The 111,401-nt window shown below is 60.6% G+C and carries 113 protein-coding genes (2 of these 113 cut by a window edge); 66 read left to right on the top strand and 47 right to left on the bottom strand.

Annotated elements, in window-relative coordinates; translation table 11 throughout:
- The 3 genes in view from ACLH0H_RS03495 to ACLH0H_RS03485 are tightly spaced (at most 10 nt apart) and all read right to left on the bottom strand, a layout consistent with a single transcriptional unit that may run on beyond the window.
- Positions 1–597, bottom strand: partial view of an ATP-binding protein gene (locus ACLH0H_RS03495; protein WP_411380987.1) — the start only. 783 nt of this gene lie to the left of the window's left edge; the window shows 597 of its 1,380 coding nt (coding positions 1–597); its start codon is at positions 595–597; its stop codon lies beyond the left edge, outside the window.
- The gene (locus ACLH0H_RS03490; RefSeq protein WP_411380986.1) at positions 594–2,408 is read right to left on the bottom strand and encodes a DAHL domain-containing protein; all 1,815 of its coding nucleotides are present in this window, start codon (positions 2,406–2,408) and stop codon (positions 594–596) included. The genes ACLH0H_RS03495 and ACLH0H_RS03490 overlap by 4 nt, the downstream gene beginning before the upstream one ends.
- A gap of 10 nt (positions 2,409–2,418) precedes the next feature.
- The gene (locus ACLH0H_RS03485) at positions 2,419–3,387 is read right to left on the bottom strand and encodes a cytochrome-c peroxidase (RefSeq protein WP_411380985.1); all 969 of its coding nucleotides are present in this window, start codon (positions 3,385–3,387) and stop codon (positions 2,419–2,421) included.
- A 332-nt stretch (positions 3,388–3,719) separates the two neighbouring features.
- Between ACLH0H_RS03485 and ACLH0H_RS03480 the strand changes: the two genes are divergently transcribed.
- From ACLH0H_RS03480 to ACLH0H_RS03470, 3 genes are read left to right on the top strand one after another with little or no spacing between them, the layout of a single operon-like run.
- Positions 3,720–5,042 (top strand): HD domain-containing phosphohydrolase, encoded by a 1,323-nt coding sequence (locus ACLH0H_RS03480; protein WP_411380984.1) that lies wholly within the window; start codon positions 3,720–3,722, stop codon positions 5,040–5,042.
- Positions 5,039–5,452 carry an NUDIX hydrolase gene (locus ACLH0H_RS03475; RefSeq protein ID WP_411380983.1) on the top strand — a complete coding sequence of 138 codons (414 nt, stop codon included), beginning with the start codon at positions 5,039–5,041 and terminating at the stop codon, positions 5,450–5,452. The genes ACLH0H_RS03480 and ACLH0H_RS03475 overlap by 4 nt, the downstream gene beginning before the upstream one ends.
- Entirely contained in the window at positions 5,449–5,955 is a 507-nt protein-coding gene (locus ACLH0H_RS03470) for an N-acetyltransferase family protein (protein WP_411380982.1), read from the top strand. The genes ACLH0H_RS03475 and ACLH0H_RS03470 overlap by 4 nt, the downstream gene beginning before the upstream one ends.
- Before the next feature lie 267 nt (positions 5,956–6,222).
- Here ACLH0H_RS03470 and metR read toward each other — a convergent pair whose 3' ends face one another.
- Positions 6,223–7,140, bottom strand: coding sequence for a transcriptional regulator MetR (gene metR, locus ACLH0H_RS03465; RefSeq protein WP_076951379.1), 918 nt, complete (start codon positions 7,138–7,140; stop codon positions 6,223–6,225).
- Between the two features lie 183 nt (positions 7,141–7,323).
- Between metR and ACLH0H_RS03460 the strand changes: the two genes are divergently transcribed.
- The 5 genes from ACLH0H_RS03460 to ACLH0H_RS03440 all read left to right on the top strand — a co-directional run bounded on the left by ACLH0H_RS03460 (position 7,324) and on the right by ACLH0H_RS03440 (position 10,925).
- A complete protein-coding gene (locus tag ACLH0H_RS03460; RefSeq protein ID WP_411380981.1) occupies positions 7,324–8,343 on the top strand; it encodes an alpha/beta fold hydrolase in 1,020 nt (339 codons plus the stop codon).
- Positions 8,344–8,397: 54 nt separating this feature from the next.
- The gene (locus ACLH0H_RS03455; protein ID WP_411380980.1) at positions 8,398–9,051 is read left to right on the top strand and encodes a DsbA family oxidoreductase; all 654 of its coding nucleotides are present in this window, start codon (positions 8,398–8,400) and stop codon (positions 9,049–9,051) included.
- A 187-nt stretch (positions 9,052–9,238) separates the two neighbouring features.
- Positions 9,239–10,159 (top strand): arginase, encoded by a 921-nt coding sequence (locus ACLH0H_RS03450; RefSeq protein ID WP_411380979.1) that lies wholly within the window; start codon positions 9,239–9,241, stop codon positions 10,157–10,159.
- The gene (locus ACLH0H_RS03445) at positions 10,156–10,536 is read left to right on the top strand and encodes a transporter (RefSeq protein WP_411380978.1); all 381 of its coding nucleotides are present in this window, start codon (positions 10,156–10,158) and stop codon (positions 10,534–10,536) included. Before ACLH0H_RS03450 ends, ACLH0H_RS03445 begins: the two co-directional genes overlap by 4 nt.
- Positions 10,533–10,925 carry an EamA family transporter gene (locus ACLH0H_RS03440; protein WP_411380977.1) on the top strand — a complete coding sequence of 131 codons (393 nt, stop codon included), beginning with the start codon at positions 10,533–10,535 and terminating at the stop codon, positions 10,923–10,925. Before ACLH0H_RS03445 ends, ACLH0H_RS03440 begins: the two co-directional genes overlap by 4 nt.
- Positions 10,926–11,072: 147 nt before the next feature.
- Here ACLH0H_RS03440 and ACLH0H_RS03435 read toward each other — a convergent pair whose 3' ends face one another.
- The gene (locus ACLH0H_RS03435) at positions 11,073–11,828 is read right to left on the bottom strand and encodes a MipA/OmpV family protein (RefSeq protein ID WP_411380976.1); all 756 of its coding nucleotides are present in this window, start codon (positions 11,826–11,828) and stop codon (positions 11,073–11,075) included.
- A gap of 216 nt (positions 11,829–12,044) precedes the next feature.
- Between ACLH0H_RS03435 and ACLH0H_RS03430 the strand changes: the two genes are divergently transcribed.
- From ACLH0H_RS03430 to ACLH0H_RS03405, 6 genes are all read left to right on the top strand, one after another.
- Positions 12,045–12,740: an MtnX-like HAD-IB family phosphatase gene (locus ACLH0H_RS03430; protein ID WP_411380975.1), complete on the top strand. Its 696-nt coding sequence runs from the start codon at positions 12,045–12,047 to the stop codon at positions 12,738–12,740.
- Positions 12,733–14,127, top strand: a complete 1,395-nt coding sequence (locus tag ACLH0H_RS03425) for an aspartate aminotransferase family protein (protein WP_411380974.1) — start codon at positions 12,733–12,735, stop codon at positions 14,125–14,127. Before ACLH0H_RS03430 ends, ACLH0H_RS03425 begins: the two co-directional genes overlap by 8 nt.
- Positions 14,124–15,005, top strand: a complete 882-nt coding sequence (locus ACLH0H_RS03420) for an alpha/beta hydrolase (protein WP_411380973.1) — start codon at positions 14,124–14,126, stop codon at positions 15,003–15,005. The genes ACLH0H_RS03425 and ACLH0H_RS03420 overlap by 4 nt, the downstream gene beginning before the upstream one ends.
- A gap of 76 nt (positions 15,006–15,081) precedes the next feature.
- Positions 15,082–16,206, top strand: coding sequence for a GNAT family N-acetyltransferase (locus ACLH0H_RS03415; RefSeq protein WP_411380972.1), 1,125 nt, complete (start codon positions 15,082–15,084; stop codon positions 16,204–16,206).
- Entirely contained in the window at positions 16,206–17,975 is a 1,770-nt protein-coding gene (locus ACLH0H_RS03410; RefSeq protein ID WP_411380971.1) for an ATP-binding protein, read from the top strand. Before ACLH0H_RS03415 ends, ACLH0H_RS03410 begins: the two co-directional genes overlap by 1 nt.
- Complete coding sequence (locus ACLH0H_RS03405) at positions 17,965–19,362, top strand: sigma-54-dependent transcriptional regulator (RefSeq protein ID WP_411380970.1); 1,398 nt, start codon at positions 17,965–17,967, stop codon at positions 19,360–19,362. Before ACLH0H_RS03410 ends, ACLH0H_RS03405 begins: the two co-directional genes overlap by 11 nt.
- A gap of 132 nt (positions 19,363–19,494) precedes the next feature.
- Here the strand turns inward: ACLH0H_RS03405 and ACLH0H_RS03400 are convergent, their stop codons facing one another.
- From ACLH0H_RS03400 to ACLH0H_RS03350, 11 genes are all read right to left on the bottom strand, one after another.
- Positions 19,495–19,833 (bottom strand): GlpM family protein, encoded by a 339-nt coding sequence (locus tag ACLH0H_RS03400; protein ID WP_124526125.1) that lies wholly within the window; start codon positions 19,831–19,833, stop codon positions 19,495–19,497.
- On the bottom strand, positions 19,833–21,182 hold the full coding sequence (locus ACLH0H_RS03395) for a sigma-54-dependent transcriptional regulator (protein WP_411380969.1): 1,350 nt from the start codon (positions 21,180–21,182) through the stop codon (positions 19,833–19,835). Before ACLH0H_RS03395 ends, ACLH0H_RS03400 begins: the two co-directional genes overlap by 1 nt.
- Positions 21,179–23,080 carry an ATP-binding protein gene (locus tag ACLH0H_RS03390; RefSeq protein ID WP_411380968.1) on the bottom strand — a complete coding sequence of 634 codons (1,902 nt, stop codon included), beginning with the start codon at positions 23,078–23,080 and terminating at the stop codon, positions 21,179–21,181. The genes ACLH0H_RS03395 and ACLH0H_RS03390 overlap by 4 nt, the downstream gene beginning before the upstream one ends.
- Before the next feature lie 172 nt (positions 23,081–23,252).
- Positions 23,253–23,987 (bottom strand): amino acid ABC transporter ATP-binding protein, encoded by a 735-nt coding sequence (locus tag ACLH0H_RS03385; protein ID WP_411380967.1) that lies wholly within the window; start codon positions 23,985–23,987, stop codon positions 23,253–23,255.
- Entirely contained in the window at positions 23,984–24,655 is a 672-nt protein-coding gene (locus ACLH0H_RS03380) for an amino acid ABC transporter permease (protein ID WP_057021812.1), read from the bottom strand. The genes ACLH0H_RS03385 and ACLH0H_RS03380 overlap by 4 nt, the downstream gene beginning before the upstream one ends.
- Entirely contained in the window at positions 24,655–25,401 is a 747-nt protein-coding gene (locus ACLH0H_RS03375) for an amino acid ABC transporter permease (RefSeq protein WP_003231445.1), read from the bottom strand. Before ACLH0H_RS03375 ends, ACLH0H_RS03380 begins: the two co-directional genes overlap by 1 nt.
- A 193-nt stretch (positions 25,402–25,594) precedes the next feature.
- Positions 25,595–26,521, bottom strand: a complete 927-nt coding sequence (locus tag ACLH0H_RS03370; RefSeq protein WP_411380966.1) for a glutamate/aspartate ABC transporter substrate-binding protein — start codon at positions 26,519–26,521, stop codon at positions 25,595–25,597.
- Positions 26,522–26,889: 368 nt separating this feature from the next.
- Positions 26,890–28,428, bottom strand: coding sequence for a glycerol-3-phosphate dehydrogenase (gene glpD / locus ACLH0H_RS03365; RefSeq protein WP_411382491.1), 1,539 nt, complete (start codon positions 28,426–28,428; stop codon positions 26,890–26,892).
- A gap of 249 nt (positions 28,429–28,677) precedes the next feature.
- Positions 28,678–29,433, bottom strand: coding sequence for a DeoR/GlpR family transcriptional regulator (locus tag ACLH0H_RS03360; RefSeq protein ID WP_049709759.1), 756 nt, complete (start codon positions 29,431–29,433; stop codon positions 28,678–28,680).
- A gap of 96 nt (positions 29,434–29,529) precedes the next feature.
- Positions 29,530–31,035, bottom strand: coding sequence for a glycerol kinase GlpK (gene glpK / locus ACLH0H_RS03355; protein WP_076951401.1), 1,506 nt, complete (start codon positions 31,033–31,035; stop codon positions 29,530–29,532).
- A gap of 77 nt (positions 31,036–31,112) precedes the next feature.
- On the bottom strand, positions 31,113–31,970 hold the full coding sequence (locus tag ACLH0H_RS03350; protein WP_076951402.1) for an MIP/aquaporin family protein: 858 nt from the start codon (positions 31,968–31,970) through the stop codon (positions 31,113–31,115).
- A gap of 327 nt (positions 31,971–32,297) precedes the next feature.
- Between ACLH0H_RS03350 and ybaK the strand changes: the two genes are divergently transcribed.
- Complete coding sequence (gene ybaK / locus ACLH0H_RS03345; RefSeq protein ID WP_411380965.1) at positions 32,298–32,768, top strand: Cys-tRNA(Pro) deacylase; 471 nt, start codon at positions 32,298–32,300, stop codon at positions 32,766–32,768.
- A 158-nt stretch (positions 32,769–32,926) separates the two neighbouring features.
- Here ybaK and ACLH0H_RS03340 read toward each other — a convergent pair whose 3' ends face one another.
- Positions 32,927–34,036, bottom strand: a complete 1,110-nt coding sequence (locus ACLH0H_RS03340; RefSeq protein WP_411380964.1) for an ABC transporter ATP-binding protein — start codon at positions 34,034–34,036, stop codon at positions 32,927–32,929.
- On the bottom strand, positions 34,033–34,953 hold the full coding sequence (argF, locus tag ACLH0H_RS03335; RefSeq protein WP_411380963.1) for an ornithine carbamoyltransferase: 921 nt from the start codon (positions 34,951–34,953) through the stop codon (positions 34,033–34,035). Before argF ends, ACLH0H_RS03340 begins: the two co-directional genes overlap by 4 nt.
- Positions 34,954–35,384: 431 nt before the next feature.
- On the opposite strand from argF, the gene ACLH0H_RS03330 reads away from it, so the two are divergent.
- Both ACLH0H_RS03330 and grxD read left to right on the top strand, forming a co-directional pair.
- A complete protein-coding gene (locus ACLH0H_RS03330; protein WP_411380962.1) occupies positions 35,385–37,493 on the top strand; it encodes a molybdopterin oxidoreductase family protein in 2,109 nt (702 codons plus the stop codon).
- A gap of 77 nt (positions 37,494–37,570) precedes the next feature.
- Positions 37,571–37,909: a Grx4 family monothiol glutaredoxin gene (gene grxD / locus ACLH0H_RS03325; RefSeq protein WP_076951407.1), complete on the top strand. Its 339-nt coding sequence runs from the start codon at positions 37,571–37,573 to the stop codon at positions 37,907–37,909.
- A 69-nt stretch (positions 37,910–37,978) separates the two neighbouring features.
- Here grxD and bfr read toward each other — a convergent pair whose 3' ends face one another.
- Complete coding sequence (bfr, locus tag ACLH0H_RS03320) at positions 37,979–38,449, bottom strand: bacterioferritin (protein ID WP_076951408.1); 471 nt, start codon at positions 38,447–38,449, stop codon at positions 37,979–37,981.
- Between the two features lie 200 nt (positions 38,450–38,649).
- Positions 38,650–38,868, bottom strand: a complete 219-nt coding sequence (locus ACLH0H_RS03315; RefSeq protein ID WP_017526354.1) for a bacterioferritin-associated ferredoxin — start codon at positions 38,866–38,868, stop codon at positions 38,650–38,652.
- A 242-nt stretch (positions 38,869–39,110) separates the two neighbouring features.
- Between ACLH0H_RS03315 and ACLH0H_RS03310 the strand changes: the two genes are divergently transcribed.
- Positions 39,111–39,713 (top strand): peroxiredoxin, encoded by a 603-nt coding sequence (locus ACLH0H_RS03310; protein ID WP_057724790.1) that lies wholly within the window; start codon positions 39,111–39,113, stop codon positions 39,711–39,713.
- 58 nt (positions 39,714–39,771) lie between these two features.
- Here the strand turns inward: ACLH0H_RS03310 and rnt are convergent, their stop codons facing one another.
- Both rnt and pyrC read right to left on the bottom strand, forming a co-directional pair.
- A complete protein-coding gene (gene rnt, locus ACLH0H_RS03305; RefSeq protein ID WP_411380961.1) occupies positions 39,772–40,443 on the bottom strand; it encodes a ribonuclease T in 672 nt (223 codons plus the stop codon).
- Positions 40,440–41,486, bottom strand: a complete 1,047-nt coding sequence (gene pyrC, locus ACLH0H_RS03300; RefSeq protein ID WP_411380960.1) for a dihydroorotase — start codon at positions 41,484–41,486, stop codon at positions 40,440–40,442. The genes rnt and pyrC overlap by 4 nt, the downstream gene beginning before the upstream one ends.
- A gap of 156 nt (positions 41,487–41,642) precedes the next feature.
- Between pyrC and ACLH0H_RS03295 the strand changes: the two genes are divergently transcribed.
- The 3 genes from ACLH0H_RS03295 to ACLH0H_RS03285 all read left to right on the top strand — a co-directional run bounded on the left by ACLH0H_RS03295 (position 41,643) and on the right by ACLH0H_RS03285 (position 45,151).
- Positions 41,643–42,551: a flagellar protein MotY gene (locus ACLH0H_RS03295; protein ID WP_411380959.1), complete on the top strand. Its 909-nt coding sequence runs from the start codon at positions 41,643–41,645 to the stop codon at positions 42,549–42,551.
- 129 nt (positions 42,552–42,680) lie between these two features.
- On the top strand, positions 42,681–43,898 hold the full coding sequence (locus ACLH0H_RS03290; RefSeq protein ID WP_012722490.1) for an argininosuccinate synthase: 1,218 nt from the start codon (positions 42,681–42,683) through the stop codon (positions 43,896–43,898).
- A gap of 620 nt (positions 43,899–44,518) precedes the next feature.
- Positions 44,519–45,151: a response regulator transcription factor gene (locus ACLH0H_RS03285; RefSeq protein ID WP_010212736.1), complete on the top strand. Its 633-nt coding sequence runs from the start codon at positions 44,519–44,521 to the stop codon at positions 45,149–45,151.
- Between the two features lie 72 nt (positions 45,152–45,223).
- Here ACLH0H_RS03285 and ACLH0H_RS03280 read toward each other — a convergent pair whose 3' ends face one another.
- The 4 genes from ACLH0H_RS03280 to metG all read right to left on the bottom strand — a co-directional run bounded on the left by ACLH0H_RS03280 (position 45,224) and on the right by metG (position 49,470).
- Positions 45,224–45,406, bottom strand: coding sequence for a PA3496 family putative envelope integrity protein (locus ACLH0H_RS03280; protein WP_049709748.1), 183 nt, complete (start codon positions 45,404–45,406; stop codon positions 45,224–45,226).
- A gap of 107 nt (positions 45,407–45,513) precedes the next feature.
- Positions 45,514–46,152, bottom strand: a complete 639-nt coding sequence (gene nth, locus ACLH0H_RS03275) for an endonuclease III (RefSeq protein WP_411380958.1) — start codon at positions 46,150–46,152, stop codon at positions 45,514–45,516.
- A gap of 55 nt (positions 46,153–46,207) precedes the next feature.
- The gene (gene rsxB / locus ACLH0H_RS03270) at positions 46,208–47,176 is read right to left on the bottom strand and encodes an electron transport complex subunit RsxB (protein WP_411380957.1); all 969 of its coding nucleotides are present in this window, start codon (positions 47,174–47,176) and stop codon (positions 46,208–46,210) included.
- A 242-nt stretch (positions 47,177–47,418) separates the two neighbouring features.
- Positions 47,419–49,470 (bottom strand): methionine--tRNA ligase, encoded by a 2,052-nt coding sequence (metG, locus tag ACLH0H_RS03265; protein WP_411380956.1) that lies wholly within the window; start codon positions 49,468–49,470, stop codon positions 47,419–47,421.
- Positions 49,471–49,641: 171 nt separating this feature from the next.
- Between metG and apbC the strand changes: the two genes are divergently transcribed.
- A complete protein-coding gene (gene apbC, locus ACLH0H_RS03260) occupies positions 49,642–50,736 on the top strand; it encodes an iron-sulfur cluster carrier protein ApbC (protein ID WP_411380955.1) in 1,095 nt (364 codons plus the stop codon).
- Between the two features lie 495 nt (positions 50,737–51,231).
- On the opposite strand, the gene fdxA is transcribed toward apbC, so the two are convergent.
- From fdxA to ACLH0H_RS03245, 3 genes are all read right to left on the bottom strand, one after another.
- Positions 51,232–51,555, bottom strand: a complete 324-nt coding sequence (gene fdxA, locus ACLH0H_RS03255; RefSeq protein ID WP_411380954.1) for a ferredoxin FdxA — start codon at positions 51,553–51,555, stop codon at positions 51,232–51,234.
- Between the two features lie 142 nt (positions 51,556–51,697).
- On the bottom strand, positions 51,698–54,289 hold the full coding sequence (mutS, locus tag ACLH0H_RS03250) for a DNA mismatch repair protein MutS (RefSeq protein ID WP_411380953.1): 2,592 nt from the start codon (positions 54,287–54,289) through the stop codon (positions 51,698–51,700).
- Between the two features lie 181 nt (positions 54,290–54,470).
- Positions 54,471–54,752: a DUF3077 domain-containing protein gene (locus tag ACLH0H_RS03245; RefSeq protein ID WP_411380952.1), complete on the bottom strand. Its 282-nt coding sequence runs from the start codon at positions 54,750–54,752 to the stop codon at positions 54,471–54,473.
- A 570-nt stretch (positions 54,753–55,322) separates the two neighbouring features.
- Here ACLH0H_RS03245 and ACLH0H_RS03240 point away from each other — a divergent pair.
- From ACLH0H_RS03240 to recX, 23 genes are all read left to right on the top strand, one after another.
- On the top strand, positions 55,323–56,057 hold the full coding sequence (locus tag ACLH0H_RS03240; protein ID WP_411382490.1) for a helix-turn-helix transcriptional regulator: 735 nt from the start codon (positions 55,323–55,325) through the stop codon (positions 56,055–56,057).
- 588 nt (positions 56,058–56,645) lie between these two features.
- Complete coding sequence (locus tag ACLH0H_RS03235) at positions 56,646–56,984, top strand: phage holin family protein (protein WP_411380951.1); 339 nt, start codon at positions 56,646–56,648, stop codon at positions 56,982–56,984.
- 19 nt (positions 56,985–57,003) lie between these two features.
- Complete coding sequence (locus tag ACLH0H_RS03230; protein WP_411380950.1) at positions 57,004–57,519, top strand: hypothetical protein; 516 nt, start codon at positions 57,004–57,006, stop codon at positions 57,517–57,519.
- Positions 57,520–57,522: 3 nt separating this feature from the next.
- Positions 57,523–58,131: a phage baseplate assembly protein V gene (locus ACLH0H_RS03225; protein ID WP_411380949.1), complete on the top strand. Its 609-nt coding sequence runs from the start codon at positions 57,523–57,525 to the stop codon at positions 58,129–58,131.
- Positions 58,132–58,143: 12 nt separating this feature from the next.
- Complete coding sequence (locus ACLH0H_RS03220) at positions 58,144–58,476, top strand: phage baseplate protein (protein WP_300630224.1); 333 nt, start codon at positions 58,144–58,146, stop codon at positions 58,474–58,476.
- Positions 58,473–59,468: a baseplate J/gp47 family protein gene (locus tag ACLH0H_RS03215; RefSeq protein WP_411380948.1), complete on the top strand. Its 996-nt coding sequence runs from the start codon at positions 58,473–58,475 to the stop codon at positions 59,466–59,468. The genes ACLH0H_RS03220 and ACLH0H_RS03215 overlap by 4 nt, the downstream gene beginning before the upstream one ends.
- Complete coding sequence (locus tag ACLH0H_RS03210) at positions 59,465–60,103, top strand: phage tail protein I (protein WP_411380947.1); 639 nt, start codon at positions 59,465–59,467, stop codon at positions 60,101–60,103. The genes ACLH0H_RS03215 and ACLH0H_RS03210 overlap by 4 nt, the downstream gene beginning before the upstream one ends.
- Positions 60,100–60,636 carry a hypothetical protein gene (locus ACLH0H_RS03205; protein WP_411380946.1) on the top strand — a complete coding sequence of 179 codons (537 nt, stop codon included), beginning with the start codon at positions 60,100–60,102 and terminating at the stop codon, positions 60,634–60,636. The genes ACLH0H_RS03210 and ACLH0H_RS03205 overlap by 4 nt, the downstream gene beginning before the upstream one ends.
- Before the next feature lie 39 nt (positions 60,637–60,675).
- Complete coding sequence (locus ACLH0H_RS03200) at positions 60,676–61,428, top strand: hypothetical protein (protein ID WP_411380945.1); 753 nt, start codon at positions 60,676–60,678, stop codon at positions 61,426–61,428.
- An 11-nt stretch (positions 61,429–61,439) separates the two neighbouring features.
- Positions 61,440–61,676 (top strand): tail fiber assembly protein, encoded by a 237-nt coding sequence (locus tag ACLH0H_RS03195; RefSeq protein ID WP_411380944.1) that lies wholly within the window; start codon positions 61,440–61,442, stop codon positions 61,674–61,676.
- Positions 61,677–61,764: 88 nt separating this feature from the next.
- On the top strand, positions 61,765–61,938 hold the full coding sequence (locus ACLH0H_RS03190; RefSeq protein WP_164484513.1) for a hypothetical protein: 174 nt from the start codon (positions 61,765–61,767) through the stop codon (positions 61,936–61,938).
- A gap of 2 nt (positions 61,939–61,940) precedes the next feature.
- Complete coding sequence (locus ACLH0H_RS03185; RefSeq protein ID WP_411380943.1) at positions 61,941–63,107, top strand: phage tail protein; 1,167 nt, start codon at positions 61,941–61,943, stop codon at positions 63,105–63,107.
- Positions 63,107–63,613, top strand: coding sequence for a phage major tail tube protein (locus ACLH0H_RS03180; protein ID WP_411380942.1), 507 nt, complete (start codon positions 63,107–63,109; stop codon positions 63,611–63,613). The genes ACLH0H_RS03185 and ACLH0H_RS03180 overlap by 1 nt, the downstream gene beginning before the upstream one ends.
- 51 nt (positions 63,614–63,664) lie before the next feature.
- The gene (locus tag ACLH0H_RS03175; RefSeq protein WP_411380941.1) at positions 63,665–64,246 is read left to right on the top strand and encodes a phage tail assembly protein; all 582 of its coding nucleotides are present in this window, start codon (positions 63,665–63,667) and stop codon (positions 64,244–64,246) included.
- A 128-nt stretch (positions 64,247–64,374) separates the two neighbouring features.
- Entirely contained in the window at positions 64,375–66,597 is a 2,223-nt protein-coding gene (locus ACLH0H_RS03170; RefSeq protein ID WP_411380940.1) for a phage tail tape measure protein, read from the top strand.
- The gene (locus tag ACLH0H_RS03165; protein ID WP_411380939.1) at positions 66,597–66,980 is read left to right on the top strand and encodes a phage tail protein; all 384 of its coding nucleotides are present in this window, start codon (positions 66,597–66,599) and stop codon (positions 66,978–66,980) included. The genes ACLH0H_RS03170 and ACLH0H_RS03165 overlap by 1 nt, the downstream gene beginning before the upstream one ends.
- The gene (locus tag ACLH0H_RS03160) at positions 66,973–67,185 is read left to right on the top strand and encodes a tail protein X (RefSeq protein WP_411380938.1); all 213 of its coding nucleotides are present in this window, start codon (positions 66,973–66,975) and stop codon (positions 67,183–67,185) included. The genes ACLH0H_RS03165 and ACLH0H_RS03160 overlap by 8 nt, the downstream gene beginning before the upstream one ends.
- Before the next feature lie 9 nt (positions 67,186–67,194).
- Positions 67,195–68,196, top strand: a complete 1,002-nt coding sequence (locus tag ACLH0H_RS03155; RefSeq protein WP_411380937.1) for a phage late control D family protein — start codon at positions 67,195–67,197, stop codon at positions 68,194–68,196.
- A gap of 22 nt (positions 68,197–68,218) precedes the next feature.
- Positions 68,219–68,776, top strand: coding sequence for a glycoside hydrolase family 19 protein (locus tag ACLH0H_RS03150; RefSeq protein ID WP_411380936.1), 558 nt, complete (start codon positions 68,219–68,221; stop codon positions 68,774–68,776).
- Positions 68,764–69,261 carry a lysis system i-spanin subunit Rz gene (locus tag ACLH0H_RS03145; protein WP_411380935.1) on the top strand — a complete coding sequence of 166 codons (498 nt, stop codon included), beginning with the start codon at positions 68,764–68,766 and terminating at the stop codon, positions 69,259–69,261. The genes ACLH0H_RS03150 and ACLH0H_RS03145 overlap by 13 nt, the downstream gene beginning before the upstream one ends.
- 81 nt (positions 69,262–69,342) lie before the next feature.
- Positions 69,343–69,843 (top strand): CinA family protein, encoded by a 501-nt coding sequence (locus tag ACLH0H_RS03140; RefSeq protein ID WP_169376684.1) that lies wholly within the window; start codon positions 69,343–69,345, stop codon positions 69,841–69,843.
- A gap of 85 nt (positions 69,844–69,928) precedes the next feature.
- Positions 69,929–70,987: a recombinase RecA gene (recA, locus tag ACLH0H_RS03135; RefSeq protein ID WP_048720087.1), complete on the top strand. Its 1,059-nt coding sequence runs from the start codon at positions 69,929–69,931 to the stop codon at positions 70,985–70,987.
- A gap of 8 nt (positions 70,988–70,995) precedes the next feature.
- On the top strand, positions 70,996–71,463 hold the full coding sequence (recX, locus tag ACLH0H_RS03130) for a recombination regulator RecX (protein WP_411380934.1): 468 nt from the start codon (positions 70,996–70,998) through the stop codon (positions 71,461–71,463).
- A 142-nt stretch (positions 71,464–71,605) separates the two neighbouring features.
- Here recX and ACLH0H_RS03125 read toward each other — a convergent pair whose 3' ends face one another.
- Positions 71,606–72,718: a TIGR00730 family Rossman fold protein gene (locus ACLH0H_RS03125; RefSeq protein WP_411380933.1), complete on the bottom strand. Its 1,113-nt coding sequence runs from the start codon at positions 72,716–72,718 to the stop codon at positions 71,606–71,608.
- Positions 72,719–73,006: 288 nt separating this feature from the next.
- The gene (locus ACLH0H_RS03120; protein WP_169376687.1) at positions 73,007–73,441 is read right to left on the bottom strand and encodes a PA3611 family quorum-sensing-regulated virulence factor; all 435 of its coding nucleotides are present in this window, start codon (positions 73,439–73,441) and stop codon (positions 73,007–73,009) included.
- Between the two features lie 179 nt (positions 73,442–73,620).
- On the opposite strand from ACLH0H_RS03120, the gene ACLH0H_RS03115 reads away from it, so the two are divergent.
- The 3 genes from ACLH0H_RS03115 to ACLH0H_RS03105 all read left to right on the top strand — a co-directional run bounded on the left by ACLH0H_RS03115 (position 73,621) and on the right by ACLH0H_RS03105 (position 75,566).
- Complete coding sequence (locus tag ACLH0H_RS03115; protein WP_411380932.1) at positions 73,621–74,358, top strand: tRNA-uridine aminocarboxypropyltransferase; 738 nt, start codon at positions 73,621–73,623, stop codon at positions 74,356–74,358.
- A gap of 119 nt (positions 74,359–74,477) precedes the next feature.
- Complete coding sequence (gene erdR / locus ACLH0H_RS03110) at positions 74,478–75,128, top strand: response regulator transcription factor ErdR (RefSeq protein WP_010212680.1); 651 nt, start codon at positions 74,478–74,480, stop codon at positions 75,126–75,128.
- A gap of 75 nt (positions 75,129–75,203) precedes the next feature.
- Positions 75,204–75,566 carry a diacylglycerol kinase gene (locus ACLH0H_RS03105; protein ID WP_076951429.1) on the top strand — a complete coding sequence of 121 codons (363 nt, stop codon included), beginning with the start codon at positions 75,204–75,206 and terminating at the stop codon, positions 75,564–75,566.
- A gap of 3 nt (positions 75,567–75,569) precedes the next feature.
- Here the strand turns inward: ACLH0H_RS03105 and ACLH0H_RS03100 are convergent, their stop codons facing one another.
- Positions 75,570–76,496, bottom strand: a complete 927-nt coding sequence (locus ACLH0H_RS03100; protein ID WP_411380931.1) for a LysR family transcriptional regulator — start codon at positions 76,494–76,496, stop codon at positions 75,570–75,572.
- Positions 76,497–76,619: 123 nt separating this feature from the next.
- On the opposite strand from ACLH0H_RS03100, the gene fpr reads away from it, so the two are divergent.
- Complete coding sequence (gene fpr / locus ACLH0H_RS03095; RefSeq protein WP_003172178.1) at positions 76,620–77,399, top strand: ferredoxin-NADP reductase; 780 nt, start codon at positions 76,620–76,622, stop codon at positions 77,397–77,399.
- A gap of 182 nt (positions 77,400–77,581) precedes the next feature.
- On the opposite strand, the gene tsaA is transcribed toward fpr, so the two are convergent.
- The 7 genes from tsaA to ACLH0H_RS03060 all read right to left on the bottom strand — a co-directional run bounded on the left by tsaA (position 77,582) and on the right by ACLH0H_RS03060 (position 82,413).
- Positions 77,582–78,277 (bottom strand): tRNA (N6-threonylcarbamoyladenosine(37)-N6)-methyltransferase TrmO, encoded by a 696-nt coding sequence (gene tsaA, locus ACLH0H_RS03090; RefSeq protein WP_411380930.1) that lies wholly within the window; start codon positions 78,275–78,277, stop codon positions 77,582–77,584.
- Positions 78,278–78,280: 3 nt separating this feature from the next.
- Entirely contained in the window at positions 78,281–78,742 is a 462-nt protein-coding gene (locus tag ACLH0H_RS03085) for a DUF1456 family protein (RefSeq protein WP_017529765.1), read from the bottom strand.
- 68 nt (positions 78,743–78,810) lie between these two features.
- A complete protein-coding gene (locus ACLH0H_RS03080) occupies positions 78,811–79,521 on the bottom strand; it encodes an rRNA pseudouridine synthase (protein ID WP_307386684.1) in 711 nt (236 codons plus the stop codon).
- A 186-nt stretch (positions 79,522–79,707) separates the two neighbouring features.
- Positions 79,708–80,175, bottom strand: a complete 468-nt coding sequence (locus tag ACLH0H_RS03075) for a GNAT family N-acetyltransferase (RefSeq protein ID WP_411380929.1) — start codon at positions 80,173–80,175, stop codon at positions 79,708–79,710.
- A 97-nt stretch (positions 80,176–80,272) separates the two neighbouring features.
- The gene (gene rimO / locus ACLH0H_RS03070; protein ID WP_411380928.1) at positions 80,273–81,613 is read right to left on the bottom strand and encodes a 30S ribosomal protein S12 methylthiotransferase RimO; all 1,341 of its coding nucleotides are present in this window, start codon (positions 81,611–81,613) and stop codon (positions 80,273–80,275) included.
- Between the two features lie 180 nt (positions 81,614–81,793).
- Positions 81,794–82,129, bottom strand: coding sequence for an addiction module antidote protein (locus tag ACLH0H_RS03065; RefSeq protein ID WP_411380927.1), 336 nt, complete (start codon positions 82,127–82,129; stop codon positions 81,794–81,796).
- A complete protein-coding gene (locus ACLH0H_RS03060) occupies positions 82,126–82,413 on the bottom strand; it encodes a type II toxin-antitoxin system RelE/ParE family toxin (RefSeq protein WP_411380926.1) in 288 nt (95 codons plus the stop codon). The genes ACLH0H_RS03065 and ACLH0H_RS03060 overlap by 4 nt, the downstream gene beginning before the upstream one ends.
- Positions 82,414–82,813: 400 nt before the next feature.
- Between ACLH0H_RS03060 and ACLH0H_RS03055 the strand changes: the two genes are divergently transcribed.
- From ACLH0H_RS03055 to ACLH0H_RS03045, 3 genes are all read left to right on the top strand, one after another.
- Positions 82,814–84,715, top strand: a complete 1,902-nt coding sequence (locus ACLH0H_RS03055; protein ID WP_411380925.1) for a potassium transporter Kup — start codon at positions 82,814–82,816, stop codon at positions 84,713–84,715.
- Positions 84,716–84,928: 213 nt separating this feature from the next.
- Positions 84,929–86,035, top strand: a complete 1,107-nt coding sequence (locus ACLH0H_RS03050) for an NADH:flavin oxidoreductase/NADH oxidase (protein ID WP_411380924.1) — start codon at positions 84,929–84,931, stop codon at positions 86,033–86,035.
- A gap of 274 nt (positions 86,036–86,309) precedes the next feature.
- Complete coding sequence (locus ACLH0H_RS03045; RefSeq protein ID WP_411380923.1) at positions 86,310–86,495, top strand: hypothetical protein; 186 nt, start codon at positions 86,310–86,312, stop codon at positions 86,493–86,495.
- Between the two features lie 61 nt (positions 86,496–86,556).
- On the opposite strand, the gene ACLH0H_RS03040 is transcribed toward ACLH0H_RS03045, so the two are convergent.
- From ACLH0H_RS03040 to ACLH0H_RS03005, 8 genes are all read right to left on the bottom strand, one after another.
- Positions 86,557–88,182 (bottom strand): glucan biosynthesis protein D, encoded by a 1,626-nt coding sequence (locus ACLH0H_RS03040; protein WP_411380922.1) that lies wholly within the window; start codon positions 88,180–88,182, stop codon positions 86,557–86,559.
- Positions 88,183–88,551: 369 nt separating this feature from the next.
- Positions 88,552–89,976 carry a gamma-aminobutyraldehyde dehydrogenase gene (locus ACLH0H_RS03035; RefSeq protein ID WP_411380921.1) on the bottom strand — a complete coding sequence of 475 codons (1,425 nt, stop codon included), beginning with the start codon at positions 89,974–89,976 and terminating at the stop codon, positions 88,552–88,554.
- Between the two features lie 177 nt (positions 89,977–90,153).
- Complete coding sequence (locus ACLH0H_RS03030; protein WP_076951444.1) at positions 90,154–90,963, bottom strand: ABC transporter permease; 810 nt, start codon at positions 90,961–90,963, stop codon at positions 90,154–90,156.
- Positions 90,953–91,882 carry an ABC transporter permease gene (locus ACLH0H_RS03025; protein ID WP_411380920.1) on the bottom strand — a complete coding sequence of 310 codons (930 nt, stop codon included), beginning with the start codon at positions 91,880–91,882 and terminating at the stop codon, positions 90,953–90,955. Before ACLH0H_RS03025 ends, ACLH0H_RS03030 begins: the two co-directional genes overlap by 11 nt.
- 1 nt (position 91,883) lies before the next feature.
- On the bottom strand, positions 91,884–92,918 hold the full coding sequence (locus ACLH0H_RS03020) for an ABC transporter ATP-binding protein (protein ID WP_411380919.1): 1,035 nt from the start codon (positions 92,916–92,918) through the stop codon (positions 91,884–91,886).
- 164 nt (positions 92,919–93,082) lie between these two features.
- Positions 93,083–94,234 carry a putative ABC transporter substrate-binding protein YdcS gene (gene ydcS / locus ACLH0H_RS03015; protein WP_411380918.1) on the bottom strand — a complete coding sequence of 384 codons (1,152 nt, stop codon included), beginning with the start codon at positions 94,232–94,234 and terminating at the stop codon, positions 93,083–93,085.
- 71 nt (positions 94,235–94,305) lie between these two features.
- A complete protein-coding gene (locus ACLH0H_RS03010) occupies positions 94,306–95,763 on the bottom strand; it encodes a gamma-aminobutyraldehyde dehydrogenase (RefSeq protein ID WP_411380917.1) in 1,458 nt (485 codons plus the stop codon).
- Between the two features lie 134 nt (positions 95,764–95,897).
- Positions 95,898–96,809, bottom strand: a complete 912-nt coding sequence (locus tag ACLH0H_RS03005; RefSeq protein WP_411380916.1) for a LysR family transcriptional regulator — start codon at positions 96,807–96,809, stop codon at positions 95,898–95,900.
- Between the two features lie 168 nt (positions 96,810–96,977).
- On the opposite strand from ACLH0H_RS03005, the gene ACLH0H_RS03000 reads away from it, so the two are divergent.
- From ACLH0H_RS03000 to ACLH0H_RS02935, 14 genes are all read left to right on the top strand, one after another.
- Positions 96,978–97,682: a tellurite resistance TerB family protein gene (locus ACLH0H_RS03000; protein ID WP_411380915.1), complete on the top strand. Its 705-nt coding sequence runs from the start codon at positions 96,978–96,980 to the stop codon at positions 97,680–97,682.
- A 218-nt stretch (positions 97,683–97,900) separates the two neighbouring features.
- Positions 97,901–99,523, top strand: coding sequence for a methyl-accepting chemotaxis protein (locus ACLH0H_RS02995; RefSeq protein ID WP_411380914.1), 1,623 nt, complete (start codon positions 97,901–97,903; stop codon positions 99,521–99,523).
- On the top strand, positions 99,523–100,035 hold the full coding sequence (locus ACLH0H_RS02990) for a chemotaxis protein CheW (RefSeq protein ID WP_411380913.1): 513 nt from the start codon (positions 99,523–99,525) through the stop codon (positions 100,033–100,035). Before ACLH0H_RS02995 ends, ACLH0H_RS02990 begins: the two co-directional genes overlap by 1 nt.
- Complete coding sequence (locus ACLH0H_RS02985) at positions 100,032–101,309, top strand: CheR family methyltransferase (RefSeq protein WP_411380912.1); 1,278 nt, start codon at positions 100,032–100,034, stop codon at positions 101,307–101,309. Before ACLH0H_RS02990 ends, ACLH0H_RS02985 begins: the two co-directional genes overlap by 4 nt.
- A complete protein-coding gene (locus ACLH0H_RS02980) occupies positions 101,306–102,007 on the top strand; it encodes a chemotaxis protein CheW (protein ID WP_411380911.1) in 702 nt (233 codons plus the stop codon). Before ACLH0H_RS02985 ends, ACLH0H_RS02980 begins: the two co-directional genes overlap by 4 nt.
- Positions 102,004–104,295, top strand: a complete 2,292-nt coding sequence (locus tag ACLH0H_RS02975; protein WP_411380910.1) for a hybrid sensor histidine kinase/response regulator — start codon at positions 102,004–102,006, stop codon at positions 104,293–104,295. Before ACLH0H_RS02980 ends, ACLH0H_RS02975 begins: the two co-directional genes overlap by 4 nt.
- Complete coding sequence (locus ACLH0H_RS02970) at positions 104,292–105,302, top strand: chemotaxis response regulator protein-glutamate methylesterase (protein WP_411380909.1); 1,011 nt, start codon at positions 104,292–104,294, stop codon at positions 105,300–105,302. Before ACLH0H_RS02975 ends, ACLH0H_RS02970 begins: the two co-directional genes overlap by 4 nt.
- A gap of 51 nt (positions 105,303–105,353) precedes the next feature.
- Entirely contained in the window at positions 105,354–106,355 is a 1,002-nt protein-coding gene (locus ACLH0H_RS02965; RefSeq protein WP_411380908.1) for a diguanylate cyclase, read from the top strand.
- Between the two features lie 33 nt (positions 106,356–106,388).
- The gene (locus ACLH0H_RS02960) at positions 106,389–106,772 is read left to right on the top strand and encodes a hypothetical protein (RefSeq protein ID WP_411382494.1); all 384 of its coding nucleotides are present in this window, start codon (positions 106,389–106,391) and stop codon (positions 106,770–106,772) included.
- A protein-coding gene (prfB, locus tag ACLH0H_RS02955; RefSeq protein WP_130926011.1) for a peptide chain release factor 2 occupies positions 106,698–107,793 on the top strand; the annotation gives its coding sequence in 2 pieces (ribosomal slippage) (positions 106,698–106,769 and positions 106,771–107,793; 1,095 coding nt in all). The genes ACLH0H_RS02960 and prfB overlap by 75 nt, the downstream gene beginning before the upstream one ends.
- A gap of 62 nt (positions 107,794–107,855) precedes the next feature.
- Positions 107,856–109,358, top strand: a complete 1,503-nt coding sequence (gene lysS, locus ACLH0H_RS02950; RefSeq protein WP_411380907.1) for a lysine--tRNA ligase — start codon at positions 107,856–107,858, stop codon at positions 109,356–109,358.
- Between the two features lie 176 nt (positions 109,359–109,534).
- Positions 109,535–110,251 (top strand): TetR/AcrR family transcriptional regulator, encoded by a 717-nt coding sequence (locus tag ACLH0H_RS02945; protein ID WP_076955101.1) that lies wholly within the window; start codon positions 109,535–109,537, stop codon positions 110,249–110,251.
- Between the two features lie 128 nt (positions 110,252–110,379).
- The gene (locus tag ACLH0H_RS02940; RefSeq protein ID WP_411380906.1) at positions 110,380–110,928 is read left to right on the top strand and encodes a hypothetical protein; all 549 of its coding nucleotides are present in this window, start codon (positions 110,380–110,382) and stop codon (positions 110,926–110,928) included.
- A 20-nt stretch (positions 110,929–110,948) separates the two neighbouring features.
- A protein-coding gene (locus ACLH0H_RS02935; RefSeq protein ID WP_169375571.1) for a flavohemoglobin expression-modulating QEGLA motif protein crosses the window boundary here: on the top strand, positions 110,949–111,401 show its start. 825 nt of this gene lie beyond the right edge of the window; the window shows 453 of its 1,278 coding nt (coding positions 1–453); the start codon lies at positions 110,949–110,951; its stop codon lies beyond the right edge, outside the window.

Raw genomic sequence — 111,401 nt, 5'->3', positions numbered from 1 at the left:
CGACTGCACCAGTTGGCTTTCCAGGTGCTTGCGCTCGTCGATTTCCAGTTGCAGCGCTTGCGTGCGTTGTTCCACCAAATGCTCAAGGTGGGCGGTTTGCAGCGAAGCGCGGCGGGCCATGTCCCATTTATTGGCCAGGGTGTTGGCCATCTGCTGGACTTCAATGTTGTCGAAGGGTTTTTTCAGGATCAGCAGGCGATCATGCCCGTGCAGACGTTCCAGCAGGTCTTCCCAGGCATAGTCCGAGTACGCGGTGCACACCACCACTTGCAGGTCGCGGTCGACTTTCCACAGCTCTTCGATGGTCCGGGCGCCGTCCCAGCCCTGGGGCATGCGCATGTCGACAAAGGCCAGCGCGTAGGGACATTTTTGCGTCATGGCGGTGGTCAGCAGGCCAAGGCCTTCTTCGCCGCCATAGGCCGAGTGCAACTCGAAAACCTGTGCCTGGGCTTTGGCCGTGTCGCCGAACAGCGCCGATTCCATGTCATCCAGGAGCTGGTTCGCTTCAGCGGTCGGCATCAGGATCTTGCGAAAATCATCATGGATCGAGGGCGTGTCGTCGATCAGCAGGATGCGCCGGTTGGGAGGTTGGTTCATGTCGGGCTTCCGGCAAGGGTAAGAGGGATCGTCAAGGTAAACACCGCGCCTTGGCCCGGCCCGTCGCTATGGGCGCTGAGTTGGCCATGCATTTCCACGGCGGCCAGGGCGCAGCTGTGCAGGCCGAAGCCATGGCCTTCCTTGCGGGTGGTGAAGCCGTGCGTGAAGATGCGGGTCATGTTTTCTATGGGTATGCCTTCACCCTCGTCTTTCACGCTGATCTGCAAGGTGCCGTCCTCCAGCGGCTGAACCTTGAGGGTCATTTGCCGTGGCCGATCGGAAAGGCTGGACATGGCCTGTTTGGCGTTGCTGATCAGGTTGACCATGATCAACAACAAGCGGTGTTTGTCCGCAAGGATCTCTGGCACCTCGGCGTAATGCTTGACCACCGTGACATTGTGTCGGCTCAGCGACCCTTCGTTCATGCGCAAGGCGTCGTCCATCAGCGCGCCGATATGCAGCGCTTCTTTTAGCGTGGCCGCGCCGGCATAGGATTGTTGGGTGGAGACGATGTCTTTGATGTGGTCGATGCTTTTGCTCAATTGCGCCAGTTCCTCGGCCATCCCTTGCTGCTCGACGGCGATCGCCTCCACCAACTGGTTCAAGTAACCGGGCAACAGCTTGCCCTTTTCATCCTCGGTGAAAAAACTGCCAAGGTCACCCTGGTGTTCGTTGATCAAGTGCATGGCTTTGCCCAGGCCCAACGCCTTGCTGCTGCGCAGCTTGCGCGTGACCAGGTCGGCGGAGATATTCACGCTGTTGAGCACGTTGCCCACGTTGTGCAGCACGTTGGTGGCGATCTCTGCCATGCCGGCCTGGCGAGCGCTGTCCAGCAGTTCGCTTTGCGCATCCTTGAGCTGTTGCGTGCGTCGTTCCACGCGCTGTTCCAGGGTTTCATTGGCCGCATGCAAGGCGCGGTTGACCCGGTTGATTTCGGCGAAACTGCGCAGCAGGCGTACCGCCAGGTAAAGCAACAGCGCCACCAGCAAGGTCGAGAAGACCAACAGGTAACGGTGGTATTGGTGGTCGATAAGGTCAGCCGCCTGCTGGTCCTGGTCGAGATGCGTGGTCAGTTCGTCCAGGCGCTCGGCCACCGGGACCGCAGCTATGCGTTCCAGCAAGCCGTTAACCACCGGCTGTTCGCGCAGAATCAACGCAATGTGATTGCTCAGAATCTCCACGGGCGCCTGGAAGTCGGCGGGCAAACGCTCCTTGTTGATCGCCAGTTTGCCCAGGCCCACCAGGATATCGGCGGCGCGCTCGTCGCTGGTGACCTGGGCGAACTCCAGGCTGCTGAGCAGCAGGTCGTAGGTGTCGGTGGCCACGCCCTGCAGTTGCAGGCGGTCTTGCTCATTGAAGCGATTGAACTGCGCCTGGATGTCATCTTCGGCGGTCGGTAAAAAAGCCAGCGAATTGCGCAGCACCGCATTGTGGGATTTGAACCGGTCGACCAGCCGGGCTTTTTCCTGGATGGCCGCCTGGTAGGCGTCCCGGCTGGCTTGCCAGCGTGTCAGGTCTTCGGGGTTGTGAGAGGTATCACGGCTGTCCAGGTCGGTCCATAGCCGGATCATTTGCGCAAGCGGTGCGACCAGCGGGTCGTAGTTGTGGGTAAGCGCGATCCGGGCCTTGAGCACTTCGCTGTCCCACTGCGCATTGAGCTGTTGGAGCTGGCGGATCAAATCCCGCGAATGGGTATAGGTGGCCGTCTGGTCGCGGGACGACTTGATGTACAGGTACACCAGCGTCGAGGCCAGCAACAGGGTGACCAGGCCCAGCAATACCTGGGTAACGCGGCGGCGAGACAGGGTCATGTCGGTGTGCTCATAGCGGCTTGCCTGCCCATTCGCCGGTCAGGGTCCTGAGAAACAGGACGATCAGGTCCTTGTCTTCCTGGGACGGATTGCGCCCCAACTGGTACCTGAACATGACGTCGACCGCTTCCTCCAGGGTCTTGGCCGAAGCGTCATGGAAATACGGTGCGGTGACCGCGACGTTGCGCAGGCTCGGCACCTTGAACACATGGCGGTCCTCCTCATCCTGGGTCAGCAGGTAACGCCCCAGGTCCGATTCGACCGGGTTGCCGCGCGCCTTGAAGTAATCGCCCATGACGCCGAATTTCTGGAACATGTTGCCGCCGATGTTGACGCCCTGGTGGCACGCGATGCAACCGTAGTCCTTGAAACGTTGGTAGCCGTATTTTTCCTGGATCGTGAGGATCTCGGTATCGCCCAGCAGGTACTGGTCGAACCGCGAATGGGGAGTCAACAGCGTGCGTTCATAGGTGGCCAGGGCGTTTTGCACATTGGCGGCGGTGACGCCATCGGGGTAGGCCTGTTTGAACCCGGCCTGGTAGGCGGGCAGGGCGGAGAGGTTGTGCACCACGGTTTTCCAGTCGCTGCCCATTTCCACGGGGCTGATGACGACGTGTGCCACCTGTGCCTCCAGCGTGTCGACGCGGCCATTCCAGAACTGCTTGAAGTTAAGGCTGGCGTTGAAGACTGATGGCGTGTTGGTGTCTACCGGCTTGCCGTCGAAGCCGATGGAGAACGGCTTGTTGTCGGCGCCCCCGGATTCCAGGCGATGGCAACTGGCGCAGGACAGCGTGTTATTCACCGACAGCCGCGGCTCGTTGAACAGCTGGCGGCCCAGCTCGACCTTGGCCGGGTCCAGCGCCGGCACCGCGGGCAAGGGTTTGAGCGCTTCATCCAACGGCGCGGCCATCAGCGGCATGCCGAAGCACAGCCACAGGCTCAGTATCAGGCCGGGACGGTAGGGTGAGACGTCGCTCAAGCGAGCACTCCTTGCAAGCGTGGGGGGTATTGATCGGGTGCCAGTCAATGCCGTTGTAGGAGCGAGCTTGCTCGCGAAGAACTCACAGGCGCCGCGTGTAACCGGGGGAACCCACGTTATCGTTGACGTTTTTCGCGAGCAAGCTCGCTCCTACAGGTTGCCTTGGCCTTCCTTGGTTGCACCGCTGACCTGCTGTGACAGCATAGTCGAACTGCCTTGATATCGACGGCCAGTTGGCGTCAAATCAACCGCGCGCGTCAAGCGAGGAAGACGTCATGGCGCACAGGACCGGTTCGGCTCAATTTTTCAGTTAATTCGAAGGCGCAGTAAGCATGGATGAACAACTCGCTACGCTCCCCAACACACCTCCCACCGTTTTGCTGGTCGACGATGAAGAGTCGATCCTCAACAGCCTGCGCCGCCTGCTGCGCGGCCAGCCCTTTGAGGTCGTGCTGGCCGGCAGTGGCGCCCAGGCCCTGGAAATAATGGCGTCGCGGCCCGTCGACCTGGTCATGAGCGACGCGCGCATGCCGGGCATGGACGGCGCGCAGTTGCTGGCCGAAGTCCATCGGTTGTATCCCTCCACCAGCCGTATCCTGCTCACCGGCTACGCGGACGTGCCGACGATCATCAAGGCGATCAACGAAGGGCAGATCCACCGTTATATCGCCAAGCCCTGGAACGACGATGAGCTGAAGCTGATCCTGCAGCAGGCCCTGGAACATCAGCGGCTTGAGCGCCTGACCCAAGTGCAGAACGAACAGCTCAAGGTGCTGAACGCGACCCTGGAAAAACGCGTGGTGTCGCGCACCTCCGAGTTGCAGCAGACCGCCGACATGCTCGACCTGGCCTACGAAGAACTCAAGCGCAGCTACGCGACGGGCACCGAGGTGTTTTCGTTGCTGGCCAACTTGCGCTTGCCCAGGGACAAGCAGACCAACCGCCCGTTGATCGAGCTGGTGCGCCTCTACTGCAAGGCCCAGGGCATGGATGAAGCCAGCACGCGCGACCTGACCATGGCGGCCGCGCTCTACAACATCGGCAAGCTGAGCTGGAACGACAGCATGCTGATCGCCCCGTCCGACAAGCTGCACAGCACCGACCGCGAGCAATATCGCAGTTACCCGACCCAGAGCGAGTCGCTGCTGATGACCCTGGAGCCGATGAAGGACGCGGCACGCATCATCCGTCACCACCAGGAACGGTGGGACGGCAGCGGGTTCCCCGACCACCTCAAGGGCGACGCGATCCCGTTCGGTTCGCGCCTGCTGAAACTGGCGATCGACTTCATCGAACTGCAAAAGGGCCTGATCCTCGAGCGGCAGATGAACAGTGACGAAGCGCTGCTGTACATCCGCAAATATGCCGGGCGCCTGTATGACCCGGAGCTGATCGAGGACTTCGTCCTGGCCTGTGCCGCGTTCCTGAGTGACGTGACGCTGGGCGACCCGGCGGTCAAGGCGCTGACTACCCGTGAGCTGGAAGCCGGCATGGTCCTGGCGCGCAACCTCAACGCCGACAACGGCATGCTGCTGCTCAACGCCGGCAAGGTGCTGAACCTGCCGCTGGTGGACAAGCTGATTGCCTTCGAGGCGATGGAGGGCGCGAAGTACAGCGTATTTATCAAACTACCCGAAGAGACCGCTGACCTGTGACGAACATTTCGCTTATCCGCATCGCCGCCGCCGTTTTGATCGGCAGTGACGGCCAGACCCTGCAGGTGCGCAAGCGCGGCACCCAGGCCTTCATGCAGCCCGGCGGCAAGATCGACGCCGGCGAACAGCCCGCCGAGGCGCTGGCCCGTGAGCTGCACGAAGAGCTGAACCTGCGCATTGCGCCGAGCGACGCACGCTACCTTGGCCAGTTTTCGGCGCCGGCGGCCAACGAGCCGGGGTTCACCGTACAAGCCGAGTTATTCCTGGTGCGGATCGAGGGACCGGTCACACCAGCAGCCGAGATTGAAGAGGTGCGCTGGATCGATCCCACTGGCGATGGCGGCTTGCTGCTGGCGCCCCTGACCCGTGATCTGATCCTGCCGTTTTATCGCCAGTCGCTGACAGCGTGATCATTCGCACCTTGGTGGCCAGCGATGCCGAGGCGTACCGTGCCTTGATGCTGCAAGCGTATGACGCCTATCCCCAGGCATTCACGTCCAGCGTGGCCGAACGTGCCGCCATGCCGTTGAGCTGGTGGGAAAAACGCCTGGGCGGCGCGCTGGACCGGTTGCTCGGCGCTTTTGTCGAGAACGAACTGGCCGGCATTGTCGGCCTGGCGTTCGAACCGCGTGAAAAGGCGCGGCACAAAGTCACCCTGTTCGGCATGTACGTGAACGCAGCCCACCAGCAACAGGGCCTGGGCCGCCAGTTGGTCGAGGCGGCGCTGGAGGAAGCGCGCCGGCAGCCCGAACTCAAGCTGATCCAATTGACCGTCACCGCCGGCAATGACGCCGCCTTCGCCCTGTACCAGCGCTGCGGCTTCATCCAGTACGGCCTGGAGCCGCTGGCCGTGCGGGTGGGCGTCGACTACTTCGACAAGATCCATATGTGGCGCGAGTTGCAGGCCGACTGAGATTCAAATTTGGGAACCCTATCCAATGTGGGAGCGGGCTTGCTCGCGAAAGCGGCCTGTAGTGAGCGGGCTTGTCGAATCGTCGCACCGCCCGCGCTGGGCTGCGAAGCGGCCCCAATAAAAACACCGCCGACCTCCAGGTAGAACCGAGTCGCCTGGTTTGGGGCGGCTTCGCCACCCAGCGCGGGGCGAGCCCGCTCACTACACACTGCTTTCGCGAGCAAGCCCGCTCCCACATTTGATCTATGTTGTTTTCGAAAATCGCCTCTAGCGCACCGCACTCACCCCATCCAACGTCGAAAACGACGTGTCCTTGGCCGTCAGCAAAAAGTCGCGCATATACGGCGCATCCAGCATGTCCGCACGAATCCCGGCATACAGTGTGGCAAACAAGCCTTTCTCGCCCAGGCGCTTGGCCTTCACGTAACCGCGCGAGCTGTATTCATGCAGCGCCCAATGGGGCATGCCGCATACGCCGCGGCCGCTGGCCACCAATTGCATCATCATCACCGTCAATTCCGAGGTGCGCACCTGGGCCGGCTCCACGTCGGCCGGTTCCAGGAAGCGGGTGAAGATGTCCAGGCGGTCGCGCTCCACCGGGTAGGTGATCAGGGTTTCGCTCAGCAGGTCTTCGGGCACGATGTACGCCTTGTTCGCCAGCGCGTGCTGGTTGGCCACGGCCAGCATGGCTTCGTAGGTGAACAGCGGCACATAGGTGATGCCCGGCAATTCCAGCGGGTCGGAGGTCACCACCAGGTCCAGGTCGCCGCGAGCCAGTGCCGGCAGCGGTGCGAAGGCGAAGCCGGACGCCAGGTCCAGCTCGACTTCGGGCCATGCATCACGGAACTGGTCGATGGTCGGCATCAGCCATTGGAAACAACTGTGGCATTCGATGGCCATGTGCAAGCGCCCGGCCGTGCCGCCGGCCAGCCGCGCAATATCGCGCTCGGCACCGCGCAGCAGCGGCAGGGTGGCGTCGGCCAGTTGCAGCAGGCGCAGGCCGGCGCTGGTGAAGCGCAGCGGCTTGGTCTTGCGCACAAACAATTGCATGCCCAAGCGCTCTTCCAGCTCCTTGAACTGATGGGACAGCGCCGACTGCGTCAGGTGCAGGCGCTCGGCGGCTTCCACCAAGCTGTCAGCTTCGCGCAGGGCGTGCAGGGTCTTGAGGTGACGGATCTCGAGCACGGGGCTCTCCATGAAGACAATTTGTGACAATAGGGAATTGCGTGAGTTTGTCTCATGTTGCAAGGCGTGTCGACCTCGACCGTTGGGCACTCTTCATCAAACTGTCATGCAAGTGTGGCAGCGCGCTTGAACAAACTTCATCAGACTCGCGCTCTACTGGGGTTCTGCGTTTCGGTGTTTTTCATGCGCGTGTTGTGTTTACTGGCCGCCTTATTGTTCGGCCTGCCGTCTTTTGCGGCTTCTCGATGTGACGTCAATGTCCCGACCCAAACGGTCGACCTGGCTCAGGTGAGCATCGCTTACCAAAGCGTTGGCCGTGCGTCCGACCCAGCCTTGCTGCTGGTGATGGGCCTGGGCGGGCAGCTGATCCATTGGCCCGACGAAGTCGTCGTCGCCCTGTGCCAGCAAGGCTTCCGGGTGATTCGCTATGACAACCGCGACGTCGGCCTGTCGACCTGGCGCCAGGCTCCGGCCAATGCCAACCTGACCTTTGAAGTGCTGCGCTACAAGCTCGGCCTGCCCGTGGCGGCGCCGTATACCTTGACCGACATGAGTGATGACGCCCTCGGCTTGATGGATGCCTTGCAGATCGAGCAATTCCACGTGCTGGGCGTGAGCATGGGCGGCATGATCGCCCAGCACTTGGCCGCCATGGCGCCACAACGGGTGGAAAGCCTGACCTTGATCATGACCAGCTCCGGCGCCGAAGGCCTGCCGGCGCCGAATGCGGCGCTGGTGCAATTGTTGTCGCGCCGCAGCGCGCCCAATCGTGAAGTGGCGCTGGAACAGCAGGCCGATTTGCTCGCGGCGCTGGGCAGCCCGAATGTGAAGGACGATCGCCAGGCGCTGTTGCACCAGGCGGCGCTGTCCTACGACCGCGCCTTCAACCCTGAAGGCGTGAAGCGCCAGATCATGGCGATCCTCGCCGAACCGAGCCGCGTGCCGTTGCTCAACCAATTGCGCGTGCCGACGCTCGTGGTGCACGGCACCGCCGACCCGTTGTTGCCGGTGATGCATGGCGTTCACCTGGCCGCGCATATCCAGGGCAGCCAACTGAAACTGATTCCCGGCATGGCCCATCGTTTCCAGGAGGCGTTCAAGGCGCCGCTGCTGACGGCAGTGTTGCCGTACCTGCAAGCCCATCGCGAAGACGCGGCGCACTGGGCGCAGATTGATCCGGTGGCGCCTGCGAAGCTGCTGTGACATTGGTGTATCGTGCAACCTTTGCGGCACATTCAAGCAGCGAGGTTGCCTACCGTGAGTACTCCCCTGAAAATCGATTTCGTCAGCGACGTGTCTTGCCCCTGGTGCATCATCGGCCTGCGCGGCCTGACTGAGGCCCTCGACCAGCTTGGCCCGGAGGTACAGGCTGAAATCCGTTTCCAGCCGTTCGAACTGAACCCGAACATGCCCGCCGAGGGGCAGAACATCGTCGAGCACATCACCGAAAAATATGGCTCCAGCGCTGAAGAATCCCAAGCCAACCGCGCGCGCATCCGCGACATGGGCGCCGAGCTGGGCTTTGCTTTTCGCACCGATGGCCAGAGCCGTATCTACAACACCTTCGATGCGCACCGCCTGTTGCATTGGGCCGGGCTGGAGGGTTTGCAGTACAACCTCAAGGAAGCGCTGTTCAAGGCGTATTTCAGCGATGGGCAGGACCCGTCCGACCACGCGACCCTGGCGATCATTGCCGAGAGTGTCGGCCTGGATATCAAACGGACGGCCGAGATTCTCGCGTCCGACGAGTACGCCGCCGAAGTGCGCGAACAAGAGCAACTGTGGATTTCCCGTGGGGTGACCTCGGTGCCGACCATCGTCTTCAATGACCAGTACGCCGTCAGCGGCGGGCAACCGGCCGAGGCTTTTGTGGGGGCGATTCGCCAGATCATCAGCGAGTCCAAAAACTAGAGCCGAACGCGGTTAAAAATGTGGGAGCGGGCTTGCTCGCGAATGCGTTGTGTCAGGCGAAACATCTGTATCTGATGTACCGCATTCGCGAGCAAGCCCGCTCCCACATGGGTTATTCATTGCTCTCAAGAAATAGGCTGGCCCGCCCCTTGCATTGACCCCCTGAAGCCTTAGGGGGAACACTGCCTTGAACATTCTTGACCTCGACCACAGCCTCACCAGCCAGGCGCCGATCGCGCGGCGTTTGGCCAGCGGCCGTGCCACGCGCATCGACCTGCTGGACCTGGGTCCGAAACTGCGCCTGTGGTCCACCGAAAAAACCTGGAAACGCTTCACTCAACGCCTGGCCCAAAGGCCACGGCCCACGGATGCGCGGCCGGAAATCCTGTTTGTCGGCTCCGGTGACTATCACCACCTCACGCCGGCGTTTCTCGCCGACTTGAAAGAACCCATCAGCCTGATCCACTTCGACAACCACCCCGACTGGGTACGTTTTGCGCCCAAGCGTCACTGTGGCTCGTGGGTTAACCGTGCATTGAAAATGCCGGCGATCAAACGCATCGTCACCCTTGGCCCGTGCAGCGATGACCTGCATAACCCGCAATTGCGCGGCGGCAATCTCGGCGCTCTCAAGCGCGGGCAGTTGCAACTGTTTCCCTGGCAGCATCCGCCTTCGAAAGTCTGGGGGCGAGTAGGGGACGGCGCCGGCCATCAACAACAGGAAGACCACCTGCACTGGCGCAACCTGGCCGAGCTGGACTGGGCTGCGTTCCTTGAGCAAATGATCGACAGCCTGCCCACCCAGGCGATCTGGATCACCCTTGACAAAGACGTGCTCGCCAGCGAGGACGCGGCCACCAACTGGGACCAGGGCGGCATGCGTCTGGCGCACTTGCTGCAGGCCCTGCGGGCCTTGGCCGCGAGCAAACGCATCATCGGCATCGACGTGTGCGGCGAGTTCGCTACGCCGACGTTCAGCAACGCCTTCAAGCGTTGGGAAGCCAAGTCCGACCAGCCGCCAGCCGAGCGCTGGAGCCCGGAGGATCTGCAGCGCAACGCCGTGACCAATGAAGCCCTGATCGACTTGTTTGAGGAGCTGTTCCCGTGACGTTGACCGTGGTGTGGCTGGTGGCGTTTTCCATCGTGCTCGATGTGATCGGCCAGTTGTGTTTCAAGCTCGGCCTGGACCGTTTGCCCGAGTTGGAAGGCGGTTTTCGCCTGAATGCTTTCTGGGGCCAAGTGTTCAATGCGCCGCTGTTGTGGGCCGGAATCGGCGCGTATGTGATCGAGTTTTTCGTCTGGCTTGAAGCCTTGTCCCGCGCGCCGTTGAGTCTGCTGTTTCCGGCGGCCGCGCTGGCGTATTGCGGGGTGGTGCTGGCGGGCAAGGTGGTGCTGGGCGAAACCGTCAGCCGCCGCCGTTGGCTGGGCACTCTGGTGATTACCGTGGGGGTGATGCTGGTGGCGATTGCCGGGAGTCAGGCATGAATGCGCATACGTGGCTGCATGAGCGTTTCGGCACGCTGGTGCTGTGGGCCTTGTTGATCTGTACCGAAAGCGCCGGGCAATTGTTCACCAAAGTGGCCGGGGACCAACTGGGGCAGATGGATTTCAACTGGCAGTGGCTGGGCGAAGTGGCCCGCAACCCAGGGATCCTGGCGGCGATTGCCTGCTACATCGGCGCTTTTTTCGTGTGGATGCTGATCCTGCGGCGCAGCAGCTTGTCCCTGGCGTTTCCGCTGAGTTCACTGGTGTTCGTGGCGGTGTTGCTCGGTTCGTGGCTGGGGCTGGGCGAACATATCAGCCCGTTGCACTGGGTGGGGGTGGGGGTGATTATCGGTGGGATCGCGCTTTTGGCCGAGGGCGAAGAACACTGAAATGTCGCTATGAAATGGGGTCCAAATGTGGGAGCGGCGGTGCGACGATTCGACTTGCTCGCGAAAGCGGTGTTTCAGTCGATACATACTTCACTGACCCACCGCATTCGCGAGCAAGCCCGCTCCCACAGTTTTAATCAGTGTGTATCAGTTGAAGGTGTAACTGATGGCCGTCTGCACCTGACCCTGGTTCACATCACCGGTCTGCCTGACGATGCTGCTGTCCGCCGCCGAGCCCACCAGGTGCACCCAACTTGCGCTGGTCAACAGCGACCAGTTGGGCGCCAGCGGGAACTGGAAGCTCTGGCTCAGGGTGACGTTCTGAAAACCGCCGCTGGCGTTGTAGGGCTTGAACCCGGTGGCTGCGGCTTCGCTGTCATCCACCCCGAAATACGTCTGGGTCTGGCGCGCATCGGCGAAATGCGCCACCAGGCCGCTGCTGCCGATAACCCCGCCGCCCAGCGGGTAACCCAGCTCACCCCCGACCTTGCCCAGCGCGCCACTTTGCGAATGCCCGCCGCCCACGGCCTGGCCCAGTTGCGCGTAGACCCGCCAGAAGTCAGCCGGCGCGTATTGCACAAAGCCGCCTATCTCAGCCATGTCCGACACATTGCGCAGCCCCTGCAGCGACCCGTTGGAGGTGCGCCCCTGCAAGTAATTGATGTAAGGGCCGGCGCTGAAACCGCGAGTGTGCAAGGCGCTCCAGGTCAAGCCGTCGTCGGTGCCCAGGCTGACATCGCCCCAGTCCAGGTCGAGATACGGCACGGGCCGGGTTTCGTAGCGGCTGCCGGTCGGGTCATGGGGCTGGTAGCTGACGCCTGCGCCGACGTCACCGGTGATGCCTGTGGCGTGCGCGCTGAGGCTGAGTAAACCGGCGAATGCAGCGCATGTGATCCTGGACATGGTCACGGCTCCTGAAAATGAATACACGCGCATGAACGCGCAGACCGGCATGCCCACGCAAGCACTCATCTTGTTTGTAGCAAGCTACAAAAATTGTAGCTCCCACCCCACACATGCGGCCGCACGCCCAGCCCCGCTGGGCGTTGGCCAATTGGCACAGTCCCTGCTCTACCCCTGGTGCAAGCGCAGACAGCGCACTCCATCAAGGTAACCACAATGATTGACTGGCATATCGTGTGCGACTTCGACGGGACCATTACCCCCACCGATGTCATCGACAACGTCCTCCAGCGTTTCGCCGGGCCCGAATGGGAAACCATCGAACAGCAATGGCTGGATGGGCATATCGGTTCACGCGAATGCCTGAGCCGCCAACTGGCGCTGATCAAGGCCACCCCCGCCGAACTGCTGGCGTATTTCGACAGCGTCGAGATCGACCCGGACTTCCCGGACTTCGTCGATCACGTGATGGGCCTGGGCGCGTCCATCGAAGTGGTCAGCGATGGCATCGAGCAAGGCATCGCGCGGATCCTGTCACGCCACTACGTGACCTTGCTGCCGATCCTCGCCAACCGCCTGCGCCAGGTCGACCAGAACAGTTGGCGCATCGATTTCCCCTACGCCAGCGACGCCTGCCGCGCCGCCTCTGGCAACTGCAAGTGCAAATTCACCCCGCATGACAAGCGGGTGCTGGTGATCGGCGACGGCAAGTCCGACATGTGCGTGGCGTCCACCGCCGATTTCGTGTTCGCCAAGGGCAGCCTCGCCGACTACTGCGTCGCCCACCAGATTCCCCATGCGCGTTTTGACAGCTTTGCCCAAGTGCCGGCGTTGCTTGCGCAACTGCCCCAAGGCATCGCTGCCAACGCCGCCTCCTTTGTTGAAAATCAGGAACTCTTCCACCATGTCTGATATCCGAATCGCTAGCGCCGAAGACCAGGTCCTCCTGGATAAAGAAGCCAAATACTGCTCCTACGGCGACACCGTCCATTACATCGAGCCGCCGCGCATTTTCAGCCGGTGCGAAGGCTCCTATGTGTGGGACACCGAAGACCAGGCCTACCTCGACCTGCAAATGTGGTACTCGGCCGTCAACTTCGGCTACGCCAACCCGCGCCTGAACAACGCGCTGAAACAGCAGATCGATACCCTGCCGCAGATCGCCAGCCAGTACCTGCACAAGGGCAAGATCGAGCTGTCGGAAATGATCGCAGTCGACGCCAAGAACAAATTCGGCCTCGACGGTCGCGTGCACTTCAACGTCGGCGGTTCGCAGTCCATCGAAGACTCCCTGAAAGTGGTGCGTAACGCCACCAACGGCAAGAGCCTGATGTTCGCCTTCGAGGGCGGCTACCACGGTCGTACGCTCGGCGCCTCGTCGATCACTTCCAGCTATCGCTACCGTCGCCGCTACGGCCATTTTGGCGAGCGCGCGCAGTTCATCCCGTTCCCGTACCACTTCCGTGGCCCCAAAGGCATGACCAAGGAAGAGTACGGCAGCCATTGCGTGCAGCAATTCGCGCGCCTGTTCGAAACCGAATACAACGGTGTGTGGGACCCGAAGGTCGGCCAGAGCGAGTATGCCGCGTTCTACGTCGAGCCGATCCAGGGCACCGGCGGCTACGTGATCCCGCCGATGAACTTCTACCGCGAGCTCAAGCACGTCCTCGACCAGCACGGTATTTTGATGGTCAGCGACGAAATCCAGATGGGCTTCTACCGCACCGGCAAATTGTGGTCGATCGAGCACTTCGACGTGCAGCCGGACGTGATCGTGTTCGGCAAGGCGCTGACCAACGGTCTCAACCCATTGGGCGGCATCTGGGCGCGCGAAGAGCTGATCAACCCAAAGATTTTCCCGCCAGGCTCGACCCACTCCACCTTCGCCTCCAACCCGTTGGGCACGGCGGTGGGCCTGGAAATGTTCAAGATGACCAACGAAGTCGACTACGGCGCGATGGTCATGGCCAAGGGCAAGTTCTTCCTCGAGGGCCTGCAAGACCTGCAGAAACGTTTCCCGATCATCGGCGACGTCGACGGCCTGGGCCTGGCCCTGCGCTGCGAAATCTGCGGGCCGGATGGCTTCACGCCGGACAAGGCGACCCTGGATTACATGGTCGAGGAAGGCATGAAGGGCGATATGGTGGTGGATGGACGCAAACTCGGCCTGATCCTCGACGTGGGCGGTTACTACAAGAACGTGATCACCCTGGCGCCGTCCCTGGAAATCAGCTACCCGGAAATCGAGCTGGGCTTGAAGCTGCTTGAGCAACTGCTGGTGCGGGCGACCCAGCGGTGAAACCGGCAGGGATCGACCTCGGTGAAGGTGACGCCGGCTTCGTTCTCGGTGACGGTCCGGTCGGGATTCTGTTGATCCATGGCCTGACCGGCACCCCGACGGAAATGCGCCAAGTCGCCCGGGGCCTGGCCAAGGCGGGCAATTGCACGGTGTACGTGCCCACCCTGGCCGGGCACTGCGGGGATAACAGCGACCTGCAGGCCACCGGCTGGCGCGACTGGTACGAAGGCGTGCGCAAGACCTTCGTGGGCGTCAAGCAGCACCACGCGCAAGTGTTTGTCGGCGGCTTGTCCATGGGCGCGGTGATGTCGATGTACCTGGCGTCGGAGCATCCGGGCCAGGTCGCCGGCTTGCTGATGTATTCCACCACGCTCAAGTACGACGGCTGGAGCATCAGCAAAATGGCGTTCATCACGCCCCTGTTGATCCGTATTCCGTTTGGCGTGCGCCTGTTCCGCTTCACCGAAAAGCCGCCCTACGGCATCAAGAACGAACGCCTGCGCGCCATTGTTGAACGGCAGATGAAACAAGGTGAAAGCAGCGAAGCAGGCTTGTTGACGATGGAGGGCGTGACTGTGCGGGAGTTGCACTGGATGAATGCCGAGGTCAAGAAACGCATGCCTTCGATCAACGTACCGGCGCTGGTGCTGCACGCCATCGAGGACGATATCACCAGCCGCTGGAACGCCGACTACGTGGAACGCCACCTCGGCGGGCCGGTGACCAAGATCCTGCTGGATAACTGCTATCACATGATCACGGTCGACCTGCAATACCGTCGGGTGATCGAGCTAAGCGCCCAATTCATCGAACAACATGCAACGCAGGTCGATGTGGGAGCTGGCTTGCCTGCGATAGCGTCGCTGCGGTCTGCCTGATAGACCGAGGTGTCTGCATCGCAGGCAAGCCAGCTCCCACATTTGACTGCGTTCGCCAAAGGCTAAGGAAAACTCTTTGATCACTACCCAAGCCTTCCCGACCATCCGGGCCATCCAGCGCAGCGCCTGGAACGACTGTTTCCCGGGTGCCCTGGAAGACTGGGACTATTACGTCGCCGTGGAAAACGCCGCCTTCGCTGATTTCCAGTGGCGCTACCTGGCGGTCTACAAGGATGGAACGCTGGTGGCGGTGGCCGCCGCGTTCATCACCCATTATCGCCTCGACACCACGGTGTCGGGCGCAGGCAAGCGCTTGACCGAGGGTGTCGAACGGCTGTGGCCGGGGTTGCTGCAACTTGGCTTATACGCGCTCGGTTCCCCGGTGGCCGAACGTTGCGATGCCGGCTTCGCCAGTGGCGTGTCACAGACACTGCGTCCGCAGTTACTCAAGCACTTGCTGGAAGCCGCTCGCCGAGATGCCGATGACTTTGGTATCGGCCTGCTGGCGGTCAAGGACGCGCCAAGCAAAGACCCGCATTGGCGCCAGAGTTGCCGGGCGGCGGGCTTGCAAAGCATGCCGAGCTTGCCCACGGGCGTGCTGCCGCTGCCTTTTGGCTCGGTAGACGCCTACCTGGGCTCGCTGGGCAAATCCACCCGCAAGGACCTGCGCCGCAAACTGCGTGCGCCGGGGCCGCGGGTGGAGTGGCGGCGCACGATCGACGATGTGCTGCCCGAGGTCATGCGCCTGTACGAAGCCACGCTGGCACGTGCCGAATTGCAGTTCGAGCGGCTGCCCGCCGGTTACTTCACCGGTGTGCTCGAACGCCTCGATGAGCGCGCGGTCTGTGTGCTCTACTGGGTGGGCGAGCGGTTGGTGGCGTTCAATCTGGTGCTGGTCGACGAGCATCGGCTGGTGGACAAGTTTTTCGGGCATGACGTCGAATTCAGCCGCGACTACAACCTCTACTTTCGCAGTTGGCTGACCAACGTCGACTACTGTATCCAACACAATATCGCGCGGTATGAGTGCGGACAGGCCGGGTATGCCAGTAAGCTGCGCCTGGGTTGCGAGTTCCAGGGCAATAGTGTGTTTTTCCGCCACCGCAACCGGCTGGTCAACGGCCTGCTCATGCTTGTAAAACCTTTTATTCGACCGGATCGTTCCGACCCTGCCATGGCTGCTGCGATAAGCGAAACCTGATGATCACCAAGACCCGCCAGAAAGCCCGCCCCTTTGCCATTTCGCGCTGGAGCGTCCAGCGCAAGCTGGTGCTGGCGTTCTGGTTGGTCAGCGTGATCCCCACCATGATCGCCGCGGAACTGGCCGCCACCACGCTGTCGCAGATCTTCGACAGCAACGTGCGGATCTGGCTGCAGGAGTCGACCAAGATCGTCAAGGATGAGATCGGCGACATCCTTCACGACAACGCGCGCATGGCCAAACTGTTCCTGCGCTACACCAGCCCGCCTTCGAGCCGGCAGGCCGCGAGACACGACCGGCTCACCGCCGACATTGCCGACGCCACCGATATCGACGTGGTGGCGCTGATCCGCCTCAGTGACCACAAGCTAGTGTTCAGCACCGCCGCCGATGACATCGTCAAGCAGATCAGCCTGGCCAAGAACACGGTGTTGCAGACGGTGCAGGTGGGCGGCGCGTCCACCGGCATTGTGGTCTCGACCTTCGAAACCAGCCAGGACGGCGTCGATTATCTGCTGCTGGTGGGGACTTACCTGGACAGCAGTTTCCTCACCAGCGTGGCCGATGTGCATTCCCTGGACCTGCGCCTGTACCTGGCCAACCCCGACGGGTTCTCCGAGATATTCTCGACGCAGCGCTTCGAGGATCACCCCTCGCGCATCCCCAAGAACGTCGAAACCGCGATGCGCAGCACCAAGCAGCCCAGCGAGCAGTTCACCAACAACTACAGCGGTTTGTACTGGCCGATCTTCAACGATGCGGGCGAGCTGCAAGGCGTGATTTTCAGCGGCCTGCTGCGCCACACCAGCCTGGTAGGGCTGGTGAACCAGAGCAATCTGTTCGTGCTGATCTTCCTGCTCAGCTCGGCGCTGTCGCTGGCGGCGGGGGTTTTGGTGTCGCGGCGCCTGACCCAGCCGCTGCGGGATCTTTCCCAGGGCGTCGGCGCGGTAATTTCCGGCGATTACGCGCACCGCGTGGTGGTCAGCGGTGGCGACGAGCTGGCGCAATTGAGCAGCACTTTCAACCATATGACCGAGCGCCTGGGCGAGTTGCATCAGCTTGAAGCTCAGTTGCGCAGGCGTGATCGCCTGCACGCCCTGGGTGAAGTCGCCATGGGCCTGGCCCATGAAATCCGTAACCCGCTGGGGATCATCAAGACGGCGACCCAACTGCTGCACCGCCGGGCCGATCTGGCGGACACCGACAAGCGTCATCTTGAATACGTGATCAGTGAAGTCAGCCGCATCAACGACCTGATCACCGAATTCCTCGACTTCGCCAAGCCCAACCCGCCGTTGCGCATAGTGCTGCCTGCGCGCGCCCTGGTGGAAGAAATCCTCGGCTTCTGCGGCCCGGAACTGGCCTCCCATAACATTGATGCGCATATCGATGACCAAGCACCGGGCGCGACCCTTTATGCGGATGCCAAGCAGCTCAGGCAGGCGTGCCTCAATCTGATTCTCAACGCCATCGACGCGATGCCCGAAGGCGGGCGCCTGACGCTGGGCATCCGCACGGCGGGCGAGCATACGGTGATCAGCATTGCCGACACCGGCCAGGGCATACCTGCCGAAATGATCGAGCGTATCTTCACACCCTTCGTCACGACCAAGGCTTCCGGCACCGGCCTGGGCCTGGCCAAAGTCTATTCGATCATGGAAAGTCACGACGCCAGCATCGAATGCGCCAGTGAGAAAGATGCCGGCGCCACGTTCAGCCTGTACATTCCGGCGATAGGCGAAGACGACGAGGACAGTCATGACGCATAACATTCTGGTCGTCGACGACGAACCCAAGCTCTGCGACCTGCTGGCGTCGGCCCTGGGCCAGAACGACGTGCAGGTGTTTATCGCCGGCAATGGTCTGCATGCGCTCAAGGTGCTGGAAGGGGAAGACATCGACCTGGTGATCAGTGACTGGCGCATGCCGGGCATGGACGGGCCGGCGCTGCTGGCCGAGATCAAGCTGCGCTACCCCCATGTGCCGGTGATCGTGATGACCGCCTACAGCACGGTGAAAAACGCCGTGCAGTCGATGCGCAACGGTGCCTACGACTACATCGCCAAGCCGTTCGACATCGACGAACTGGACATCACCGTGGCCAAGGCCCTGCAGTTTCGCGACATCATGCGCGACAACGCACGCCTGCGTGCCGAGCTGGATGAACATGCGCAATTCGACAGCCTGGTCGGCGACAGCCCGGCGTTTCGCAAAGTGCTGCAAGCGGTGGACTCGGTGCGCGACAGCAGCGCCACCATCCTGCTGACCGGCGAAAGCGGCACCGGCAAGGAAATGGTCGCCCGCGCCATCCACAAGCACGGCAGCCGTGCCGACAAGCCGTTCGTGGCGGTCAACTGCGCGGCCATCCCCGAAGGGTTGCTGGAGAGCGAAATGTTCGGCCATCGCAAAGGCGCGTTTACCGGCGCCGTGGCCGACCGGGTAGGGCGCTTCCAGCAGGCCGACAAGGGCACGTTGTTTCTCGATGAAGTGGGCGATATGCCGCTGGCCCTGCAAGCCAAGATTCTGCGCGCGTTGCAGGAACGTGTGATCGAACCGGTGGGCGACCCGCGCGAGCGCAAGGTGGATGTGCGGGTGATCGCGGCCACCAACAAGAATCTATTGGAGGCGGTGGCCAACAAGGAATTTCGCGAAGACCTGTATTACCGCCTCAATGTGTTCCCGATCCCGCTGCCGGCGTTGCGTGAACGCGTGGAAGACATCGCGCCCCTGGCCCGGCACTTCGCCCACACGCTGAGCGCCACCGCCGGCAAACGCATTACCGGGTTCAGTGCCGAAGCGTTGCAGGCCATGGCGGCGTATCACTGGCCGGGCAATATCCGTGAGCTGCAAAATTGCGTGGAGCGCGCGACCATCGTGGCGGCTTCGCCGGTCATTGAGGATATCGACTTGCCGGGTTACCTGTTCGCATCGAAGCCGAGCGACGGCGGCGTGACTGCAATCCTCAGCGACGGGCCGGGCATTCCGCGGGATCTGGATGCGGCGCTGGCGGAGGTGGAGAAGGCTTATATTCTGGCGGCGCTTCAGGAGAGCAATGGGGTGCAGGCTGCGGCGGCGGCGAAGATCGGGATTTCCGAGCGCAGTTTTTGGTATCGCCTGAAAAAGCTGGGCATCCAGGTCGACAAGATTGTCCGCTGACCTCTCTGGCAGACGCAGATCCAAATGTGGGAGCGGGCTTGCTCGCGAATGCGGTGTATCAGTCACTGGGATATTGACTGAGCCACCGCATTCGCGAGCAAGCCCGCTCCCACATTTTTTGATCGAGTTGTGTCAGGTGTGGACGCGTACCCAGATGCTTACCAGCACGGTCGCAGCCATCAACCAGGCTACCGCTGCCACGGCTAACGACGCCTCCAACCGCAGCCGATCCACCACCACATACAACGTCGCCAGATACACGAAATACGGAATGATCGACCACATCCCGAATAATATTGTGGTCTTCAGATCCTCCACCGAACGGCCCTTGCCGACGATGTAGTGGGCGATCAACGCAAAGGTCGGAAACAGCGGTACCAACCCCGCGATGTAATAGTTTTTGGTCTTGGCCAGCGCCGCCAGAATCAATACCACGGCGGCGCCCAGGGCGGCCTTCAAGAAAAGATCCATCAATGACTCAGCCCGTATTTTTTGACTTTGTCGAACAAGGTGGTCTTGGCCATCCCCAGTTCCTGGCTGGCCTGGGTCAGGTTGCCGCCGCTGCGTTGCAGGGCGTCGTTGAGCAGGTTGCGTTCGAAGGCCTCCACCGCCTCTGTGAAGGCCAGGCCGTGGTTGCCGCTGCTGGCGCCGCTTTTCTTGAAGGCGGGCAGGCCAAGGGCGAAGCGTTCGGCAACGTTGCGCAGTTCACGCACGTTGCCCGGCCAGTCGTGGCTCATCAGGCTCGACAGGGTCTGGTTGTCCAGCTCCGGCACCGCGCGGTCGAAGCGCAGGGACGACTGCTGCAGGAAGTGTTCGAACAATTGCAGGATGTCTTCGCGTCGCTCGCGCAGGGGCGGCAGTTCCAGGGTCACCACATTGAGGCGGTAGTACAGGTCGCTGCGAAACTGGCTGGCGCGGCTCAGTTCGTCGAGGTCGGACTTGGTGGCGGCGATCACGCGGCAATCCACCGCCACGCTCTGGTTCGAGCCCAGGCGTTCCAGGGTGCGCTCCTGCAAGACGCGCAGCAATTTGATCTGCAGGTTGATTGGCATGCTTTCCACTTCATCGAGAAACAGCGTGCCTTGGTGGGCATGCTCGATCTTGCCGATGCGACGCTTGCCGGCGCCGGTGAAGGCGTTGGCTTCGTGGCCGAAAATCTCGCTTTCGAACAGGTTCTCCGGCAGGCCACCGCAGTTCAGCGCGACGAACTGGTGGGCATGGCGCCGGCTGAAATCATGCAGGCAGCGCGCAACCAGTTCTTTGCCGGTGCCGGTCTCGCCTTCGATCAATACGTTGGCCGAGGTGTCGGCGACGTTGGCGATCAACTCGCGCAGGTTCTGCATGGCTGGCGAGCGGCCGATGATGCGGCCTTCCAGGGAATCGCGCTCGGCCAGTTGGCGGCGCAGCGACCAGACTTCCCGCGCCAGCCCGCGCTGCTCCAGTGCGCGGCGCGCGACGTCCACCAGGCGCTCGGGGGAGAAGGGTTTTTCCATGAAATCGTAGGCGCCATTGCGCATCGCGCCGACCGCCATGGAGATATCGCCATGCCCGGTGATCAGCACCACCGGCAGGCTTTTGTCCAGAACCTTGAGGCGCGTGAGCAGTTCCAGGCCGTCGATGCCCGGCAGGCGAATGTCGCTGATCACAATGCCGGCGAAGTTCTCGCCGATGCGCTGCAACGCCTCTTCGGCACTGCCCACGCCGACGCTGGGAATATCTTCCAGGGCCAGGGCTTGTTGGCAACCGAGCAACACGTGGGGGTCGTCTTCGACGATCAGTACGGTGAGGTCGTCTTTAAGGGCAGTAGCGTCTGTATTCATGTCGACTCAGCTTTTTGAACGCCCGCCAAGGGCAGGCATAGGACAAAGGCCGTTCCGCCACTGGCCGGGTGTTCCACGGCGAGGTTGCCGCCGGTGGCCGCCGCCAGGCTGGCGGATAGGGTAAGGCCCAGGCCCAGGCCTTGCTCGCCGGGTTTGGTGGTGAAGAACGGTTCGAACAAATGTTTGCGCGCCTCGGGGTCGATGCCGTGACCATTGTCGCGCACCTGCAGGCGGTATTTGCCGTCGGCGCTGCTGCCGTCCAGCCACAGCTCGGGTGCCGGCTGGGCTTGCATGGCGTCAAGGGCATTGCCGATCAGGTTAACCAGGATCTGCTCCAGGCGCGTCTGGTCGATTTGCAGCTGGGCCTGGGCAAAGTCGCGGTGCAGGGTCAGCGGCAGGCTGTCCAGGCGTGCGCCGAGTACCTGGAACGCGGCGTCCACAGCCTTGGCAAGGCTGGCTTCGCCCTGGTCGTCGCCGCGCCTTGCAAAGGAGCGCAGGCTGGCGGTGATGCGGCCCATGCGGTCGATCAGTTCGTTGATGGTCTTGAGGTTGGCGCTGGCGGTGTCCAGCGCGCCGCGCTCCAGAAAGCGCACGGTGTTGCCGGACAAAGTGCGCAGTGCCGCCAGCGGCTGGTTCAGTTCGTGGGCGATGCTGGTGGACATCTGGCCGATGGCGGCCAACTTACCGGCCTGCACCAGTTCATCCTGGGCGCGGCGCAGGGTTTCTTCGGCCTGGCGCCGCTCGCGGATCTGGCCTTTGAGCCTTTCGTTGCTGGCGCGCAGGTCGGCGGTGCGTTCGGCGATCCGTCGCTCCAGCTGGCTATTGGCTTCCTGCAGGGCTTCCCGTGCAGCAAGGCGGGTGGCGATGACCTTGCGCCGTTCGTTCCAGGCAATCAGCAAAAACGCGACCAGGCCGAACGCGACCGCCACCAGGATGCCCTGGTTGATGGCGGCGCGGCGCAGGTCGTTGAGCGGGGTGAGCAGGGTGAAATTCCACGGTGTGTCGTTGAGCGGGCGGGTTTGCGCCAGGTAACTGACGGCGTGTTCATCATTGACCACTTCACTGTTGGCCGGGAAGGTCAGTTTCTCGGTGCCTTCGTTGAGGCGTTCGCGGGCCAGGGGCTCCAGCGCGTTCAGCGTCGCCCAGTAATATTGCAGGCTGTGGGCCAGGCGGTCCTTGGTTTCATCGCTCAGCGGGCGCACGGCCTTGAGACGGCGGGCCGGGTCGCTGGAGAGGATGATGATGCCGTTCTCGTCGCTGACGAAGGCTTCGAGGCGCGCCCGCTGCCAGCGTTCTTCCAGGGCTTCGAGGCGCACTTTGACCACGGCGACACCGATGATCTTGCCGTGTTCTTCCAGGCCGTGGGCGAGGTAGTAGCCGGGTTCGCCATTGGTGCTGCCGATGCCATAGAAACGTCCGGGCTGGCCGCGCACGGCGTTCTGGAAGTAGGCGCGAAAGGACAGGTCTTCGCCTTGGTAACTGTCGGCATCGCGCCAGTTACTGGTGGCGAGTACGCGGCCAGTGGTGTCCATCACGTAGATGGCGCGGCTGCGACTGCGTCGGTTGAGGCCTTCAAGGTAATCGTTGACGGTTTTGCGGGTTTCCTGGTTGGGATCGGCCAACAGCGTGGATACGCTGGATTCCAGTTCCAGCAGGCTGGGCAGGTAAGTGTATTTGCTCAGTTCACTTTCGACGGTGCGGGCGTGCAGCTCCAGCTGGCGTTCGCCCGTGTCGCTGAGGGTGCGAATGCCGTAGTACTCGCTGATCCAGAAGCCGATGTAACCCAGGCCGATCATCAGGGCGATGATCAACGGTGGCAGGAACAGTTGGCGAATCAGGCGTGGTTTCACGGCAAGTGATGGCGGTGCGGCGCGAAATTGGTTGGGGTCGCATTTCATCACAGATGCCTTGGGTCAGCTACCGCTCGCCTGCCTGCACGGTCCAATGTGGGAGCGGGCTTGCTCGCGAATGCAATCTGTCAGTTGATACTTCAGTGACTGACAAACCGCATTCGCGAGCAAGCCCGCTCCCACATTGGATCCGGTTTCTACAGTGGAAGCGCTGTAGTACTTAGTGCTGCAGGATTTTCTCAAGGAAGTGCTGCGCGCGTTCGGAGCGGGCGCTGATGTCGCCGAAGAATTCTTCTTTGGGGCAGTCTTCGATGATCTTGCCGGCGTCCATGAAGATCACGCGGTCGGCCACTTTGCGGGCAAAGCCCATTTCGTGGGTCACGCACATCATGGTCATGCCTTCCTGGGCCAGTTGCACCATCACGTCCAATACTTCGTTGACCATTTCCGGGTCCAGCGCCGAGGTCGGTTCGTCGAACAGCATGACGATCGGGTCCATGGCCAGGGCGCGGGCAATCGCCACACGTTGTTGCTGGCCGCCGGAGAGCTGGCCCGGGTGCTTGTGGGCGTGCGCCGACAGGCCCACGCGCTCAAGCAACTGCAGGCCTTTCTGGGTGGCTTCTTCCTTGCTGCGGCCGAGCACCTTGATCTGCGCGATGGTCAGGTTTTCGGTGATGGTCAGGTGCGGGAACAGTTCGAAGTGCTGGAACACCATGCCTACGCGTGAACGCAGTTGCGGCAGGTTGGTCTTGGGGTCGGCAATCGAGGTGCCGTCCACGATAACGTCGCCCTTCTGGAACGGTTCCAGTGCGTTGACGCATTTGATCAGGGTGGATTTGCCCGAGCCGGACGGCCCGCACACCACGATCACTTCGCCTTTTTTAACCTCGGTGCTGCAATCGGTCAGCACCTGGAAGTCGCCATACCACTTGTTGATGTTCTTGATAGAGATCATACGGCAAACCTTTTTTGCAGACGCTTGACCAGCAGCGAGGCGGAAAAGCTGATGATGAAGTAGACGACACCGGCGAAGATCAGGAACTCATTGGAGCGGCCGATGATGTCGCCGTTGGAGCGGGCGGAGTTGAGGAAGTCCACCAGGCCCACGGTGTAGACCAGCGAGGTGTCCTGGAACAGGATGATCGACTGTTGCAGCAGCAACGGGGTCATCTTGCGGAACGCCTGGGGCAGGATGATCAGGCGCATGGTCTGGCCGTAGGTCATGCCCATGGCCTGCGCCGCCGCCATCTGGCCCTTGGGGATCGACTGCACGCCGGCCCGCACGATTTCGCAGAAGTACGCGGCTTCGAACATCATGAAGGCCACGACGCAGGAGGTGAACGCACCGATCGGGGTATCTTCGCCTGTGATCCAGCGCAGCACGAACGGTACCGCCAGGTAGAACCAGGTGATCACCAGCAGCAGCGGGATCGAGCGGAAATAGTTCACATAGGCGCCGGCCACGCGTGACAGCAGTTTGCTGGACGACAGGCGCATCAGGGCGAGGATCGTGCCCAGGATGATGCCGCCGACCACGCCCATGACCATCAACTGCAAGGTCATGACCATGCCGTTCCACAGGCCCGGGATGGCGGGGATGATGCCGCTGAAATCGAATTCCATTATTTACCCCCCACGGAGATCAGGCCGGGCACCGCGACTTTCTTCTCGACCACGCGCATCAGCAGCATCAGGCTCATGTTCAGGGTGAAGTAGATCAGCGTGGCCAGGGTGAAGGCCTCAAACAGGTTGGCCGAGAACTCGGCGGTCTGCTTGGTTTGCGCCAGCAACTCCATCAGGCCGATCAAGGACGCCACTGAGGAGTTCTTGAAGACGTTGAGGAATTCCGAGGTGAGCGGCGGAATGATGATCCGGTAGGCCTGGGGCAGCAGCACGTTCCAGTAGATCTGCGGCAGCTTGAAACCCATGGCCCGCGCGGCGGATTCCTGGCCGCGTGGCAGCGCCTGGATGCCGGTACGCACTTGTTCGCACACACGGGCGGCGGTGAACAGGCCCAGGCACACGACAACGCTCAGGTAGGCGGACGTCGTCGGGTTCAGGTCCTGTTTGTACCAGTCCTGCAGGCCCTGGGGCAGCAGGTCGGGTATCAGGAAGTACCAGATGAACAGCTGAACCAGCAGCGGCACATTGCGAAACAGTTCGACGTAGCAGGTCGCGATGCCCGCTACGAGGCGGTTCGGCACCGTGCGCATGACGCCCAAGATGGACCCCAGCAGCAAGGCGATAATCCACGCCACGACAGCGATGGCGATAGTCCAGCCCAAACCGGCGATGTACCAGTCGAGATACGTCTCGCTGCCAACGCCCGTGGACTTGAAGAATACGCCCCAGTCCCAGTTGTAATTCATTAGGGTCTCCCCCGAAATCGATCGATGTACAAGCACCCGCTTGGGGAAAGTCCATTCCCGCCCGGCGATGAACGCCAGGCACACGCGATCGGCTCGAAAACCGCCAGGTCGAGTGTTCCAAAGTAAAACCAGCAGGTAGTAACAGACGCCTGAGGGAAGTTTGGCTCCCTCAGGCGATAAGCTTAGTCAGGTATCAGATTTTTACGTCAGGCGCTGGTTTGTCGCTTGGGTTGGCGATCAGCTCCTTCACCTTTTCACTCATCGGGAAGTTCAGGTTCAGGCCTTTTGGCGGGATCGGGCTTTCGAACCATTTGGCGTAGATCTTGTTGATCTCGCCGGATTTGTACAGACCGACGATGGCGTTATCCACGGCTTTCTTGAAGTCCGGATCGCCTTTGCGAACCATGCACGCGTAGGCTTCGAAGGACTGCGGCGTACCGGTGATGACCCAGTCGTCCGGCTTCTTGGCCTTGGCTTCTTCACCAGCGAGCAGGGCGTCGTCCATCATGAAGGCAACCGCGCGGCCGCTTTCGAGCATCTGGAAGGATTCGCCGTGGTCTTTGGCGGAGATGACGTTCATGCCCATCTGCTTGTCGGCGTTCATCGCCTTGAGGATGCGCTCGGACGTGGTGCCAGCGGTGGTCACGACGTTTTTGCCTTTCAGGTCGGCGAAGTCGGCGTACGACGGCTTGCCTTCCTTGTCTTTCTTGACCAGCAGACGGGTGCCGATTTCGAAGATGTTGGTGGTGAAGTCGACTTGCTGGGCGCGTTCGGCGTTGTTGGTGGTTGAGCCGCACTCAAGGTCCGCGGTGCCGTTCTGGATCAGCGGAATACGGGTTTGCGACGTGACCAGGTTGTACTTGGTCTTCAGGTCGGGTTTGTTCAGGTCTTTTTTCAGGGCTTCAACGACAGCCAGCTGAATGTCGTGGGAGTAGCCCACGGGTTTGCCCGAACCATCCGCGATGTAGGAAAACGGAATGGAGCTGTCGCGGTGAGCGAGAGTGATGGTGCCGGAGTCGTTGATCTTCTTCAGGGTGCCGGTGAGTTCAGCGGCGAACACTGGAGTGCTGATCAGAGCGGCAGCGATAGCTGCGCCCAGAATATGGGGAACGATGCGCATCAATACTTCCTCGACATTTGTTTTTTTTATGAAGCCAGCTAAACGGCTCTCTTGTACAGCGAATGCCCGTGACGGCTCCTGAGGCGTCCCAGGCATCGTCCAAGAGTGTAGAGCATGAGTCGTGCCATACCAGCAGTAAAAGATTAACTGCATGATTTAATTGGTGATTAACCTTTATATGACGAATTATTTTAGAACCTTTGATCCGGCAAACCGAATAGGCCGTTGTGTGGCGTTCGGAAAACCGAATGGGCCTGTAGGAGCGAGCTTGCTCGCGAAAAACGCAAAAACGCCGCGTTCATGCTGAATAAACGCGGCGTTCTCAGGTTTTTCGCGAGCAAGCTCGCACCTACAGGATTACGGGTGTGTCAGGCAGCTTCGATCTTGCTGCGGTTCTGCTCGACCTTGGACAGGTAACGTTGCACGTTTTCCTGCTCCTGCGCGGTCGTGAACAGGCCGAGCTTGGTCCGGCGCCACAGCACGTCCTGAGCTTGGGTCGCCCACTCTTCGGCGCAAAGGTAGTCGACCTCGCGGGTGTATAAACCACCACCCAGATGCTCGCCCAGGTCGGCCAGCGATTGCACGCCTTCGAGCAGGCGCCAGGTGCGGCTGCCGTAGGTAGTAGACCAACGGCGGGCGATCTCACCCGGCACCCAGTCGAATTTGCTGCGAATGGCTTCGGCCAGTGCCTCTGGTGTCGTCATGTCTTCGCCGCCCGGCAGGCTGGCCTTGGCGGTCCAGCTCGGGCGCATCTGGGTGAAGTACGGCGCCAGTTGCGCCATCGCCGATTCGGCAAGCTTGCGGTACGTGGTCAACTTGCCGCCGAACACCGACAGGATCGGCGCCTCGCCCGTGCCGCCCGACAAGGCCAGGGTGTAGTCGCGGGTGATGGCCGACGGGTTGTCCGACTCGTCATTGCACAACGGGCGCACACCGGAGTAGGTGTGGACGATGTCGTCGCGACTCACTTGTTTCTTGAAATGCGCATTGACCACTTTGAGCATGTAGTCGGTTTCACCTTCGGTGATCGCAACTGCAGCCGGGTCGCCGCTGTACTCGCGGTCGGTGGTGCCGATGATGGTCAAGTGGTTCAGGTACGGAATGGTGAAAACGATGCGCTGGTCTTCGTTCTGCAGGATGTGCGCATGCGCACCTTCATAAAGTTTGGGCACGATCAGGTGGCTGCCCTGGATCAGGCGGATGCCGTACGGCGAGTCCAGCTTCAGGTCGTCCTTGATGAATTTGGCGACCCACGGGCCTGCGGCGTTTACCAGCGCACGGGCACGGATCGAGAACAGGCTGCCATCGGCGCGTTCCATGTTCATTTCCCACAGGCCTTTGCTGCGGTGGGCACTGACGCAACGGGTCTGGGTGTGGATGTGTGCGTCTTTTTCGCGGGCGGCCATGGCGTTCAGTACCACAAGGCGGGCGTCATCGACCCAGCAGTCGGAATATTCGAAGCCTTTGGTGATTTCGCTTTTCAACGGGCTGTCCGGGCCGAACTTGAGGCTTTTCGAACCGGCCAGCTTTTCGCGCTTGCCCAGGTTGTCATACAGGAACAGGCCGGCGCGGATCATCCACGCCGGACGCAGGTGCGGGCGGTGCGGCAGGACGAAGCGCATCTGCTTGACGATGTGCGGCGCCTTGGCCAGCAATACTTCACGTTCAGCCAGCGCTTCACGCACCAGGCGGAATTCGTAATGTTCAAGGTAACGCAGGCCGCCGTGGATCAGCTTGCTGCTGGCGGAAGACGTGTGGCTGGCCAGGTCGTCCTTTTCGCAAAGGAATACCGACAAACCGCGCCCGGCTGCGTCTGCTGCAATCCCGACGCCGTTGATCCCGCCACCGATTACGGCAACGTCATAGACTTCGGCAAGCGGTGGAGCAGGCAAGGTAGAAGGGTTCATCGGCTGGCCTCTCATCTTTTCGTATTGGAATTCGAACATTAATGTTCATTTGCGAAAATGGTAGCTGATAAACGCGGGCACAGCCAGTCGACTTCGATTGAAAAAACTCATCGAAGGGCGGGGAAAGAAAAATTTGTGAACTGATAGTTCCCACGCTCCGCGTGGGAATTCAGCCTATGACGCTCTGCGTCACAGCGGACGCGGAGCGTCCTGCGATGCATTCCCACGCGGAGCGTGGGAACGAGGGGGTTAGACGACTTCCAGCCGAACCTTATGCTCATTCAACAACTGCACCAAAGCTGGCACCGGCTGCTGATCGGTCACCAGGCAGTCCACCAGGCTGATCGGCCCGAGGCGAATCATGGCATTGCGCCCGAACTTGCTGGAGTCCGCCGCCAGGATCACCTTGCGCGCATTGGCAATGATCGCCTGGGAAACCCGCACTTCCTGGTAGTCAAAGTCCAGCAGGCTGCCGTCCTCGTCGATCCCGCTGATACCCACCAGGGCAAAATCGACCTTGAACTGGTTGATGAAGTCGACACTCGCCTGGCCCACCACACCGCCGTCGCGTCGCACATTACCGCCTGTGAGCAGCACGTCGAAGTCGTCCTTGGCGCTGAGCATGGTCGCCACGTTGAGGTTGTTGGTGATGATTTTCAGGTGATTGTGATTGAGCAACGCACGCGCGATGGATTCGGTGGTGGTGCCGATATTGATGAACAGCGAGGCGTGATCGGGGATCTGTGCGGCGATGGCTTCGCCGATGCGCTGTTTTTCGTCGCGCATCTGGTCGGCACGCATGGCGTACGCGGTGTTTTCGACACTGGAGTCATAGGCCGCGCCGCCGTGGTAGCGGCGCAGCAGATTGGCGTCCGCCAACTGGTTGATATCGCGGCGGATGGTTTGCGGGGTGACAACGAACAGCTGCGCCATTTCCTCGATACTGACATAGCCGCGTTCGCGGACCAGCTCGAGGATTTGTTGTTGGCGGGGAGGCAGATTCATGGGGCGTCCTTTGGGCTGCCATAAAAAAGTGGCCCATGATGACGCAGGAATCCGCTCCCTGCCAGTTACAACCCCATATGGGTTGCGACGCCTGGCTTATTCAGCACCTTCGTGGGGCTCCCAGTCACGGGTACGGCTCACCGCTTTTTGCCAGCCGGCGTAGAGTTTCTCTTTGGCGACCTCGTCCAACTGCGGTTCGAATTCGCGCTCGATCACCGCCTTGCCGCGCAATTCGTCCAGGCTGCTCCAGAAACCGCAGGCCAGGCCCGCCAGGTACGCCGCGCCCAATGCCGTGGTTTCGCGCATTTGCGGGCGCTCGACCTGTGTGCCGAGGATATCGGCCTGGAATTGCATCAGGAAGTTGTTGGCCACCGCGCCGCCGTCCACACGCAGCGACTTGAGGCGTTCGCCCGAGTCCTGTTGCATGGCGTCGAGCACGTCGCGAGTCTGGTAGGCAATCGACTCCAGGGCTGCACGAATGATGTGGTCCACGCGTACGCCACGGGTCAGGCCGAACAGCGCGCCACGGGCATACGGGTCCCAGTACGGCGCGCCCAGGCCGGTGAAGGCCGGGACCAGATAGACGCCGTTGCTGTCCTTGACCTTGCCGGCGAAGTATTCGGTGTCGTGGGCGTCATTGATGATTTTCAGCTCATCACGCAACCATTGCACGGTGGAACCGCCGTTGAATACGGCGCCTTCCAGGGCGTAGGCCACTTCGCCACGCGGGCCGCAGGCAATGGTGGTGAGCATGCCGTGCTTGGATTTCACCGCCTTGTCGCCAGTGTTCATCAACAGGAAGCAGCCGGTGCCGTAGGTGTTTTTTGCCTGGCCGGCTTCGACGCACATCTGGCCGAACAGCGCAGCCTGTTGGTCACCGGCGATACCGCCGATGGCAATGCCGCTCTTGGTGCGGCCGTAGATTTCCGAAGAAGACTTCACTTCGGGCAGCATTTCGCGCGGCACGTCGAGGATCTCCAGCATCTTCGCGTCCCACTCCAGGGTGTGGATGTTGAAGAGCATGGTGCGCGACGCGTTGGTGTAGTCGGTGACGTGGGTCTTGCCGCCGGTAAATTTCCAGATCAGCCAGCTGTCGATGGTGCCGAACAGCAGCTCGCCGTTGCGCGCACGCTCGCGGCTGCCTTCGACGTGATCGAGGATCCACTTGAGCTTGGTCCCGGAAAAGTACGGGTCGGTCACCAGGCCAGTGCTGTCGTTGATGTATTGCTCGTGGCCGTCGCGCTTGAGCTGCTGGCAGATCTCGGTGCTGCGTCGGCATTGCCAGACGATCGCATTGTAGATCGGGCGGCCCGTGACCTTGTCCCAGACCACGGTGGTTTCGCGCTGGTTGGTAATGCCGATGGCGGCAACCTGGTCATGGTGCAGGCCGGCTTGGGCCAGTGCCTCGACCATCACTGCGCTCTGGGTGGCAAAGATTTCCATCGGATCATGCTCGACCCAGCCGGCTTGCGGGTAATGCTGGGTGAATTCACGCTGGGCGGTGCAGACCACGTTGGCGTCACGGTCAAAGATGATCGCGCGCGAACTGGTGGTGCCCTGGTCAAGGGCAATGATGTAGTTCTTATTCTGAAGGTCGGTCATGTCGATTGCCTTGCATGAAAATAAGGAAGTCAGAAATCAGCCTGGGCCGCGAAGGGCAGGGGACCAGGCTGGCGTTTTCAGGAAATACGCGTCTTGCCGTTGACAGCCGTGTCAGGTGTTTCTTCAGCTATAGCAGGTGCGGCGCTCGGCAGATGGCGGGCAATCAACCCACGATAGGCCGCAGCACCCAGGCATGCGCCGACGATCGGCGCGAAAATCGGTACCAGGAAGTAGGGAATATCGCGGCCACCGGTAAAGGCCATTTCACCCCAACCCGCGAAAAAGGTCATCAGCTTGGGGCCGAAATCCCGCGCCGGGTTCATCGCAAAGCCGGTCAGCGGGCCCATGGCGCTGCCGATCACCGCGATCAGCAGGCCGATCAGCAGCGGGGCCAGCGGGCCGCGTGGCAGGCCATTGTTGTCATCGGTGAGGGCCATGATCACACCCATCAGGATCGCGGTGATGACCATTTCCACCAGGAACGCCTGGGCGGTGCTCAGCAGCGCATGGGGGTAGGTGGAGAACACCGACGCCAGCTCCAGGCTTGCCTGGGAGCCGCGCACCATATGGTGGGTTTGTTCGTAATCGAAAAAAAGATTGCTGTAGAGCGTGTAGACCAGCGCGGCGGAGCAGAAGGCGCCGGCGATCTGGGCGAGGATATAGAAGGGCAGTTTGCGCTTGTCGAAGTCGGCGAAAAGACACAGGGCGATGCTGACGGCCGGGTTGAGGTGAGCCCCGGAAATGCCGGCGCTCAGGTAGATGGCCATGCTGACGCCGACGCCCCAGATGATACTGATCTCCCACAAGCCAAAGCTGGCACCCGCGACCTTGAGCGCAGCTACGCATCCTGTACCGAAGAAGATCAGTAGCGCAGTCCCCAGGAACTCGGCCATGCATTGGCTCGAAAGTGAAGGCTGTTGAAGAGCAGTTGTCATGGAAAACCTCAGTTGTTGTTCTTGTCTGGCGCACGGCCTCAACGGGCTGTTGCGCGATTTTCACCCTGGCAAGGATCCCCATCCCGGACACGGCTTACTGCTGGAACGCTGCAGGTCTATTCCTACAGTATTCGGAAACGAAAAAATATAGACAAGAATGACGGCTGTCAAAGGTCGAAAGTGAACTGTTGGTCATTTTACAACTATTGGTCTCGTGAATGATCACATTTGCCATGCTGCGCCTGCACCTTGAAAGTGGGCGAACTAGAGCGTTTTACGTGGGCTTGGCCTAGAATTGGCCATCTGTTTGCCACGCCCGGAGACGTCATGACCCCTGCATTGGACCTGTTGAAAAAAGTTCGCGCCGAACATCGCATCCACAGTTACGAACATGACCCGAAGGCAGCGTCATACGGGCTGGAGGCTGCGGAAAAGTTGGCGCTCGACCCGGCGCAGGTATTCAAGACCTTGCTGGCCAGCAGTGAGAAAGGCGAATTGTTGGTGGCGGTGGTGCCGGTCGTCGGAAGTCTGGATTTGAAGGCTCTGGCACAGGCTGCGGGGGTGAAAAAAGTCGAGATGGCCGACCCGGCGGCGGCGCAGCGCTCGACCGGCTACCTGCTGGGCGGCATCAGCCCGTTGGGGCAGAAGAAGCGCCTGCGCACGTTTATCGATGTGACGGCGCAGCCGTTTGCGACAATTTTTGTGAGTGCGGGGAGGAGGGGGTTGGAAGTTGAGTTGTCGGCGGCGGTGCTAGCTGAGCACACGCAGGCTAAATTTGCACCGATTGGCCGCGGCTGACATCACTTTCGAAAACTATGAAGATCCAATGTGGGAGCGGCGGTGCGACGATTCGACTTGCTCGCGAAAGCGGAGTGTCAGTCACGAAATTATTGACTGATCCACCACTTTCGCGAGCAAGCCCGCTCCCACATTTTTGCCCCGGTTTCGTCAGTTCTTCAGTGAGCGGGACTGTAACGCCGCACGCCTGATTCGACCTGCGGGATTTGCGCCGCCATGCTGCCCGACGCCTGGAACAACACCAGATGTTCCGCTGCAACCCGAATCCCCACCTGCGCCCCGACCTGATGGTCTGCATGGCTGGGGAAAATCGACTCCAATTGCGCGCCCGTCGGCAATTGCAGGCGGTACAGGGTCGACGCACCGAGGAATGTCTTGCCGACAATCCGTGCTGTCAACGTGCTGTCCGGCGCGTAGACGATGTCGTCCGGGCGCAGCAGCACGTCCACAGCGCCACCCGTCGGCCAGGTATAGGCGCGGTTGCCGCGCAGCTCACCCAGTTCGGTGCTGACCGCTTCAGGCGAACTCAATTGCCCGCGGATGAAGTAGCCCTGGCCGATAAAGCTGGCGACGTAAGGCGTCTGCGGTTCGTGATAGAGGTTGTAGGGCGTGTCCCACTGTTCAAGCCGGCCCTCCTTGAAAACACCGACCTGGTCGCTGACTGCGAAGGCTTCTTCCTGGTCATGGGTCACCAGGATCGCGCTGGTGCCCCGTGCCTTGAGGATATCGCGTACTTCGTGGCTGAGCTTGCGGCGCAACTCGCCGTCCAGGTTGGAGAACGGTTCATCCAGCAGCAACAGCGCAGGCTCGGGCGCCAAGGCGCGGGCGAGGGCGACGCGTTGTTGCTGGCCGCCGGAGAGTTCATGGGGGAAGCGTTTGCCCAGGTTCTTCAGGTTCACCAGCTCCAGCAATTCTGCGACCACACGCTCTTTTTGCGGGTGCTTGCGAATGCCGAACGCGATGTTGTCGGCCACGCTCAAATGCGGAAACAGCGCATAGTCCTGGAACACCATGCCTATGCGGCGTTTCTCGGGTGCCAGGGTGAATCCGGCACTGGAGATCACTTCACCGGCCAGGCTTATTTCCCCTTCGTGCACCGGTTCGAACCCGGCAATTGCCCGGAGTGTGGTGGTCTTGCCGCAGCCGGAAGAGCCGAGCAGGCAGCCAATGTCGCCGGCATTGAGGTGCAGGTTGAGGTTCTGCACCACTCGCTGGTCTTGATAGCCGCATGCCAGGTTGCGCAGGTTCAGCAGTAGTGGCTGGCTCATGCGTGGTGGTACGACGGTGGCACGAGGAATTCGAGCAGCGCTTTCTGCGCGTGCAGGCGGTTTTCAGCCTGATCCCACGCGACCGAACGTGGGTCGTCCAGCAGGTCGAGGCTGATTTCTTCGCCGCGGTGCGCCGGCAGGCAATGCATGAACAACACATCCGGGGCGGCCAGGTCGAGCAGCGCGCGATTCACCTGATAGGGCGCGAACCGGGCCAGGCGCGTGGCGGTCTCCTCTTCCTGGCCCATGGAGGTCCAGACGTCGGTGCTCACCAGGTGCGCGCCGACCACTGCGTCTTTCGGATCGCGCAGCAGTTGCACGCGGCCGTCCGCCTTGGCCAGGAATTCGGGATTGGGTTCGAAGCCTTCCGGGCAGGCGATGCGCAAATGGAAGTCGAACTGGATCGCCGCTTCTATATAGCTGTTGCACATGTTGTTACCGTCGCCGATCCAGGCCACGGTCTTGCCCTGAATCGAACCACGGTGCTCAAGAAAGGTTTGCATATCGGCCAGCAACTGGCAGGGGTGCAGGTCATCGGATAGGCCGTTGATCACCGGTACCCGGGAATTGGCGGAAAATTCGGTCACGGTGCTGTGGGCGAAGGTTCTGATCATCACCGCATCGAGCATGCTCGACATCACCTTGGCGCTGTCGGCGATCGGTTCACCGCGGCCCAGCTGGGTGTCGCGCGAGGACAGGAAGATGGCTTGGCCACCCAGCTGGATCATGCCGGCCTCGAAAGACACGCGGGTGCGGGTCGAGGACTTCTCGAAAATCATCCCGAGCACGCGGTTTTTCAAAGGCTCGAACAGTACGCCGCGGTTACGCAGGTCTTTAAGCTCAATGCCTCGACGGATAACGCTGACCAGCTCTTCGGGCGTGCAATCCATCAGGGAGAGAAAGTGCCTTGCGCTCATCATTAACTACCTTTTGCAACAGACCGCAGATACTCAAAGCCTTGTTTATTGTGACAACGGGCGAGACCTGCGGCGAAAGCCGCACGGGGCGACGAAATAGGGGAAGGCGCGATCTTATAATTAAATGTCGCGTCTTACCAATAGGGCTACGGCTTTTAGGGTGTTCAAGCAGGGCGCCGGAGCGCGTTTGAAGACGATTTCCAGACAGCAGCGGGCCATTTGTACACTGGCGCTGAGACCTTTTGCAATCCGTCGGGGCCGCTGCAAGCCAGGCTGTGTCGGTTTTGCAGGGTATAAGTGAGTTTCTGAAACATTTACTCACGCTTGGCCATGGCCTGGCCTGATGCCGGTCGATTCACGGCGCGAACGTTGGTGGCGCCGTGGGTGGCCGCGGCCCATAGTGGGACCAAAGCCCAATAAAGAGACTGGCCATGACCAAGACTCTCCACCACCGTGCCTGCCATCTGTGTGAAGCCATCTGCGGCCTGACCCTGGAAACCACCAGAGCCGAAGACGGCAGCCTGGCGATTACCTCGATCAAGGGCGACGCTCTGGACAGTTTCAGCCGAGGGCACATCTGCCCCAAGGCCGTCGCGCTGCAGGACATTCAGAACGATCCCGACCGCCTGCATCAGCCGATGTTGCGGGTTGGCAATCAATGGCAACCCATCGCGTGGGACGAGGCCTTTGCGTTGGTGGCCGAACGGCTGGCGGGTATCCAGGCACGCCATGGGCAAAATGCGGTGGCGGTGTACCAGGGCAACCCGAGCGTGCACAACTACGGGTTGATGACCCACAGCAATTACTTCCTGGGTTTGCTCAAGACGCGCAATCGCTTTTCCGCGACCTCGGTAGACCAATTGCCTCACCATCTCACCAGCCACCTGATGTACGGCCATGGCCTGCTGCTGCCAATCCCGGACATCGACCACACCGACTTCATGCTGATCCTGGGCGGTAACCCGCTGGCATCCAATGGCAGCATCATGACCGTGCCCGATGTGGAGAAGCGCCTCAAGGCGATCCAGGCCCGCGGCGGTAAGGTGGTGGTGGTCGACCCACGGCGCAGCGAGACCGCGGCGATGGCCGACCAGCACCTGTTCGTGCGCCCTGGCGGTGATGCGGCCCTGTTGTTCGGCGTGCTCAACACGTTATTCACGGAGAACCTGACCCGCGAAAGCCACCTGCCGGTTGAAGGCCTGGATGATGTCCGCCGTGCCATCGCCGGATTCACCGCCGAGGCCATGAGTCGCCAGTGTGCGGTGCCTGCCGAGCAAATCCGCCAGTTGGCGCGGGACTTCGCTGCTGCCGACACGGCGGTGTGTTACGGCCGCATGGGCGTATCGACCCAGGCGTTCGGCACGCTGTGCCATTGGCTGGTGCAATTGATCAACCTGGTGAGCGGTAATCTGGACCGCGTTGGCGGTGCGCTGTGCACCACGCCGGCCGTGGACTTGGTGGCGTCGACCGGCGGTGGGCATTTCAATCGCTGGCAGAGCAGGGTTTCCGGGCGCCCGGAGTACGGCGGGGAGTTGCCGGTGTCGGCTCTGGCTGAGGAGATGCTCACCGGGGGCGAAGGGCAAATCCGCGCGTTAGTCACGGTAGCGGGCAATCCGGTGTTGTCGACACCTAATGGCCGGCAACTGGAACAAGCCCTGGATGGCCTGGAGTTCATGGTCAGCATCGATCTCTATATCAACGAGACGACGCGGTATGCCGACCTTATCCTGCCGTCCACCTCAGCGCTGGAAAACGATCACTACGACACCACCTTCAATATGTTCGCGGTGCGGAACGTCACCCGGTTCAATCGGGCGATATTGCCCAAGCCCGAGGGAGCGCTGCATGACTGGGAGATCTTCGTCGGCCTGGCCACTGCGTTTGCAGCGCAGACCGGTGTTGCGCTCAAGCCGACCATGCCCCCGGCGCAGATGATTGATTTCGGACTGCGTGCGGGTACCTACGGTGATGCATCCAGTCATAAACTCTCGGTGGCGAAGTTGGCAGACCACCCTCACGGCCTGGACCTGGGGCCGCTGCGGCCCAACCTGGCGGCGCGTTTGAAAACCGCTGATGGCAAGGTGCAAGCGGCGCCGGCGGTGATCCTCGCCGATCTGGTACGTTTTGCGGCGCAGCCGGTGCCGATGGCCGATGAACTGCTGCTGATCGGACGTCGCCATGTGCGCAGCAATAATTCGTGGATGCATAACTATCACCGACTGGTGAAGGGCAAGCCACGGCATCAATTGCTGATGCATCCCGATGATCTGGCTAGCCGCCAGTTGAGCGATGGCCAGCGCGTGCGTGTCAGTTCGCGCATCGGCATGATCGAGGTAGAGGTGGTCGCCAGCCTGGAGATGATGCCTGGCGTCGTCAGCCTGCCCCATGGTTGGGGCCATGGCCGCCCAGGCGTGCGCATGACGATCGCCAGCGAGCAGCCAGGCGCCAGTGCCAACGACCTGACCGACGAGCGGCAATTGGACGAGTTGTCGGGCAACGCCGCATTGAACGGTGTTCCCGTGCAGGTAGCAGCCGCCTGAGCACCCGGCTGGAATTTTGCGTTACAATGCGCCACCGTGCCGACCTGTGAGTCGCAAAGTTCCAGCCGAGGTGTTCCATGGATATCATCGAAACGATCAAAGAGCAGATTGCCAACAACACCATTCTGCTTTACATGAAGGGTGCGCCAAACGCTCCTCAGTGCGGTTTCTCCGCGAAGGCTTCCCAGGCTGTGATGCAGTGTGGCGAGAAGTTCGCTTACGTGGATATCCTGCAAAACCCTGAAATCCGCGCCAATCTGCCGAAATACGCCAACTGGCCAACGTTCCCGCAGCTGTGGGTAGCAGGCGAGCTGGTCGGCGGTAGCGACATCATCACTGAAATGGCCGCTGATGGTTCGTTGCAGGCGCTGATCAAAGATGCAGCGGTGAAAGCGGCAGCCAAGACTGACGCGTGATCCGAATGCAATAAAAAGCCCCGCTTCTCGTAAGAGAGCGGGGCTTTTTTATAGCCGCCGGGCTATGGGTTATTCACCCATTTGCGATTGCAAGTAATTTTCCAGGCTGATCTTGTCGATCAGGCCCAACTGGGTTTCCAGCCAGTCGATATGTTCTTCCTGGTCTTCCAGGATATCTTCCAGCAGTTCACGGCTGCCAAAGTCCTTGGTCACTTCGCAGTGAGCAATGGCGGCCTTGAGGTCGCTGTGGCTCTTGCGCTCAAAACCCAGGTCGCTGCTGAGCATTTCCTGGGTGTGTTCGCCGATGTTCAGCTTGCCCAGGTCCTGCACATTCGGCAGGCCTTCCAGGAACAGGATGCGCTTGATCAGCGCGTCAGCATCCTTCATGGCCTTGATGGATTCTTTGTATTCGCGCTTGCCGAGCTTTTCCAGGCCCCAATCGTCGTACATGCGCGCATGCAGAAAGTACTGATTGATCGCGACCAGTTCATTGGCAAGGATTTTGTTGAGTTGCTGGATGACTGAGATGTCGCCTTTCATGACTGGGGTCCTGCCCTGTAATCGCTGTGTATAAGGCGGAGTTTGAGCGGCGAAATCCTTAGTGTCAAACCTAAGTTATTGAATAATAAATGAAAATTAATCGGAATAAGAATGTTTGTGTTCCGCGTCTTGGCGCTAACTAATTGAATTTCAGGCATAAAAAAACCGGACACCCAGTCCGGTTCTTTAAAACACCCCTATCAGGCGTGCGTAAATTCTGTTGAATAGGGGAGCGCGGCCTGGGCTGTCTGCAGCTGCGTCAGGGTTTCCCGTACCACTTGTTTGGCCAGGCAAGCACATTTACCGCACTGGCTGGCAACGCCGGTGGTTTCACGTACTTCCTTGTAGCTGCAGCAACCTTCGTAGATTGCTTCGCGGATTTGTCCGTCGGTGACGCCGGTACACAGGCACACATACATAGGGAGAACCGTCGCGGTTTAAGGCTTAAGTGCGATGGATCTTAATGTTAACGAGAATGATTGTCAAAGTAGATTCGCAAGGTAATGGCTGGCACCGCGCCCGCACTGACGAACGGTTTTTTCAGTGTATGATGGTCGATCTTCACGAAGCGTGACTGCGTCACAGGGCTGTCGCTTATAAACGGCAGACTCGAGGCCGGTCCTTTTACTTCAATCGTCACCCTTGAATCAGGAGATACCCAATGAGCGTACTCGTCGGCAAACAAGCCCCGGATTTCGATGTACCCGCCGTTCTCGGCAATGGCGAAATCGTTGACAGCTTCAAACTGTCCGAAGCCATCAAAGGCAAATACGGCCTGGTGTTCTTCTACCCGCTGGACTTCACCTTCGTCTGCCCTTCGGAGCTGATCGCTCTGGACCACCGCATGGACGATTTCAAGGCGCGCAACGTTGAAGTGGTGGCCGTTTCCATCGACTCCCATTTCACCCATAACGCCTGGCGCAACACCGCCATCAATGATGGCGGCATCGGCAAAGTCAAATACACCATGGCGGCCGACATGAAGCACGACATCGCCAAGGCCTACGACGTTGAGTCCGAAGGCGGCGTGGCTTTCCGTGGCGCGTTCCTGATCGACGACAAGGGCGTGGTTCGCTCCCAGATCATCAACGACCTGCCACTGGGTCGTAACATGGAAGAGCTGATCCGTCTGGTCGACGCCCTGCAATTCCACGAAGAGCACGGCGAAGTCTGCCCTGCCAACTGGAAAAAAGGCGACAAGGGCATGACCGCTTCCACCGAAGGTGTTGCGGCTTACCTGACCGAGAACGCCGGCAAGCTGTAAGCTGGATTCGAGGCATAAAAAAACCCGGCGCCGAGCCGGGTTTTTTATGCCTGGGATTTCAGTCGTTGAAATCTTCCCAGCCGCCCATCTGCTTCCAGCGATTGACGATGCCGCAGAACAGTTCGGCGGTCTTCTCGGTGTCGTAGCGGGCCGAGTGGGCTTCACGACCGTCGAAGTCGATCCCGGCCGCCTGGCAGGCTTTCGCCAGCACGGTCTGGCCATACGCCAGGCCGGCGAGGGTGGCGGTGTCGAAGCTGGAGAACGGATGAAACGGGTTGCGCTTCATGTCCAGCCGCGCCACGGCGGCATTCAGGAAGCCCAGGTCGAAACTGCTGTTGTGGCCGACCAGGATCGCGCGTTTGCAGCCATTGGCCTTCAACGCCTTGCGCACGCCACGGAAGATATCGGTCAGCGCCGCTTCTTCACTTACCGCCATGCGCAGGGGGTGATCGAGCTTGATCCCGGTGAACTCCAGGGCGGCCGCTTCGATGTTGGCGCCTTCGAACGGCTCGACGCGGAAGAAGTGGGTGTGTTCCGGGAACACGAAACCTTGTTCGTCCATGCCGATGGTGGTCGCGGCGATTTCCAACAGCGCGTCGGTGGCGCAATTGAAACCACCGGTTTCTACGTCGATGACAACCGGCAGATAACCGCGAAATCGCTCGGCCATCGGGTGACGGGAACCGCCACCGGTATGCTCTTGTTCGTCGTCGTAATGGTCTTCACTCACTTGCTTTCCTCCAGCAGGCGCCAGCGCAGTGTTTCACCGGCGCGCAGCGGGATAACGGTCAGCTCGCCAAAGGGCAGGCTGGCGGGGGCGGTCCAGTCCTCACGAACCAGGGTGATGCGGTCGGTATTCGCCGGCAGGCCATAGAAACGCGGGCCGTTGAGGCTGGCGAAACCCTCGAGCTTGTCCAGGGCGTTGCGCTGTTCGAACGCTTCGGCATACAACTCGATCGCCGCAAAGGCGGTGTAGCAACCGGCACAGCCACACGCGGCTTCCTTGGCGTGTTGGGCGTGTGGCGCGGAGTCGGTGCCGAGGAAGAATTTCGGATTGCCGCTGGTCGCGGCCTCCAGCAACGCCACCTGGTGGGTGTTGCGCTTGAGGATCGGCAAGCAATAAAAGTGCGGCCGAATCCCGCCCACCAGCATGTGGTTGCGGTTGTACAACAGGTGATGCGCGGTGATGGTCGCACCGACGTTGGCCGAGGCCTCGGTCACGAACTGCACGGCATCGGCCGTGGTGATGTGCTCGAACACGACCTTGAGGGTTGGGAACAGCTCGACCACCCGGCGCATATGTTCGTCGATGAAGAGCTTCTCGCGATCGAACACGTCGACATCGCCACGGGTGACTTCACCGTGGATCAGCAGCGGCATGCCGACGTCGGCCATGGCTTCGATGGCCGGCAGGATCTTGTCGATACTGGTCACGCCGGAGTCGGAGTTGGTGGTCGCGCCGGCCGGGTACAGCTTGGCGGCGTGCACGAAGCCGCTGGCCTTGGCCTCGCGAATCTCCGAAGGCTGGGTGCGGTCGGTGAGGTAGAGCACCATCAGCGGTTCGAAGCGGCTGCCGGCCGGTCGTGCAGCGAGGATCCGCTGACGATAGGCATCGGCTTGCTCGGCGTTACGCACCGGAGGTACCAGGTTTGGCATGATGATGGCGCGGCCAAAGGTGCGCGCGACATCGGCCACGGTGTGGGGTAACGCAGCACCATCGCGAAGATGAATATGCCAGTCGTCGGGACGCAGCAGGGTCAGGCGGTCGGACATTGGGGATTCCAGGCGGGTCAATCTGGTGGGAATGCTACCGGAAAAGACTCTTGCAGGCACTCGCTATCAAGTTTTGCAGGATGCGACCGATAGCAGGGGGTATGCCTTATCGATGTATGACGCTTTGAAGTGTTGTAGCAACCAGTGGAGCCTCCCGTGCGCCAGCATTATCTAGCCCTGCTCAGTGTGTTCGCCAGCCTGCCTGCGATGGCTCTCACGTTCCAGACACGTCTGGAGAATATTGAGTGGAAGGTGGAAGGCGACCAGTTCGAGTGCCGCCTGACCCAGCCGATCACCGACTTCGGTTCGGGTGAGTTCGTGCGCCGGGCCGGTGAGCAGGCGACGTTTCGTCTCAAAGCCTATAACGGCTCGCTGGGTTCGGGCTCGGCCACTTTGCTGGCCGCCGCCGCCCCTTGGCAGCCGGGCCGAGGTGATATCAACCTCGGCGCCGTGCGCGCCGGCAGTGGCGACGTCTTGTTCAACAGCTCCCAGGCCCAGGCCGGACGGCTGTTCATGGGGCTATTGGAAGGGCGTAGCCCGACCGTCCGACACTACGGGCGTGAAGGGGGCTACTCGGAAATCCGCCTGTTGCCGGTCAAATTCAACAAGGCTTACAACGACTACCAGATGTGCACGACCAAGCTGCTGCCGATGAATTATGACCAGGTCAAACAGACCGAGGTCGGTTTCCCGGGGGGCGGTATCGAGCTGGACGCCGCAGCCAAGAAGAAACTGGATGTGATCGTGGCGTTCATGAAAGCCGATCCCACCGTCAACCATATCGAACTCAATGGCCATTCAGACAATAGCGGCAACCGCCTGAGCAACCGCGATGTCTCGCGTCGCCGTGCGTTGGCGGTGATGGACTACTTCAAGGCCAACGGTATCCAGGAATCCCAGGTCACCCTGCGCTTCCATGGCGAAAGCTATCCGTTGGCGCCCAACACCAACGCGGCCAACCGGGCGCGCAACCGTCGCGTGAACATCCAGCTCGAACGCGTGGCAGCCCCCGAGAAACCGGCGCCTCAGGCTGCTGGCCCAAGCAACCCCGCGCACACGTCATAACCGGCGCGCAGCGGTCGCTCGCTTGACATAATCTGTCGCTTTATCTTCATTTGCTGTCGCGCCCCTGTAAATTCACGGTTTTGGTCGGTAGAATCGACGGCTTTCCGTACAACCCCGTGGAGTGATGGCATGGCCGACGTAAACAAGGTCGTTCTCGCGTATTCCGGCGGCCTGGACACTTCGGTGATCCTCAAGTGGCTGCAGGATACTTATAACTGTGAAGTGGTGACCTTCACCGCTGACCTGGGTCAGGGCGAAGAGGTCGAACCTGCACGTGCCAAGGCGCAAGCCATGGGCGTGAAAGAGATCTACATTGACGACCTGCGCGAAGAATTCGTCCGCGATTTCGTTTTCCCGATGTTTCGCGCCAACACCGTCTACGAAGGCGAGTACCTGCTGGGTACCTCCATCGCACGCCCGCTGATCGCCAAGCGCCTGATCGAAATCGCCAACGAAACCGGCGCCGACGCCATTTCCCATGGCGCCACCGGCAAAGGCAACGACCAGGTGCGTTTCGAACTGGGTGCTTACGCGCTCAAGCCCGGGGTGAAAGTGATTGCCCCTTGGCGTGAGTGGGACCTGCTGTCCCGTGAAAAGCTGATGGACTACGCTGAAAAGCACGCCATCCCGATCGAGCGTCACGGCAAGAAGAAGTCCCCGTACTCGATGGACGCCAACTTGCTGCACATCTCCTACGAAGGCGGCGTGCTGGAAGACACCTGGACCGAGCACGAAGAAGACATGTGGAAATGGACCGTCTCCCCAGAGAACGCTCCCGACAAGCCGCAGTACCTTGAACTGACCTACCGCAACGGTGACATCGTCGCACTGGACGGTGTCGAAATGACCCCGGCCACCGTGCTGGCGACCCTGAACCGCATCGGTGGCGAACACGGTATCGGCCGTCTCGACATCGTCGAGAACCGCTACGTGGGCATGAAGTCCCGTGGCTGCTACGAAACCCCGGGCGGCACCATCATGCTGCGCGCCCACCGCGCGATCGAGTCCATCACCCTGGACCGCGAAGTGGCTCACCTCAAGGATGAGCTGATGCCCAAGTACGCCAGCCTGATCTACACCGGCTACTGGTGGAGCCCTGAGCGTCTGATGCTGCAACAGATGATCGATGCCTCGCAGGCTCACGTGAACGGCGTTGTGCGGCTCAAGCTGTACAAGGGCAATGTGATCGTGACCGGTCGCAAGTCCGATGATTCGCTGTTCGATGCCAACATCGCCACCTTTGAAGAAGACGGCGGCGCCTACAACCAGGCGGACGCAGCAGGCTTTATCAAGTTGAACGCGTTGCGCATGCGCATCGCGGCCAACAAAGGCCGCTCGTTGTTCTAAGTTTCAGCCTGTCGTGAAGAATGGCCCCTTGCCCAAGGGGCCATTTTTTTTGGGTGGCTTTTCTCAAGGTTGGCGATGTTTATTGCGATTAAACGTGTCCAAGTGTTTTTCAAAGACCCATTCAACTTCTGAATTTGAATGAATTGTTGATAAACGTTTGTAGGGGGAATGAAATTTTTACATCTATGTAGGAACTAGTCTTACAGAAAATTCACTCATGCAAGTGCGGCGAATATATAAATCGCTGAACCGTCTGTAGGAATTAAGGATGTAAGTGAATATGTTTAATGGAACTGAAATGCAAGGATTTTCCTCAGTGGTTTCCTCGGCCGGACACCCGAGACAAGGGGCATTTCCTGAGAGTTATGTGCGGCGCGTTTACCCAGCCCCTCCTGTGCCTGGGATATTTCACTCAAAATATGTAAGCCCCCGGAAAGGTCTGAAAGGATCCATAAAAAGGAATACCTCCGGGACGGCGTTTTTTTGTAGGGCATTTCCTTTATCGCTGTGGGGTGGGTCTCTGCTTGCTGTTGCTTGGGGGGGAACGCTATGCCAACTAGGAAACGACTAGGCTATTGTGCTTGCTCTAAATAATTCGAACAGCGAAATTGGACTTTCTCATGAATAAAGTGCTGATCGTGGATGATCATCCCGTCATTCGTCTTGCTGTGCGTATGCTAATGGAGCGTCATGGTTATGAGGTCGTTGCCGAGACCGATAACGGTGTCGATGCGTTGCAACTTGCGCGGGAGCATATGCCGGACATTGTCATACTGGATATTGGAATTCCCAAACTTGATGGCCTGGAAGTTATCTGCCGGCTGTCTTCCACCAAACAGCCCGCGCCGTTCAAGGTGCTAGTGCTTACCTCCCAGGCGCCGGGGCATTTTTCCATGCGTTGCATGCAGGCGGGCGCCGCGGGCTACGTGTGCAAGCAACAGGACCTGACCGAATTGCTGAGTGCGATCAAGGCCGTCCTGTCGGGGTACAGCTACTTCCCGAACCAGGCGCTCAATTCGGTACGCTCCACCATGGGCAATGCCAGTGAGGCAGATATGGTCGAGCGTCTATCGGGTCGGGAAATGATGGTATTACAGCAATTGGCCAGGGGCAGGACCAACAAGGAGATTGCCGACGGCATGTTCCTCAGCAACAAGACCGTCAGCACCTACAAGACGCGCCTGCTACTCAAGCTCAATGCCCGCTCCCTCGTAGACCTGATCGAACTGGCCCAGCGTAACGGCCTGGTATAGACAAGCCACTGCCTGCATGACCGGCAGAAAAAAGCCTCCGTGAGGGAGGCTTCCGGTCGTCGACCGCTCGAATCAGAGATCGAAGTCGTAATCGGCCAGCTGTTTTTGCAAGCGTCGCTCTTCCAGCAGATTGTCGATGGTACGGCGTTTGCTCAAATTGGTCTTGGCGACCTCTGCCACGGGGGCCTCGACCACATCGTCGTCCGACTCGACGAGGTCGTCTTCCACTTCCAGTTGTTCTTTGCCAGTGCTCATAAGGTTCACTCCAGGCTAAGACTGCCGTTGGCGCCCCTTATAACGATAATCCAGGATCCGGTAAAAAAGATTTTTTCAATCGATTGATCGCAAGAACCACTGATTCCTCAATCGTCGGAGGTCTTGTGCTTGTATTCGCACAGGTCTTCGATGCGACAGCTGCCGCAACGCGGCTTGCGTGCCTGGCAAACGTAGCGCCCGTGGAGGATCAGCCAGTGGTGGGAATCGAGCAGGTACGGTTTTGGCACGAACTTCATCAGTTGCTTTTCCACCTCCACCACGTTCTTGCCAGGGGCAATCCCGGTGCGGTTGCTGACCCGAAAGATGTGAGTATCCACGGCCATGGTCAATTGCCGGAACGCGGTGTTGAGCACCACGTTGGCGGTTTTGCGGCCAACGCCCGGCAGAGCTTCCAGGGCTTCACGGTTTTGCGGCACCTCGCTGCCATGCAGTTCGATCAGCAGGCGGCAGGTTTCTATAACGTTCTTGGCCTTGCTGTTATACAGGCCGATGGTCTTGATATATTCCGACAGCCCTTCCACACCCAGGGCGTAGATCGCCTCGGGCGTGTTCGCCACCGGATACAGCTTCGCCGTGGCCTTGTTGACGCCGACATCCGTGGACTGGGCTGAGAGGATCACCGCAATCAGCAACTCGAACGGCGAGGAATAAGCCAATTCGGTCTTGGGTTCCGGATTGTCTTCGTGAAACCTGCGGAAAATTTCCAGGCGTTTTGCGGCGTTCATCGGGCAGTTGGTTCCTTGCACAAGCGGTCAGCTTGAATGCGAATTCAGCAGATATTCAAATGGTTGGGCCATGGGCATCGACCAGGCGCAGAGCTTCCTCAAGCCTGTGTTGTGCTTGCGCCAATTGCTGCGGAGCAGCCTCTTGATCCAGGGCTTTTTTCAACTCGGCTCGGCGCATCGCCAACTGGATTTTCGCGCGCTTGAGGTCGGCGCTGGTACCGGGCGACAGCGGTGCTGCCGGTGCGCTGTTCACTTCCAGCGCCGCCAGCGCCTGCTCCGCTGCCTCGAACTGCCGTTGCAGCAGGATCAATTGCGACTGTTGCTCGAAAGTCGGTGGATGCCCAAACGCTTTCAAGGATTTATGCAGTTGCGCACGGCTCATTGCCACAGTGACCTTGGCTTTTTTGACTGCCGCTTCCTGGGCCGCTTGCGCCGCGTCCAGGTGCATCGGCGCCGCCGGCACCGAACGTTTGGCGCGGGCCAGGCGTTCGGCGAGTTTGTGCGCGTCTTCACGCTGCAGGCGCGCGTTGCGCTGCTCGAAACGCCGCCGTGCACGGTCGCGCTTGACGCCACGCTCATGACGCTCGCGATCGTTGCTCGCCAGCCCGCCGACGATCGGGACAATAGTCGCCAGTGGGCGCATCTCTATGCAGTCCACCGGGCACGGCGCGACGCACAGGTCGCAGCCGGTGCACTCGTCGATGATCACCGTGTGCATCAACTTGGCGGCACCGACGATGGCATCCACCGGGCACGCCTGGATGCACTTGGTGCAGCCGATGCATTCGGCTTCACGAATATAGGCCACCTGCGCGGGCGCTTCGCCACGGGACGTGTCCAACTCAAGCACCGGCAGGCGCAGCAGTTGCGCCAGGCTGGCGATGGTTTCCTGTCCGCCGGGCGGGCATTTGTTGATGGCCTCGCCTTGGGCAATGCCTTCGGCGTATGGCTTGCAGCCCGGGTGCCCGCACTTGCCGCACTGGGTCTGCGGCAGGAGCGCGTCGATGCGTTGAATCAGGTTCATGAAGTGATCATGGCATGCCGGTTAAATGAAGAGGGCCTAATGTACCAAACGGCTTCTGTGGCGAGCGGGCTTGCCCCGCGTTGGGCTGCGAAGCAGCCCCAGTAGGCCTCCATGGTATTTGTCAGGTCAACCGCAGACTCAGGCTCCAGGGCCGCTTCGCGACCCAACGCGGGGCAAGCCCGCTCGCCACAAGAAGCCCGCTCGCCACAACCACACCCACCCAAAACCACAGACCGTGCAGGTTACTTGATACGTTGACCCGGCTTGGCGCCGCTGTCAGGGCTCAGCAGGTAGATCTCTTCGCCGCCAGGCCCGGCCGCCATGACCATGCCTTCGGAAATACCGAATTTCATTTTTCGTGGCTTGAGGTTGGCAATCATCATGGTCAGGCGACCATCGAGCTTGGACGGGTCCGGGTAAGCGCTCTTGATCCCGGAGAACACGTTGCGTTGCTCGTCACCGATGTCGAGTGTCAGGCGCAGCAGCTTGTCGGCGCCCTCGACGGCTTCGGCCTTGACGATCAGCGCCACTCGCAGGTCCACGGCGGCAAACGCATCAAAGTCAATCTCCGGGGAGATCGGGTCCTTGGCCAGCTCACCATTGCCCGCCGGCGCAGCCGAGCCGGTATCGGTCTGGCTGGCGACCAGGTCTTCTTTCGAAGCGTCGGTCATGGCCTGGACATGTACCGGGTCGATACGGGTCATCAACGGCTTGAACGCGTTCAGTTGATGGTTGCCGAGCAAGGTGGCGTGATCGTTCCAGGTCAGCGGTGCGACATTGAGGAACGCCTCGGCATCGGCGGCCAGCACTGGCAATACCGGCTTGAGGAAGATCACCAATTGACGGAACAGGTTGATGCCCGTGGCGCAGATCGCCTGCACTTCGTCCTGCTTGCCTTCCTGCTTGTTCAGCGACCATGGGGCCTTGTCGGCGATCCAGGCGTTGGCGCGGTCGGCCAGGCCCATGATCTCGCGCATGGCGCGGGCGAAGTCGCGGGCTTCATAGGCGTCTGCGATGCTGGGTGCCGCGGCCAGGAAAGCGTCAGTCAGTTCCGGCGCGGCGTTTTCGGCCACCAGTACACCTGCGTTGCCCTTATGGATAAACCCGGCGCAACGGCTGGCGATGTTGACGACTTTGCCGACCAGGTCCGAGTTGACCTTCTGTACGAAGTCTTCCAGGTTCAGGTCCAGGTCGTCGACGCCACGGCCCAGTTTGGAGGCGTAGTAATAGCGCAGGTATTCCGGCGACAGGTGGTCCAGGTAGGTGCGCGCCTTGATAAAGGTGCCACGGGATTTGGACATTTTCTGGCCATTGACCGTCAGGTAACCGTGCACGGCGATGGCGGTAGGCTTGCGGTAGCCTGAACCTTCGAGCATCGCCGGCCAGAACAGGGCGTGGAAGTTGACGATGTCCTTGCCGATGAAGTGATACAGCTCGGCGCTGGAGTCTTTGCCCCAGAACGCGTCGAAGTCCAGCTCCGGCGTGCGATCGCACAGGTTCTTGAAGCTGGCCATGTAGCCGATGGGCGCATCCAGCCACACATAGAAATACTTGCCCGGCTCGCCCGGAATCTCGAAACCGAAGTATGGCGCATCACGGGAGATGTCCCACTGCTGCAGACCACTGTCGAGCCATTCGGAGAGTTTGTTGGCCACGGCGTCCTGCAAGGTGCCGCTGCGCGTCCAGGTTTGCAGCATTTGCTGGAAGTCCGGAAGCTTGAAGAAGAAGTGCTGCGAGTCCTTGAGCACCGGAGTGGCGCCGGAGATCGCCGACTTCGGGTCCTTCAAGTCGGTCGGTGCGTAGGTCGCGCCGCATTTTTCGCAGTTGTCGCCGTACTGGTCTTCGGTGCCGCATTTGGGGCAGGTGCCCTTGATGAAGCGGTCGGCCAGGAACATCTTCTTTTCCGGGTCGAAATACTGGGTCACCGAACGCTGGTCGATGTGCCCGGCTTCCTTCAACCGCAGGTAGATCTGGCTCGACAGCTCGCGGTTTTCGTCGGAGTGGGTCGAGTGGAAATTGTCGAACTCCACCAGGAACTCGGCAAAGTCGGCGCTGTGTTCAGCCTGCACGTTGGCGATCAGTTGTTCCGGGGTGATGCCTTCCTTTTCGGCGCGCAACATGATGGCCGAACCGTGGGCGTCGTCCGCGCAGACATAAATGCATTGATTGCCGCGATGCTTCTGGAAGCGCACCCACATATCGGTCTGGATGTACTCAAGCATATGGCCAAGATGGATGGAACCATTGGCATAGGGCAGGGCGCTGGTGACGAGGATCTTGCGTGGCTCGGACATGGGGCTCGGCTACTTGATGAAACGGAGGTCGGCCACTATAAAGCGCCAGCGGATATATTTCACCCCGTGGCGCTGTTTCCGAATCTTCCGAACCTGTGAAAGCATGCCTTTGGACCGCTGGAACGGTTAGGATAGCCGCCTGTTTCAGTCAGTCTTTTTCGGGAGTAGCCCATGAGCGCCGTCACTCGCGCAGCGGTGGAAGCCGTTCTTCGCCAATACACCGACCCTTATTTGAACCAGGACCCGGTCAGTGCCGGCTGTGTGCGCGCCATCGAAGTCCAGGGCGACCAGGTCTCGGTCCAGCTGGAGCTGGGCTACGCCGCCGGTCTGTTCAAGAACGGTTGGGCGCAGATGCTGCAAATGGCCATCGAAGGCCTCGACGGTGTCGGGGCGGCTAAGGTCGACATCCACTGCGTGATCGCCGCGCACAAGGCCCAGGCGCAGATCCCTGGCCTGGCCAACGTCAAGAACGTGGTGGCGGTTGCGTCCGGCAAGGGCGGCGTCGGCAAGTCCACCACCGCGGCCAACCTGGCCCTGGCCCTGGCCCGCGAGGGCGCGCGCGTGGGCATTCTTGACGCCGATATCTACGGCCCGAGCCAAGGCGTGATGTTCGGCATCGCCGAAGGCACACGGCCGAAGATCAAGGACCAGAAGTGGTTCGTGCCTATCGAGTCCCTGGGCGTGGAAGTGATGTCGATGGCCTTCCTCACCGATGAAAACACGCCGATGGTCTGGCGCGGGCCGATGGTTTCCGGCGCCTTGCTGCAACTGGTCACCCAGACCGCCTGGGGCGACCTGGATTACCTGGTGATCGACATGCCGCCGGGCACCGGTGATATCCAGCTGACCCTGGCGCAGAAAGTCCCGGTGGCCGGTTCGGTGATTGTGACCACACCACAGGACCTGGCGCTGCTCGATGCCAAAAAAGGCGTGGAGATGTTCCGCAAGGTCAACATCCCGGTGCTGGGCGTGGTCGAGAACATGGCGGTACACATCTGCTCCAATTGCGGCCATGCCGAGCATCTGTTCGGCGAGGGCGGAGGCGAGAAGCTGGCGACCCAATACGGTGTGGAGGTGTTGGCGTCTTTACCGTTGTCGATGTCGATTCGTGAGCAGGCCGACAGCGGCAAGCCGACCGTGGCGGCAGAGCCCGATGGTCTGATCGCCATGGTGTACCAGGAACTGGCCCGTCATGTGGGCGCACGGATCGTACTTCAGGAAGCCGCCGCACCGGCAATGCCGACGATTACTGTCAGCGACGACTGAGGGCCATGAAGGGAAAACGCCTCGACTGGGTCGGGGCTTTTTCATGCCTGGAAGACGGCCAAGGGACAGGTGTTGCGCGTTTGCTCAGTTGGTCGTGTAAGCATTCGCTTACTTTATCGTAAGCGATTGGTTTTTTTGCCCGGCAGGGACGTCCCGTTTTTTTAGGGGGATTTTCTATCCTTTTGAAATATAACAATTAATTAAGGTTTTTTTAGCGAGAAAGCTTGTCAGTGTCCAAGATGGATCCCGTTGCAGTTCCAATGGAACTCTTTAACATCAGCCCTGTGTCCACGGATTGACACGGCCATCACGGAACGATGGTTCAAGGAATATCGCGGGATGCGATTCATCAGGACGATGAAAAGGAACAAAGGGACTAGGGAAAAAATGTGGGCGGGTCAAACCGCCCCTTTTTTTTGCCTGTAGAAAAGTGAACGCTAGCCCCAGAAATGCAAAAAAGCCCGCAAGGGGCTTTTTTGGAGGGCTGCGATGCTGTCAGCGTTCAAGGTGCGCGATCTTGCCTTGCTGGCCATCCCACTCTGCCGCATCCGGCAATGGGTCTTTCTTTTCCGTGATATTCGGCCAGATCTCCGCCAGCTCGACGTTCAATTGAATGAACTGCTCCATGCCCGCAGGCACTTCGTCCTCGGAAAAAATCGCAACGGCCGGGCATTCTGGTTCACACAGGGCGCAGTCAATGCACTCATCCGGGTGAATAACCAGGAAATTCGGGCCTTCGTAGAAGCAGTCCACCGGACACACTTCTACGCAGTCGGTGTACTTGCACTTGATGCAGTTGTCGGTGACGACGAAGGTCATTTCTAATTTTCTCCTCAGGCGGCGGCAGCGAAACCCTTTGTGGCAGGGCTCGCGAGGTTTGGGAGCGATAGTCTGCAGGCCAGGCTAAAAGCCCGCAGCATCCCAAACCGCGCGAGAGTCTACCAGCTTGCAAGCGTCTGCGTTATATCCGAGTCTTCAGTGCATATAACATTTCGAGAGCTTTGCGCGGTGTCAAGTCGTCCAGGTCAAGCTTTGCCAACTCATCCAGCACCGGGTGGGGCAGGCTGGCGAACATATCGCTCTGATGCGGCGCGGCGGGTTTGTTGCTGGCTTTCTTCGGGCTGGCGACCACGGTTTCGTGGGGCAGGGCGGTGGTTTCCAGGCGGCTCAGGTGCTCGCGTGCACGCAGGATCACGTCGTTCGGCACACCGGCCAATTGCGCCACGGCCAGGCCGTAACTCTGGCTCGCGGGCCCCGGCAGCACGTGGTGCAGGAACACGATGCGCTCGTTGTGCTCGGTGGCGTTGAGGTGCACGTTGGCCACCAGGGGCTCGTTCTCCGGCAGCACGGTCAGCTCGAAGTAGTGGGTTGCGAACAGCGTATAGGCACGCAAGTGCGCCAGACGCTCGGCCGCCGCCCAGGCCAGAGAGAGGCCGTCGAAGGTGCTGGTGCCACGGCCCACTTCGTCCATCAGCACCAGGCTGCGCTCGGTGGCGTTGTGCAGGATATTGGCGGTTTCGCTCATTTCCACCATGAAGGTGGAGCGGCCACCGGCCAGGTCATCGCTGGAGCCGATCCGGGTAAAAATACGGTCCACCAGAGACAGCTCGCAACTGGCCGCCGGTACAAAGCTGCCGATATGCGCCAGCAGCACAATCAAAGCGGTCTGACGCATGTAAGTGGATTTACCGCCCATGTTGGGACCGGTGATCACCAGCATGCGGGTATCGTCGTCCAGCGACAGGTCGTTGGCGACGAACGGCGTGGTCAGCACCTGCTCCACGACGGGATGACGACCCTGCACGATGCGCATGCACGGCTCGCTGACAAAGTGTGGGCAGTTCAGGTCCAGGTTCAGCGCACGTTCGGCCAGGTTGCTCAGCACGTCCAGTTCGGCCAGGGCCGCGGCGGTGTCCTGCAACGGCGCCAGGCGGCTGATCAGGTCTTCGAGCAAGGCCTCGTAGAGCATCTTCTCCCGCGCCAGGGCGCGGCTCTTGGCCGACAGCGCCTTGTCTTCAAATGCCTTGAGCTCCGGCGTGATAAAACGCTCGGCGCCCTTGAGCGTCTGGCGACGTTGATAATCGACAGGCGCCGACTCGGCCTGCTTGCTCGGCAACTCGATAAAGTAGCCATGCACGCGGTTGTAGCCGACTTTCAGGTTAGCCAGGCCGGTACGGGCTTTTTCGCGGGCTTCCAGGTCAATCAGGAACTGCCCGGCGTTTTCGCTCAGCGATTGCAGTTCATCCAGCTCACTGTCATAGCCTGTCTTTAATACACCGCCGTCACGGATGATCGCCGGCGGGTTGTCGATGATGGCTTTTTCCAGCAACGCCGCCAGTTCCGGGTAAGTGCCGGCCGTGACAGCCAGCTGTTGCAGGTGCGGCGTGTCCAGCTCGGTCATCGCTACTTGCAGCTGCGGCAAGGCGCCAAGGGCATCGCGCAGACGCGCCAAGTCACGTGGGCGCGCGTTACGCAAGCCGATCCGCGCCAGGATGCGCTCGATATCGCCGATTTCTTTGAGCTGTGGCTGCAGCTTTTCAAAGCGATAGCGGTCCAGCAGGCAGGTAATGGACGTCTGGCGCGCTTGCAGCACCGTCAAGTCTCGCAAAGGACGGTTCAGCCAGCGCGTCAGCAAGCGGCTGCCCATGGCGGTCTGGCAACGGTCGACCACCGACTGCAGGGTGTTGTCGCGCCCCCCGGCCAGGTTGGTGTCCAGCTCCAGATTGCGACGGCTGGCGCCATCGAGCACCACCGTATCGTCCAGGCGTTCATGCCGCAGGCTGCGCAAATGCGGCAGGGCGGTGCGCTGGGTCTCTTTCGCATAGGCGAGCAGGCAACCGGCGGCGCCGATGGCCAGGGTCAGGGTTTCGCAACCGAAGCCCTTCAGGTCTTGCACCGAGAACTGCTGGCACAGACTTTTCAACGCCGAGTCACGCTCGAAATCCCACGGCGCACGACGCTTGGTCCCACGACGCTTCTCTGCCGGTAAGTCCTTTGGCCAATCATCCGGAATCAACAACTCCACCGGGTTGATGCGCTCCAGCTCCGCCAGCAGATTCTCCCAGCCCTTGATCTCCAGCACGCTGAAGTTACCACTGGTGATGTCCAGCACCGAAAGCCCGAACAACCGCTCATCGCCCAACACCGCAGCGATCAAGTTATCGCGACGCTCATCCAGCAGCGCCTCGTCACTCACCGTCCCCGGCGTAATAATGCGCACCACCTGACGTTCCACCGGCCCTTTGCTCGTCGCCGGATCGCCGATCTGCTCACAGATCACCACCGACTCACCCAGCTTCACCAGCTTGACCAGGTAACCTTCCAGCGAATGGTAAGGAATCCCACACATCGGAATCGACTGCCCCGCCGACTGCCCCCGCGCTGTCAGGGTGATGTCCAGCAACTTGGCGGCCTTCTTCGCGTCTTCGTAGAAGATCTCGTAGAAGTCGCCCATGCGATAGAACATCAACTGGTCAGGGTGCTGGTTCTTGAGGCGCCAGTACTGCTGCATCATCGGGGTGTGGGAGGACAGATCGGAGGTGTTTTTACTCATTGGGTAATAGGCAAATTCGTTGAAAGTGATGGGGCAAAGGGGGCGCTTGGCCCAGCATTTTTTGCGATGGCGGCAAGGTTAACACGCGAGGTCGGCCCTTCGCAGGTCGCAAACGGCCAGGTAAAACACAAAAAGGGGCGGCGCATTTATTCCAATGCGGCGCCCCTTTGTTGTTTCGTCCTTATTGAATGTTGCCAGGCGAATCCAGCACCTTCACCACATCATCAACCACCGCCTTGACCATTTCCTGCAAGTAATGCGACGCCCAGGCATAGCGGTCGGTCTCCCTGGTCATCGCGGCATCTTCTGCGAGTTGCTTGGCGACGTGGAGGAGATCGGAAGCGTGATGCAGGGCTTCATGCAGGGAAACACCGCTGTTGACGCGGAACAGAGGCTGGTCGGAATGAAAAGAGAAGGGGGTGACGCCGAGGGTAGTTAACGCAGGCGGATTTGTAGCGGTCATCGGTAAAACTCCCATATCAGGTGAGAGCTACCACATTCGTTATCAGGCGAATTGGGTGGCAGCTGTGCGCAGGCTGATAAACCGGAGATACAGGAACCCGGCAGACCCGAAGGTCTCCCACGCACAGCCGCCATTGCACGAAATGAAGGGCGAAAAAAACGCCTGCAAATCGGGTTTGGGGGCGCTTGGTGCGCCTGCATCTTGCCGGGTTATCAGGCCCGGTCGCTGAGTTGGCAGCGACGGAGGGGAGGTTAGCGTGGAGGTGGGGCGGGTGCAACTGCCTGTCGTCATAGCTCACGAAACATTTACAAAGGAGCATTCGATCGTTCCCACGCTCTGCGTGGCAACGCATCCTGTGACGCTCTGCGTCAATTGTAAGCACTGAGCTGCACGGCGGGACGCGGAGCGTTCCTGGCTGCATTCCCACGCGGAGCATGGGAACGATCTAATGATCGGGATTTGTGTAGATATCCTAGCAACGCACACCCGAGCATGAATGGACCTACTAAATGCATAAAATATGCAAATTAGCATTTGCCAACCCTCAAATCTCCCTTCACTATCCATATTATGCAAAAACGCAACGTTTCTATCGTCTTAAGAGAACTGCTGGACCGCGACCGGATCTCCCCCACGGAGCTTCACCGGCGTACCGGCGTGCCTCAATCCACGCTGTCCCGGATCCTCAGCGGCAAGATCGTTGATCCGTCGGACAAGCACATCTCCCGCATCGCCGAATATTTTCGCGTAAGCACTGACCAACTGCGCGGGCGCGTGGCGGTGGGCGCTTTGCGGGATGACGCGCGCGACCCGATGCATTCGGAGCTCAAGGACATAAGCCTGTGGGACGACGATACCCCCGTGAATGACGATGAGGTGTCGATCCCCTTTCTGCGCGAGGTTGAATTGGCTGCTGGATCAGGAAGATTCGTCATCGAGGAAAGCGAAAAGGCCAGCCTGCGCTTCGGCAAGCGCAGCCTGCGGCATAACGGCGTGCAGTTCGACCAAGCCAAGTGTGTGACCGTGCGTGGCAACAGCATGTTGCCCGTGCTGCGCGATGGCGCAACGGTTGGAGTGAATGCGGGCAAGAGTGCGATCGGCGACATCGTCGACGGCGACTTATATGCGATCAATCACAATGGCCTGTTGCGAGTGAAACAGCTCTATCGCTTACCTTCCGGGATTCGTCTGCGCAGCTTCAATCGCGATGAGCACCCGGATGAGGACTACAGCTTTCAGGATATCCAGGATGAGCAGATCAGCATCCTCGGGCATGTGTTTTGGTGGGGCATGTACGCGCGTTAACCTTTTTCTGTAAGACAAAGCCTGCTAACGAGCAGGCTTTTTTTCGTCTGTAGGAACCTCAACCTCGCGCCTGAAACGTTGAAATTGCACAAGTGCATTTATATTTTGAAAATAAATGCATTTATGCATTGACTGTATGTCTATACAGTCATATTCTCCATCTCAAGCCAGCCAACAAGGCTTGGTGGAGGCGGCAAGGATGCTGCCAAGGAAGACAAGGAAGGCACGCAATATCGGCATGGACGCCATCGAAGCGATGGCAAGGATGCCAAGGCAACACCGGCAAGGATGCCGACGCTCTTTAGTAGTACCGCGTTAAAAACAGGCAGCGATGAACCGGCCTCAACGGTTCAGAGGGTTGGCAACTGACCCGGGTGTGCAGCGTAAAGCACCAGAAGCAGTTATCCGGCAGACAGGGATCGTGGTCGGAAAAACATCGAGGAAAGGTCCGTACCGCGCCAGTAGCGCCGAAAGACCGAGGACATCATTACTGAAAAGCCCGGGCTACCGGGCTTTTTGGAATGCCTACCTAACAAAGTGTGTGTAATTGAAAAACGGACTATTCAGTGCTCAGCCAGGAGGCGTGACATGACAAACGAACAACAAGCGTTAGCGGAAATGCCTATCTGGCTGGTCATCATATTGGCTTTGATCGGCGGAGTTTCCGGCGAAATGTGGCGCGCCGACAAGGAGGGGGCCCATGGTTGGTCGCTGATTCGGCGCCTGGCGCTCAGGTCTGGGGCGTGCATGGTCTGCGGGGTTTCGGCCCTGATGCTGTGTTACGCCGCCGGCATGTCGATCTGGACCGCCGGCGCCATTGGTTGCCTGACCGCCATGGCCGGCGCCGACGTGGCCATCGGCCTCTATGAACGCTGGGCAGCCAAGCGCATCGGGATCAACGAAGGTTCCCGCCAGGATCCGCAGTAACCGCAAGGACGCTACTTAAATGACCCTTATCGAAAAGCCATCCCAACTACCCCAGGCTATCGGCGTGGCGCTGCATGCGACTTTCCCGGACCTCAAGGTCGGCAGCCACCAGGACTTCATGAGCGACGGGGGAAAAATCGGCGTGATGGTCACGGTTGAAGGCAATGGCCCGGGTATTCGCTCCCGCGAAGGCCGCAAGGCCCACGTCCTGGCCATTTCGCTCAAAGCCATGGCTGCTCCCGGCGCATTGCCATTCGATGCCTGTGATCTGGCCAGCCAGTTGATGGATCTGGTGCTGGACAACCGTTGGAGCCTGCCTGCGGCCCAGTGCGATTTACCGACAAATATTGTCGCCGCTCCTTCTATGCGTAGCACCGCAGCAACGGACTACGACACCTGGACCGTGTCCTTCAGCCAAACCCTCTACCTGGGGCCCGCGTTGCTCAATGATCCTATAGGTCAACCGCTGTTTGCCTGTACCTGGGACGTCTTGAACATCGATGACCCCGATCAATACAAGCCACTGGCGGAGTAGCCTATGTTCGACGCGCTGTTACGCATGCAACTGGGGCCAATCGTCGAGCGCCTGGCGGAAATGGAGGCGCAACTCGAAGACCTCTACCGACGTGCTGAAAGCTTCTGCCGGATTGGCGTTTGCCAACAGGTCGACGCCGCCAGCAATACCTGCCGGGTCAGCCACGGTGATTTGCTCACGCCAGCTATTCGCTTTTTCAACCCCAGCGCCGGTGCGCAAACCGAAACCCGCATTCCGTCAGTGGGCGAGCAATGTCTGTTGCTCAACTACGGCGGTGGGGAAGGGGGGGCGCAGTCCGTGGCGCTGTTCGGCCTCAACAGTAGTCTCTTTCCGCCAGTCTCCAGTGTTCCCTCCCTGACCCGACGGCGCCATCAAGACGGTACGCAAAGCGATTACGACGACGCCAGTCACACCTTCAACTGGGTCAACGGGCCGACGATGTTCAGCGGTTCCCGCGAACAGGTCGACATCAAGATCGGCGCCGCCAGCCTTACCCTCAACCTGCAGGGCATCGCCCTGCAGGTTGGCGGCAGCGCACTGTTATTGGATGCCGGCGGTGCTCATTTCAGCGGCCCGGTGATAGACCACCAAGGTCGAGTTATAAGCCCCTGATAAGGACACTCCATGATTGGCATCGATCGCAATACCGGGGCAGCCGTCGATGACTGGCTGCAATTCGTGCAGCGCGCCACCCGAGCGCTGACCACCCCCGTTGGTACACGGCAAAAGCGTCCATTGTATGGCTCGCTTATCCCGCAACTGCTCGGGCAGAACCTTGGCGATGACCTGCTGCTGCTCGCCCAGAGCCATGCCGCCCAGGCGTTCTATAACGCGCAGAACGGCATCGGCGACTTTCAGCCCCAGGTCATCGTTGCCACTCGCCAGGGGGCCGGGCTGCTGCTGCGCTTTGCCGGTACCTGGAAAAACCGCCAACAATCCTTTGAGGTCGTGACATGAGCATGCTGATTCCTGGCCAGAACCAACTGGCCGAGCCGGCGATTATCGCGGTCGATGAGTTCGAACCCTTGCTGGCCGAGTTCAAGGCGTTCGTGATCGATTACGTCGCCACCCGTGCGCCGCAAAGCGCGGCCAAACTCAAGGTCAGCCTCGACAACGAAAGTGAGTTGTTAACGTTGGCGCTTGAGGCGTTTTGCGTGCGCCTGCAAACCCATGAGCGCAAATACAATGCGCGCATCAAGCAGATGCTGGCGTGGTGGGCCACCGGCAGCAACCTGGATGCGCGCTTGGCTGACATGGGCCTGGAACGCCAGGTGCTCGATCCTGGTGACCCGGCGGCGTTCCCGCCCGTGCCGCCGACTCTGGAAAGCGACGACGACGCTCGCTTGCGCTACTACTTGGCACCCCACGCCCCGGCGGCGGGCTCGAGGATGCAGTATCGCCGTGAAGTGTTCACCCTCGGCGAGCGACCCACGGTCAAGGTACAGAGCGCATCGCCGGGCGTGGTGACCGTCAACTACACCTTCGATCCGGACGGCTATGCGGCCCAGGTCAAGGACGGCAACGGCCGACGTACCGCGCCCGGCGAGGTGATGGTCACTGTGCTGTCTCGTGAGGGCGACGGTACACCATCCGCTGATTTGCTTGACGGTGTCCGCAGACATTTCGCACGGCCGGATGTACGGCCGGAAACCGATCTCGTCACGGTCCAGGGCGCACAGATTCAACCCTACAAGATTCGTGTCGTTGCCAAGATCAACGCCGGCCCGGACTCGGGCCTGACTCAAGTGGCAGCGCAGCAACTGTTGCAGACTTACGCTGATTCCTGTCATCGATTGGAAGGGCGCGTTGACCCCAGCTGGATCGACTACGCCATCCACAGTGCCGGAGCGGCGCAACTGCAAATCCTTGAACCGCTGGAGCCGATTGTCAGCAGCGCGTTCCAGGCCCCGTACTGCACGGGTGTCGAGGTGGAGGTGCGCACGCTATGAGTGAACCCAAAGCGAGTTTGTTGCCAGCCAACAGTTCACCGCTGGAAAAGGCCCTGGATTTAGGCTTCGGCACGTTGCTTGAGCGAGTCACACCGCCGTTTCCAGCGTTGATGAACCCGCTGCAAACTCCCAGCGTATTTCTGCCTTATCTGGCCGCCGACCGAGGTGTCAGCGAATGGGATGCCGATGCGAGTGAGTCGGAAAAGCGCCTGACCGTGGCCTTGTCCTGGCAGATCCAGCGCCAGGCCGGCACACCCAAGGCTTTGAGCTACGCGGTGGAGTCACTGGGGTTTACCCCCAACATCAACGCCTGGTATCAGCAGCGGCCGACCGGTACGCCCTATACCTTCGACGTGCAGGCGATCATTGGGCGCAGTTGGTCCAGTGGGGATCACAACCGCCTGATCCGCCGCATCAACGCGGCCAAAAGCGAGCGGGATCAGGCCACGATTACTGTCGTGCATGAAACAGGAGGTCAGCTCGCATTCACGCAAGTCCTTGACGCCCCTTTAAGCGACGGGGAGTTCTATCTAAACGGAGCATTACCGGAGTTGGCGCTGGTTGCTCGGCTAAACAGTGCCGGGGTTGCCCAGCACTACACCATTAACGACTACGACCTCAGGGCGCAGCCATGACAGATGAAATCACGCGCCTGGTGCGCTTCACCTCCAAAGGTTTGGATGAAGTGCTGCAGGCAAAGAACCAGGGGCTCAAAGGCGAAATCACCCACATCGGCGCCGGTACCGGCCGCTATAACCCCGACGGCAGCGAAGTGGCCTTGCGTGATGAGCGCCAACGGGTTGCCATCGTCGATTACGAAGACCTGGGCGACAGCCAACTCAGGATGGCCGCGTTGTTTGATGGCGACGGCGAGTATGAAATTGGCGAGTTCGGGTTTTACCTTGCCAGTGGGACCTTGCTGGCGGTGTATTCCGTGACGGGAAAGTTGCTGACGTATAAAGCGGCGGCGGCTCGGGTACTTCAAAAATTCACGCTGGATATTTCGCCATTGCCAGCGGATAGCGTGACTGTCGTAGTCGGCGCTGAGAATCTCAACATTTTGCTGACGGAGGAACTGGCTTCTCTTTCGGCTGCCAGCATCGACAATATGTCTAGAGGTGTCGCGATGCTCTTTCGAGTCATGGCGCTCGAGGTGAACGCCGGCTAGCAATTTTTACCATTCAATGCAATACAAGGAGTTTAAACATTGAGTACTGAACAGCAACTCGCTGCCGTGGTCAGCGCAGCGAATGCGCTTACGAACGTTGTGACAGGGAAGGTCGGCGAAATTGATAGGGCGCTATTGGACGCTCGTGCAAAATATGACGAGCAGCTATCGAGCTTGAATAGCCGCCTGCCTCGCCTGGCCGTTACGAAAAACTTCCATATGGTGCCAGATAACACTGACAAACTGATTGATGGGTGGTATGTGCATACTGAGGTTACCGCCACTAAAATTCGAACTATTACACAGCAGGCTCAATCAGCCGGGCGTCCGGATGCAGACGTTGAGTTTATGCGCCAAGTGCAGACCGATGTGCGCGAACAGTTTCCTGATTTTGATATCAGGGCGGCAGGATATTGGCGAAACACAGTAAATATCTGGCAAATGAAATGGTCCGAAAATAACTCACTGCCTTGGTTGGCGTTTCCCGCCTCAGTTGATGCGGGACGTTTGAGCGGCACCACTCCAGTGCCTTTAAATGTTGGTATGACAGTGGGCGCTTTTGTTCGGGTGAATGAAGGCTCTATTGAAGGCGCCTGGGCCAACGGCAATAAAAATGGCAAGTGGCGCTGGTGTTCAACGCTGTTCCTGCCAGACAACATCTTTGCCAATTACATGCACGTTCACCCTACCCGCAGCTCTGTAACAGGGTCGGTTGAGGTAATGCTTGCCGGCGCCTGTACAGGTGTTATCACTCGCCCCGCCGACTGGGGAACTTTGTTGGGCCTAGGCTAAGGAGAATATGGATGAAACCAGAATTTGTAATGCCTGATATTCACCCATTGATTAAATGGAAGTTGATCCGTACTGCGCGTGACGCCGACCTGGCTGATAGCGATTATGCGGCAATGCCTGATTACCCAATGGCGGAGAACGATCGTCCGGTGTTTGTGGCTTACCGTCAGGGATTGCGTGATATCCCGGGTCAGGGAGCCGATCCCGATGCCATCGTGTGGCCAAAAAAACCGAAATTCCTGAAATAACTGATAACCGCGAAAGCGGTTTTTTTTCGCCTTCCCAAAGCCCCTCCCCGCAGGGGCTTTGGCGTTTCTCACTCGGAGAATCCTACCCATGCCCACCCGCCAAACCTACACCGTCCTCATCCCTTTCCCCATCGGTAACGGCCACTGGTCTACTGCCGGCGAGGAGCTGGAACTGCTGGACGTCGAAGCATCCGCCCTGCGCACCGCCGGCCGCCTGGAACTGACCAGCGTCCTCAACTCCACCCCCAAGAAGGCTGATTAATCATGGCTGAGGTTTTGAACTTCGAGCACAACGGCATCACCGTCAATGCCACCGAATCGCCCGAGGCCATGGGTGGCCTGGGTGATAACGTCATCGGCCTGGTGGGCACTGCCCCCAACGCCCATGCGTCGATCCCGAAAAACGCGCCGTTCCGCATCAACAGCTTCACCACCCAGGCGCTGCTCGACCCTACCGGTACCGAGTCGGGCACCTTGTTCCAGGCGGTGTACCAGATCCTCAAAGTGGTCAAGGTGCCGGTCTATGTGGTCATTGTCGAAGAAGGCGCCACCCCGGCCGATACGCTCAACAATGTGATCGGCGGCAACGACCCCGTCACCGGGCGCAAACTCGGCCTGGCTGCCCTGGGCAGCGTGCCTGAAGACCTGACCATCATCGGTGCTCCAGGCTTCACCGGCACCAAGGCCGTGGCCGGTGAGTTCGCCTCCTTCGGCAAGCGCATCAAGGCCCGCGTAGTGCTGGATGGCAAGGACGCTTCGGTCGCCGGCCAAGTGACTTACAGTGGCGAGCTGGGCGGTGCCGACCTCGGTTTCGACCGTTGCCTGTTGGTGCACAACATGCCGTCGGTGTATTCCAAGGCTGCCAAGAAGAATGTGTTCCTGTCGCCATCCTCGTTGGCCATCGCTGCACTGGCCAAGGTCAAGCAATGGGAAAGCCCAGGTAATCAGGTGACCTTCGCCGAAGACGTTTCCCGGGTCGTCGAGTACAACATCCTCGACACCTCCACCGAAGGCGATCTGCTCAACCGCTACGGTGTGAGCTATTACGCCCGCACCATCCTCGGCGGATTCTCGCTGCTGGGTAACCGTTCCATCACCGGCAAGTTCATCAGCTATGTCGGCCTGGAAGACGCCATCAGCCGCAAGCTGGTCAAGGCCGGCCAGAAAGCCATGGCCAAAAACCTCACCAAGTCCTTCATGGACCAGGAGGTCAAGCGCATCAACGACTGGCTGCAAACCCTGGTCGCCGACGAAACCATCCCCGGCGGCAGCGTCTACCTGCACCCAGAGTTGAACAGCGTCGAGAAGTACAAGAACGGCACCTGGTTCATCGTCATCGACTACGGCCGCTACGCGCCGAACGAACACATGGTTTATCAACTCAACGCCCGCGATGAAATCATCGAGCAGTTCCTGGAGGACGTTCTTTAATGTTTACCAACCGAGTCAGACAGGCCATTGCGGCCACCCTTCAAGGCCTGCCGTTGTCGGCGACGGTCGATTCTTTTACGCCGCCGAAGATTGAGTTCGAAATGGACGCGATGACCGGCGGGCGCTTCATCGCCGAAGAGGTCGCCAAAAGCGCCAAGGCGCTGGGCGCAACCCTGGTACTGCAAGGGGCTGGCGCAGAAATCCTGCTGGCGCTGGGCGTTACCCAGGGGGATGACATCCTGTTGAACGTGCGCGAAGCCGGTCAGGATCAGGATGGCAAGACCTACTTCACCTACCACACCGTGGGCGGCAAGTTGAAGGCGCTGACCGAAACCGCGCTGACGATGAATGCCAAGCCCGTCACTACCTTGGAACTGTCCTGCCGCACTTACAACCGTCTGGAAAACGGTATTCCGGTGATCGATATCGACGTGCGCACCCAGAAGTTCGTGCTCAACGGTGTCGACATTCTCGGCGACGCCCGCCGCGCCGTGCTGATGCCGTAACCCCTCGGGGGCGAGTCAGCTCGCCCCCATACCTTATCAAGGAATCACTCCATGGCCTGGATGCCTGCGCTACACATCCTGCTCTCCCCGATCACCGCCGACACCGGCGTTGTAATCGAGCAGATTCAACTGAAACCTTTGTTCTATGCGCCACAGAAAGAAGCCCTGGCGCGCGCCGGTGACGACGAGGATGACCAGTTCTTCGAACTGGCCAAGCTTGCCACTGGCCTGTCGGAAAAAGAACTCGACCAACTCAAGCGCCCGGACTACGTCAGCATCGCGCAGTACGTACATGAGGTATCGACCCAGCCTGCATCGTTCTTTCTCGATCAAGCCGATGTGCCACGCGAATCGTTGACCTGCGAGCAGGTCGCGCTGCTGCTTCCGCTTCAAGCGAGCGGCCGTACGCTCACCCACGTCACCCTGGAAATGCCCGCCTTGCGTGCCACCAAAGTGATGAAAAAACTGCCCACCAATAAAGAACGTGCCGAGTTCATCACCGCTCATTGCGCCGGCCTGATGATTCCCGACCTTGCCGGCCTGACCGTGCCCGACTGGACGGAACTGCAGGGGCGCATCGACGATTTTTTAAACAAACCGGCGGTCTTCTTTCGGAACGCGACATCGAAGTGATCCTCGATGTGGTACCGCTGGTTTATTCAGTAAGCGAAGCGGAAATCCTCGACTGGGACGCCGGGAAGGCATTGCGCCGCTACGACATTGCGATCAGTCGCCTTGGCGTTAAACAGGAGTAGAACGGGATGGCAGACAGTAATAGAGCAGGTGAGTCAGCCATTGCCAAGGACGGCGTGATGATTCAGCGCTCACCCGAAATGGCCGGGGCGCAGGCCGGCCTCAATCCTATTGCGCAGACACTGGCGAGTCCGGTTGAGGCTGTGCCGGGGAGTGCTGCGAACCTGGCGTTGGCATTGGCCGACGCCAGCCTGCAGATCAACCATCTGGCCGAAGGCCAGACGCGGCTTGTGGATACGCTGGAGCTGTTCAACGCCTCGTTGCTCAAGGTGATCGAAGCCCGGCAAGCCGACGCCATCGAGGCGGCGGGGACGAGCGACACGAGTACCCGCACGAAGTCCAATACCGATACACCGTCGCAGGCACTGGATGCCGCGATGACCGACCTGGACCAACTGCTGCGATTTGTAGGCCGCGAGCGTAAGTCGATGCGCGAAGCCAACCTCGCCATGGCGTCCGAGCCAATGGTGGCGGCCAGTGGCGCGAGCGCGGTTGATCTGGCGAAGGTCGAGTACGTTGCGGCCAAGTCGGGTATCGGCAGCGAGCGAGTTGACGCTTCAGGCGATATCGATCAGGCCGGACGCCAGGCAGACCTGCAGCAGTTCGCCCACGACGCCGCGATCATGGCGACGGCATTCAAAATCGAAGTCAAGCATGCCGGCGAACTCCTGGGCGGCTGGCGTGAGTCAATGCACCTCGACCGCGCCCAAGCCCTGGATCTGGCCGACGCGACAAACGTGCTGGGCAACAATGTCTCGCTCAAGGCGGAGTCGGCGGATATTGCCGCGATCGTGCAACGCCAAGGCGCTGCCGCAACGGCTGCGGGCATGAGCCCCGCGCAGGCCGCGGCACTTTCGGCGGCGTTGCTCAGTGCAGGTAACAGCAAGGGTGCTGCAGGCCTTGGGCTGGAAAAAATCAGTGCCGCCCTGGCTAAAGGCGACAGCGCTTCCCCCGCGCAGCGCAGTGCCTGGGCAGCGCTGAAGCTTGATCCCAAAGAGCTGGCCGGTGGGATGAAACAGGATGCTGCGCAGACCCTGGTTACCGTGCTGGAGGCACTCAAGTCGCAACCGGCTGAAAGGCAGGCGGCGCTGGCGACGCAACTGTTCGACAGTAACCAAGCGATTTTGAGCCTGGTGCCGGTCATCGACAGCGTAAAGCTGGCCTTTTCGCAGGTGTCCGAAACGTCCAACTACGCGACCTCCGCGCTAGGCGATCAAGGCTCCGTTCAACGCCTGGCCGCGGTTCGCGCCGACTCCACGCAGGCACGTCGGCAGGCTTACGAGGCGAGTACCACACGCTTGGAAAACGCTTCGGATACCGCCTTGGCGCCAATCGTGGATACCTCGCTGACTGGGATGACCGGTTTGGTCAATGGCGTGGGCTGGTTGGCTGAGGCTCTGCCCCAGGCCACCGCCGCCGTCACGTTGGCGGGGGCTGCGCTGGGTACAGTGATTTCCGGTGTTTTCGATGCCGTGAAGGACAAGGTATTTGAAAAAGTTGCGGGGAAAATTCTGCGCGAAGGACCTGCCGCTGATCCTTCCGCCCGCCCGCAACAACCTCAGGATAACGACGCACACACAGGCAAACGTACGCCGGGTCCGGCGTCTGGCCCGGGCCACCCGAGCAAAACGGCGAAGACCGGCAAAGTCGCCAAAGGGGCTTCGTTGGGCTTGGTGCTGGCACAAGCCGGAGTTGATGTCACACAGGGCGCGCTGACGGGGAATCCGGGTGAAGCGCTGGGCTCCAGCGTGGGCTCGGTAGGCGGCGCAGTCGCCGGTGGCGTTGCCGGGGAGTTTGCCGGCATGGCGATTGGCCGAGCTGTCGGGACGCTTGCCGGAGCGGTGATCGGTTCGGTGGTGCCGGGCGCCGGTACGGTGCTGGGTGGCGTCATGGGCGGCGTTGCCGGGGGCGCTATCGGTAACGTGGTGGGCGGCGCCGTCGGTACGTTTGTCGGCAGTGATGTGGGGGCCTGGCTCGCCGAAAAGGTGATGGGTTCCGGTGATCGCTTGCCGTCTCCCACGGATGTCAGCAACAACCTCAACCACCCTCAAGCCGATAACCGTCAAATCAACTTTGCCCCGCAAATCACTATCAACGCACCGGAACAAGCCAGCTATCAGCAGTTGGCGACGCTGGTGGTGCAACAGATCGAAGCGCAATTTACGCCGCTGTCGATGGACAACCTGCTGGCGACGCGACGTGGCGCAGCACTCACCGATGGAGCTGTGTGATGCGACAACAGATGGTGTTGGGCACGTTTATTTTCGGGCTGTCCCGTGGGTTCGCCTACGACAGCCTTGATCGTGGCAGCAGCGGGGGATGGGTCAGCCTGGACATCGTTGCCGGCAAACCCAAATCCAGCCAGGTGGGTCAGGATCTTGAAACACTGGCATTGGGCGGCAAGGCCGTGCGGGCCAATGGCATGCAACGCCTGGATGAGCTGCGGGCCCTGCAAGCCCTGCGAGTGCCGTTGCCTCTGGTGGATGGTCTGGGACGTAACTGGGGGTTGTGGACGATCAAGTCGATCACCGAAAAACAAACCAGCGTCATCGACGACGGTACCGCGATGGCGATCAGTTGGTCGTTGATATTGGAGGAGTTCGTCAATGCGTAGAGTGCGAAGTATTGCGGGCGACTCGGTGAACCTGTTGCTCTACCGAGAACTGGGGCGCTGTGATGATGCCGCGGAGGAAGCACTGTGGCGCTTGAATCCGGAGCTGGCGGAGAAGGGCGCGATATTACCTGCTGGCGTCAGTGTGCTGGTGCCCGAATTGGATGCAAAGCCTGCAGCGAGCCGGCCGGTTTCAGCCTGGGATTAAGGAGCGATCATGGCACTTGGATTCACACCTGTGGTTGAGCTTTACGGCGCCAATGCCGCGTTGTTCAACGAGCGGCTGTTGGAGTGGGAACATATTGACGCAGCGGGATTTGTGTCCGACCAACTCAAGTTGACCCTCGATATCGAGGGCCTTGAAGGCCTGCCCGATCTGGGTGGGAAAATCGGCTTGCGCGTGGGTTATCTGGAGTCCGGTCTGGTGGATAAGGGCGTGTTCAAGATCACTCAGCGTAAGCCGTCGCTGTTCCCGATGCGCCTGGTGCTGGTGGCTACGGCGGCGCCGTTCGATGAGCATGAGTTCAAGCAGCGACGCACCGCCAGCCATGGGCCGACAACCTTGGGCGCACTGTTTCGCCAATTGACCAGCCGTTACGGGTTTTCCCCGCGTGTGGCGCCTGAACTCGATGGCGAGCAGATCGCGCATATCGATCAGACCAATGAAAGCGACATGGCATTTCTAACCAGGCTGGCCAAACGCTTCGATGCGGTGGCCAAGCCCGTGGACGACCTCTATGTGCTGGGGCGCAAAGGTCAGGTCAAGTCGTTGTCGGGCAAGGCACTGCCGGATGTGCGGTTGTCCGTCACCCGTGACAATCACCCGGGTGACCACGCTTTCATCAGCGCCAGCTTTACCGAAACCAGCCGTGCCAAATACAACGGCGCGCAAACGTCCTGGTGGGATGCGGCGGCGGGTAAGAAGCATGTGGTAGAGGTGGGTATCCAACCGTTCAAGGTGCTGACGCAGCGCTATCCAAGCGAGGACGAAGCTCGCTCAGCGGCCCAGGGCGAAATGCGGCGTGTGGGGCGAGAAGGGTTGCAGATCGATGTGGTGTGTCCCGGTAATCCGTCGCTGGCCGCCGAAGGGCTGTTGCTGCTGGACGAGTCGTGGCCGGGTTTCATGCAGGGCCGCTGGTCGATCAAGACGGTGACCGCCAGTGGTAAACGGACCGGCGGCTACCGGTGCACGATCCAGGCCAGTGGCTTGTCGGTGTAGATACCTTTCCAGAGTGACCCCCATGCAGATAACCCTTAACCAGCTTCTTAATGTGATGCCTGGGGCCCGCCGTCGCGCGGGCATTTTTTTGTCCCCGTTAAATGCAGCCTTTGTTCGGTACGAGGTCAACAGTGCCAGGCGCGTTGCCGCTTTTCTCGCCCAAATCGGCCACGAATCCGCCGAACTGCGCTACGTCCGCGAACTGGGCAGCGATCAATACCTCAGCAAATACGACACCGGCACTCTGGCCGCCCGCTTGGGCAATACCCCCGAAGCGGATGGCGACGGGCAGAAATACCGGGGCAGGGGGCTTATCCAAGTCACGGGGCGGCGCAACTACCTGGCGTGCAGCCAAGCGTTGTTTGGCGATGAGCGCCTGTTGCAACAACCGCAATTGCTGGAACAACCGCAGTGGGCGTGTGAGTCCGCCGCCTGGTTCTGGCAAAGCAACAGCCTCAACGAGCTGGCGGATAAAGACCAATTCACCGCGATTACCCGACGTATCAACGGCGGCCTGAACGGCCTGCAGGATCGTGTGCAATTGTGGGAACGGGCGAAGGCGGTGCTATGCGTTTGCTAGGTACCTTGCGCTGGGTCGGCGTTTGCCTGCTGCTTGCGCTGGTGTGGCAAATGCAGGCCTGGCGCTATGGTGCGCAGCTTGAGCGTCAGGCAGCGGGTCACGCGTTGGCGCTCAGTCAGCAAAATCAGGCCGCGTACGCACAGCAACAGGCAGGACAGCAAAAACGCCTGGTTCTGGAGCAGCAGCTCAATACCCTCGACCAACAACACACTCAGGAGTTGAGCGATGCCCAACGTTATCAAGCTGCTCTGCGCGATCGCCTGGCTACTGCTGATGTGCGGTTGTCAGTCCTTCTCGATGCCACCGATACCGCCAGCTGTGCCCCAGTGCCCACCACCACCTCCGGCGGCGTGGTTCATGCAGCCGCGCGAGCCCGACTTGACCCGGCGCATGCTCAGCGAATTATCCGCATCACCGACGACGGTGATAACGCCTTGATCGCGTTGCGGGCCTGCCAGGCCTATGTGCACGCCGTCGCCCGCTAGCTTCTTGAGACACTCCGTCACTTGCACGTGTGATTGGCTCCTGTAGGGTAGGCAAAACCCGCCCCCTCTCTGGAGATGACCGTGAAGGAAATCACTCAACTGGCCGCTGATCTGGGCCGCCGTCTACAGGTGCTCAACGCCCATGTCACCACTGCCGAGTCCTGCACCGGCGGCGGTATCGCAGAAGCCATCACACAGATTCCAGGGAGTTCGGCGTGGTTCGAAGCGGGCTATGTCACCTATTCCAACCGCCAGAAGACCCGCCAGTTGAACGTGCCGGAAACATTGTTTTCAAAAGTGGGAGCCGTGAGCCAGGAGGTGGTGGAAGCGATGGTCCGTGGCGCGCAGGAAAAAAGCCTGGCGCGGTTTGCCGTGGCCGTCAGCGGTATCGCCGGGCCGGACGGCGGTTCGCCCGACAAGCCGGTGGGCACCGTATGGCTGGCTTTTGGCGTAGGCGATGAGGTCACTGCCGAGCTTGCGCACTTTCCCGGCAACCGCGACGAGGTCCGCCGACAAACGGTAAAGGCCGCGCTGGAGGGCTTGTTGCGACGAGCTGCAGCAGAAATAGACAATCAGGGGTAGGCGATCTGCGTTCTTTGTGGAACAATACTGTCTACTTATACAGGTGTTGGCCGCCCCCGGCCTTATTGATTACGTGAGGACTTTAATGGACGACAACAAGAAGAAAGCCTTGGCTGCGGCCCTGGGTCAGATCGAACGTCAATTCGGCAAGGGTGCCGTAATGCGTATGGGCGATCATGACCGTCAGGCGATCCCGGCTATTTCCACTGGCTCTCTGGGGCTGGACATCGCGCTCGGCATTGGCGGCCTGCCAAAAGGCCGTATCGTTGAAATCTACGGTCCTGAATCTTCTGGTAAAACCACCCTGACCCTATCGGTGATCGCCCAGGCGCAAAAAATGGGCGCCACCTGCGCGTTCGTCGACGCCGAGCACGCCCTGGACCCTGAGTACGCCGGCAAACTGGGCGTCAACGTTGATGACCTGCTGGTTTCCCAGCCGGACACCGGCGAGCAAGCCCTGGAAATCACCGACATGCTGGTGCGCTCCAACGCCATCGACGTGATCGTAGTCGACTCCGTGGCTGCCCTGGTACCCAAGGCTGAAATCGAAGGCGAAATGGGCGACATGCACGTGGGCCTGCAAGCCCGTCTGATGTCCCAGGCGCTGCGTAAAATCACCGGTAACATCAAGAACGCCAACTGCCTGGTGATCTTCATCAACCAGATCCGTATGAAGATCGGTGTGATGTTCGGCAGCCCGGAAACCACCACCGGTGGTAACGCGTTAAAGTTCTACGCTTCGGTCCGTCTGGATATCCGCCGTACCGGCGCGGTGAAGGAGGGTGACGAGGTTGTAGGTAGCGAAACCCGCGTCAAAGTCGTGAAGAACAAAGTGGCCCCGCCTTTCCGTCAGGCCGAGTTCCAGATTCTCTACGGCAAGGGTATCTACCTGAACGGCGAGATGATCGACCTGGGTGTTTTGCACGGTTTCGTCGAGAAATCCGGTGCATGGTATGCCTATAACGGCAGCAAGATCGGTCAAGGCAAGGCCAACTCTGCCAAGTTCCTGGCGGACAACCCGGACATCGCTGCCACGCTTGAAAAGCAGATTCGCGACAAGCTGCTGACCCCGGCGCCAGACGTGAAAGCTGCCGCCAACCGCGAGCCTGTTGAAGAAGTGGAAGAAGCTGACACCGACATCTGAAGCAAACGATGACAGTTGTACTCGATACACTCGTCGCCGTTCGGCGCACCGCAATGGACCTGCTCGCCCGCCGCGAGCATGGTCGAGTCGAGCTGACGCGTAAATTGCGTCAGCGCGGCGCGGAGCCCGAGATGATTGAAGCCGCCCTCGACCGTTTGACGGAAGAGGGGCTGCTCTCCGAATCCCGCTACCTTGAAAGTTTTGTCTCCTACCGAGCACGTTCCGGCTACGGTCCGGCGCGTATTCGTGAAGAACTGAGCCAGCGCGGCCTGCAGCGTGCTGACATCGACCTAGCCTTGCGCGAGTGCGGTATCAGCTGGCAGACGCAGTTGGAAGACACCTGGCGGCGCAAGTTTTCCGGCCATCTTCCGATTGATGCCAGGGAGCGTGCGAAGCAGGGGCGATTCCTGAGCTATCGCGGGTTTTCGATGGAGATGATCAGCCGCTTGTTGAGCGGTCGAGAGATGGACGACTGAACGCAGTTGCCGGTTGTAGTGAGCGGGCTTGCCCCGCGCTGGGCTGCGCAGCAGCCCCAATTGAATCCCCATACCTCACCTGGCACACCACCAAAAAAGGGCCCGCTATGAAAATAGCGGGCCCTTTTTGCGTTTTATGGTTTCACGCCGGCTCCTGCGCCACCCGCTGCTGCGCCTTCCCCTGAGCCTGTGCCCAGTTCTCCGGCAAGTTGATGTAGTCCACCAACTCCCGCAGACGGCCCTGATCGCGTCCATTGAAATTGAACACAAGCCGCGTCAAATGGCTGAACCTCGGCTCGTCATGTTCTTCACCCGTATACGCAAGCTGTTGGAACTCCCCACTCAAGCGCAGGCTGGCAAACTCATCCTGTAGATGGGCCAGCGCTCGATCACTGAGCGGATGATTCATGCGCACCACAAACTCACGCTTCAACCAGCGGGTTGAGTGGAAATTGGCATAAAACTGATTGATCTCCTCCACCGCTTCTTCGGCGCTATAGACCAGGCGTACCAGCTTGATATCGGTGGGCAAGATATAGCGGTTGGCTTCCAACTGGCTGCGGATAAAGTCCAGGGCGCCTTGCCAGAACCCGCCGCCGGGTGCGTCCAGCAGCACCACCGGTACCAGCGGGCTCTTGCCGGTCTGGATCAGGGTCAGCACTTCCAGTGCTTCATCCAGGGTGCCGAAACCGCCTGGGCACAGCACCAGCGCGTCGGCTTCCTTGACGAAGAACAGCTTGCGGGTAAAGAAGAAATGGAAGGACAGCAGGTTGTCGGTGCCATCGATGGTCGGGTTGGCGTGCTGTTCAAATGGCAGGGTGATGTTGAACCCCAGGCTGTGTTCCAGGCCGGCGCCTTCGTGGGCCGCGGCCATGATGCCGCCACCGCCGCCGGTAATCACCATCAGGTCCGAGCGTGCCAGCGCCGCGCCGACTTCACGGGCCAGTGAGTACAGTGGGCTTTCCACCGGGGTGCGTGCCGAGCCGAACACGGTCACTTTGCGACGGCCCTTGAATTGTTCGAGTACGCGGAAGGCGTGGTCCAGTTCGCGGATGGCTTGCAGGGTGATCTTGGCGTTCCAGCGGTTGCGGTCGTCCTGCGCCATGCGCAACACGGTGAGGATCATGTCGCGATACAGGGGGGTGTTCGGGCTGTTGGGCGCGATCAGTTGGAGCTGCGCTTCGACCTGCTGGGTGAGGTCGGCTCCGTTTTCTTCAAAATGTCGAAGCAGGCGGTCATTCGGTTCGTAAGGCATTCAACTTCTCCTTCTTGCAGGGCCCGGGTGGCCGGCCAGAGGTTCGCCGGAGGCTACGACACTCATGTGTCGCTGCTTGCCGCAGGGGGCAACCTTCTTTTGCCCTGGAAATGTTACAGAACAGCGTGAAAAGCGCTGGGGATGAAGGGTTGGGATAGCTGGATGATGGGCTGAAAAACCCTTGGCTGGCAACCGCTTATTGGTCGTTTATCAAGGAGCTTAGCTGCGGCTGGACGTTGAAGCGGGGGAGTGCGCGCCACCGGACAGTAGCGCGTGAAGGTCAAACCATTACTTTTTCTTTTTCACCGGAGCTGGGCAATCCGCTTCCACGAACTTCACCGAGGCCACGGGGCGGTTGGTCTTGTTCTCGGTGATTTCGTAACGCATGACGGCGCCCTTGGCCATCAGCTCGCGATAGCCCGGGTTGGTGCATACGCTGCGGCCCAGCTGGAAGTAGACAGCCTTCGGATTGGCGCGCATTTGTTCGGCGCGGTCGGGCAGCACGCTCAGGTGATCGATCAGTTGCATGCCCTCGACGGTGTAGGCCACTTCCAGGGTCTTTTCATCGATTTCCCGGGGCAGGTCCTTGTTGCTCTCCGCCGCGACGCTTTGCAACTTCCTGTTCATTTGGGCCTCCAGCAGCGAGGCCGCCTGGGCGCACACGGGCAATACCAGCGCGAGGGCGACGGATGGGGCGACAAGACGCAGCATGGAACGCAGCATGAAACTCTCCTGATTCGGTTACTGGTGCATAGACCAGCCACTGCGCTGTGCGTTCAGTGGCGCGCAATTATAGGTGAGCCCTGGCCACTACAGCCAGGCGTATCGCTGGTAAACTGCAGCCACTTCAGCCTTCCACGAGTTTTCACCGTGTCGATTTACCCGTCCCACCGGCGCATCCGATGAGCCACGCCGTTTCCCGCTTGCGCACCCAGCGTCTGGCCCGCGCCGTGCGGCCGTTCCTCAATCGTGGTTCGCGTGCCGAGCGCTGCCCCGGCTGCCGGGTCATTCCTGAGTACTGCCTGTGTGCCTGGCGGCCCAAGGTCGCCGCAACCTCGGCCATGTGTCTGCTGATGCATGACGTGGAACCGATGAAACCCAGCAACACCGGCTGGCTGATCGCCGATGTGATTGACGACACCATGGCGTTTGCCTGGTCGCGCACCGAGGTTGATCCAGAACTGCTCAACGTGTTGGCCGACCCGCAATGGCAGCCTTATATCGTGTTTCCCGGCGAATTCGTCGCGCCCGAGCGCGTTGTCAGCGACGTGAAGGTGCAAGAGGGCAAGCGCCCGTTGTTCATCCTGCTGGATGGCACCTGGAGTGAAGCGCGCAAGATGTTTCGCAAAAGCCCCTATCTGGAGCATTTGCCGGTACTTAGTCTGGCGCCGGAACAGCTGTCGCGTTACAAACTGCGCCGATCCAAGCGTGATGATCACTTTTGCACGGCCGAAGTCGCGGCGCTGTGTCTGGAATTGGCCGATGACTTGGCTGCCAGCGAAGTGCTTGATGCCTACCTTGATGTATTCAGCACCCACTACCTGGCCGCCAAATTCCAGATGCCGCTGGACCTGGCGGACCCTGTTCATACGCGTCTTGTGCCTTACATCCGGGGATCTGGCCAGCCGACGTCTGCATGATGGCACCATGAACCCGTAACCCGCTAAAATGCCCACGGGCGTAGCGCTTGACCCTCCAGGCTACGCTGGGCATGCTGGGCGCCGCTCAGGGCCCCCTGAAAAACAGGATCATTTAATCAATGGCCACATACGAAATCCTGATAGCCGATGACCATCCGCTGTTTCGCAGTGCGTTGCACCAGGCCGTGACCCTGGGCCTCGGCTCGGACGTGCGCCTCGTTGAAGTGGCCAGCATTGCCGAGCTGGAAGCCCGCCTCACCGAAAAATCCGACTGGGACCTGGTGCTGCTCGACCTGAACATGCCCGGTGCCTACGGTTTTTCCGGGCTGGTGCTGTTGCGCGGGCAATACCCGCAGATTCCGGTGGTGATGGTCTCGGCCCAGGAAGAAGCCGATGTGGTGGTGCGTTCCAAGGAGTTTGGCGCCAGCGGTTTCATTCCCAAGTCCAGTGCCATGGAAGACATCCAGAAAGCCGTGCGCACTGTGCTGGACGGCGATGTGTCCTGGCCACCGCAGGCCTTTGAAGAAATCAACGTGTCCGACGAAGCCAAGGCCGCCCGTGATGGCCTGGCCAGCCTGACACCGCAGCAGTTCCGGGTGCTGACCATGGTCTGCGAAGGTCTGTTGAACAAGCAGATAGCCTACGAGTTGAGCGTGTCTGAAGCGACGATCAAGGCCCACGTGACCGCGATCTTTCGCAAGCTGGGCGTGCGTACGCGTACCCAGGCGGCACTGCTGTTGCAACAACTTGAGTCAATTTCGCAGCATTAAACCGTCATCGATTCACGCTTTTTTGACTGTGCGTGATCTAGTTTCCCCACTCCTTTGGTTCAGTTGTCTACGTCTATGTCGCCTTTCAAGGGTCAAACCGGTATCAAACGTATCTTCAATGCTGGGGGATATTCCCTGGATGGCCTGCGCGCGGCATTCACCGGCGAGGCGGCTTTTCGCCAACTGGTGTTGCTGAATGTGATTTTGATCCCGCTGAGCTTCTTTCTTAATGTCAGCCGGGTCGAGCGTGCGTTACTGATCGCGGTGTGCCTGCTGGCGCTGATCGTCGAGTTGCTCAACTCGGCGGTAGAGGCGGCGATCGACCGCATTTCCCTGGATCGCCACCCTCTGTCGAAAAACGCCAAAGACATGGGCAGCGCCGCGCAGGCCGTCGCGCTGACCATGATCACCCTGGTGTGGGCCGTGATCCTGATCTAAGGCTCAGGCAATGCTCGGCAGCACGATCTCGTCGCTGCGCTGAACCCCGGCGGTGAAAGCGCGGCACAGCTCGAGGAATTCGCGCATGGCCGAAGTCTGGTACTTCTGTTTGTGCCAGATGAAGTAGAACTGCCGGGCCAGGTCCAGATCCGGTGTTTCCACCGGCACCAGACTGCCGCGGCGGAACGCGTCGCGCAGCGCCAACCGCGAAATGCAACCAATCCCCAGCCCCGATTCCACCGCGCGCTTGATGGCTTCGGTATGTTCCAACTCCAGGCGGATATTCAGCGCGCTACGGTGATGGCGCATGGCTTGGTCGAAGGTCAGGCGCGTGCCCGAACCTTGTTCCCGCAAGATCCACGCCTCATGGGTCAGCTCGTCCATCGTTGCCACGCCGCGCCTGGCCAGGTGATGCTGCGGCGCGCAAAACACCACCAGCTCATCCTCAACCCAGGTTTGAACTTCGATATCCGGGTGGCTGCAGTCTCCTTCGATTAGACCCAGGTCAATTTCATAGTGCGCAACCTGGTGCACGATATGGGCAGTGTTCTGCACATGCAGCTTCACCTGGCTCTCGGGGTGCTGTTGCATGAAGCTGCCGATCAGCAGGGTCGCCAGGTAATTGCCGATGGTCAGGGTGGCGCCCACCGCCAGCGAGCCAAAGCCGGACTTGCCGTTGAGCAGGTCCTCGATTTCCTTGGCCTGGTCCAGCAGCGCCACCGCCTGGGGCAACAGTTGGCGGCCGAGGGCGTTAAGGCTCAGGCGTTTGCCGGCGCGGTCGAATAATTGGCAGCTGGATTGGCGCTCCAGCTCGGTAATTGAGGTGCTGGCGGCGGATTGAGATAAGGCCAGAAGGCCTGCAGCGCGGGAAACGCTTTCCTGCTGGGCGACGGCGACGAATACTTGCAGTTGACGGAGAGTAAATCGCATATCGATATAACCGATAACCCTTATCTTAATAATCCAGTTAACAGATATTGTCGCCGCGATTAGAATGCGGTGCAATTACGCGCCTGAATACAGCGCAGACCTATTTCCAGGAGTTTCCCGTACATGAGCAACATGAACCACGAGCGTGTCCTCAGTGTTCATCACTGGAACGACACTCTGTTCAGCTTCAAGTGCACCCGCGACCCGGGCCTGCGCTTCGAGAACGGTCAGTTCGTGATGATCGGCCTGCAGCAGCCCAACGGCCGCCCGCTCATGCGCGCCTACTCCATCGCCAGCCCGAACTGGGAAGAGCATCTGGAATTCTTCAGCATCAAGGTGCCGGATGGCCCGCTGACTTCCCAGCTGCAGCACTTGAAGGAAGGCGACGAGATCATCATCAGTAAAAAACCGACAGGCACCCTGGTGCTTGACGATTTGAAGCCGGGCAAACACCTGTACCTGCTCAGCACCGGTACGGGCCTTGCGCCGTTCATGAGCGTGATCCAGGACCCGGAAACCTACGAGCGTTTCGAAAAAGTGATCCTGTGCCACGGCGTGCGTTACGTCAACGAAGTCGCTTACCGTGAATTCATCACCGAGCACCTGCCGCAGAACGAATTCTTCGGCGAGGCCCTGCGCGAAAAGCTGATTTACTACCCGACCGTGACCCGCGAGCCGTTCGAAAACGAAGGCCGCCTGACCGACCTGATGCGCAGCGGCAAGCTGTTCAGTGACATCGGCCTGCCACCGATCAACCCCGAGGACGACCGCGCCATGCTGTGCGGCAGCCCCAGCATGTTGGACGAAACCAGCGAAGTGCTGAACAGCTTCGGCCTGAAAGTCTCGCCGCGCATGCGTGAGCCGGGTGATTACTTGATCGAGCGCGCGTTCGTCGAGAAGTGACTTCGGGTCACTTGTAGGAGCGAGCTTGCTCGCGAAGAACGTCAACGATAACGCTGGCATCTTGACTCAACGCGGTGCCTGTTCGTTTTTCGCGAGCAAGCTCGCTCCTACGGTTGAATGTGTTTACAAAGAAAAGCCCGCGTTGCCTGTGAAGGCAGCGCGGGCTTTTTCGTGTGTGCGATTTACTGCGCCGTAAGCACTTCCAGCACACAAATTACCCCGGCCTCAGGATAGTGCCAACGCACATCCACATCCCAAAACTGTGCGCCGTATTCACGTTCGGACGTAGGCACTTGGTACGCCGGTCGTGGGTCTTGCGCCAGGCACTGCTCAATCAATGCAACCAAAGGCTCCCCCAAACGCTGGGCATGGCGCTGTGCCTGATGCAGGGCCGTCTTCAGCCACTGCACCGGTATCAACTGCGGCGCGCCGCTGGCCATTTCATTGGTGGCCGCATGGACAATATCGGCATAGGGCACATACGGTTTGATATCCAGCACCGGCGTGCCATCCAGCAGATCAATCCCGGAAATCCACAAACGGCCCGGCTCGACCTTATCCAACTTCACCACCGACTGGCCAATGCCATTGGGCCGATGAGTCGCACGGGTGGCAAACACACCCATGGACGTATTGCCGCCCAGACGCGGTGGGCGCACTTTCAGGCGCGGTTTGTCTTCCAGCGCCTGGTGGAACAGGAACAGCAGCCACACATGGCTCACCTGTTCCAGGCCCTGCACCGCTTCACCGCCGTCGAACGGCGCCACCAGCTCCAGCACGCCGCGGGCGGCCGGCGCCAGCTGGGGTTGGCGTGGGATGGCGAACTTCTCCTTGAAGCAGGAGCGCACGAAGCCGACGGGCGAGACGCTGTAGCTCATGGCTCAGGCACGGACCCGCAGTGTCAGGCCTTTGAGGAAATTACGCAGCAGCTGGTCGCCGCACGTGCGGTAGTTGGTATGACCGAATTTGCGGAACAACGCGCTCAGCTCAGGCTTGGACACCGGGAACTCGGCCGCCTTGAGAATGGCATGCATGTCATCTTCCTTCAGCTCGAAGGCCACGCGCAGTTTCTTGAGGATGATGTTGTTGGTCACCGGGGTCTCGATCGGCTGCGGTGGGCGGCTCTCGTCCTTGCCACGCTTGAAGATCACCAAGCCATCGAGGAAGTGCGCCATGACGTCATCCGGGCAGAATACGAAGCCTTCTTCCTCATCCTTCTTGAGGTAGGTGAGCAGGTCGTCCTTGGTCACGTCCATGCCGCCGAGCTTGATGATCTCGACCATCTTGTTGTCGCTGATGTCGAGCATGTAGCGCACGCTGCGTAGTACGTCGTTATGAATCATGGTGGGCAATCCTGATATTCAACTGAGGACACCGCCGCAATGGGCGGTATCGAGAAAAGGGGAGCGGCTTAGAACTTCTCTTTGCCGGACAGGTAACGCCATTGGCCAACGGGCACTTTGCCGATGGACACGCCGCCGATGCGGATACGGCGGATGGCGATGACTTTGAGGCCGACCGCTTCGCAGAACAGCGCGATCACGCCTGGTTGCGGGTTCTTCAGCGCAAAACGCAGGCGGTTTTCGTTTTGCCAGCTGGCCTTGACGGCCGGGAGCTCTTTGCCTTTGTAGGTCAGGCCGTGGTTGAGACGGTTGAGGCCGTGGGCAACCATGTCGCCTTCGACTTCAACCACGTATTCCTGCTCGATCTTGGCGGCATCGGCAGTCAACTTGCGCAGGATCTTCCAATCCTGGGTAAACACCAACAGGCCACTGGCCTTGGCTTGCAGGTCGGCACTGGCGGTCAGGCGCAGGAAATGGCCCTTGAGAGGGCGCTTGCCGAAGCGGTGCTCCGGCGAGAGTGTTTCGGCGCTGATCGACGCCATGGCCGTTTCGGCATCCACGCCGGCAGGGGCGTGCATCAGGATGGTCACCGGCTCCGGCGCGGTGGCCTTGGCCTCTGGGTCGAGTTCGACCTTTTGGGTGGTGACCTTGAACTGCGGCTCGTCGATCACTTCACCGTCCACCGAGACCCAGCCGCCTTCAATGAACAGCTCAGCCTCCCGACGGGAGCAACCGACCAGTTCGATAAGGCGTTTGGAGAGGCGTATGGGGTCAGTCATGACAAGGGCCGTAACAAAAAGGGGGCGGCTATTGTACCTGCCTGGAGCCGGTTAATCCCGGCCCGATTTCAGCTCGGTGTTTTTTGTGGGAGCTGGTTTGCCTGCGATGCAGACACTGCGGTCTATCTGGAAGGCCACAGTGATGCCATCGCAGGCAAGCCAGCTCCCACCTTGTTCTGCGTTTCGTCAGCCACTGCATGATTGTTGCTGGCTCAATCGCATGCGCAACAACGGATACGGCTGGCCCAGGCCATCGTGCTCGGTGCGTCCGATCACCTCGAACCCCTGTTTGAGGTAAAAGCCCAGCGCCTGGGGATTCTGCTCGTTCACTTCCAGCTCATCGGCATTCATGTGCTCGATCGCATAGCGCAGCAATTGGCTGCCCAGGCCCTGGCCATGGTGCTTGGGGTCGATAAACAGCATTTCGATCTTGCCTGCGGCCACACCGGCAAATCCGGTAATCTGCTGGTGCGCGTCCTTGGTGCAGATGAGCATTACCGTGTCCAGATAATGCGTCAGCACCAGACCCCTGAGCCGTTCGATGTAGCTGTCCGGCAAAAAATCATGGGTGGCCCGCACTGAATCCTCCCAGATGTCTGTCAGTGTTTGATAGTCGCTGGTTTTGGGTGTGTGGATGACTGAATGCCGACGCATGTTCTCTGCCCCTGCCGAGAATGGGTAATGGGCAAACGATAGACCTAAAAAAGCCCTGCATCTTGATCAGATGCAGGGCTTTTTATACTGATGGTGATCAGTCGCGCTTTTCAGCCCAGAGGTCGTATTCGTCGGCATCGGTCACGGTGCACCAGACCTTGTCGCCCGGCTTCAAACCGCTGGCATCATCGATAAACACGTTACCGTCGATTTCCGGCGCATCGAAGAAGCAGCGACCGACCGCACCTTGCTCGTCGACTTCGTCGATCAGCACTTCGATTTCCTTACCGATGCGCAGTTGCAGGCGCGCCGAACTGATGGCCTGCTGGTGCGCCATGAAGCGCTCCCAACGGTCCTGCTTGACCTCGTCCGGCACCACGGCCAGGTCCAGCAGGTTGGCCGGTGCGCCTTCCACCGGCGAGTACTGGAAGCAGCCGACGCGGTCCAGCTGGGCTTCGGTCAGCCAGTCCAGCAGGTACTGGAAGTCTTCTTCGGTTTCGCCGGGGAAGCCGACGATGAAGGTCGAACGGATGATCAGCTCCGGGCAGATCTCGCGCCAATTCTTGATGCGCGCCAGGGTCTTGTCTTCGAAGGCCGGGCGTTTCATTGCCTTGAGCACTTTCGGGCTGGCGTGCTGGAACGGGATATCCAGGTATGGCAGGATCTTGCCGGCGGCCATCAGCGGGATCAGTTCATCCACGTGCGGGTACGGGTAAACGTAGTGCAGGCGCACCCACACACCCAGGCTGCTCAAGGCTTCGCAGAGTTCGGTCATGCGGGTTTTCACCGGCGCGCCGTTCCAGAAACCGGTGCGGTATTTAACGTCGACGCCATAGGCGCTGGTGTCCTGGGAGATCACCAACAGCTCTTTCACGCCGGATTTGACCAGGCGCTGGGCCTCATCGAGGACGTCGCCCACCGGGCGGCTGACCAGCTTGCCGCGCATCGACGGGATGATACAGAAGCTGCAGCTGTGGTTGCAGCCTTCGGAAATCTTCAGGTACGCGTAATGGCGCGGGGTCAGCTTGATGCCTTGCGGCGGCACCAGGTCGATCAGCGGGTTGTGGTCCTGGCGCGGTGGCACCACAGCGTGCACGGCATTGACCACTTGTTCGTACTGCTGCGGCCCGGTCACCGCCAGCACGCTTGGGTGCACATTGCGGATATTGCCTTCTTCCACGCCCATGCAGCCGGTCACGATGACCTTGCCGTTTTCCTTGATGGCTTCGCCAATCACTTCCAGCGACTCAGCCTTGGCCGAGTCGATGAAGCCGCAGGTGTTGACCACCACCACGTCAGCGTCCTGGTAAGTGGACACAACGTCATAGCCTTCCATGCGCAGTTGCGTAAGGATGCGCTCGGAGTCGACCAGAGCCTTCGGGCAACCCAGGGAAACAAAGCCAACCTTGGGGTTGGCTTTTGCGACGGTGGTGGACATGTCTAACCTCGGTATTGAATGACGCGGCCAGTCGGGCACGACAGGGCAGCGGATGGGCACTGGGTGTGCCTCTGATCAAAAAGTGCGCAATTCTAGCGACGGGCAACGCACTTGACCAGCTTTATGCGGGGAAATGCGACGAGTGCTGCGCCGGATAATCTGCAGACCCTTATCACGCTTTTAAGCGCGGAGGTCTTGCTCTGTACGATGTGATACGACTTTCGACATACCCACGCCTAATGCCTGAAGCACTTTGAGGAGGGTGGAGAGCTTCGGGTCGCCGCCGACTGCGATGGATCTGTAGAGGTTAGCCCTATTAAGGCCGGTGTTCTGCGACAAGCTGAGCATGCCGCCACGCGCTTCCGCCACTCGGCGGATCGCAACCAGGAACGCGTCTTCACCACCCGCTTCATCGATTTCCTCAAGCGCGACAGATAGATATTCGAGGGCGAATGCTTCGTCGTTTCGAAGCATTTCAAGAACGCTATCTTCATGGGAGCGAGTACGCACGGTCATTTTTGCTGCACCTTGTAAGATTTCCAGGGAGCCTTGGCCTGATCGATATCGTTCTGCTGCTTGGCCTTTGAGCCAGCGCCCAACAGGAAAATAATATTTCGATCCTGTGTTGCGTAATACACACGAAACCCAGGCCCGAAGTCGAGCTTCATTTCAAAGACTCCATCGCCCACCGGCTCGGTTATTCCAAAATGACCCAGGGATGCCCGGTCGACTCTGGTGGTGATCCTTGCTTTTGAACGATTGTCTTGCACGGTGTCCAGCCAAGCCTGGTAGATATCCACGCCATTGGCGGACAGTACGTGTTTCGCTGTTTACATGAGGAATGTACCTTAAAAGAGACATGTCGACGATTGAGTTTTTATATCGACTGCGAGCGCCGTGCAGGGGCGCGGGTGATTGAACGAACAGACCGCCAAGGATTTCCCGGCTACGTCGTTAAGGTAGTACCACCGATTCGGACCGAAATATAAGGTTGTCAGTCAATGTGATCAATGCAGGCAAAAAGACGCCTGCGTTATGCAAGGAAATGCAAAGCCTGCTGCGCTATGCTTCGCGCCGTTGCGGGCAGGTAAAATCCTGAGGTCAACGAAACGTCTGTTACGAGAAGTAAAACAGCGCATGCTAGGGGTCGCTTAGAAGCGTTGTTAATAAAGACCGCAGGTCAAAGGGCAGGAGTGGTTGATGGGTCACGCGAGTAATCAGGCAGCAGGTGCCGAACAGTCAAACGCCAAGCCGATTGGCATGCTGGTGGCAGCGGTCGGGGTGGTTTATGGCGATATCGGGACCAGCCCGCTCTACACCCTTAAAGAGGTGTTCAACGGCGGTTATGGGGTGCAGGTCAACCATGACGGTGTGCTGGGAATCCTGGCGCTGATCTTCTGGTCGCTGATCTGGGTCGTCTCGATCAAGTACATGCTGTTCGTCCTGCGCGCCGACAACCAGGGCGAGGGCGGCATCATGGCGCTCACGGCACTGGCGCGACGGGCGGCGGGGGAGCGCAGGAAATTGCGCAGTTTCCTGGTGGTCTGCGGTCTGTGCGGCGCTGCGCTGTTCTACGGCGACAGCATGATCACCCCGGCGATCTCCGTGCTATCGGCGGTTGAAGGCCTGGAGCTGGCGTTCGACGGCCTGGAACAATGGGTCGTGCCGATCGCCTTGGTGGTGCTGGTGGCCTTGTTCCTGATCCAAAAGCACGGCACTGACCGCATCGGCAAGCTGTTCGGGCCCGTGATGGTCACCTGGTTCGTGGTGCTCGGCGGGCTGGGCGTATATGGCATCACCCTGCACCCTGAAGTGCTCAGCGCCGTGAATCCGATGTGGGCCGTGCGTTTTTTCGAGGCGCATCCCGGCATTGGCGTGGCAATCCTCGGCGCGGTGGTCCTGGCATTGACCGGTGCCGAAGCGCTGTATGCCGACATGGGCCACTTCGGCCGCAAACCCATCGCCCGCGCCTGGTTCATCCTGGTGCTGCCGGCGCTGGTGCTCAATTACTTCGGCCAGGGCGCCATGCTGCTGGGCGACCCGGAAGCCGCGCGCAACCCGTTCTACCTGTTGGCCCCGAGCTGGGCGCTGATCCCGCTGGTGGTGTTGTCCACCCTGGCCACGGTGATTGCGTCCCAGGCGGTCATCTCCGGTGCGTTCTCCTTGACGCGCCAGGCAATCCAGTTGGGCTACATCCCGCGCATGCATATCCAGCACACCTCCAGTGCCGAGCAGGGCCAGATCTACATCGGCGCGGTGAACTGGTCGCTGATGGTTGGGGTGATCCTGCTGGTGCTGGGCTTCGAATCGTCCAATGCGCTGGCATCGGCCTACGGCGTGGCGGTGACCGGCACCATGCTGATGACCACCATCCTGGTGTCGGCGGTGATGCTGCTGCTGTGGAAATGGCCACCGATACTGGCTGTGCCGGTGCTGGTCTGCTGCCTGTTGGTCGACGGGCTCTACTTTGCCGCCAACGTGCCGAAGATCATCCAGGGCGGCGCCTTCCCGGTATTGGCGGGGATCGTGCTGTTCGTGCTGATGACCACCTGGAAGCGCGGCAAGCAATTGCTGGTGGAGCGCCTCGACGAAGGCGGGCTGCCGCTGCCGATCTTTATCAGCAGTATCCGCGTGCAGCCGCCCCATCGGGTACAGGGCACCGCCGTGTTCCTCACGGCGCGCCCGGACGCCGTGCCTCATGCGCTGTTGCACAACCTGCTGCATAACCAGGTGCTGCATGAGCAAGTGGTGTTGCTGACGGTGGTCTACGAAGACATTCCTCGGGTGCCGGCTGCGCGGCGCTTCGAGGTGGACGCCTACGGTGAAGGCTTCTTCCGCGTGATCCTGCACTTTGGCTTTACCGATGAGCCGGATGTGCCCGAAGCACTGAAGCTGTGCCACCTGGAAGATCTGGATTTCAGCCCGATGCGCACCACCTACTTCCTCAGTCGCGAAACGGTGATTGCCTCGAAACTCGAAGGCATGGCGCGCTGGCGTGAAGGGTTGTTCGCGTTCATGTTGAAAAACGCCAACGGCAACCTGCGCTTCTTCAAACTCCCGGTCAACCGCGTGATCGAGCTGGGCACCCAGGTCGAAATGTAAGCGTTTGCAGCGCGGGAGCCGGCAATCGGCTCCCGCGCTCCTTTCTGAACCCTGTGCAATCCACCGTTGTCGACTAGGCTCTGTAGGAGCGAGCTTGCTCGCGAAGATCGTTAACGATCACGCGGGAAGTCTGACTCAGCGCGGCGCTCTCGGGTTCTTCGCGAGCAAGCTCGCTCCTACAGGAGTGCCCATAGAACTCAAAAGAGGTGCGCCATGAGTCAGCTGCTCGAACCCTACACCCTGCGCCAATTGACCCTGCTCAACCGTATCGCGGTCTCGCCGATGTGCCAGTACTCCAGTGAGAATGGCCTGGCCAATGACTGGCACCTGGTGCACCTCGGTAGCCGGGCCGTCGGCGGCGCCGGGCTGATTTTCACCGAGGCCACCGCCGTGACCGCGGATGGCCGCATCACCGCCCAGGACCTGGGCTTGTGGAACGACCAACAGATCGAACCGCTGCAACGGATCACGCGTTTTATCGCGGCCCAGGGCGCAGTGGCGGGTATTCAACTGGCACACGCGGGACGCAAGGCCAGCACCCATCGGCCGTGGATCGGCAAGCATGGCAGCGTCAAGCCGGACGAGGGCGGGTGGGTGCCGGTAGGTCCGTCGCCGATTGCCTTCGACCCGCAACATACTCAGCCCAAGCCATTGGATGAAGAGCAGATCCGGCAAGTGACCGCCGACTTTGTCGCCGCCGCCCAGCGCGCCTTGACCGCGGGTTTCGAGGTGGTGGAAATCCACGCCGCCCACGGTTACCTGCTGCACCAGTTCCTCTCGCCCATCAGCAACCAGCGTCAGGACCAATACGGTGGCTCCTTTGAAAACCGTATCCGCCTGGTGCTTGAAGTGACCAGGGCCGTGCGCGAAGTCTGGCCTCAGGAGCTGCCGCTGTTTGTGCGGGTCTCGGCCACCGATTGGGTGGAAGACGGCTGGAACCCGGATGAAACCGTCGAACTGGCACGCCGCCTCAAGGACCTTGGGGTCGACCTGATCGACGTCTCCTCCGGTGGCACCGCCGCGAACGCCGAGATCCCCACCGGCCCCGGCTACCAGACGCGCTTTGCCGAACGCGTGCGCAAGGAGTCGGGCATCGCCACCGGCACCGTCGGTATGATCACCGAGCCGGCCCAGGCCGAGCACATCCTGCGCACTTGCCAGGCCGATATCATTTTTCTGGCCAGGGAACTGCTGCGTGATCCGTACTGGCCGTTGCATGCCGACGACGACCTGGGCGGGCGCAAGGCAACCTGGCCGGCGCAGTATCAGCGCGCCACGCACCGTGACCAGCCGATTCATGAGTCCGATTTACGCGACTGATAAGTCGTTTAGTGTTCAAAGAAACCCACCTTGATCCGGTGGGTTTTTTCTTCCTGTAAGCGTGGGAAAAGTCTGTAGGTATTTGTTACCCAAGCCATTTATTTAAGTGAATACTCTAAAAAAATCCCACACGAGACGAGATTTTTTCTACCCTTAGGATACGCCTGAGGTCTGGCCCAGGAAGTCAGCCGGTGTGTTCACCCAGGCATTGCGCTTCATGCGAGGCGGGTGATGGGCAACAGGAGTATTTGATGGATATCAGGAGAAACAGTCCATGGCCAAGTCCTATGGTGTAGCGGGTGTGATGGTGTCTTTTCTGACGCGCAGGGTGTGTCTGCGCGGACGAAAATTGAACTCGGACGAAGCCGAATTGCTGGCGCATTACCGCGCCTTGACCGAGAGCGATCAGGTGGCGATGCGCTATTTGATGGGGGCGATGAAAAGTGTGTCGCGGTTCTGAGTATTGTATTGAACCCTATGGGAGCCGGCAGGCCGGCTCCCATAGAGGAGGAACATCCTGATCAGGTGTACTTGCGCTGCTCCGGCGCTGGCGGGAAGTACTGATACAACCAGGTTTCGCTCAAGGTGCGGTCCTGGGTACGAATAAACAGGCGCAGTTCCACCGGCTCCACGCTGTCGCTGGTCGGGTACCAGTCGAACAGGATGCGGTAGCCCTTGATGTTGTCCAGCACCAGCACGCTGAAGTCTTTGACTTCGCCATGGGAGCAGGTCACCACCGGCTCGATCCCGGTGCCTGGTGGCAGGCGATCCAGGCCGCCCCCCTTGAAGTCCACCGCAAAGCGGCGTGCCCACACCTCGGGATAATGTTCGCCCGGTGCCCAGCCTTCGGTAAAGCCACCCATGCCTGAGCGAGTCGCGTCGACTTGTGCCAGCGGCGTGCTCACCGGTGGCAGGGCGCTCCAGTACAGCTTGTAGCCGTAGTTCAGCGAGTCGCCGGCCACCACGGGTTTTTTCGGGGTCCAGAAGGCCACGATGTTGTCGAGGGTCTCGCCGGTGGTGGGGATTTCCAGCAGGTCGATGGAGCCTTCGCCCCAGGCGGTGGTAGGTTCGACCCACAGGCTCGGGCGCTTGCTGTACCAGTCCACGGTGTCCTGGTAGCTGGCAAACTCATGGTCGGTCTGTACCAGGCCGAAGCCTTTCGGGTCTTTGTCGGCAAACGCGTTGAACTGCAGCTTGGCCGGGTTGTTCAGCGGCCGGCAGATCCACTCGCCGTTGCCACGCCACATGGCCAGGCGGTCTGAATCGTGGATTTGCGGATGGATGGTGTCGCACATCCGGCGCTCATGGGTGCCGCAACTGAACATGCTGGTCATCGGGGCGATGCCCAACTGCTCAATGGTGGTACGCGCATTGATGTGCGCGTCGATGGCCATCACCACCTGATTGGCCTGGCAGTCGATATCGAAGCGGTAGGCGCCGGTGGCGCTCGGCGAATCAAGCAGGGCGTAGACCACGAAGCGGGTGGCGTTCTTGTCCGGGGTTTCAAACCAGAACTGTGTGAAGTCAGGGAATTCTTCGCGTTTTTTCGCGTAGGTGTCGATGGCCAGGCCACGGGCAGAGAGGCCGTACTGGCCGGTGGAGTCCACCGCGCGGAAGTAGCTGGCACCGAGAAACGACAGCACGTCATGACGGTCCAGTTCCGGCGCCTTGAACAGCTTGAAGCCGGAAAAACCCAAATCCCCGGTCAATTGTTTGGTGTCAACCGTGGTTTTTTCATAATTGAACAGCGAAGGGCGGAAATGCACCTCGCGCGCTTCGCGGGTCTTGGGGTCGACGCTGTGCATGCGCACCGGCGTCTTGAAGCCCATGCCGACGTGGAAGAACTGCACGTCCAGTTGGCCGTTCAATTCCTTCCACAGCGAATGCTTGCCGTCGTAACCGATGGCGTTGAAATTCTGCGGTGTCATGGTCGCCAACGTAGGCGGCAGCACCTGTTTGGTGTCTTTGTAAGCGGTCCCGGCCAGCTGTTTGGCCTGGGCCTTGAGCGCTTCGAAATCGAACGCCACGGCCTTGCCGTCGGCGGCACGGTTCCCGGCCCAGGCCTGGGCGGCAAGCAGGCCGCTGGCCGACAAACCGGTGTAGGCCGCAATGGCCATGGACGCTTTGAGCAAATTCCTGCGGTGCATAGAGACAACCTGTCGTGAGCAAATCCCGCGCCGTTCCTGGCACGTAGCGGATCAGAAATTACGGTTCGGACATGCCTTCGGCCAAACACAACGGACATTAAACAGACGCCGGATAGCTTAAGCGGTTCGATGACGTAGGAAAATTGATTGATAGCGGGGTGATGGCAGTGCAAATGCGACAAGACATTTCCGGCACGAGCTTCCTGGCGACGCAGGTCAAATGTGGGAGCGGGCTTGCTCGCGAATGCGTTGATCGTTCCCACGCTCCGCGTGGGAATGCCGCCTGGGATGCTCCGCGTCCCGCCGGACAGCGGGTGACGCAGAGCGTCACGGGATGCATTCCCACGCAGAGCGTGGGAATGATCAGGGTCAGTGCTTGAACATCACATGGCGTACGGTGGTGTAGTCCTCCAGCCCATACATGGACATATCCTTGCCATAGCCGGACAGTTTCTGACCGCCATGAGGCATTTCACTGACCAGCATGAAGTGGGTATTCACCCAGGTGCAGCCGTACTGCAGGCGGGCGGCCAGGCGATGGGCGCGTCCTACATCGGCGGTCCACACCGACGAGGCCAGGCCGTAGTCCGAATCGTTGGCCCAGGCCAGCACCTGCGCTTCATCGGTGAACTTGGTCACCGACACCACTGGCCCGAACACCTCGCGGCGCACGATCTCGTCGTCCTGTTGGGCGTCGGCCAGCACCGTCGGCTCAAAGAAGAAACCGTTGCCTTCCACCGCCTTGCCACCGGTGACCAGACGGATGTGCGACTGCGCCACCGCACGCTCGACGAACCCGACGACACGGTCGCGATGTTGTGCGGTAATCAATGGGCCCAACTCGGTGGCCGGATCATCCTGCAAACCGTATTTGATGCTGGCGACCGCCGCGCCGAGCTTCTCGACAAAGGCATCGTAGATGTCCGCCTGGGCATAAATGCGGCACGCCGCGGTGCAATCCTGGCCGGCGTTGTAGAAGCCGAAGGTTCGAATGCCTTCCACGGCGGCGTCGATATCCGCGTCATTGAAGATGATCACCGGCGCCTTGCCGCCCAGCTCCATGTGCATGCGCTTAACGCTGTCGGCGGTGTTTGCGATGATATTCGCGCCCGTGGCGATGGAGCCGGTCAGCGACACCATGCGCACTTTGGGGTGAGTCACCAGCGGGCTACCGACGGTCGGCCCACGGCCGAATACCAGGTTGAGCACACCGGCAGGGAAGATATCAGCGGCCAGTTCGACCATGCGCAGGGCGGTCAGCGGGGTTTGTTCCGACGGCTTGAGCACCACGGTATTACCGGCGGCGAGGGCCGGGGCGATTTTCCAGGCGACCATCATCAAGGGGTAGTTCCACGGCGCGATGGAGGCAACCACGCCCACCGGGTCGCGGCGGATCATCGAGGTGTGCCCGGGCAGGTATTCGCCCGCCGCCGAACCGCTCATGCAACGGCTGGCGCCGGCAAAGAAGCGGAACACGTCGGCAATCGCCGGGATTTCGTCGTTCAGCGCGGCGCTGTAGGGCTTGCCGCAGTTGTCCGATTCCAGCTTGGCCAGCTCTTCGCCGTGGGCTTCGATTGCGTCAGCCAGTTTCAGCAGCAACAGCGAGCGGTCCTTGGGCGCGGTTTGCGACCAGCTGTCGAAGGCCGCGTCGGCGGCGCGCACGGCGGCGTCGACCTGCGCTTCACTGGCTTCGTTGATTTCCACCAGCACACGGCCCAGCGCCGGGTTGAATACGGCCTGGGCCGGGCCTTCGCCTTGTACCAGTTGGCCGTTGATCAGCAATTTGGTTTGCATGGTTCAATCCTCCTCAAATGACGGTTTTCTCTCTGAAGAAACACGATTCAACTGTGGGAGCTGGCTTGCCTGCGATAGCGGTGTATCAGCCAGCCAATTCATCAACTGACCCACCACAATCGCAGGCAAGCCAGCTCCCACATTGACCGTGTTTCTCCCGAAGCACGTTGTTGTGGTTTATTTACCGCCACTACCCGCCACGCTTTCACCGCCGCGGGTCAGGTAATAGGCCCCGAGAATCGGGAACATCGTCACCAGCATCACCAGCATCGCCACCACATTGGTTACCGGCACATCGCGCGGGCGGCTCAGTTGGTTGAGCAGCCACAGCGGCAAGGTGCGTTCGTGGCCGGCGGTGAAGGTGGTGACGATGATTTCGTCGAACGACAGCGCAAAGGCAAGCATGCCCCCCGCCAGCAAGGCCGAGCCCAGATTGGGCATGATGATGTAGCGAAAGGTCTGCCAACCGTCGGCGCCCAGGTCCATCGAGGCCTCGATCAGGCTGTGCGAGGTACGGCGCAACCGCGCGATGACGTTGTTGTAGACGATCACCACGCAAAAGGTCGCGTGGCCGACGATGATGGTGAACATCCCCGGCTCGATGCCCAGCGTCTTGAACGTCGCCAGCAGTGCGATGCCGGTGATGATCCCCGGCAATGCAATCGGCAGGATCAGCATCAGCGACACACCCTGCTTGCCGAAAAACTCACGGCGATACAACGCCGCCGACGCGAGGGTGCCAAGCACCATGGCGATCAGGGTGGCGATGGCAGCAATTTGCAAGGACAGCTTGATCGACTCCAGCACATCCGGCCGCGCGAAGGCCACGCTGAACCACTTCAGAGTAAAGCCCTGGGGCGGAAAGCTGAACGCGGCTTCCTCGGTATTGAAGGCGTAGAGGAAGATGATCAGGATCGGGAAGTGCAAAAACACCAGGCCGCCCCAGGCTGCGATCTTCAAGCCCAGTGATGATTTGTCAGAGTGCATCGAAGGCCCCCAGGCGTTTGACGATGGACAGGTAAACCGCGATCAGCACGATGGGCACCAGGGTAAACGCCGCGGCCATGGGCATATTGCCGATGGCGCCTTGCTGCGCGTAGACCATGCCGCCGACGAAATAACCCGGCGGGCCCACCAACTGCGGCACGATGAAATCGCCCAGGGTCAGCGAGAACGTGAAGATGGAACCGGCGGCAATCCCCGGCACCGACAGCGGCAGAATCACCTGCATGAAGGTCTGGCGCGGTTTGGCGCCCAAGTCAGCGGACGCTTGCAGCAACGATGGCGGCAAACGCTCGAGCGACGCCTGGATCGGCAGGATCATGAACGGCAGCCAGATATACACAAACACCATGAACCGCCCCAAGTGAGAGGTGCTCAAGGTGCTGCCGCCCACGCCGGGAATGCCCAGCACGAACTGCAACACCGGCTCCAGTCCCAGGTGCTGCACAAACCACTGCGCCACGCCGCCCTTGGCCAGCAGCAGCGTCCAGGCATAAGCCTTGACGATATAGCTGGCCCACATCGGCATCATCACGGCGATGTAGAAGAACGCTTTGGTCTTGCCCGTGGTGTAGCGCGCCATGTAGTAGGCAATCGGGAACGCGACCACCGCGCTGGCGATCGACACTACGATCGCCATGCTCAGGGTGCGCAGGATGATGTCGAAGTTCGACGGCTGGAACAGCGCGGCGAAGTTGGCCAGGGTCAGGTCCGGCGTGACGGCCATGGTAAAGTCGTCGAAGGTATAAAGGCCTTGCCACAGCAGGGTCAGCAGGGACCCCAGGTAGATCGCGCCGAACCAGATCAACGGCGGTATCAGCAGCATCGCCAGGTACAGGTTGGGCTTGCGGTACAGCAGGTTGGAAAACCTGCGCATCGTCGGTTGGGAAACGGCCAGGCTCATGTCACACCTCGCCTGTGCTGTCGGTCAGCGGCGTCATGGCTTCCCGCGCCCAGCGGGCGGTGGCGGACTGGCCGAGCTGATGGCCGCTGCTGATATCCAGCCACTGGTTATTGGCCTGGCTGATATTCAACGCCTGGCCGTTTTCCAGTTTCAGTTCATAGCGCGTAGCGCTGCCCTGGTACTGGATGTCATGCAGCAGGCCGCTGACTTCCACTTCGCCGGCGCCCAGCGGGCCCTCGGCAAAACGCACATGTTCCGGACGAATCGAGAACGACTGCGCACTGCCGCCGAGGCGCTGGGCCAGCTCGCCGCGAATCACGTTGGAGGTGCCGACGAATTCGGCGACAAAGGCAGTGGCCGGCTTCATATACAGGTTGCGCGGGGTGTCGACCTGTTCGATGCGGCCCTTGTTGAATACCGCCACGCGGTCAGACATCGACAGCGCTTCGGTCTGGTCATGGGTCACGAAAATAAACGTGATGCCCAGCTGGCGTTGCAGCTTTTTCAGCTCGCTCTGCATCTGTTCGCGCAGCTTGAGGTCGAGCGCGCCCAGCGGCTCATCCAGCAGCAGCACGCGCGGGCGATTGACCAATGCGCGGGCCAGGGCGACGCGCTGGCGCTGGCCGCCGGAAAGCTGCACCGGCTTGCGCTCGCCATAACCGCCAAGCGCCACCATGGCCAATGCCTCCTCGGCACGCGTGAGGCGCTCGGCCTTGCCCACGCCCTTGACCTTGAGGCCATAGGCCACGTTGTCGCGCACATTCATGTGGGGGAACAGCGCGTAATCCTGGAACACTGTGTTCACATCGCGCTGATACGGCGGCAAGCCGGCAGCTTCCTCGCCGTGGATACGAATCGAGCCCGCGCTCGGCTGCTCGAACCCGGCAATCAGGCGCAGGCAAGTGGTTTTGCCGGAACCGGAAGGACCGAGCATGGAAAAGAACTCGCCGTCCTGGATATCGATGGAAACCCGGTCGACGGCTTTCACTTCGCCGAACTGACGGGAAACGTGGGTGAATTGGACTGCAAGCGTCATGGTGCGGTGCTCCGAAAAAAGCATGGGCCGTCGCAGCGGCCCGGTTAAGGATCGTTCCCACGCTCCGCGTGGGAATGCCTCATGTGACGCTCTGCGTCACGACTTTAAAAGCGGACGCGGAGCGTCCAGGGCTGCGTTCCCACGCGGAGCGTGGGAACGATCAGTCAGCGCCCGCCCATGATCGCAATGTAATCCTGGGTCCAGCGGCTGTACGGCACGAACTTGCCGCCCTCAGCCTGCGGGGTTTTCCAGAAAGCGATCTTCTCGAACTGGTCGAACCCGTTGGTCTTGCAGCCTTCGGCGCCGAGCAGTTCGCTTTCCTTGCAGGCGGCAGGCACGGCCGGCAGCGAGCCGAACCAGGCGGCGACATCGCCCTGGACCTTGGGTTGCAGCGACCAGTCCATCCACTTGTAGGCGCAGTTCGGGTGCTTGGCTTCGGTATGCAGCATGGTGGTGTCGGCCCAGCCGGTGGCGCCTTCTTTCGGGATGGTCGAGGTAATCGGCTGCTTCTCGTTCTGCAGGCCGTTGACCTGGTATGGCCAGGCGCTGGAGGCCACCACGCCTTCGTTCTTGAAGTCACTCATTTGCACAGTGGTGTCGTGCCAGTAACGGTGGATCAGCGGTTGCTGGGCGCGCAACAGTTCGAGCACGGCCTTGTACTGGGTTTCGGTCAGTTCGTAAGGGCTCTGAATGCCCAGCTCGGGTTTGGTCGACTTGAGGTACAACGCCGCATCGGCGATGTAGATCGGGCCGTCGTAGGCCTGCACGCGGCCTTTGTTGGGCTTGCCGTCCGGCAGGTTTTGCGCGTCGAACAACACGCTCCAACTGGTGGGCGCGGTCTTGAACACGTTGGTGTTGTACATCAATACGTTCGGGCCCCATTGGTACGGGGTGCCGTAGGTTTGCTGGCCGACCACGTACCAGGGAGCATCCTTGAGACGCGGGTCGATGTTCTTCCAGTTGGGAATCAGCGCGGTATTGATCGGTTGCACGCGTTTGCCGACGATCAAACGCAGCGATGCATCGCCCGACGCGGTGACCAGGTCGTACCCACCCTTGGCCATCAGGCTGACCATTTCGTCAGAGGTTGCTGCGGTTTTCACATTGACCTTGCAGCCGGTTTCTTTTTCGAAACCGCTGACCCAGTCGTAGGCTTTGTCGCTTTCGCCACGTTCGATATAGCCGGGCCAGGCGACGATATCCAGCTGGCCCTCACCGGCGCCTAGCGCCTTGAGCGGTTCGGCGGCTTGAAGGCTGGCGCTGGCCAGCAGCGCGGTGGTCAAGGCACTGAGCAGTGCGGTCTTATGCGCGGACATGGGGTTCCCTCTTCTTTAATTATGGTCGGGGCAGTGTGTGCAACCAGTGATGCATGAGCTTAGTTGTTGTTTTAAAGATGCTGGCCGTGGCGCGCCATGATGTGGCGCACCACGCTGTAGTCCTGTAGTGAATCGCTGGACAGATCTTTGCCATACCCCGAGCGTTTCAAGCCGCCATGGGGCATTTCGCTGACCAGCATGAAATGGCTGTTGATCCAGGTGCAGCCGTATTGCAAGCGCGCCGCCACCTGCATCGCCTTGTCCAGGTTCTGGGTCCACACCGAGGAGGCCAGACCGTATTCGGAGTCGTTGGCCCAGTCCACTGCCTGTTCCAGCGTGTCGAAGCGGGTCACGGTGACCACCGGGCCAAACACTTCGCGCTGCACGATTTCATCATTTTGTTTACAGCCGGCGAGTAGGGTGGGTTGGTAATAGAAGCCCGCGCCGGAATGCACGGCGGCGCCGGTGATGCGTTCGATGTGCGGTTGGCCGAGGGCGCGTTCGACAAAGCTGGCCACACGGTCGCGCTGGCGCGTGCTGATCAGCGGGCCCAGTTCATTGTCGGCGTCGCGTTTACCGGCAAACCGCAGGCTGCTGACCGCCGCGCCCAGTTCGGCAACCAGCTTGTCGTGGATGCCGGCCTGGGCGTAGATGCGGCATGCGGCGGTGCAGTCCTGGCCTGCGTTGTAGTAACCATAGGCGCGCACGCCCTCGACCACGGCTGCCAGATCGGCGTCGTCGCACACGATCACCGGGGCTTTGCCGCCCAGTTCCAGGTGCGTGCGCTTGAGGGTTTTGGAGGCGGCCTGCAGGATTTTCTGCCCCGTGACGATATCGCCGGTCAGCGAAACCATGCGCACCTTGGGGTGGCTGACCAGATGGCTGCCGACGCCTTCGCCGCCGCCACACACAATGTTGATCACGCCGCGCGGCAGTAACTGGTTGAGCACGGGAGCCAGGGCGAGGACCGACAGCGGCGTGTGTTCCGACGGCTTGAACACCAACGTATTACCGGCGGCCAGGGCCGGGGCGATCTTCCAGGCGGCCATCATCAGCGGGTAATTCCACGGCGCAATCGAAGCCACGACCCCAATGGGGTCGCGGCGCACCATGCTGGTGTAGCCCGGCAGGTACTCGCCGCTCAGTTGCCCGGTCTGGCAGCGCACGGCCCCGGCGAAAAAGCGGAACACATCGACGGTGGCGCTCAAGTCGTCCTGGCGCGCCAGGTGCAACGGCTTGCCGCAGTTCAGCGATTCCAGGCGGGCCAGGTAGTCGGCTTGTTTCTCGATGGCGTCGGCGATGCCCAGCAGGGTATTGGAGCGTTGCTGCGGTGTGGTGCGCGACCAGCCGGCAAAGGCGCGGTGGGCGGCAAGGATCGCGGCCTCCACTTGCTCGGTGCTGGCTTCGGCGATCTGGGTGAGCACTTCGCCGGTGGCCGGGTTGAGAATCGGCTCGACGAAGCCCTGGCCCTGGACCAGTTCGCCGTCAATCAGCAACGCAGTGAGCAGCGGGGTGGGCGCGCCGGACATTTTTCGCGATCTCTTTTCTTGTGGGGCCATGAGCGTTCTCTTACAAGTCACCCCGACCTTTCTCTTATGGATGTAGAGAGACTAGAGGCCAGACGCGAGGTCAACAAATACTAAATACTGAAAGCAGCATTCGATTAAATAGATGGCTTGCGTGGGTGCGGTTGTTCACGGGCGACGGTGAGGAATGGATCCACCAGCGCCGGACGTGACGTGCCCCGACGCCACGCCAGGCCGATGTCGAGGGTCTGGCTGAGGTCGGCAATCGGCCGCGCTTCGATGATGTCGCCCTCCAGCGACCAGGGCCGGTAGGTCATGTCCGGCTGGATCGACACGCCAAGGCCCGCCGCCACCAGGCTGCGCACCGCTTCGGTGGAGGCGGTGCGCAGGGTTACGCGCGGTTGCAGGCCTGCACCGGTCCACATGCGCTGGGCGTTGTGGCCCATTTCGTCGACGTTCAATTGAATCAACGGCTCGCGCGCCACATCGGCCAGGTTGATGCTGTCGTGTTCCAGCAACGGATGTTGCGCCGGAAGCCACAAGCGGTGCGGCGAATGAGTGAGGACTTCGGTCTGCAGCGCGTGGCGGTCTTCCAGGTTGGAAAGGATCAGCACGCCCACGTCGATTTCGCCGCTGACCAGCAGATGCTCGATATACGGGCGTTCATCCTCCATCACGCGGATTTCGACGTTGGGGTAGGCGCGCTGGAAGCGCGTCAGCAGGTCTGCGAGGTAATAGCCGGCGACCAGGCTGGTCACGCCGATGATCAACTGGCCGGCGACTTGGTCGGTGCTCTGTTGCAAGCTGCGCTTGGCGTTGTCGACGGTGGCGAGAATCAGGTGCGCCTGGCGCAGGAATTGATGGCCCTGGTGCGTGAGGGTCATGCCCTTGGCATGGCGGTTGAACAGGTTGACGCCGATTTCCTGTTCCAACTGCTGGATCGCCAGGGTCAGGGTGGACTGGGAAATGAAGGCGGTTTGCGCGGCGGCGGAGATCGAACCCGTTTCGGCCACGGCAATAAAGTGCCTGATTTGACGCAAGGTCATCATGCTGGAATCACCAGTGGGGTGTTTTTATAGATGTGCTGGAGTGTATATCGATTTAAGCGAGGGGTAGCCGCGTTACATCTGGAAGCACTCTAGATAAGGCCTTTTTGGCACTTAGTTTTACGCTGGCGGCCTATTGGTCCTATGAACCCAAGTGTCTGGAGGCTGCGAATGAATACCCGTGTATTGCTCGATCAGTTGCTCAAGTCCGGTCAGGACATGTTGCAAAACAAGGCTGGCGGCCAACGTAAGCAGGACGACAAAGGCGCACTGGGCGGTCTGCTCGGCGGTGCAGGCCTGGGCAGTTTGCTCGGTGGCGCGGGCGGTGGCGCCCTGGCGGCTGGCGCCATGGGCTTGCTGATGGGCAATAAAAAAGCGCGCAAATTTGGCGGCAAGGCCCTGACTTACGGCGGTCTGGCGGCCTTGGGCGTCATCGCCTACAAAGCCTACGGCAATTGGCAGGCGCAGCAGGCCAGCGCGCCTCAGGGCGAGCCGCAGACCATTGACCGCCTGCCGCCGGCCCAGGTCGAGCAGCATAGCCAGGGCATCCTCAAGGCGCTGGTCGCCGCAGCCAAAGCCGACGGCCATGTAGATGAGCGCGAGCGCGCGCTGATCGAAGGCGAATTCACCAAGCTGGATAACGACCGTGAGCTGCAAAGCTGGCTGCACGCCGAGCTGAACAAACCCCTGGACCCCGCCGACGTCGCGCGGGCCGCGGGCACGCCTGAAATGGCCGCCGAGATGTACATCGCCAGCGTGATGCTGGTGGATGAGGAAAACTTCATGGAGAAGGCCTACCTGGACGAACTGGCCCGCCAGCTGAAACTCGAACCAGGCTTGAAGGCTGAATTGGAAAAACAAGTGCGGCTAAGCTAATAAATACCGGCTGCAAGTCGATAAAAATGTGGGAGCGGGCTTGCTCGCGAAAGCGGTGGATCAGTGACTGCAACGTTGACTGACCCGCCACATTCGCGAGCAAGCCCGCTCCCACATTTGTTTTGCATGAACGTTATTGACGCGCGAAACCATTGATTTAATACGGCCAATGCTCGGCTATACTCCCCCGCATTTGATCGGCACTTCGAGGAAACACTGTGAAGAATTGGACCTTGCGCCAACGGATTCTGGCGAGCTTTGCGGTCATTATCGCGATCATGCTGCTGATGGTCGTGGTGTCCTACTCACGGTTGCTGCAGATTGAAACCAGCCAGGAATCGGTGCGCGACGACGCGGTGCCGGGGGTTTATCTCAGTTCGATGATCCGCAGCGCGTGGGTCGACAGCTACCTCGAAACCATCGATATCATTGGCCTGCGGGACGACAAAGCGTTCACCAATGCCGACAGGGCGGACTACAAGTCCTTCGAGGCGCGTATCGAACAGCAGATGGCCAATTACGAAAAAACCGTTCATAGCCAGGCCGACCGCATGGAGTTCGACAACTTCAAGGCCGCGCATATCAACTACAACAAGGTTTTGGCCCAAGTGCTGGAACGCGTGGAAGCCAAGGACCTGGCGGGGGCGAACGTGCTGCTCGAGGAGCAGTTGACGCCGATCTGGACCGAAGGGCGCATGAAGCTCAACGACATCATCACTGAAAACAAGAATGTGTCTGATCGCGCCACGGCGGCGATCGACGAGTCAGTCCTGTCGGCCAAGATCAGCATGGCCGTGTCGCTGGTTATCGCCATCCTCGCCGCCGGCCTGTGCGGGCTGCTGCTGATGCGCGCGATCATGTCGCCGATGCAGCGCATCGTCGATATCCTCGAAACCATGCGCGATGGCGACCTGAGCAAGCGCTTGAACCTGGAGCGCAAGGACGAATTCAACGCGGTGGAAACCGGCTTCAACGACATGATGACTGAGCTTACGGCCCTGGTGTCCCAGGCGCAGCGCTCGTCGGTGCAGGTGACGACCTCGGTGACCGAGATTGCCGCCACCTCCAAGCAGCAACAGGCGACCGCGACAGAAACGGCCGCGACCACCACCGAGATCGGCGCCACGTCCCGCGAAATCGCGGCCACTTCCAAGGACCTGGTGCGCACCATGACCGAGGTCTCCACCGCCGCCGACCAGGCGTCGGTCGCCGCCGGTTCCGGCCAGCAAGGCCTGGCGCGCATGGAAGAGACCATGCACTCGGTGATGGGCGCCGCCGACCTGGTCAACGCCAAGCTGGCGATCCTCAATGAGAAGGCCGGCAACATCAACCAGGTGGTGGTCACCATCGTCAAGGTTGCCGACCAGACCAACCTGCTGTCGCTCAACGCCGCTATCGAGGCCGAGAAGGCCGGTGAATACGGCCGCGGTTTTGCCGTGGTTGCCACCGAAGTACGCCGCCTCGCCGACCAGACCGCGGTGGCGACCTACGATATCGAGCAGATGGTGCGTGAAATCCAGTCGGCCGTCTCCGCCGGTGTGATGGGTATGGACAAGTTTTCCGAAGAAGTGCGGCGCGGCATGTTTGAAGTGCAGCAAGTCGGCGAGCAACTGTCACAGATCATCCATCAGGTCCAAGCCTTGGCGCCGCGGGTGTTGATGGTCAACGAAGGCATGCAGGCCCAGGCCACCGGCGCCGAGCAGATCAACCACGCGCTGGTGCAACTGGGCGATGCCAGCAGCCAGACGGTGGAGTCCCTGCGCCAGGCCAGCTTTGCCATCGATGAACTGAGCCAGGTTGCGGTCGGTCTGCGCAGCGGCGTGTCGCGTTTCAAAGTCTGATGAGCGACCTCGCGGCTAAACGCGGCGCCGTCCCGGCAGCGAAAAAAGCGTTGTTCCTGGTGTTTAACATCGGCAGCGAGCGTTATGCCCTCAAGGCCACCGAAGTGGCCGAGGTGCTGCCGCGCCTGCCTTTGAAGCCGATCGCCCATGCGCCGGCATGGGTGGCGGGCATCTTCGCCCATCGCGGTGCGTTGGTGCCGGTGATCGACCTCAGCATCCTGGCCTTCGGCAAACCGGCCCAGGCCCGTACCAGCACGCGCCTGGTATTGGTCAATTACCAGCCGCAGCCTTGGGCCCAGGCACGCTGGCTGGGACTGATCCTGGAACAAGCCACCGACACCCTGCGGTGCGACCTTGGCGAGTTCAAGCCCTATGGCCTGGACAACCGCGAGGCGCCTTACTTGGGGCCGGTGCGTGAGGACGCCCTGGGCTTGATGCAGTGGATCGGCGTCAATGAATTGCTCACCGATGACGTGCGCACCGTGCTGTTTTCCGCCGAGCTGAGCGTATGAGCGACGACCCGCGTTTCTTTGCTTTCCTCAAAGAGCGTATCGGCCTGGACGTCGCGTCGGTCGGCGAAGCAATCATCGAGCGCGCGGTGCGCCAGCGCACTCAGGCGGTCAATGCGCAAACGCCCGGCGAATATTGGCAACACCTGCAAAGTTCCGAGCATGAACAGCAGGCACTGATCGAAGCGGTGATCGTCCCCGAAACCTGGTTTTTCCGTTACCCCGAATCCTTTGCGACCCTGGCCCGCCTGGCTATCGCGCGCCTGGCCGAGATCAAGCAGATGCGCGCGCTGCGCATCCTCAGTTTGCCGTGCTCCACGGGGGAGGAGCCCTATTCGATTGCCATGGCGCTGCTGGATGCGGGCCTGGCGCCGCACCAGTTCAAGGTGCTGGGCCTGGATGTCAGCCCGTTGTCAGTGGAGCGCGCGCGACGCGGGGTGTATGGCCGTAACTCGTTTCGCGGCGGTGACCTGGCTTTTCGCGACCGGCATTTCATCGAGTATGGCGACGGCTACCACATCGCCGACCGCGTGCGCGAACAAGTGCGCCTGCAAGTCGGCAACCTGCTCGACCCGGCGCTGCTGGCCAATGAGGCGAGCTATGACTTTGTGTTCTGCCGCAACCTGCTGATCTACTTCGACCAGCCGACCCAACAGCAGGTGTTCGAGGTGCTCAAGGGCCTGACGCATATGGACGGCGTGCTGTTTATCGGCCCGGCCGAGGGGGGGCTGCTGGGGCGCCATGGCATGCGTTCGATTGGGGTGCCGCAGTCCTTTGCGTTCAGTCGGCAGGCCGAGCCGGTCAAGCCGGAACCACGGCCGGTGTTCATGTCCATGTCGGTGCCGATCCCGGCGCCTATGCCTCAGCGCAGCGCGGCATCGATTCCGATCAGGCCGCGGCCGTTCAGCACGATCAGCGCCCCGATACTGCCGGCCAAAGCGCCGCACTCCGACGCGGCCGACCTGCTCAGCCGCATCGCCACCCTGGCCAACGAAGGCAAAAGCTTTGATGCCCGCGCTGCTTGCGAGCATTATCTGAACCACCACCCGCCGGCCGCCCAGGTGTTTTACTGGCTGGGGCTGCTCAGCGACGTGGCCGGCAATGCCCTGGAAGCCCAGGGCTATTATCGAAAAGCCTTGTACCTGGACCCTCAGCACCCGCAGGCCTTGATGCACCTGGCCGCATTGCTTGAGGCCCAGGGCGACAATGCGGGGGCGCGTCGCTTGCAGGCGCGGGCCGCCCGTAGCGAGCGAGCTGACAGTGAGTCCAAACGATGAATAACACCGAGGCGCTCGACACCGCAGGCCTGGACTTGACCCTGGCCGATGCCCAAGCCATCGACGACTGCTGGAACCGCATCGGTATCCATGGCGACAAGTCCTGCCCGCTGCTGGCTGACCATATCCATTGCCGCAACTGCTCGGTGTACTCGGCAGCCGCCACGCGCTTGCTCGACCGTTACGCCTTGCAGCAGGACGCCCATCGCCCGCACGCCGCCATGGAGCGGGGCGAGGACGTGATCACGCGCTCCCTGCTGATGTTTCGTCTCGGCGAAGAATGGCTGGGCATTGCCACCCGATGCCTGGTGGAAGTGGCGCCGCTGCAACCGATTCATTCCCTGCCGCACCAGCGCTCCCGCGCCTTGCTGGGCGTGGCGAATGTGCGTGGCGCGCTGGTGGCGTGCCTGTCGCTGGTGGACCTGCTGGGGCTGGACGACACGACCCGTGGCGCCAGCGGTGGGCGCATAATGCCGCGCATGCTTATCATCGCCGCGCAGAATGGCCCGGTGGTGGTGCCGGTGGATGAAGTCGACGGTATCCATGCCATCGATGAGCGCATCTTGAAGGCGGCATCCGCCTCGGGCACCCAGGCCAGCGGGCGCTTCACCCAGGGCGTGTTGCAGTGGAAAGGCCGCAGCCTGCGGTGGCTGGACGAGGCGCAATTGCTGACCGCCGTGACCCGGAGCCTCACATGACCCCCGACCAGATGCGCGATGCCTCGCTGCTGGAACTGTTCAGCCTGGAAGCCGATGCGCAGACCCAGGTACTGAGCGCGGGCCTGCTGGCCCTGGAGCGCAACCCGACCCAGGCCGACCAGCTGGAGGCGTGCATGCGCGCGGCGCACTCGCTCAAGGGCGCCGCGCGCATTGTCGGGGTAGACGCCGGGGTCAGCGTGTCCCATGTCATGGAGGATTGCCTGGTCAGCGCCCAGGAAAGCCGCCTGCGCCTGCAACCCGAACACATCGACGCGTTGCTGCAGGGCACCGACCTGCTGATGCGCATCGCCACGCCGGGCAATGACGTGGGGCCTGCGGATATCCAAGCTTATGTCGCATTGATGGAGCGCCTGCTGGACCCGTCACAGGCACCGATCAAAGCGCCGCCGACGCCGACGCCGACGCCGCCGACTGAACCGGCCCCCGCGCCCGTCGTTGAAGAGCCGCCACCGGAACCCGAACCCGCGCCGCCGGTTGCCGCCGAGCCGCCACGCCAGGGCAAACGCCTGACAGAAGGCGGCGAGCGCGTCCTGCGGGTGACCGCCGAGCGCTTGAACAGCCTGCTGGACCTGTCGAGCAAATCCCTGGTGGAAACCCAGCGGCTCAAGCCTTACCTGGCCAGCCTGCAGCGCCTCAAGCGCATTCAGAACCAGAGCATACGGGCGATGGAGGCCCTGGATGGGCAACTCAAGACCCAGCCTCTGAGCCTTGAAGCCCAGGAAGCCCTGGCGGACACTCGCCGCCTGCTCAGCGAGGCCCAGACCTTGCTGGCGGAAAAAACCGCCGAGCTGGACGAGTTCGGCTGGCAGGCCGGGCAGCGCGCCCAAGTGCTCTACGACACCGCGCTGGCCTGCCGCATGCGTCCGTTTGCCGATGTGCTGGCTGGCCAAGCCCGCATGGTGCGCGACCTCGGCCGCAGCCTGGGCAAGCAGGTGCGCCTGGAAATCGAGGGTGAAAAGACTCAGGTCGACCGCGATGTACTGGAAAAACTCGAAGCGCCGCTCACCCACCTGTTGCGCAATGCCGTCGACCACGGCATCGAAATGCCTGAGCAACGTTTGTTGGCGGGCAAGCCGGCCGAGGGCCTGATCCGCCTGCGCGCGTCTCACCAGGCCGGTTTGCTGGTGCTGGAGTTGAGCGATGACGGCAATGGCGTCGACCTGGAGCGCCTGCGCGGCACCATCGTCGACCGGCATCTGTCACCGCTTGAAACCGCGCTGCGCTTGAGCGAAGAAGAGTTGCTGACGTTCCTGTTCCTGCCGGGTTTCAGCCTGCGCGACAAGGTCACTGAAGTGTCAGGACGCGGGGTGGGCCTGGATGCCGTGCAGCATATGGTCCGCCAGTTGCGTGGTGCCGTGGTGCTGGAGCAGACAGCGGGGCAGGGCAGCCGTTTCCACCTCGAAGTGCCGCTGACCCTGTCGGTAGTACGCAGCCTGGTAGTGGAGGTCGGCGAAGAAGCCTACGCGTTTCCGCTGGCCCATATCGAGCGCATGTGCGACCTGGCGCCGGACGATATCGTGCAATTGGAAGGCCGCCAGCATTTCTGGCACGAAGGCCGGCATGTAGGACTCGTCGCCGCCAGTCAACTGTTGCAGCGTCCGGCAGGGCAGGGTCAGTCCGAAACGCTCAAAGTGGTGGTGATCCGCGAGCGCGATGCGGTGTACGGGATTGCCGTGGAACGCTTTGTCGGCGAGCGTACGCTGGTGGTGCTGCCGCTGGATGATCGCCTGGGCAAGGTCCAGGATATCTCCGCCGGCGCCCTGCTGGATGACGGCTCGGTGGTGTTGATCGTCGACGTGGAGGACATGTTGCGCTCGGTGGATAAACTGCTCAATACCGGCCGACTGGAACGGATTGCCCGGCGCAACCAACAAACCACCGAGGCGCCGCGCAAGCGGGTGCTGGTGGTCGACGACTCGCTGACCGTGCGTGAGCTGCAGCGCAAATTATTGCTTAATCGTGGTTACGAAGTGGCCGTGGCGGTCGATGGCATGGACGGCTGGAACGCCTTGCGTTCCGAAGACTTTGACCTGTTGATCACAGATATTGATATGCCTCGTATGGACGGTATTGAATTGGTCACACTCTTGCGCCGTGACAGTCGCCTGCAATCGTTGCCGGTGATGGTGGTGTCCTACAAGGATCGCGAAGAAGACCGACGTCGGGGACTGGACGCCGGCGCCGACTATTATTTGGCCAAAGCCAGTTTTCATGATGATGCCCTGCTGGACGCCGTGGTGGAACTGATCGGAGGCGCGCGGGCATGAAGATTGCAATCGTCAATGACATGCCCCTGGCGGTGGAAGCCTTGCGTCGCGCCTTGAGCTTCGAGCCCGCGCACCAGGTGGTGTGGGTAGCCAGCAATGGCCTGGAAGCGGTGCAGCGCTGCGCCGAACTAACCCCGGACCTGATCCTGATGGACCTGATCATGCCGGTGATGGACGGCGTTGAAGCCACTCGGCGGATCATGGCCGAGACCCCGTGCGCGATCGTCATTGTGACGGTCGACCGCCAGGCCAATGTCAGCCGCGTGTTCGAGGCCATGGGCCACGGCGCCCTGGATGTGGTGGACACGCCGCCCCTGGGCGTCGGCAACCCCAAGGACGCTGCTGCGCCGCTGCTGCGCAAGATCCTCAATATCGGCTGGTTGATCGGCCAGCGCGGCAGCCGTGTGCGGGCTGAAAGCGTTGCGCCGCGTATCACCGGCAAACGCCAGAGCCTGGTGGCCATCGGCTCCTCGGCCGGTGGCCCGGCTGCGCTGGAAGTCCTGCTCAAGGGGTTGCCCCGGAACTTTGCGGCCGCCATTGTGCTGGTGCAGCATGTGGACCAGGTGTTCGCCGCCGGCATGGCCGAGTGGCTGAGCAGCGCCTCCGGCCTGCCGGTGCGCCTGGCCCGCGAAGGCGAGCCACCGCAAAGTGGCGTGGTGCTGCTGGCCGGCACCAACCATCACATTCGTCTATTGAAGAATGGCACGCTAGCCTATACCGCAGAGCCGGTGAACGAGATCTACCGGCCTTCGATCGATGTTTTTTTCGAAAGCGTGGCCAGCCACTGGAATGGCGATGCCGTCGGCGTTCTGTTGACCGGCATGGGGCGCGACGGGGCCCAGGGCCTCAAGTTACTGCGTGAACAAGGTTATTTGACCATCGCCCAGGATCAGCAAAGCTCGGCGGTGTATGGCATGCCCAAAGCGGCGGCGGCTATTGATGCCGCTGTTGAAATTCGCCCACTGGACAGGATTGCGCCCCGATTGCTGGAGGTGTTTGCAATATGATCACTCCCCTGCGCAGTGCTGGCCAGCAGGAAGTAATTCAGGTGACTGCACATGAATGATTTACAGATCGACGACATCAAGACCGACGAAAACGCCGCCATGGTGTTGCTGGTCGACGACCAGGCCATGATCGGTGAAGCCGTGCGGCGTGGCCTGGCCCATGAAGAAAACATCGACTTTCATTTCTGCGCCGACCCGCACCAGGCGATTGCCCAGGCGATCCGCATCAAGCCGACCGTTATCCTGCAAGACCTGGTGATGCCTGGTCTTGACGGCCTGACCCTGGTGCGCGAATACCGCAACCACCCGGCGACCGCGAATATCCCGATTATCGTGCTGTCGACCAAGGAAGACCCGCTGATCAAGAGCGCGGCGTTCTCGGCCGGGGCCAATGATTACCTGGTCAAGCTGCCGGACAACATCGAACTGGTGGCGCGTATTCGCTATCACTCGCGCTCCTACATGACCTTGCTGCAACGGGATGCGGCTTATCGCGCGTTGCGCGTCAGCCAGCAGCAACTGCTGGACACCAATCTTGTGCTGCAACGGCTGATGAACTCCGACGGGCTTACCGGGCTGTCGAACCGTCGTCACTTCGATGAGTACCTGGAGCTGGAATGGCGCCGTGCCATGCGCGACCAGACCCAGCTGTCGCTGCTGATGATCGACGTGGACTTCTTCAAGACCTACAACGACAGCTTTGGCCACGTCGAGGGTGACGAAGCCTTGCGCAAAGTCGCCAACACCATCCGTGAAGCCAGCAGCCGTCCTTCCGACCTGCCGGCGCGTTATGGCGGCGAAGAGTTTGCCCTGGTGCTGCCCAACACCTCGCCAGGTGGCGCGCGGCTGGTGGCCGAGAAACTGCGCATGGCGGTGGCGGCACTGAAAATCCCGCACATCGCCCCCGCCGAGGGCGCAAGCCTGACCATCAGCATCGGCCTGTCGACGATGACCCCGGTGCAGGGCACCGATTGCCGGAAGTTGATCATGGCGGCGGACAAGGGGTTGTATACGGCCAAGCATAATGGGCGCAATCAAGTCGGGATCGAGTAATCCAGACAACGCGGATCTCATGTGGGAGCTGGCTTGCCTGCGATAGCGGTCTGTAGTGAGCGGGCTTGTCCCGCGCTGGGTGGCGAAGCCGCCCCAAACCAGGCGACCTGGTTTTATCTGGAACTGCGCGGTGTCTTTATTGGGGCTGCTTCGCAGCCCAGCGCGGGCGGTGCGACGATTCGACAAGCCCGCTCACTACACACCGTCTTCGAGCAAGCCCGCTCCCACATTGGATATTCATCGGTCATCAAACTCGCCTTTTCGCCAAGCGGGCTGCCGTTTGACCCCATTTGCCGTTATACTCGCCGGCTTTCAAAAGTTCGCCAACGAGTGCTGCCCGCCATGGAAATCAACCCGATCCTTAACACCATCAAGGACCTGTCCGAGCGCTCCGAAACTATTCGGGGGTATCTTTGACTACGATCAAAAGCATGAGCGTCTGACCGAAGTCAATCGCGAGCTTGAAGATCCCGCTGTCTGGAACAAACCTGAATACGCCCAGGAACTGGGCCGCGAGCGCGCTGCGCTGGCGCAGATCGTCGACACCCTCGATGAACTGAACACCGGTCTGGCCGATTGCCGTGACCTGCTGGACATGGCCGTCGAAGAAGACGACGAAGGCGCAGTGGGCGATGTCGTCGCCGAGCTGGCCCGTCTCGAGGAGAACCTCGCCAAGCTCGAATTCCGCCGCATGTTCAGCCACGAAATGGACCCGAACAACGCCTACCTGGACATCCAGGCCGGTTCCGGCGGCACCGAGGCCCAGGACTGGGCCAACATCCTGCTGCGCATGTACCTGCGCTGGGCGGACAAACGCGGTTTCGAAGCGACCATCATGGAACTGTCCGCCGGTGAAGTCGCCGGTATCAAGGGCGCGACCGTGCATATCAAGGGCGAATACGCCTTTGGCTGGCTGCGCACCGAGATCGGCGTGCACCGCCTGGTGCGCAAGAGCCCGTTCGACTCCGGCAACCGTCGCCACACCTCGTTCTGCGCGGTTTTCGTCTCGCCAGAGATCGACGACAAGGTGGAAATCGAGATCAACCCGGCCGATCTGCGCATCGACACCTACCGCTCCTCCGGCGCCGGTGGTCAGCACGTCAACACCACCGACTCGGCCGTACGTATTACCCACGTACCGACCAACACCGTGGTCAGTTGCCAGAACGAACGTTCCCAGCACGCGAACAAGGACACCGCCATGAAAATGCTGCGGGCCAAGTTGTACGAGCAGGAAATGCAGAAGCGCAACGCCGCTTCCCAGGCGCTGGAAGACACCAAGTCGGATATCGGCTGGGGCCACCAGATCCGTTCTTATGTGCTCGATGCGTCGCGGATCAAGGATCTGCGCACCAACATCGAACGCAGTGACTGCGACAAGGTACTCGACGGCGATATCGACGAATACCTGGAAGCCAGCCTGAAATCGGGGCTGTAAAGACTGTAGGCGATCCCCGGCCACAGGCCGGGGACAACGAACCTGATGGAAAATCAAAAGACATGAGCGACCAACAACTCGATCCGCAAGCCCTGCAACAGGAAGAAAACTCCCTGATCGCCCTGCGCAAGGAAAAGCTTGCTGCCGAGCGCGCCAAGGGCAATGCCTTCCCCAATGACTTCCGCCGCGAAAACTACTGCGAGGCCTTGCAGACTCAATACGCGGACAAGACCAAGGAAGAACTGGCAGAGGCTGCGATCCCGGTCAAGGTGGCAGGTCGCATCATGCTCAACCGTGGCTCGTTCATGGTAATCCAGGACATGACCGGGCGTATCCAGGTCTACGTCAACCGCAAGACCCTTTCCGAAGAAACCCTGGCCGCGGTGAAAACCTGGGACATGGGCGACATCATCGCAGCCGAAGGCACCCTGGCGCGTTCCGGCAAGGGCGACCTGTACGTTGAAATGACCCACGTGCGCCTGCTGACCAAGTCGCTGCGTCCGCTGCCGGACAAGCACCATGGGCTGACCGACACCGAGCAACGCTACCGCCAGCGCTACGTTGACTTGATCGTCAACGAAGACGTGCGCAAGACCTTCCGCGTGCGTTCGCAGGTCATCGCCCACATCCGCAGCTTCCTGATGCAGCGTGACTTCCTGGAAGTGGAAACCCCGATGCTGCAAACCATTCCTGGTGGCGCTGCGGCCAAGCCGTTCGAAACTCACCACAACGCGCTGGATCTGCCAATGTTCCTGCGTATCGCGCCGGAGCTGTACCTCAAGCGCCTCGTGGTCGGCGGCTTCGAGAAGGTATTCGAGATCAACCGCAACTTCCGTAACGAAGGTGTCTCGACCCGCCACAACCCGGAATTCACCATGTTGGAGTTCTACCAGGCCTACGCCGACTACGAAGACAACATGGACCTGACCGAAGAACTGTTCCGCGAGCTGGCGCAGTTGGTATTGGGCAGCACCGACGTGCCGTACGGCGACAAGGTGTTCCACTTCGGCGAGCCGTTCGTGCGCCTGTCGGTGTTCGATTCGATCCTCAAGTACAACCCCGAGCTGACCGCCGACGACCTGAACGACATCGACAAGGCCCGTGCCATCGCCAAGAAATCCGGGGCCAAGGTGCTCGGCTTCGAAGGCCTGGGCAAACTGCAGGTGATGATTTTCGAGGAGTTGGTGGAGCACAAGCTGGAACAGCCGCACTTCATTACCCAGTACCCGTTCGAGGTGTCGCCGCTGGCCCGTCGCAACGATGACAACCCGAACGTCACCGACCGTTTCGAGCTGTTCATCGGCGGCCGCGAAATCGCCAACGCCTACTCCGAGCTTAACGACGCGGAAGATCAGGCCGAGCGCTTCATGGCCCAGGTGGCCGACAAGGACGCCGGCGACGACGAGGCCATGCACTACGACGCTGACTTCGTCCGCGCCCTGGAATACGGCATGCCGCCAACGGCCGGTGAAGGCATCGGCATCGACCGCCTGGTGATGTTGTTGACCGACTCGCCGTCGATCCGCGATGTGATCCTGTTCCCGCACATGCGGCCCCAAGCGTAACCGTAGCGAAATTCAGAGCCGCCTTTTATAAGGCGGCTTTTTTATGCGGCGTTTATAAGCGTCAAGCAAACAGCGCCAGGTTATCGTTCCCACGCTCTGCGCGGGATGATCGTTCCCACGCTCTGCGTGGGAATGCATACCGTGACGCTCCGCGTCACCCAATAAGGAAGTCTGTCGTGAACCGCGTAACCGCACAAGAAGGCGCCGCCGGCATTGCCGCTGCCGTGGCTGAAAGCGTCCAGTACCAGGGCCGCAAGGCCAGCCGTCGCGGCAGCGAACAACGCAGGCAGGACATTCTCGACGCAGCCATGCGTATCGTGGTGCGCGACGGCGTACGGGCCGTGCGCCATCGGGCGGTGGCGGCGGAAGCGGGGGTGCCGCTGTCGGCCACCACCTACTATTTCAAGGATATCGATGACTTGCTTACCGATACCTTTGCCCAATACGTCGAACGCAGCGCCGCCTTCATGGGCAAGCTCTGGGTGCGTAACGAAGGCCTGCTGCGCGAAATGGTCGCGTACGGCGACGGCAGCCCGGCATCGCGCTCGCAACTGGCCGATGACATCGCAAGGCTGACCGCCGATTATGTCTTACGCCAACTGACCAACCGCCGAGAACACCTGATGGCCGAGCAGGCCTTTCGCCAGGAGGCATTGCTCAACCCGCGCCTTGCCGAATTGGTGCGTTCCCATCAGCAGATCCTGTTGCAGGGCACCGGGCAGTTTTTCCAGGTATTGGGCTCGCGCGAACCGCAACAGGATGCCAAAGTGTTGACGGCGATAATCAGTCGGATGGAATATCAGGGCCTGTTGGGCGGCGCAGAGCCCCTGACCGGCGAAGAGATGCTTGAGATTCTCAAGCGTTACATGCATTTGGTGTTGGCCTCGGTCTAGCCAGGCCTGTGGGCGATCTGCTTTATGTGGGAGCTGGCTTGCCTGCGATAGCATCACCTCGGTGTACCTGAAGTATCGAGGTGCCTGTATCGCAGGCAAGCCAGCGCCCACATCTGACGGGGTATTACATGAAAACCTGGCGCCTTGCGGTAATCGCCTTGTCGTTCCTACTGCTCAGCGGTTGCCTGGTCACCTTCAAGAACCCGCTGCCCGCGCGCGAAGCGGCGCCGCATGAGCTGCTGGGCCAATGGGCCAGCAAGAACGCCTGGGGCGAGCCGCTCAATCTGCACATCACCCGCGCCGGCGAACACCGTTATAAAGCTGTGAGCTACCCTACAGCCAAACCGGGCCAGCGCGACGAGTACCTGTTTACGGTTTCGCGCCATGGCAATCGCTGGTACCTGTCGGCGCCGTTGCCGGCCAAACTGGGTGGGCATTTCATCCTGGCCGGCTTTGAGATCAACGAAAAGCACGAATTGGTGGTCTACAACCTCGACCTCGACCAGATCCACCAGGCCATCGGCCAACAGGCGCTGCATGGCAGCACCGTGGAAACCGCCGAAGGCGATGGGGTGTTGGTCGACACCGACATGGACCAGGTGTTTGCCTACCTGGATGACCCGGCCAACGCCGATGTATTCGTGGAAGCCGTGCGCTACCGGCGCGCGGGCCAATAACGTTCAAGAGGAAGCACCGGGTGGACGATTACCAGCAGACGATACGCACCTTGTCCGATCGCATTGTGCTGGCGCAAACACCGATACGCGTCCTCGACGCCGTGAAGTGGGACGACAACATTCGCCAGGGATTCCTCAAGGCCAAGGGCAAGGAAATGCCCGCAGTCGATCGTGATTACTATCTGAACCGGCCATTGTCGTTCGACTCCAGTGCGGTGAAGCTGGAATTCCAGAACATCGAGCGCGATATCACCCGCCGCCTTGGCCAGTTCAGCCCGGTGGGGCAGATCATGCGCCGTATGTGCAAGGAATACCGCATGGTGGTGCGCATGCTTGAAGCGCGCGGCACCGAGGATTTCGGCCTGATTTCCCAGGAGTTGTACGGTGCCGCCTCCGATGCCTTCCACGCCGGCGACCCGACCCTGGCTGACTTGGGCCTGATGTTGTCCGACTACCTGAACAATATTGACGGC

Origin of the sequence: Pseudomonas sp. MPB26, from assembly GCF_046605355.1 — a bacterium.
Lineage (GTDB): Bacteria > Pseudomonadota > Gammaproteobacteria > Pseudomonadales > Pseudomonadaceae > Aquipseudomonas > Aquipseudomonas cedrina.
Note: the sequence above shows the minus strand (reverse complement) of the source record. Positions and strands in the feature narration are given on the sequence as shown.

Excerpts from the sequence above, each read along its gene's own strand:
- ACLH0H_RS03490 (WP_411380986.1), bottom strand. The coding sequence starts at position 2,408 with ATGACCCTGTCTCGCCGCCGCGTTACCCAGGTATTGCTGGGCCTGGTC.
- ACLH0H_RS03480 (WP_411380984.1), top strand. The coding sequence starts at position 3,720 with ATGGATGAACAACTCGCTACGCTCCCCAACACACCTCCCACCGTTTTG.
- ACLH0H_RS03460 (WP_411380981.1), top strand. The coding sequence starts at position 7,324 with ATGCGCGTGTTGTGTTTACTGGCCGCCTTATTGTTCGGCCTGCCGTCT.
- ACLH0H_RS03440 (WP_411380977.1), top strand. The coding sequence starts at position 10,533 with ATGAATGCGCATACGTGGCTGCATGAGCGTTTCGGCACGCTGGTGCTG.
- ACLH0H_RS03435 (WP_411380976.1), bottom strand. The coding sequence starts at position 11,828 with ATGTCCAGGATCACATGCGCTGCATTCGCCGGTTTACTCAGCCTCAGC.
- ACLH0H_RS03430 (WP_411380975.1), top strand. The coding sequence starts at position 12,045 with ATGATTGACTGGCATATCGTGTGCGACTTCGACGGGACCATTACCCCC.
- ACLH0H_RS03425 (WP_411380974.1), top strand. The coding sequence starts at position 12,733 with ATGTCTGATATCCGAATCGCTAGCGCCGAAGACCAGGTCCTCCTGGAT.
- ACLH0H_RS03410 (WP_411380971.1), top strand. The coding sequence starts at position 16,206 with ATGATCACCAAGACCCGCCAGAAAGCCCGCCCCTTTGCCATTTCGCGC.
- ACLH0H_RS03405 (WP_411380970.1), top strand. The coding sequence starts at position 17,965 with ATGACGCATAACATTCTGGTCGTCGACGACGAACCCAAGCTCTGCGAC.
- ACLH0H_RS03400 (WP_124526125.1), bottom strand. The coding sequence starts at position 19,833 with ATGGATCTTTTCTTGAAGGCCGCCCTGGGCGCCGCCGTGGTATTGATT.
- ACLH0H_RS03395 (WP_411380969.1), bottom strand. The coding sequence starts at position 21,182 with ATGAATACAGACGCTACTGCCCTTAAAGACGACCTCACCGTACTGATC.
- ACLH0H_RS03390 (WP_411380968.1), bottom strand. The coding sequence starts at position 23,080 with ATGAAATGCGACCCCAACCAATTTCGCGCCGCACCGCCATCACTTGCC.
- ACLH0H_RS03385 (WP_411380967.1), bottom strand. The coding sequence starts at position 23,987 with ATGATCTCTATCAAGAACATCAACAAGTGGTATGGCGACTTCCAGGTG.
- ACLH0H_RS03380 (WP_057021812.1), bottom strand. The coding sequence starts at position 24,655 with ATGGAATTCGATTTCAGCGGCATCATCCCCGCCATCCCGGGCCTGTGG.
- ACLH0H_RS03375 (WP_003231445.1), bottom strand. The coding sequence starts at position 25,401 with ATGAATTACAACTGGGACTGGGGCGTATTCTTCAAGTCCACGGGCGTT.
- ACLH0H_RS03370 (WP_411380966.1), bottom strand. The coding sequence starts at position 26,521 with ATGCGCATCGTTCCCCATATTCTGGGCGCAGCTATCGCTGCCGCTCTG.
- glpD (WP_411382491.1), bottom strand. The coding sequence starts at position 28,428 with ATGAACCCTTCTACCTTGCCTGCTCCACCGCTTGCCGAAGTCTATGAC.
- ACLH0H_RS03360 (WP_049709759.1), bottom strand. The coding sequence starts at position 29,433 with ATGAATCTGCCTCCCCGCCAACAACAAATCCTCGAGCTGGTCCGCGAA.
- glpK (WP_076951401.1), bottom strand. The coding sequence starts at position 31,035 with ATGACCGACCTTCAGAATAAGAACTACATCATTGCCCTTGACCAGGGC.
- ACLH0H_RS03350 (WP_076951402.1), bottom strand. The coding sequence starts at position 31,970 with ATGACAACTGCTCTTCAACAGCCTTCACTTTCGAGCCAATGCATGGCC.
- ybaK (WP_411380965.1), top strand. The coding sequence starts at position 32,298 with ATGACCCCTGCATTGGACCTGTTGAAAAAAGTTCGCGCCGAACATCGC.
- ACLH0H_RS03340 (WP_411380964.1), bottom strand. The coding sequence starts at position 34,036 with ATGAGCCAGCCACTACTGCTGAACCTGCGCAACCTGGCATGCGGCTAT.
- argF (WP_411380963.1), bottom strand. The coding sequence starts at position 34,953 with ATGAGCGCAAGGCACTTTCTCTCCCTGATGGATTGCACGCCCGAAGAG.
- ACLH0H_RS03330 (WP_411380962.1), top strand. The coding sequence starts at position 35,385 with ATGACCAAGACTCTCCACCACCGTGCCTGCCATCTGTGTGAAGCCATC.
- grxD (WP_076951407.1), top strand. The coding sequence starts at position 37,571 with ATGGATATCATCGAAACGATCAAAGAGCAGATTGCCAACAACACCATT.
- bfr (WP_076951408.1), bottom strand. The coding sequence starts at position 38,449 with ATGAAAGGCGACATCTCAGTCATCCAGCAACTCAACAAAATCCTTGCC.
- ACLH0H_RS03315 (WP_017526354.1), bottom strand. The coding sequence starts at position 38,868 with ATGTATGTGTGCCTGTGTACCGGCGTCACCGACGGACAAATCCGCGAA.
- ACLH0H_RS03310 (WP_057724790.1), top strand. The coding sequence starts at position 39,111 with ATGAGCGTACTCGTCGGCAAACAAGCCCCGGATTTCGATGTACCCGCC.
- pyrC (WP_411380960.1), bottom strand. The coding sequence starts at position 41,486 with ATGTCCGACCGCCTGACCCTGCTGCGTCCCGACGACTGGCATATTCAT.
- ACLH0H_RS03290 (WP_012722490.1), top strand. The coding sequence starts at position 42,681 with ATGGCCGACGTAAACAAGGTCGTTCTCGCGTATTCCGGCGGCCTGGAC.
- ACLH0H_RS03285 (WP_010212736.1), top strand. The coding sequence starts at position 44,519 with ATGAATAAAGTGCTGATCGTGGATGATCATCCCGTCATTCGTCTTGCT.
- ACLH0H_RS03280 (WP_049709748.1), bottom strand. The coding sequence starts at position 45,406 with ATGAGCACTGGCAAAGAACAACTGGAAGTGGAAGACGACCTCGTCGAG.
- nth (WP_411380958.1), bottom strand. The coding sequence starts at position 46,152 with ATGAACGCCGCAAAACGCCTGGAAATTTTCCGCAGGTTTCACGAAGAC.
- rsxB (WP_411380957.1), bottom strand. The coding sequence starts at position 47,176 with ATGAACCTGATTCAACGCATCGACGCGCTCCTGCCGCAGACCCAGTGC.
- metG (WP_411380956.1), bottom strand. The coding sequence starts at position 49,470 with ATGTCCGAGCCACGCAAGATCCTCGTCACCAGCGCCCTGCCCTATGCC.
- apbC (WP_411380955.1), top strand. The coding sequence starts at position 49,642 with ATGAGCGCCGTCACTCGCGCAGCGGTGGAAGCCGTTCTTCGCCAATAC.
- fdxA (WP_411380954.1), bottom strand. The coding sequence starts at position 51,555 with ATGACCTTCGTCGTCACCGACAACTGCATCAAGTGCAAGTACACCGAC.
- mutS (WP_411380953.1), bottom strand. The coding sequence starts at position 54,289 with ATGAGTAAAAACACCTCCGATCTGTCCTCCCACACCCCGATGATGCAG.
- ACLH0H_RS03245 (WP_411380952.1), bottom strand. The coding sequence starts at position 54,752 with ATGACCGCTACAAATCCGCCTGCGTTAACTACCCTCGGCGTCACCCCC.
- ACLH0H_RS03240 (WP_411382490.1), top strand. The coding sequence starts at position 55,323 with ATGCAAAAACGCAACGTTTCTATCGTCTTAAGAGAACTGCTGGACCGC.
- ACLH0H_RS03235 (WP_411380951.1), top strand. The coding sequence starts at position 56,646 with ATGACAAACGAACAACAAGCGTTAGCGGAAATGCCTATCTGGCTGGTC.
- ACLH0H_RS03230 (WP_411380950.1), top strand. The coding sequence starts at position 57,004 with ATGACCCTTATCGAAAAGCCATCCCAACTACCCCAGGCTATCGGCGTG.
- ACLH0H_RS03225 (WP_411380949.1), top strand. The coding sequence starts at position 57,523 with ATGTTCGACGCGCTGTTACGCATGCAACTGGGGCCAATCGTCGAGCGC.
- ACLH0H_RS03220 (WP_300630224.1), top strand. The coding sequence starts at position 58,144 with ATGATTGGCATCGATCGCAATACCGGGGCAGCCGTCGATGACTGGCTG.
- ACLH0H_RS03215 (WP_411380948.1), top strand. The coding sequence starts at position 58,473 with ATGAGCATGCTGATTCCTGGCCAGAACCAACTGGCCGAGCCGGCGATT.
- ACLH0H_RS03210 (WP_411380947.1), top strand. The coding sequence starts at position 59,465 with ATGAGTGAACCCAAAGCGAGTTTGTTGCCAGCCAACAGTTCACCGCTG.
- ACLH0H_RS03205 (WP_411380946.1), top strand. The coding sequence starts at position 60,100 with ATGACAGATGAAATCACGCGCCTGGTGCGCTTCACCTCCAAAGGTTTG.
- ACLH0H_RS03195 (WP_411380944.1), top strand. The coding sequence starts at position 61,440 with ATGAAACCAGAATTTGTAATGCCTGATATTCACCCATTGATTAAATGG.
- ACLH0H_RS03190 (WP_164484513.1), top strand. The coding sequence starts at position 61,765 with ATGCCCACCCGCCAAACCTACACCGTCCTCATCCCTTTCCCCATCGGT.
- ACLH0H_RS03185 (WP_411380943.1), top strand. The coding sequence starts at position 61,941 with ATGGCTGAGGTTTTGAACTTCGAGCACAACGGCATCACCGTCAATGCC.
- ACLH0H_RS03180 (WP_411380942.1), top strand. The coding sequence starts at position 63,107 with ATGTTTACCAACCGAGTCAGACAGGCCATTGCGGCCACCCTTCAAGGC.
- ACLH0H_RS03175 (WP_411380941.1), top strand. The coding sequence starts at position 63,665 with ATGGCCTGGATGCCTGCGCTACACATCCTGCTCTCCCCGATCACCGCC.
- ACLH0H_RS03170 (WP_411380940.1), top strand. The coding sequence starts at position 64,375 with ATGGCAGACAGTAATAGAGCAGGTGAGTCAGCCATTGCCAAGGACGGC.
- ACLH0H_RS03165 (WP_411380939.1), top strand. The coding sequence starts at position 66,597 with ATGCGACAACAGATGGTGTTGGGCACGTTTATTTTCGGGCTGTCCCGT.
- ACLH0H_RS03160 (WP_411380938.1), top strand. The coding sequence starts at position 66,973 with ATGCGTAGAGTGCGAAGTATTGCGGGCGACTCGGTGAACCTGTTGCTC.
- ACLH0H_RS03155 (WP_411380937.1), top strand. The coding sequence starts at position 67,195 with ATGGCACTTGGATTCACACCTGTGGTTGAGCTTTACGGCGCCAATGCC.
- ACLH0H_RS03150 (WP_411380936.1), top strand. The coding sequence starts at position 68,219 with ATGCAGATAACCCTTAACCAGCTTCTTAATGTGATGCCTGGGGCCCGC.
- ACLH0H_RS03145 (WP_411380935.1), top strand. The coding sequence starts at position 68,764 with ATGCGTTTGCTAGGTACCTTGCGCTGGGTCGGCGTTTGCCTGCTGCTT.
- recA (WP_048720087.1), top strand. The coding sequence starts at position 69,929 with ATGGACGACAACAAGAAGAAAGCCTTGGCTGCGGCCCTGGGTCAGATC.
- recX (WP_411380934.1), top strand. The coding sequence starts at position 70,996 with ATGACAGTTGTACTCGATACACTCGTCGCCGTTCGGCGCACCGCAATG.
- ACLH0H_RS03125 (WP_411380933.1), bottom strand. The coding sequence starts at position 72,718 with ATGCCTTACGAACCGAATGACCGCCTGCTTCGACATTTTGAAGAAAAC.
- ACLH0H_RS03120 (WP_169376687.1), bottom strand. The coding sequence starts at position 73,441 with ATGCTGCGTTCCATGCTGCGTCTTGTCGCCCCATCCGTCGCCCTCGCG.
- ACLH0H_RS03115 (WP_411380932.1), top strand. The coding sequence starts at position 73,621 with ATGAGCCACGCCGTTTCCCGCTTGCGCACCCAGCGTCTGGCCCGCGCC.
- erdR (WP_010212680.1), top strand. The coding sequence starts at position 74,478 with ATGGCCACATACGAAATCCTGATAGCCGATGACCATCCGCTGTTTCGC.
- ACLH0H_RS03105 (WP_076951429.1), top strand. The coding sequence starts at position 75,204 with ATGTCGCCTTTCAAGGGTCAAACCGGTATCAAACGTATCTTCAATGCT.
- ACLH0H_RS03100 (WP_411380931.1), bottom strand. The coding sequence starts at position 76,496 with ATGCGATTTACTCTCCGTCAACTGCAAGTATTCGTCGCCGTCGCCCAG.
- fpr (WP_003172178.1), top strand. The coding sequence starts at position 76,620 with ATGAGCAACATGAACCACGAGCGTGTCCTCAGTGTTCATCACTGGAAC.
- tsaA (WP_411380930.1), bottom strand. The coding sequence starts at position 78,277 with ATGAGCTACAGCGTCTCGCCCGTCGGCTTCGTGCGCTCCTGCTTCAAG.
- ACLH0H_RS03085 (WP_017529765.1), bottom strand. The coding sequence starts at position 78,742 with ATGATTCATAACGACGTACTACGCAGCGTGCGCTACATGCTCGACATC.
- ACLH0H_RS03080 (WP_307386684.1), bottom strand. The coding sequence starts at position 79,521 with ATGACTGACCCCATACGCCTCTCCAAACGCCTTATCGAACTGGTCGGT.
- ACLH0H_RS03075 (WP_411380929.1), bottom strand. The coding sequence starts at position 80,175 with ATGCGTCGGCATTCAGTCATCCACACACCCAAAACCAGCGACTATCAA.
- rimO (WP_411380928.1), bottom strand. The coding sequence starts at position 81,613 with ATGTCCACCACCGTCGCAAAAGCCAACCCCAAGGTTGGCTTTGTTTCC.
- ACLH0H_RS03065 (WP_411380927.1), bottom strand. The coding sequence starts at position 82,129 with ATGACCGTGCGTACTCGCTCCCATGAAGATAGCGTTCTTGAAATGCTT.
- ACLH0H_RS03055 (WP_411380925.1), top strand. The coding sequence starts at position 82,814 with ATGGGTCACGCGAGTAATCAGGCAGCAGGTGCCGAACAGTCAAACGCC.
- ACLH0H_RS03050 (WP_411380924.1), top strand. The coding sequence starts at position 84,929 with ATGAGTCAGCTGCTCGAACCCTACACCCTGCGCCAATTGACCCTGCTC.
- ACLH0H_RS03045 (WP_411380923.1), top strand. The coding sequence starts at position 86,310 with ATGGCCAAGTCCTATGGTGTAGCGGGTGTGATGGTGTCTTTTCTGACG.
- ACLH0H_RS03040 (WP_411380922.1), bottom strand. The coding sequence starts at position 88,182 with ATGCACCGCAGGAATTTGCTCAAAGCGTCCATGGCCATTGCGGCCTAC.
- ACLH0H_RS03035 (WP_411380921.1), bottom strand. The coding sequence starts at position 89,976 with ATGCAAACCAAATTGCTGATCAACGGCCAACTGGTACAAGGCGAAGGC.
- ACLH0H_RS03030 (WP_076951444.1), bottom strand. The coding sequence starts at position 90,963 with ATGCACTCTGACAAATCATCACTGGGCTTGAAGATCGCAGCCTGGGGC.
- ACLH0H_RS03025 (WP_411380920.1), bottom strand. The coding sequence starts at position 91,882 with ATGAGCCTGGCCGTTTCCCAACCGACGATGCGCAGGTTTTCCAACCTG.
- ACLH0H_RS03020 (WP_411380919.1), bottom strand. The coding sequence starts at position 92,918 with ATGACGCTTGCAGTCCAATTCACCCACGTTTCCCGTCAGTTCGGCGAA.
- ydcS (WP_411380918.1), bottom strand. The coding sequence starts at position 94,234 with ATGTCCGCGCATAAGACCGCACTGCTCAGTGCCTTGACCACCGCGCTG.
- ACLH0H_RS03010 (WP_411380917.1), bottom strand. The coding sequence starts at position 95,763 with ATGTCCGGCGCGCCCACCCCGCTGCTCACTGCGTTGCTGATTGACGGC.
- ACLH0H_RS03005 (WP_411380916.1), bottom strand. The coding sequence starts at position 96,809 with ATGATGACCTTGCGTCAAATCAGGCACTTTATTGCCGTGGCCGAAACG.
- ACLH0H_RS03000 (WP_411380915.1), top strand. The coding sequence starts at position 96,978 with ATGAATACCCGTGTATTGCTCGATCAGTTGCTCAAGTCCGGTCAGGAC.
- ACLH0H_RS02990 (WP_411380913.1), top strand. The coding sequence starts at position 99,523 with ATGAGCGACCTCGCGGCTAAACGCGGCGCCGTCCCGGCAGCGAAAAAA.
- ACLH0H_RS02985 (WP_411380912.1), top strand. The coding sequence starts at position 100,032 with ATGAGCGACGACCCGCGTTTCTTTGCTTTCCTCAAAGAGCGTATCGGC.
- ACLH0H_RS02980 (WP_411380911.1), top strand. The coding sequence starts at position 101,306 with ATGAATAACACCGAGGCGCTCGACACCGCAGGCCTGGACTTGACCCTG.
- ACLH0H_RS02975 (WP_411380910.1), top strand. The coding sequence starts at position 102,004 with ATGACCCCCGACCAGATGCGCGATGCCTCGCTGCTGGAACTGTTCAGC.
- ACLH0H_RS02970 (WP_411380909.1), top strand. The coding sequence starts at position 104,292 with ATGAAGATTGCAATCGTCAATGACATGCCCCTGGCGGTGGAAGCCTTG.
- ACLH0H_RS02965 (WP_411380908.1), top strand. The coding sequence starts at position 105,354 with ATGAATGATTTACAGATCGACGACATCAAGACCGACGAAAACGCCGCC.
- lysS (WP_411380907.1), top strand. The coding sequence starts at position 107,856 with ATGAGCGACCAACAACTCGATCCGCAAGCCCTGCAACAGGAAGAAAAC.
- ACLH0H_RS02940 (WP_411380906.1), top strand. The coding sequence starts at position 110,380 with ATGAAAACCTGGCGCCTTGCGGTAATCGCCTTGTCGTTCCTACTGCTC.